The following is a 99,770-nucleotide window of genomic DNA, read 5'->3' as shown; positions in this document are numbered from 1 at the left end:
ACCACGCGCGATCGCATCGAACAGATCGCGCTGGCAACAATCCGGGTCGGTCCCGGCCAGCCGGTCAGCCTCTTCCTGGGTCAGACACTGGACGCCCTGATCGGTTTTGTAGTGGTATTTGACCCAACAGATCTCTCCGCCGACATTGACCCAGCTGAACGTGTGCAGCCCGTAGCCGTTCATATGCCGATACGTTCTCGGGATACCCCGGTCCCCCATGATCAGGGTCACCAGATGCGAAGACTCGGGCGACTGGGTGAAGAAGTCCCACGACATGTTGTGGTCGTGGCAGTCGTTGTCGGCGCGCCGTTTGTTCGACCGGATCAGGTTGGGGAACTTGATCGGATCCCGGATGAAAAAGATCGGCACATTGTTGCCGACGATGTCGTAGTTGCCCTCCGAGGTGTAGAACTTCAGCGAGAACCCCCGCGAGTCGCGTAGCGTGTCGGCACTGCCGCGTTCGCTGGCGTTGCCGGCCACCCGCACGAACACATCGGTCACCGCGCCGGGCTGAAACAGCGCCGCCTTGGTATAGACGCTCACGTCGTTGGTGACCTCGAACCGCCCGAACGCCCCCGTTCCCTTGGCGTGCGGCTGACGTTCGGGTACCCGTTCCCGATTGAACGCCGCCAACTGCTCGATCAGGTAGGTGTCCTGCAGCAGGATCGGACCATCTGGCCCCAGCGTCAACGACCGCTCATTGCTCGGCGCCGGAGCGCCCCCATCGGTGGTGGTGAAGTTGTCCGTCATTTCGCTACCTCTCCTCATTGCGGTCTGGACTGGTCATGACTGCGCCCATGACGGGGCGCCGGTATCCGCCCCGGACGTTCGGGGTACTCCGAACGGATCGGTTTGCCGGCGAACCAGCCCTCGAGAATCTCGCGGGTACCCGCAGGTGCCAGCGGTGGCCGCGGCTGTGCCAAGGGACTCGACACGTCCCCGATACGCCGCGGTCACCACGACAACCCACTCGGCTGCACTACTTGAACAGGTCCTTGTGGTCCGCCTTGATCAGGTCCGCGCCCTTCTCACCGACCATGTAGACGGTGTTCTGGATGCGGCAGTCCGGGATGATCGGGAACACCGAGGCATCGATGACCCGGAGCTTGTTGACGCCGTGGACCTTGAGTTGCGGGTCGACCACGCCTTGGTCGATGTTCTTGGACAGTCGGTTGGTGCCGCACGGGTGATACGACGTCTGAACCCGGTCCTGAACTGACGTCCTCATCAACTCATCGGAGTGCAGCGGCATATCCCACGGGTATTGCGAGACGACGAGGTCCTTGAATCCGTCACCCTTGGTGAGAATGTCGTAGGCGAACCGAACCCCTTCGCGCAACGCGATGATGTCCAGCTCACTGGACAAGTAGTTCAGGTTGATGTTGGGTGCCATGAACGGGTCATCGCTGTTCAGCGTCACCGCACCGCCGTCATAGGCGGGGCGGACCAGGTCCACCATCACCGTGATGTGGTCCCCGTCGGGAGGCGTCGGGTATTGCCATTGGAACGCACTGCCGAACGCGGGAACGAAGTCGATCTCGAAGTGCGGCTGCCCTTCTGGGGAGAAGGGGTCGACTCCACCGTTGGCCGCTTTGGCCTCGCGGTAGACCGGGTCGTTCTCCAGGTATTTGTCGATGCGGGGGAACCCGATCATCTCCAGCAGACCCGAGCCCAGCGGTCCGGAGTGGTCCTTCTCGTAGGCCGCGACCGCTGCGTCATGTTGGGGGCCGGGGCGCAGCAGCGCGCTGTCCAAAGCGAAGCCGTCCTTGATGCGCAGCACGAACGGCACGCCGGGGTGGTCATAGAGGTGCTGGCCGACGTGGCGCGAATCCACGACCACCGGAATGCCGTACTTGGCCAGCTCGCGAGCGGGACCGACACCGCTGAGCATCAGCAGCTTCGGGCTCTCGAACACGCCTTGGGCGAGGATGACTTCACGGTTCGCGTAATAGTCGACCTCGTTGCCGGCCGCGTCGATGATCGTCACGCCCTTGCAGGTGCGGTCGGCGTAGTCGATGATCAGGCGCTTGGAGCGAACCTCGGAGACGATCGTGACGTTGGGCTTGTCCTTGACGAACAGGAAGCTGCCGGAGCGCACGCCCTTGTAGATGGTGTTGACCGCATGTGTGAGGCCTTTCATCTCACCATCGAAGATGTTCTCGGTCAGCGGCTCGCCTCGGGACGTCCAGGCCTTGGTGATGACGTCACGGAAGGGCTGCAGCTCCGGGATCAGGTTGTGCGAGATCGGGAGCGGCCCGCCCTGGCCGATCTTCTGCAGGTCTGAGGAGAACATTCCGGAGTCGTCGTGGTAGCTCGCGCTCTTGCGCAGGTAGGGGACCAACTGGTCCCAGGTCCACTCCGAGCCGCCGTACTCCCCCCACCGGTCGTAGGTCGGCTTACAGCCGGGAACCCAGCTGAAGTAGTTGGCTGACGAACTACCACCGAGGATCTTGCCGCGAGTGTCTTGTTTGTCGATGCGCTCCCACACGCCACGGTCGACGAATTTCGCCTTGTAGTCCCAGTCGTATTGGCTGTGGCGGAGTTCCATCGCCGTCCCCGGGGTGGTCACCCCGTCAAGCTCCCACGGGTTTCCGACGCCGGCCTCGACGATCAGGACGTTGACATTCGGGTTCTCGGCCAGGCGGCCGGCGACAACACATCCCGCGGTGCCGCCGCCCACGACGACGAAGTCGAAACGAGTTCGGTCACCCATCAATTCCTCCTCAGGTAGGGATTTCCACACTTTTCCGCTGCAGCTAGCAGCCTGCTGCGGTTCAGGACGGGAAGCTACGGAGTCCACTCCGAGATTTCTCCACCGACTTTGGTGACGACTCCAAACCCGCCGCCGTCCGGCGATCTGGGCACGCCGAAACTCAGCGTCCATAATGAATTCTTGCTTTCCCCAATGCTTTTCACATCCGTCGACGAAGCGAGCGGCTTGCGCTTCGGCAAGCACTCCAGACGACGGCGTCGGAAACCCGGCCATAGAGTGCGATGACTTGTTTGAGAAGCGCAGCGCGCCTAGGGTATTCGGACGGCACAGCCAGCGTTACCATCTGCCCGACTTGCTCGACGGTGAGTCCGGCGTCCTTGGCCAGTCCCCGCATGACGCCCGTTACCCCCGGCAGGCCGGAACGAACCCGCTCCGCCGGCGATGCCGATCGCAGCGGCCCCACAGCGAGACCGCGAGGTCGCCGGGTACCGCAGTCCTCAACTCTCCGCCCTCTCCGATCGGATGGCCACGGAGCCAGCTCCGAGATTTCGTGTCACCCGTTGGTGGCCCCTACATGTGCATCGCCGACAGCTCCAGCGCCCACCACACCTCGATGAGCACTTCGGTCTCACGCAGACTCGCCCCGGTCAGCTCCTCGAAGCGGGCCAGCCGGTAGCGCACCGTGTTCTGGTGGACGAACAGCCGCGTCGCGGTGCTCTCCACCCGCAGCCCGCATGCCAGGTACGCGCGCAGCGTGGCGATCAGATCGTCGGCGGATCCCCCCGCGGTCAACGGTTCCAGATAGCGCCGCCGCAGCAGCTCACCCATATCGGCGTCCATCGCGACCGCCGAACGCAGGCCCAATGACGCCATGTCGTGGGCGCCCCGCAGGCTGCAGGCCTCCGCGGTCACCAGTGCCCGCGCCGCCAGCCGGTAGGACTCGGCCAGGCTTTCCAGCCGCCGTGGCGGTCCGAACCCGACGATCCCGTCGAGGTCACGTGGCGGCGGCTCGAGCAGGAACCCGGCGAGGTCGCCGTCGATGACCGCGCACAAACCCTTTCTCCGGTCCACCGGATTCTGCAGTCCAAGGGCCATCTCCAGCTGGCGTGCTGAGGTGGCCGTATCCAGGCGACCCCGAATCGCGCGGTATTCGCCGGCGGGGTCCAGCCCGTAGATCTCGGCGTGGACCCGCAGCTCGACGGCGGGCATGGCGCCCAGCAACGCGCCGCGAACAAACTCCGTCTGACCGTGGTCCACGGCTGTCACCCGGGCGAGCTCGGCTCGGCGATGCGCGCTGGCCGTAGTGACCATGGCGGCATCCGACCACGCCAGCATCGACTGGACGAACTTCAGGACCTGGTCGTCATCGATGGCGAGACTGCGTGCGATTTCGCGTGCGTAGCTCACCACCAGCTCGACGCCGATGCGCCATGCCCGCAGCAGGTCGTCGACGGGGACTCCCTGGCCGGCCCGCATTTCACCGATGGCGGCGAGCTCCGCGAGATCCCCGTCGTCGAAGACTTGTTGGCCGGCGCGCGCAGAACGCAACACCCGGTCGATCTCGAGTTCCACCTCGATGTCGAGTGCCTGGTGAGAGATCGATCGGTAGGCGGGGATCTTGGCCCGGATCGACTCGCTGATCCGGCTGACGAGGTGCGGATGCCCGTCCCGCATGGTGTCGATGAGCATGAGCCAGTCCCCCGCCCCGGCGTTGCCCGGGATAGCCACGCGGGCACCGTCGAGGGCAGCCGATGCGTCGTCCATCATGCCCCCAACGGTGAGGCAGGCGGCTGGTGCGTGAGGGCGGCACACAGTGCGCTGCCGAAAATGGCTGTCGCGCATGCAGTATCCGTCATGAAAACCTCTCGGCGGTTGGTCGCGGTTCACGTGGCCGGGCGTCGCGGCCCGCATCGTCGCGGTTGTGCCACCGCAACGGCGTGGCTGCTGAATTCGTCGTTGCGGAAGTGGTTTTCAGTGTGCTGGGCAGTGCCCTTTGGCGTCCAAGACGCAATTTCGACCAGGTGATAGGCCGGACCGATCGAACGCTTGACGGAGGTGGTCAGCGATCGGGGCGGCTCCCGTCCACAGCATCACCCATGCCGGTTTGCCGCGCGGTCTGCAGCAACGCACGCGCCAGTACCGAGCCCGGTTGCGCGGCGCTGGTGACGAGCGCCACCACGGCGGTCAGCACCGGGCTGTGCAGCCGCAGCGTCTGCGTGCCGGGCATCTGCAGGGCGCGGGCCCAGGTCTGCGGAACGATGGTGGCCCACCGGCCGGTGCCCACGTGGGCCAGCAGAGCCACCATCGAGTCCGTCTGGAGCCGCGGTGTCAGGCTCAGACCCTGACCGGCCAGCGCATCGTCGATGAGCCGGCGGCCGCGCATTCCCTCGGCCAGTAGGCAGATCGGTAACTCCACAACGTCCGACCAGCTGATGGTCTCCGATTGCCCGGTGAGCAGGTCGGTGCCGGCCACCAGCACCTGTTCCTCGGTATACAGCGGGGTGACTACCAGGTCGGCGGTGTCCTGGCGGTCCGGGTAGATGATCCCCGCGTCCAGCTCGAATCGGCGCACCCGTTCGACTATGTCGGCTGATCGCAGGCTCGTTTCGAGCTGCACGCGCAGCAGCGGGTGCGCGGCGCACAGCGGGTCGGTCAGGCGGGCGACGGTGCTCGCCGCGGCGGGGATCACCCCGAGTCTCAGCTCTCCGGTAAGGCCGGTCTGCAGGGCCGTGACCTCATGCGTGAGCGCATCCCGATCGGCCAGGATGCGCCGCGCCCACAACACCAGGCGCTCCCCCTCGGGAGTCAGGCCCTCGAACTTCTGTCCGCGGCGGACCAGCGGAACCTTCAGTTCGTGTTCGAGTTTGCGGATGGCTTCCGACAGCGCGGGCTGCGACACGTAGCAAGCAGCCGCAGCGCGGGCGAAGTGGCGTTCCCGCGCCAGCGCTACGAAGTATTCGAGCTGGCGGAACAGCATTGCCCATTCGACCACGTCGTACCGCCCGGCGGGCAGCACTGCGCGGCCCCCGGTCGACGTCCCGGCGCCGTCGCGACGCCGCAGATCAAGTCTAGATACGCGTTCGCGACTCAGAAGGCGCTCAATACCCGACAAAGCGGATAAATTCGCCCTGTTCTTCCGCGAATACCTCGTTGCGGGTAGCTTATGAACACTCACGTTCTTTTCAGGGAGGCGGAAAGATGGCTCGACGGCATCACCACGGACGGCGTCGCGTACTTAGTGCCGGCTCCGCCGTCAGCGCATTCCTGGCCTTCGGAGTGATCCCGCTGATCGCCTCGCCGGCAGCTCACGCCGATCCGTTCGACCTGCTCATTGACACCCTGATCGACAACGCCACCGGTGCGGCAACCGACGGCGCGCTGATCGGCACCGGGGACCTCGCGACCTCGACTTTGGACCTCGGCGGCGCGAGCCTGGACGCGATGTCGGCCCCGGTTCTCGAGGCGACCGACGCCATGCAGCAGTTCTACCAGGACCTGCACACCAGCCTGGACACCTGGATCACCGACAACCAGGCCTTCGTCGACATGCTCAACCAGCCCTACATCGACTTGTTCGGGCGCGCCCTGATCGGCAACGGCATCGACGACTTCACCGGGGCCAACACCTCGATCTTCGGCAGCAGCGGGCTGTTCGGTGACCTCGGTGACGGCGGATTCCTCTTCGGCGACGGTGGGACCGGCGCCGACGGCAGCCTCGACCACATTGCCGGGTGGGCCGGCGGGGACGCCGGAATGATCGGCAACGGCGGGATCGGCGGCAACGGCATCGACGGTGGGGCCGGCGGTGACGGTGGCGCGGGCGGCTCCTGGTACGGCAATGGCGGCGACGGCGGCGACGGCGGGGCGGCGGTGGTCGCGGCCGGCGCGGGCGGCGACGGCGGGGCGGGCGGCGACGCCGGACCCCTGGTCGGCAACGGCGGCAATGGTGGCACGGGCGGCGCGGGTGCGGCCAGCACCGACGGCGGCATCGGTGGCGCGGGCGGCGCAGGCGGCGACGGCGGCAACGGCGCCTCGTGGCAGTCCGGAAACGGCGGCGACGGCGGCGACGGCGGCAAGGGCGGTGACGGCACGACCGGTGATGCGACCTCGGCGGGCGGTGCAGGCGGAAAGGGAGGTGCGGGCGGCAGCGCCGCGCTGCAGTCCGGCGACGGCGGCAACGGCGGTAACGGCGGCAACGGTGGCTTCGCGGGCGTCAAGGGCCCGGGCAGCCCCGGTGGTCGCGGCGGCGCCGGCGGCGCGGGTGGCGCAGCCAGCATCTCCGGTCAAGCCGGCACTGCGGGCACCGCCGGCGTCACGCCCGGCTCCGGCGGGGGCGGAGGCGGAGGCGGAGGCGGCAACGGCAACCCCTGCGGTCCGGGCAGCGGCACCCAGACACCCTGCACCTGACGGGCTACACCAGCGGGCGACCGGAGCGGATGCGGCGGTCCAGGTCCCACAACAAAACGTTGAACGGGAAGTGCCGGACGAAACCGGGCAGCGCCCCGTTGACCACCCGCAGCAAACCCATCAGCCGATCGAAGCGGCGCTGCCGCGCGTCGTCCCACGCGAACCCCATTTCGTCGCGGAACCGTTGCGGCAGGAAACCGGCGGTGATCAGCAGCGAGAGGCTTTCCGGCAGACGCTGGAGCCCGCCGGGCAGCGTCATCCCGCGCATCCGGGCCACTGCGATCGGGTAGAGGTAGTCGCGCACCGTGTCGTCAATGTGCACCTGGTCCAGCTGCTGATGCCAGTACTCGTCGAAGGCCGCCCGGTCGGCCGGCCACATCTCCTCCGGCACCTGCAGCATGGTGGCCAACGCTTTGCCCTCACCGTGGTAGTGCCGATCGGCGTGCTCGTCGTCCATCTCGCCGAGGAAGATGCGGTGAACGTCGACCTGTCCCTTGTACAGGCACGCACCGACCCACAGCTGCAGGCTCCGGTCAAACGCGTTGTACTTGACCGGGCTGTCCGCCGTCGAGCGGACCTGGCGGTGCGCTCGGTTGACCGCCTCGCGGAACGCCGCCTTCTGCGCGTCGCTGCCCTGGGTGGCGACCACCAGATAGGTGAACGTAGTGCGCGCCCGCTTGATCGGGTGCAGGTCGACGCGGCCGCTGTCCACCTTGCTCTCCAGCACCCCGTAGCCCACTCCGGGCCTGGCCAACTGCATGATCACGTTGGCCGGGCCGGCCAGCAGCGCCACGCCCATCATCGCGCCGTCGGTGCAGCGCGGTTGGCGCAGCCAGGATCGCCGGCGCGGCCCTGATTGCGGCGCGTCGTTGACCGACCGCTCCACCAATGGGACTGCCATCGCCGCACCTCGCTAATTGTGAGAACGTTTGATTCCTGATTTTGCCGTGGGCTCAGACAGCTGTCAAGATCGGCCACCGGATGCCAAGATGGTGGCCGTGGCTTCCGCGGTTCGTGAGCGCCCGTACCGGGGTGTACAAGCAGCTGACCGGCTGGCCGAGCGTCGGGAACGCCTGCTGGCGGCCGGGCTCGACCTGCTGGGCGCGCCGGAGATGACCGAACTGACCGTGCGCGGGGTATGTAGCCGCGCCGGCGTGGCTGCCCGGTATTTCTACGAGAGCTTCACCGACAAGGACGAGTTCGTGGCCGCGGTCTTCGACTGGGTGGTAACCGCGCTGGCCACCGGCACCCAGGCCGCGATGGCGGCGGTTGGCCCGGCCGAGCAGACGCGGGCATGCATGGCCCACATCGTGGCGGCGGTGGCCGGCGACGCCCGGGTCGGGCGGCTGCTGTTCAGCACCCAGCTGGCCAACGCGGTGCTGGTACGCAAACGAGCGGAATCCAGCGCGCTGTTCGCGATGCTGTCGGGCCGCCACGTCGAAAATGTGCTGCGGGTGCCGGGCAACGACCGGATCAAGGCGGCCGCGCATTTTGTGGTCGGCGGGGTGGCCCAGACAATCAGCGCGTGGCTGGCCGGTGACGTGCAACTCGAGCCCGACCAGCTGGTGGACCAGCTGACCGCGCTGGTCGACGAACTCGGCGATCCGGCGCTGTACCGGGTCTAAGTCGCCGCACCCACCCGGCGGTCCGCCGCGGTCTTGGGAGCCGTGCGGGCGTCCTCCGGGGTGAACTCTTTGACCCAGCAGGCGAACTCGACGGTGATGCCGTCGGGGTCCTGAAAGTAGAACGACCGCACATAAACCCCCGGGTGCACGGTGGCCGAGACCTGCATCGGTGACTCGTCGTGGTTGAGTACCGGCCCGACCCGCACACCCTTGGCCTTCAGGGTGGCCCGGTACTCGTCGAACTTCTCCGGCGGCACCTGCAGGGCGATGTGATTGAGCGAGCTGACCGCGCTGACGATATCGCCGATCCCGGGGATCGCGACGGGCGCGCTGATACCCGGTACGCCATCGGGAGCGTCGGCGAACCAGAAGAACGCCAGGCAGTCACCGTTGCCGGCGTCGAAGAAGAAGTGCTGCCCCATACCGTTGGGCAGGTCCAGGGCCTTAACCAGCGGCATGCCCAGGATGCCCGAGTAGAACTCGACGGTGCGCGCCATGTCCGCGCACACCAGCGCGACGTGGTTGAACCCACCCAACTCGAATTCGCTGTTGGCGTTGCGTGGTCGGATCATCAGCAATCCTCCGGCGTATGGTCAAGACCTGAAACTGAATCTAACATCAGGTTCAGATCGGATCAACGGAGCAACCCGGGAGTCAGATGTCGGCGCAGCCCAGGATGGCGGTACAGCCGACCGCCCGCGGTCGAGCGACTCAGGCCGCGATCGATGCCGCCGCCCGTTCGGTCGTCGCCCGCAAGGGCATCCTGGCTGCCACCGTGGCCGACATCGCCGCCGAAGCCGGCAAGTCCACCGCGTCGTTCTACAACTACTACGACTCCAAGGAGGACATGGTCCGGCAGTGGGCGTTGCGGTTCCGCGACGAAGCCGGCCAGCGGGCCGCGACGGTGACCCGCCACGGCCTGTCCAACCGGGACCGGGCGCATCAGGCCGCCGCCGCGCACTGGCACACCTACCGGCACCAGCTGGCCGAGATGATCAGCGTGTCCCAGCTGGCGATGATCAGCGACGACTTCGCCCAGTACTGGGCCGACATCTGCGCCATCCCGATCTCGTTCATCACCGAGATGGTCAAACGCGCTCAAGACGACGGCCACTGCGCCGGTGACGATGCACGGTTGATCGCCGAGGCGATCGTGGCCATGTTCAACCAGTTCTGTTACGTCCAGCTCGGCGGCACCGGCGGCGCCGCCGAACCGGACGACCAAGCCTGTATCGACACCCTGGGCAACATCTTCTACCGGGCCGTCTACTGCAAGGAAGCCTCATGACCCCGATCGTCCGCGAGTTCATCGGCCTGCCCTCCCCTACCGCGCAACGCGCAGGCGCCGGCGGGCACCCGTGCCAGGGGGTGTACCACCGGCCTGCGGGCGACACACCCGGGGTGGCGATGATCGCTACCCACTATCAGATCGACTTCTCCGAGCACTATCTCGCCGAGTACATGGCCGCCCGCGGCATCGGGTTCCTGGGCTGGAACACCCGCTTCCGCGGTTTCGAGAGCAGCTTCCTGCTGGATCACGCACTGGTCGACATCGGCGTCGGAGTGCGCTGGCTACGCGAGACAGCCGGCGTGGAAACCGTGGTGTTGCTGGGTAATTCGGGTGGTGGCTCGTTGATGGCCGCCTATCAGTCGCAGGCCGTCGACCCGAATGTGACACCGTTTCCGGGGATGCGACCGGCGGCGGGGGTGACCGAGTTGCCTGCCGCCGACGGCTATGTGGCCAGCGCCGCTCACCCTGGTCGCCCCGAGGTGCTGACCGCATGGATGGACGCCGCCGTCGTCGATGAGAACGACCCGGTCGCCACCGATCCCGAACTCGACCTGTTCGACGAGCGCAACGGGCCGCCGTACCCGCCGGAGTTCGTCGGCCGCTATCGGGCGGCCCAGGTCGCCCGAAACCATGCCATCACCGATTGGGCCGAGGCCGAGCTCGAACGGGTGCGCGCTGCAGGCTTTTCCGATCGCCCGTTCACGGTGATGCGAACCTGGGCCGATCCACGGATGGTCGATCCGAGCCTGGAACCGACCGGCCGGGAACCCAATTCCTGCTACGCCGGGGCTCCGGTGACCGCCAACCGCTCGGCACGCGGCATCGCGGCGGCCTGCACACTGCGCAACTGGCTGGGGATGTGGAGCCTGCGTACCGCGCAGACCCGGGCCGAGCCGCACCTGGCCCGCATCGACTGTCCGGCGCTGGTGATCAACGCTCACGCCGACACCGGGGTGTTCCCGTCCGACGCCCAACGCATCCACGATGCGCTGGCCGGCAGCGACAAGACGCTGCGCTCGATCGACGCCGACCACTACTTCACCACCCCGGGTACGCGCGACCAGCAGGCCGACACCGTCGCAGAGTGGATCGCCGCGCGGTGGCCCTGAGAGTTCTGGCCCACTTCGTTCCCGGTGAAACGGTGCGCGAACGGGTTGCCCGCGAAGCCGATTGGCTGGATGTCCGATGGTGCGCAGCCGACGATGACGCCACGTTTTGCGCTGAAATTCCCGCGGCCGAAGTGATCTGGCATGTGCTGCGACCGCTGTCGGCCGCGGACCTGGCGGCGGGGCCGCGGCTGCGACTGGTCCAGAAACTGGGCGCCGGAGTCAATACCGTCGACGTGGCGGCCGCCACCGAGCGCGGCATCGCAGTCGCCAACATGCCCGGGGCCAACGCGGCGTCGGTGGCCGAGGGGACGGTGCTGCTGATGCTGGCGGCGCTGCGCCGGTTGACGGTGCTGGACCGGCTGACCCGCGAGGGTCGGGGCTGGCCCGCCGACCCGGAACTGGGCCAGGAGTGCCGCGACATCGGCGGCTGCACCGTGGGGCTCGTCGGCTACGGGAACATCGCCAAACGCGTCGCGCAGATGGTGTCGGCGATGGGCGCGGCGGTGCTGCATACCAGCACCCGCGATGACGGGCATCCGGGCTGGCGGCCACTGCCGGACCTGCTCGCCGCCAGCGACCTCGTCTCGCTGCACCTGCCGCTGACGGAGGCCACCCACGAGTTGCTCAACCGGACCGCGCTGGCCCGGATGAAGCGGGGTGCCGTGCTGGTCAACACGTCTCGCGGCGCGGTCGTCGACGAGGGTGCCCTGGTCGAGGCGCTGGAAGCCGGCCGGCTGTCGGCGGCCGGTCTGGATGTGTTCGCCGTCGAGCCGGTGCAACCGGACAACCCACTGCTGGACTTGGGCAATGTGGTGCTCACCCCGCACGTCAGCTGGTACACCGCCGACACCATGGGGCGCTATCTGGACATCGCGATCGACAACTGCCGCCGACTGCGCGACGGCGAGGCGCCGGCCCATCTGGTGAACACGGCTGGATCACGTTCTGACCGATGAGTAAGCTCGCTCCCAACCCACCGGTTATTCGGTACGGTCTGGCACGAACTTCAAAGGGGAAGGCAAGCCAATGCCCATTGCGATTACGTCCGAGCATCAAGACCTAGCCGCATCGGTGCGGTCCCTGGTGGCGCGGGTCGCACCGTCGGAGGTGCTGCACGCGGCGATGGAAACACCGATCAGCAATCCGCCGCCGTACTGGCAGGCCGCTGCCGAGCAGGGCCTGCACGGTGTGCATCTGGCGGAATCGGTTGGCGGACAGGGGTTCGGCATCCTGGAGCTGGCCATCGTGCTGGCCGAATTCGGTTACGGCGCCGTCCCCGGGCCGTTCGTCCCCTCGGCGATCGCCGGCGCGTTGATCGCCGCGCACGACCCGAACGCGTCGGTGCTGGCCGACTTGGCCTCCGGCGCCACGATCGGTGCCTACGCGCAGGAATCGACGTTGACCGCGACCCGTCATGGAGCCGGGTTGGTGATTCGCGGCGAAGCGCGATCGGTACCCGGCGCCGCGCAGGCCTCCCTGCTGGTGCTGCCGGTCGCCATCGACAGCGGCGACGAGTGGGTGCTGCTGCGCGCCGACCAACTGGAGATCGAGCCGGTTCCCAGCGTGGACCCGCTGCGTCCCATCGCCCATGTGCGCGCCAACGCCGTCGAGATCGGCGACGACGCCGTGCTGGGCAGTCTGAGCAGCGCCGCCGCCCACGCACTGATCGGCACGTTGTTGTCCGCAGAGGCGGTCGGGGTCGCACGCTGGGCCACCGACACCGCAGCGGGATACGCCAAGATCCGTGAACAGTTCGGCCGGCCGATCGGCCAGTTCCAGGCCATCAAACACAAGTGCGCCGAGATGATTGCCGACACCGAACGGGCCACCGCGGCGGTATGGGACGCGGCCCGCGCCATCGACGAAGGCGGCGACGCAGCCGAATCCGCGGTCGAGTTCGCCGCCGCCGTCGCCGCGACCTTGGCTCCGGCCGCCGCTCAACGCTGCACCCAGGACTGCATCCAGGTGCACGGCGGTATCGGCTTCACCTGGGAACACGATGCCGGCGTCTACTACCGGCGCGCCTTGATCCTAGCCGCCTCATTCGGCCGGCGCGCCAGCTACCCGCAACGGGTCGTGGACACCGCAACCGGCGGCGGGATGCGCAAGGTCGACATAGATCTGGACCCCGACACCGAAAAGCTACGGGCCGCGATCCGCGCCGAGGTGGCTGCGCTCAAGGAGATCCCCCGCGAGGCGCGCACTGTCGCGATCGCCGAAGGCGGGTGGGTGCAGCCGCACCTGCCCAAGCCCTGGGGCCGCGGCGCGGGCCCGGTCGAGCAGATCATCATCGCCCAGGAGTTCAGCACCGGACGGGTGCAGCGCCCGCAGATGGGTATCGCGGCGTGGATCATCCCGTCGATCGTGAGCTACGGCACCGACGAGCAGCAGCAGCGTTTCCTGCCGCCGACGTTCCGTGGCGAGATGATCTGGTGCCAGCTGTTTTCCGAACCGGGCGCCGGATCGGATCTGGCCAGCCTGACCACGAAGGCCGTCAAGGTGGACGGCGGCTGGCGGATCACCGGGCAGAAGATCTGGACCTCGGCGGCCCAGTTCTCCGCCTGGGGTGCACTGCTGGCCCGGACAGACCCCGCCGCTCCCAAACACAATGGCATCACCTACTTCCTGCTCGACATGAAGAGTGAGGGGGTGACGGTATCGCCGCTGCGGGAGCTCACCGGCGGAGCGATGTTCAACACGGTGTTCATCGACGACGTGTTCGTCCCCGACTCGATGGTGCTCGGCGAGGTGGACCGCGGCTGGGAGGTCAGCCGCAACACGCTGACCAACGAACGGGTGTCCATCGGCGGCAGCGAGATGCCGTTCCTGGCCAGCCTGGACCAGTTGGTGGAGTTCGTCCGCGACGGCAGCTTCGACCAGGTCGCCCAGCATCGGGCCGGGCAATTGATCGCCGAGGGCCACGCCGCCAAGTTGCTCAACCTGCGCTCGACGCTGCTGACCCTGGCCGGCGGGGACCCGATGCCGGCGGCGGCCATCTCCAAGCTGCTGTCGATGCGAACCGGGCAGGGCTACGCCGAATTCGGGGTGTCCTCCTTCGGCGCGGACGCCGCGATCGGTGACGGCAGCCAGTTGCCCGGCAAGTGGACGGAGTATCTGTTGATGAGCCGGGCCACCACCATCTACGGCGGCACCTCGGAGGTGCAGCTCAACATCATCGCCGAGCGACTGCTGGGACTGCCGCGCGATCCCTAGGGGCACCAGCGCCGCGAGCAGAGGCAAAGTAGCATGATTCCGGCCGGAATCATGCGACTTTGCGTCTGCTCGGCCGCCTCGCTAGCGTCGGCGGTATGCCCGAGGTACCGCCCATCCGCCGCGACCGTGCTGATGGCGACGAGCGGGAGACGCTGGAATCCTTCCTGGACGACTATCGAGACATCGTGGCGCGCAAGGTGTCCGGGCTCTCCGACGCCGACGCCCGCCGTCGGCTGGTCGCCTCGGCCACGACCGTGGGCGGTCTGGTCAAGCATCTGCGCTGGGCCGAGTACGGCTGGTTCGACCAGCTGTTGCAGGAAAGCCGGGATGACAACCGTCGACTCCATGAGCGGGAGTGGGAGTTCGAGTTCTTGCCCGACGAATCGATGGCCACGTTCGTCGCCGAGTATCAGCAGCAATGTGCGCAGTCGCGCCGGATCGCTGCGCAGTACTCGCTGGAGCACACCGTGCCGCACCGCCGACTCGGCCGCGTGTCGCTGCGCTGGATCTACGTGCACATGATCGAGGAGACAGCCCGTCACTGTGGGCAGATCGATGTTCTTCGCGAACAACTGGACGGCGCAACCGGTTTCGACGGCTGAACCGCCCCTGCTCGGGAGCAGCTATCCAGGGGGCTTCGCCCCGTGGATAGAGGATGAAATTTGACCGAGTGTGCGGATTGGTACCCAACACGCCGCTCAATGCGTACCAAACCGCACACTCGCCGGATGTTGGGCCCCTGTTCGTGAGCAGACGCGCAGCAGTTCGCGAGCGCCATCAGCTGGCCGCGCGGGCACGCGTCAAGTGTCTGTTGAGTCGGTCCACGAAGCGAGCGGGGTAGCGTCGCACGTCGTCGACCACGATGGGTACGACCGTCCAACCGGCCTCTTGCACGTACCCGAGGCGCATCCTGTCCCTGATCATCTCGTATCGGCCGGCATGCCATTCCACGCTCTCGTACTCTGCCACCAAACGTGCTTCTGGCCAGGCAAAGTCGACGCGGTATACCGCGCCGTCGCGACCCGCGATCTCGTACTGAAGCTCGGGCAAGGGCACACCGTAATCGATCATCACCAGCCGCGCTTCGCTTTCCATCGCCGATTCCGCCCGCCCATCGGCGTACGGTGCCAGCTCACGAACCGCGATGATGCCGCGTCTACCCCACTGCGCACGTACCGCCCGCTCAAGGTCATCGGTGCTGCACCAGCCCGACTGTAATGCGGCGTCGAGGGTTGCCAATAGCCGCGGGCGCGGAAGCTGGCGCGCGACCTCTACTGCGGTCCACGCCGGCGCTGTTGCACGACGACTTGAGACCAGCCGCAGTTCGGCCCCCCGTCGTTGATGGACCATCAGCCCCAGCGTTGGCCGCATCCGGGTGCCGGAGTCCAGAATGTGTATTGCCGAGGTGTTTTCGGTGTCGAATCCGTACAACCGTGCGGCCGTTCCCAGACAGGCCACCGTCGGCTGACCCATGAGAAGGTCGAGTGCCGCAAGGCGTCCCAAAAGGTCGGGCTCGGCCGCGGCGTAGACGCCACGCCATACCCGGATCAGGCCGCGCCGTTTCACCTGCACGTCCAGTTGCTGGCGGGTCAGCACGGTCAGCAACTGCGCTGTGGTGGCGAACCCGCCCGCGTCCCGCAATAGCGCCAAGGCCGCGGCATGCATCCCTGAAGTGTGGCCAGCTCACCCAGGGTCGGCCAGTCACCCCGCCTTCGGCCCGTGGACAGCACGCCGAGCAGACGCAAACTCGCACGATCTGACCCTCGATCGTGCGAGTTTGCGTCTGCTCGCCGGGAAGGGTGAGTTGCCCGGGCGATTACAGCTCGCGCAGCTCGCGCTTGAGGATCTTGCCGGTGGGGTTGCGCGGCAACTCGTCGAGGAACACGACCTCGCGGGGCACCTTGTAGCGGGCCAGGTGTTCTTTGACGTACAGCTTGATGCCCTCTTCGTCGACGGTGGCGTCGGACTTGCGGACCACGAAGGCACGCAGCCGCGCACCCCACTCCTTGTCGTCCACGCCGAGCGCGGTGGCCTCGATGACGTCGGGGTGTCCGCTGATCAGATCCTCGACCTCGGCGGGGAAGACGTTCTCGCCGCCGGAGACGATCATCTCGTCGTCGCGCCCGGACACATAGAGCAGGCCGCGCTCGTCGAAATAGCCGACGTCCCCCGACGACAGCAGCCCGTCGATGATCTGCTTGCCGCCGCCACCGGTGTACCCCTCGAACGGGAACGCGTTACCGACGAAGATGCGTCCGACCTGGCCCTGCGGCACGTCGTCGCCGTTGTCGTCGAGGATGCGGACCTTCACACCGCGCACCACCGGCCCGACCGTGGACGGGTTGAACTGCAGATCCTGGGGCCGGGCAATGGTCGCGAACGCCACCTCGGTCGAGCCGTACATGTTGTAGATCACCGGTCCGAGGTCCTTCATCGCCCGGCTGGCCAGCTCGCCGCCCAGCTGCGAGCCGGAGACGAACACGATCCGCAGGTTGGACAGATCCGGGCGGGGCTCGGTCTTCTCCAGCTGGTCGAGGATCCGCGACAGCATCACCGGGACGACGACCATCGCGGTGGCCTTGTGCTTCTCCAGGTCCTCGAGCACGGTGGCCGGCTTGAACCGGCGGCGCAGCACCAGCGTCGACCCGAAGAACATCGCCAGCGTCGCGTGCAGGTAGCCCAGTGCGTGGAACATCGGCGACGGCAACGACGTCACCTCGCCCGCCTTGAACGGCACATGCGAAAGGATCCCGCCGATCGGGGCGAGGCTGGGCGGAGCGCCCCGGTTGGCACCCTTGGGGGTGCCGGTGGTGCCGGAGGTCAAGATGATGATCGACGCGTGCTTGGTCGCCTTCGGGGCGGGCGCGGTACTGCTGCGGGCGATCACCTCGGCCAGTGTCTCGTCGGTGCTGCCCGAGGGTTCGGATGTGTCGGGGTTGGTGGCCAGCGCCCGCAGCTTGCCCAACGGCGGATCGGATTGCGCAACGGCGGCGGTGTACTCGTCGTCGTAGATGATGACCTTGGCGCCCTCGCGTTCAGACACGTCCTTGATCTGCGGCCCGGAGAACTCGCTGTTGAGCATGATCAGCCGGGCGCCGACCCGGGCGGCCCCGTAGTTCGCGATCAAAAACCAGCGGTGGTTGCGGGCCAGGATCGCTACCCCGTCGCCGCCGCGCACCCCCATCGCGACCAGCGCGTTGGCGACGGCGTTCGCGGCATCGTCGAGTTCCTTGAAGGTGAACGTGCCCTCGTCGTCGATGACCGCGGTGCGGTTCGGGGTACGGCGGGCGTTGAGGGCCGGGATCATGCCCAGCTCCCCCCAGCGCACCGCGTCGGCGACCGCGGCCGCCAGCACCTGCGGCGCTTCGAGCTTGAGCGCGCCGGATTCGATCATCTTGCGTAGGTAGTGCAGCTCGGCGGATCCGCGATCGCTCAGCACCTGGAGTTTGGCCGCAACCTGCCCGGGCAGGTCAAAGAGGTTAGGCATGCGTTCACAATATGTGACAGCCGTCGCAGTTCGGCCGGGAAACCTACCATCGAGCTCATGACCGGTCCGCAATCGTTGCAGGTGGGCGAACACCGCGTTGCGATCACCCATCCGGACAAGGTGATCTTTCCCGAGTCGGGCCGAACCAAACTGGATCTGATCCGCTATTACCTCGCGGTCGCCGAGGGAGCATTGCGCGGCGTGGCGGATCGGCCGATGATCCTCAAACGCTTCGTCAAGGGGATCGCCGTGGAGGCGATCTTTCAGAAGCGCGCACCCGGCAACCGACCGGACTGGGTGGACGTCGCCGAACTGCGCTACGCGTCGGGCACCTCGGCGGCCGAGGCCGTCATCCACGATGCCGCCGGCCTGGTGTGGGCGGTCAATCTCGGCTGCGTGGACCTCAATCCGCACCCGGTGCGCGCCGGCGATCTGGACCACCCGGACGAGCTGCGGATCGACCTGGACCCGATGCCCGGCGTGGGTTGGCAGCAGATTGTCGACGCCGCCATGGTCGTGCGCGACGTGCTGGCCGAACACGGGCTGACCGGCTGGCCCAAGACGTCCGGGTCGCGAGGCTTCCATGTCTACGCCCGAATCACCCCGGACTGGCCGTTCACCAAGGTGCGATTGGCCGCCGAGGCGGTGGCGCGCGAGGTCGAGCGCCGGGCCCCTGACCTGGCCACCAGCCGCTGGTGGAAGGAGGAGCGGGGCACCCGGGTCTTTGTGGACTTCAACCAGAACGCCAAGGATCGCACCGTGGCATCGGCGTATTCGGTGCGCGCGACGCCCGACGCCCGGGTGTCGACCCCACTGCACTGGCACGAGGTGCCCGATTGCCGCCCGGAGGCATTCACGGTGGATACCGTGCCGGACCGGTTCGCCGCCCTCGGTGACCCGTGGGCGGGGATGGATGCGAGCGCCGGCGGCCTGAACCCGCTGCTGGCCCTCGCCGAGGAGCTCGGCCCCGCCGAGAAGGCGCCCAAAGGCGCCGGCCGTCGGCAGTCGACAATGCCGCTGATCGAGATCGCCCGCACCAAAACCCGCGACGAGGCGCTGGCCGCACTGGACCGCTGGCGCCAGCGCCACGCCACGGTGGCCGAGCAGCTGCAGCCGGCCGACGTCCTCGTCGACGGAATGCGCGGGCCCAGCTCGATCTGGTACCGGATCCGGATCAACCTGCAGCACGTGCCGGCCGAACAGCGGCCGCCGCAGGAGGAGTTGATCGCCGACTACAGCCCCTGGGAGGGCTATACCGGCAGTCAGCGGCCGCACCCGTAGGCCGTGACCTGCATCCGGAAACCAGCTAATCTCACGCGATGCGACAGTTGAGTCGGCGGGGGTTCTTCGGTGTCGCCGGGGCGGCCGGGCTGCTGGTGGCGGCGGGATGTTCGTCGGACAAGCCGGCCGGCAAACCCGACGGCAACGGGCCGGTGACCGTCACGCATCTCTTCGGGGAGACCACCGTTCCCGAGCCGCCGAAGCGGGTGGTCAGCGCCGGGTACACCGGACAGGATTTCCTGCTGGCGCTCGGTGTGGTTCCGGTCGCGGTGACCAACTGGTTCGGGGATCAGCCGTTCGCGACGTGGCCGTGGGCGCAGCCCAAGCTCGGCGATGCCCGGCCGGTGGTGTTGAACCTGGACAACGGGATTCAGCTCGATCAGATCGCCGGGTTGAAACCCGATTTGATCGTGGCGATCGACGCCGGGGTCGACGCCGACACCTACCAGAAGCTGACCGCGATCGCCCCGACGATCCCGCAGTCCGGTGGCGAGGCCTTCTTCGAGCCGTGGCACGACCAGGCCACCGCGATCGGCACGGCGGTGTTTCAGGCCGACCAGATGAAATCCCTGGTCGACGGGGTCGACCAGAAGTTCGCCGCGGTGGCGAAGGCCCACCCCGCTTTCAAAAGCAAGAAAGCCCTGCTGCTGGAAGGCCGGCTCGAGCGCGGCAATGCGGTCGCGGTGATGGGCTGGCGCACCGGAATTTTGAGCCAGATGGGTCTGACGATCGGCGAGGCCGCCAACTCGTTCGCCGCGGGGCAGCGCGCCGTCATCCCGCACGATCAGCTCAAGAACGTGCTCGGCGGTGTCGAGGTCTTGATCTGGACGACCGAGGGCGACGACGACAAGGCCGCGCTGCTCGCGGACCCGGAGGTCGCGCCGTTGGCAGATCGCAGCATTTTCACCACCGGTGATCTGGGTGCCGCGATCGCTTTCGCCTCCCCGCTGAGCTACCCGCTGGTGGCCGATCAGCTGCCGCCACTGATCGCCGCGCTCGCCCGCTGACGCCCCCTCTGAGCATTGAGTAAGGCACCTCTGGCAGTGTTCGAAAATTCCTGGCCGCGCCTGGTTACTCGGCGGTAGCGTCGATGAATGAGCGTGGCAACAGATCTGACGGTGACCGAATCCGTCCTTGATTACGGCGACAGGGCGCTGCTGCTGCAGTTCGACAGCACCGCCGACGTATTGGCGTGGTCGGCAGCACTGCGTGAGGCGGCGCTGCCCGGCGTGGTGGACATCGTCCCCGCATCCCGCACCGTGCTGGTGAAGCTCGAGGCCGCCCGCTACCGCGAGGCGACCAGGCAGCGGCTGCGGAAATTGCGGGTCGATCCCGCCACCACACCCACCGCGCCGCCCGCGGACCGGGTGGACGTGGTGATCGACGTCGTCTATGACGGCGCCGATCTGCCCGAAGTGGCCGACTACACCGGGCTGACGATCGCCCAAGTCATCAACGCGCACACCGCGACTCCGTGGCAGGTGGGATTCGGCGGATTCGCCCCGGGCTTCGCCTACCTGATCGGTGGCGACCCGCGACTGGTGATACCGCGACGGTCGGAGCCGCGCACCGCGGTACCCGCCGGCGCCGTCGGGCTGGCCGGGGAGTTCAGCGGCATCTACCCGCGCCGCTCCCCCGGCGGCTGGCAGTTGATCGGGCACACCGATGCGGTGCTCTGGGACATCGACCGACCCGAACCGGCGCTGCTGACCCCTGGACGCTGGGTCCAGTTCCGGGCCGTGTAGGCGCCGGACACACTGGGAGGAGAAGGCTGTGACCACCTTGGAAATCCTGCGTACCGGACCGCTGGCGCTGGTCGAGGATCTCGGCCGTGACGGGCAGGCCCATCTCGGCGTCAGCCGCTCCGGTGCGGCCGACCGGCGCTCGCACACCTTGGCCAATCGCCTGGTGGCCAATCCGGACGACCGCGCGACCATCGAGGTGATGTTCGGTGGATTCTCGGTCCGGGTCCGTGGCGGCGACGTCGACGTCGCGGTGACCGGCGCCGACACCGACCCCAGCGTCAATGGAGTTGTCTTCGGCACCAACAGCATCCAGCATGTCCGCGACGGTGAGGTGATTTCGCTGGGTACCCCGTATGCCGGGTTGCGCACCTATCTGGGGGTGCGGGGCGGCATCGACGTGGCGCCGGTGCTGGGCTCGCGAAGCTACGACGTGATGGCCGGCATCGGCCCGTTGCCGCTGCGGGCCGGCGATGTACTGACGGTCGGTGAACACACCACCGGCTATCCCGAGCTCGAGCAGGCGCCGGTGGCCGCCATCGAGGACGGCGGGGTGCTGGACCTGCAGGTGGTGCCCGGGCCGCGCGACGACTGGCTGGAGGACCCCGACGCCCTGGTGCACACCATCTGGATGGCCACCGACCACAGCGACCGGGTCGGGATGCGGCTGGAGGGCCGCCCGTTGCAGCACCGTTGGCCGGACCGCCAGTTGCCCAGCGAAGGCGCGATGCGCGGTGCGATTCAGGTGCCGCCCAACGGATTGCCGGTTATCCTCGGGCCCGACCATCCGGTCACCGGCGGCTATCCGGTGGTGGGTGTGGTCACCGAGGACGACGTCGACAAGCTGGCCCAGATCCGGCCCGGCCAGTACGTGCGGCTGCACTGGTCGCGGCCGCGGAGTCTCCCGTCGGGACGCCCCAGCTGGTAGACCAAAGAGTGTGCACAGCCAGATCTACACCGCCCGCCTGGTCCACACCGCCGATCTCGACCACGAAACCCGCCGCGGCACCCATCGGATGCTTGTCGAGGCGTACGGCGGTGAGTTCACCGACACCGACTGGCAGCACGCGCTGGGCGGCATGCATGCCCTCATCTGGCATCGTGGCGCGCTGATCGCCCACGGCGCCGTGGTCCAACGCAGACTGCTCCACGCCGGTGCCTCACTTCGCTGCGGCTATGTGGAAGCCGTTGCGGTGCAAGAGGACTGGCGGGGGCAGGGAATGGCCACCGCGGTGCTGGATGCGTGCGAACAGGTGATCCGCGGCGCCTATCAGCTGGGTGCGCTCAGCTCGGCGGGGTTCACCAGCCGCATCTACTCTTCTCGCGGCTGGTTGCCGTGGCGTGGCGCGACGTCGGTACTGGCGCCGAGCGGGCGGACCGATACCCCGGACGCCGACGGGACGGTGTTCGTGCTGCCCGTCACGGCTGAGTTGGATCCCACGATGGCGCTGACCTGCGACTGGCGCGACGGCACCATCTGGTAGGTAGCGTCGTGGGGGTGAGCGACTCCGACTTCAAACCTGATCCGGAACGATTCGACCGCCTCTACCGCGGTGAGCCGACCCTGCCCGGTCTGCCCGCGCCCACCGGCATCCCCTGGGATGTCGGCCAGGCGCAGCCGCGGTTGATGGAGTTGGAAGCTGTCGGCGCGATCCGCGGCGAGGTTCTCGACGTCGGCTGCGGGCTTGGTGACAACGCGATCTTCCTTGCCTCCCGCGGGTATTCGGTAACCGGGCTGGATGGTTCACCGGCAGCGATCGAGCGCTGCCGCACCCGGGCCGCCGAGGCGGGTGTCACGGTGTCCTTCGCTGTCGCCGACGCCACGAACCTGACCGGCTACGACGGACGCTTTGACACCGTCATCGACAGCGCGCTGTATCACTGCCTCGACGAAGACGGCCGCCGCGCCTATGCCGCCGGACTGCATCGGCTGACTCGCACCGGCGCTCGTCTGCACCTGTTCTGCTTCTCCGACGGCAACGTCAACGGGGTTGTCGCGCCGAACATGGCGGTCGCAGAATCCGACCTTCGCGACACCCTGGGCGGCAGCGGTTGGCGGATCGATTTCCTCGGCCCCACGACGTATCTGGCCAACACTGCCGGATTCGGCGCTGCACCAGACGACCTGCCTGAGGAGGTTCGTCAGCAGTTCGGAGCGGCCCGCGTGGCACAGATGCGGGAGAGCTTCTCCCGGATGACGACCATTGCGCCGCTGCTCGCCGACGAACGGGTGCATCTGCCGTTCACTGTGGTGCACGCCACTCGCGTCGACTGACGGCGCTCACCCTCACACCGGTTATCCCGGTGAGTTGATGTTCATCGGGCGGTGACCGCAGGCAGCATCCGGGCAACATCGCCTTCCTAACGTGGCCGCATGCCCCGCACGCACCTCATCACCGGCTGGAATCCCGAAGACGCCGTCGCCTGGGAGGCCGGCAACAAGGACATCGCCCGTCGCAATCTGATCTGGTCGACGGTCGCCGAACATGTCGGCTTCTCGATCTGGACGATCTGGTCGGTTCTGGTGCTTTTCATGCCGGAAGACGTCTACGGCTTCTCCACCGGTGACAAATTCCTGCTGGCCGCGACCGCCACCCTGGCGGGGGGATGTCTACGCATTCCCTACACGCTGGCCACCGCCACCTTCGGCGGCCGAAATTGGACGATGTGCTCGGCGTTCGCATTGCTGATTCCGACGCTGGGCGCCCTGTGGCTGCTAGCCCATCCCGGGCTGCCGCTGTGGCCGTACCTGTTGTGTGCCGCGCTATGCGGACTCGGTGGCGGAAACTTCGCGTCGTCGATGACCAACATCAACGCGTTCTACCCGCAGCGGCTCAAGGGCTGGGCGCTGGGCCTCAATGCCGGAGGCGGCAATATCGGGGTCCCGGTAATCCAGCTGGTCGGCCTGCTGGTCATCGCCCTCGCCGGCAACCGGGAACCGTACTGGGTCGGCGCGGTGTACCTGGTGCTGCTGGCCATCGCCGGTATCGGTGCCGCGTTTTACATGGACAACCTCGACCACCACCGCATCGACCTCACCGCGATGCGGTCAATCCTGTCCGAACGCGACACCTGGGTGGTCGCTCTGCTGTACATCGGCACCTTCGGCTCGTTCATCGGCTTCTCCTTCGCTTTCGGGCAGGTGCTGCAGATCAATTTCGCCACCGGTGGCCAAAGCGCATCGGCCGCGTCGCTGCACGCCGCCCAGATCGCGTTCATCGGCCCGCTTCTGGGCTCGGTTGCGCGGGTCTACGGCGGGAAACTGGCGGATCGGGTGGGCGGGGGCCGAGTCACGGTCGCGGTCTTCGCCGGCATGATCGTGGCCGCCGGCCTGCTAGTCGCGATCAGCATCAACCACACCGGCGCCGCGGTGACCGGCGTCGAGATGCTCGGGTACGTCCTCGGGTTCGTCGCCCTGTTCATCCTGTCCGGGATCGGCAACGGTTCGGTCTACAAGATGATCCCGTCGATCTTCGAGGCCCGCAGCCGATCGCTGCCGCTGACCGAACCGGAACGTCAGCAATGGTCGCGCGCGATGGCGGGGGCGCTGATCGGGCTCGCCGGAGCTATCGGGGCGCTGGGCGGTGTCGGTATCAATCTGGCGTTGCGCCAGTCGTATCTCACCAGCGGGTCGGCAACCACCGCGTTCGTCATCTTTCTGGTGTTCTACCTGGCCGCCGCCACGCTGACCTGGGCGCGGTATGTACGCCGGCCGATCTCGGTACACGAGGGCAGGCTCGCTCTGGCACGGGTGTGATATCCATGCGTGCAGTGCATCCGACGAGGGGAGCCACCTCGTGACTTCGAACTCAAGGGTGCCGGCATGCATGACACAGCCGGACGTCGTCGCTTATTTACAAGCCCGGCGCAATAACCAGTGGCGCAACCGGGGCTCGTAGCAAGCCCGCCCGGAAACACCGATCGGCATGCACATGCCGTGTCATAGCCCATGCGTAGCAACCTAATTCACTCATTTGCGTAATGTCGCGGAGCCGTCGCGGCCGCTGCTGCTGTCCCCGTTTCCCGGCCGCTGTTCGGCGCTCGCAGCATTCACAGGAGACGTCCAGCGTTAATGGAGCCACCGCACAACCAGTGTTGCGTATGCTCGTTCGAAATTAGGAGACGCACGTGACTACTAACAACGACGCGGCAGGGTCGACGACACACTCGCGATGTCGCCAGGTCATGGCCCGGACTGAGAGGTGCTGATGCTTCTCGAGTTCTGGAACAACTTCCGGCACAACCTGTTCAAGCCGCTGCTGCTGTTCTTCTATTTCGGCTTCCTGATGCGGTCGTTGCGGGTCAAGTTCGAGTTTCCGCAGGTCATCTATCAGGGCCTGACCATGTATCTGCTGCTCGCCATCGGCTGGCACGGTGGTGAAGAGCTCGCTGCCATCAAACCGTCCAGCATCGGCAGCGTCGTCGGCTTCATCGCCGTCGGCTTCGTGTTGAATCTGTCGATCGGATTCACCGCCTACCTGCTGCTCAACCGGATGACCTCGCTCCGCCGGATCGACAGGGCGACCATCGCCGGGTACTACGGATCGGATTCCGCCGGAACCTTCGCCACCTGCGTGGGCGTGCTGGCCGCTGCCGGAATCGCGTTCGACGCCTACATGCCGGTGATGTTGGCGGTGATGGAGATCCCCGGCTGTCTGGTGGCGCTCTATCTCGCCGCTCGACTGCGACACCGCGGGTTGGACGCCGACGGGTACATGCCTGATGAGCGGCGTGTACCGGCTAGCCTCGGCGCAGCCGCCGGACGTGCAGGCACATTCAAGATCGAAACAGCACCCCGCCCCGCCGCCGCTGGTCGAGGCAATGCGCGCCAGCCGCTACTTTCACCCGAACTGCTGCGCGAGGTATTGCTGAATCCCGGCCTGTGTCTGCTTTTCGGCGGCATCATGATCGGCTTGATCAGCGGACTTCAGGGTGACAAGGTGGTGCACGACGCCAACCCATTCTTCGTCGCACCGTTCCAAGGTGCGCTGTGCCTGTTCTTGCTCGAGATGGGCATGACCGCCGCACAGAAGATGAAGGACCTGCGGTACGCCGGTCGCGGTTTCATCGCCTTCGGCCTGCTGGCACCCAACATCTTCGCGATGCTCGGCATCATCACCGCGCACGCCTACGCCGGCCTAACCAATACGCCGTTTGCCCCCGGGACGTACCTGCTTTTTGCGGTGCTCTGCGCGGCCGCGTCCTACATCGCCGTTCCCGCGGTTCAACGGCTGGCGATCCCGGAAGCGAGTCCCTCACTGCCACTGGCTGCATCGCTGGCGTTGACATTCTCCTACAACGTCACCATCGGTATTCCGCTCTACATGGCGCTCTCTCATATCGTCCAGCACTGGTTCCCGGTATAGCGAGGCCGCCATGAAACAAACCCTGGGATTCCCGCTTCGCCGCCGACATCGGCCGTGGCGCAACAGGGGATCGTAGACCACCCCTTTGTCCGCAACGTTTGGGCTTTTCTTGGTTTCCTGCAATCCAATTCCTTCCCTATCAATCAAATAGGCGCAGCGCCGGTGATTTCCTCTTTACCTGTTCATCATCTGGCCGCAACGGAACGCGAATACCGAGATACCACAATCGCATTAGTCAGTTCCGAATGACCTGCAGCGACGGGCTTTTCGGAGCAGTTAGGGGTTAACTGATATGGACTTCGGAGCATTACCGCCAGAAATCAACTCGAGCAGAATGTATTCCGGCCCGGGTCCGGGACCGCTGCTGGCGGCCGCAACGGCTTGGGATGACCTCGCGGGTGAGCTGAGCTCGGCCGCGTCCTCCTACGATGCGACCATCGCCGGAATCCTCAGCGGTGCATGGTCAGGCCCGTCATCGGAGGCGATGGCCGCTGCGGCCACACCGTATATCGCGTGGCTCGGCGGCACGGCCGCTCAGGCTGAACTCGCCGCCGGCCAGATCAGGGCGGCAGTGGCGGCCTACGAGACCGCCTTCTCGGCGACGGTGCCACCGCCGGTGGTGGCCGCCAACCGATCCTTGCTGGCGACGCTGGTCGCAACCAACTTCCTCGGGATGAACACACCAGCGATCGCCGCCACCGAATTTCACTACGCCGAAATGTGGGCGCAGGACGCCGCGGCGATGTACGCCTATGCCGGAGCGTCCTCGACCGCCACCCAACTGGCGGCATTCAGCCCGCCGCCGCAGACGACCAATGAGGGCGGATTGGCCGCCCAGAGTGCGGCTACCGCCCAAAGCGCCGGAACGTCGGCGGGCACCGGTGTGCAATCGGCGCTTTCCCAGATAACGATTCCCGGCACTCTGCAGGCGGCGTCGACGGCCGGCACCACAACGACTTCGCCGTCATGGCTGGAATCGGTCTTGTCCAGTACCTCCACCATCGCGTCGAACCTCACCGGGGCCTACAGCCCGGTCGGGTTGGCGGGCATCCCCGGCGGCTGGTGGCTGACCGCCACGCAGATCCTCGGCCTGGCGCAAAATGTGCCCGGCGTCAACGCCCTGCTCGCCGGGCCCAAGCCGATTGTCGGTGGGCTGGGACCGCTTTCGGGCGGATACATCTCCCTGCAGTCACCGGCCCTGGTGTCGGCGGGTTCATCGGCGTCCGGAACGATCGGCGGCGCCGGTTTGGTCGGTGGGCTGTCGGTGCCCACGAACTGGGCCGCGGCGGTCCCGGCCGCGAATACCGCAGCGGTGGCAATGCCGGGCGCCGGCCTCAGCGTCGCCCCGGCCATCGTGTCCGGCGGCCAGACGGGCGCATTCACCGAGATGGCGCTCTCCAGCCTGGCCGGACGCGCACTCAGCGGTACCGCTGCACGCACCGTCGTGCAGTCCAGCGGCCGTGTGCTCGGGGCCACCGTCACCGCCCTCGACGCGGCCGACGATCCGACCACGGTCAACATCATCGTGATACCGCCCGAGGACTGAAGACAAGGGGCATGACAATGGATTTCTGGATGTTGCCGCCGGAGATAACCTCTGCGCGAATGTATTCCGGTCCCGGCGCCGGTTCGCTCCGAGCCGCGTCTGCTGGCTGGGACGCGCTGTCCGCCGAGCTGTCCTCCGCCGCAACCGCTTACAGCGACGCGATTTCCCGGCTGGTCGACGGTCCGTGGGAAGGCCCGTCGTCGATGTCGATGGCGGGCGCGGTGGCGCCGTACGTGGCCTGGCTGTCCAGTACCGCGGCGCAGGCCAAGGAGGCCGCCGCGCAGTCGATGGCTGCCGCGGCCGCCTACGACACGGCGTTCGCGGCGACAGTGCCGCCCGAGGCGATCGCGGCCAACCGCAGCCAGCTGGCCACACTGTTGGCCACCAACATATTCGGGCAGAACATTGCTGCGATCGCGGCCACCGAAGCGCAGTACGGACAGATGTGGGCGCAAGATGCCGCCGCCATGTCCGGCTATGCGGCTGCATCGGCGTCGGCCACCAAGCTGACCGAGTTCACTACGCCACCGCAGACCACCAGCGGTTCCGGGCTGTCCGCCCAAGCGGCCGCCGCGGCGCAGAACACCGGCACCTCGGGCGCTACCGGCGTGCAGTCGATCATGTCGCAGATTCAGGAGTTCCTGCAGAACATGGCCACAGCGACCACCGGCTACAACACCCAGATGGGCAACCTGCTGGGCAGCCTGACCGGGAATCCTGCTGCAGGATCGATGTATTCGAGCAGCTTCTCGACGCTGGCGTCGGTAACCAAGTTCTCCACCTTGGCTAACGACTCGATGAGCGCCCCCAACCTGGGCATGGTCCAGTTCAAGACGTTCTTTCAGCCGCCGACACCGGTCGAGCTGCCGAAATCATCGTTGGGTGCCGGCCTCGGCCTGGGATCCGGTCTCTCGTCGAGCGCGGTCCCGACCGCCTCGGCGGGTGTGGGGGAAGCCTCCGTGGTGGGACGCCTGTCGGTGCCGCCCAATTGGGCCAGCGCCACACCGGCGATCAGGCTGGCCAGCTCGATGTTGCCCGGCAGCGCGGTCGCCGCGGCCCCGGCGATGGGTGTCGGCACCGGGTTGCTGCCCGCCGCGGCGCTGGGAAGCATGGCCGGCGGCGCGATGGGCGGCACCGCACCGCGGGTCAACCCCGGAACTCGTGTGCTGACCCGCAGTTCGGCCGGAACCGACGACAAGGCGCCGGTCAAACTCGACGAGGTACTCGCCCAGTTGCAGCGACGGCCGGAAAAGGTGCAGCACTGGCAGGTCGACGAGGCCGGCCTCGACGATCTGGTCGCCGAACTGGCGAAGAAGCCCGGCAATCACGCCGTGCACCTGACCCGCAGCAAGCCAACACCATCCGCCGCATCCACGTCCCTGTTGGGCTAGTTCACCGCGAAAGAGGAGGAACCCATGCGCATACTGTCCGCACTACTGGCCGCATCCACGCTGGTGATGCTGTCCGCACCGGCCCACGCCGAGCCGGGCGAGAGTACCGACGCAGCCTTCCTCGGTTCGTTGCGCAGCGCCGGCATCACCTACAGCGACCCCGGTCAGGTCATCTCGGCCGCCCAATCGGTATGTGGCTTGATCAGCGGGGGCGAATCGGGGCTTCAGCTGCTGTCCGATCTCAAACACCACAACCCGGCGATCAGCACCGACGGGGCGGCCCAGTTCGCGGCACTCTCGGCACGCTTCTACTGTCCCCAGCAGTTGACGTCGGCTAGTTGACGCCGCCGTTCACTAACGTACATCTAACTCCCAGATTTCTCCCCGCCGCCTCCAAGTCGGCCCCATTACAGTCGCGCCGGTCACTCGCCGCCGCGTGGCCACAGCAGGGACGACCGAGGAGACTTCATTGACGCGCTCGCACCACATCGCCGACTGGAATCCGGAAGACACCGGGGCGTGGGAGGCCGGCAACAGCCGCATCGCCCGGCGCAACCTGATCTGCACGGTCGCCGGCGACCACGTCGCGTTCTCGATCTGGTCGCTGTGGTCGGTGATGGCGTTGTTCATGCCCGAACCGATCTACCACTTCACCCCCGGCGACAAGCTGCTGATCGGCGCCACCGCGACCTTGGTCGGCGGCTGTGTGCGCATCCCCTACACGCTGGGCATCGCGAAGTTCGGCGGCCGTAACTGGACGGTGCTGTCGTCGCTGGTGCTGCTGATCCCGGCCGTGGGCACGATCGTGTTGCTCGCCCATCCCGGCCTGCCGCTGTGGCCGTATCTGGCCTGCGCTGCGCTGACCGGACTCGGCGGCGGCAACTACGCCGCATCGCTGGCCAACGTCAATGCCTTCTACCCGCAGCGGCTCAAAGGCTGGGCGCTGGGTGTCAACGCCGGTTTCGGCAACCTCGGCGTGGCGGTCGTGCAGCTGGTCGGGCTGTTGGTGCTGTCCACCGCGGGTAACCGCGAGCCGTACTGGGTGTGCGCGGTGTATCTGGTGTTCCTCACCGTCGTCGCGATCGCCGCGGCCTTGTTCATGGACAACCTGGACCACAGCCTGGAGGTGGGCCACATCCGTTCGATCCTGTCGGTCCCGGACAGTTGGGTGGTCACACTGCTCTACACCTGCGCATTCGGGTCCTGGATCGGGTTCGCGTTCGCGTTCAGCCAGGTGTTGCACGTCAACTTCGAGGCGATGGGGCAAAGCCCCGGGGTCGCGTCGCTGCATACCCTGCAGGTCGCGTTCGTCGGACCGCTGCTGGGATCGCTGGCGCGGGTGGTCGGCGGCAAGCTGTCCGACCGGGTCGGCGGCGCCCGGGTAACCCTGGCGGTGTTCGTGGGCATGATCGTGGCGTCCGGGCTGCTGGTCGCGCTGAGTGTCCATGACGATCACATGCACGGCCCCAACCACATCAACGGCCAAACGCACACCCTGACCCTGGTGGGCTACATCGTCGGTTTCATCGCGCTGTTCATCCTGGCCGGCGTGGGCAACGGGTCGGTGTTCAAGCTGATCCCGTCGATCTTCGAGGCACGCAGCCGTTCGCTGGATGTCAGTGAACCCCAACGGCAGCACTGGGCCCGCACCCACGCCAGTGCCCTGATCGGGCTGGCCGCCACCGTCGGCGCCCTGGGCGGTGTGGCGATCAACCTGACGCTGCGGCAGTCCTACGCCAGCACCGGTTCGGAGACGTCGGCGTATCTGGTTTTCATGGCCGCCTACGTGGCCGCATCGGTGTTGACGTGGCGTCGCTATGTGCGGCGTCCGGTCACGGCGCCCGCCGTGCCGTCCGCGTCCTCCGCGGAAGTCGCGGCCAGCCGGCTGTGACAAGCCGCGCCCAATAGGCAACGCGGCGGCAATTGGCCGGTAACAGCGGCGAAACACCGCGGGCGTAAACCTCTTCTATGAGCCAGCCCGATCAGGTTTCGCTCACCGGCTACCGGGTTGCGGTGACGTCTGCCCACCGCGCCGAGGAGCTGTGCACCCTGCTGCGCCGCTACGGCGCGACAGTGGCTGCCGCACCGGCGATCACCATGATCAATCTGCCCGACGACGACGAATTGCATCGCAACACCGAGGCGCTGATCGCGCAGCCGCCGGACATGCTGATCGTGACCACAGCCGTCGGCTTCCGTAGCTGGATCGATGCCGCCGACGGGTGGGGCCTGGCAACCGATCTGATCGCCGCACTGGCCGGGGTCCGGATTCTGTCCCGCGGGCCGAAGGCCACCGGCGCGCTGCGTGCCGCCGGGCTGCCCGAGGAGTGGTCACCGGAATCCGAGTCGTCCGCCGAGGTGTTGCGCTACCTGCTGAAATCCGGTGTCACCGGGCAACGCATCGCGCTGCAGATGCACGGCAGCGTGGATTCGGACCCGGCGCCCGAGCTGCTCGACGGTCTACTCGCCGCCGGTGCTGACGTCGTGCCCATTCGGGTGTACCGCTGGCTGCCGGCCCCCCGCGGTGGCGCATTCGATCAGATCGTCGCCGGTATCGCACAGCGGCAATTCGACGCCGTCGCGTTCACCTCGGCGCCGGCCGCGGCATCCCTGATGCGCCGGGCCCACGAGTTGGGCATCGGGGACCGCGTTCTGGACGCGTTGCGCACCGAAGTGCGCGCGATGTGTGTAGGACCCGTCACCGCCCGCCCGCTGAGCCTGCTGGGTATCCCCGCGTCGTCGCCGCAGCGGATGCGGCTCGGCGCCTTGGCCCGTCACATCATCGACGAGTTGCCCCTGCTGCGGACCCACACCGTCTACGCCGCCGGACACCGCATCGAGATTCGGGGTACCTGCGTCTTCGTCGACGACAAGGTCAAGCCGCTGTCCCCGTCCGGAATGGCCGTGCTGCAGGCGTTGGCGCACCAGCCGGGCGCCGTCGTCAGCCGTGGCAACCTGCTGCGCGTCCTGCCGGGCAACGGCTCGGATACCCACGCAGTGGAAACGGCGATGCTGCGGCTGCGAACCACCCTGGGCGACAAGAGGATCATCACCACCGTCGTCAAGCGCGGTTACCGGCTGGCGATCGATGAGGCAACGGGCGCGGCATGAGTGTGATTCTGGTTGCCCACGGCACCCGTAAACCCGGTGGTGTCGCCATGATCGGCGATCTGGCACAGCGCGTCAGCCGGCACCTGGACCGCGTCGTGCAGGTGGCCTTCGTCGATGTGCTCGGCCCCACCCCCAGCGACGTTCTGGCGGCAGCTACCGGTCATCCGGCGATCGTGGTGCCGACGTTCCTGTCCCGCGGCTACCACGTCCGCGCCGATCTACCCGCCCATGTCGCGGCCAGCGGGCACCCCGATGTGACCGTCACCCCCGCCCTGGGGCCCAGCCGACAGGTGGTTCGCATCGTCGTTCAGCGACTGATCGAATCAGGCTGGCGGCCAGGCGACGCGGTGATCCTCGCGGCGGCCGGAACCTCGGACGCGGTGGCGCGCGCCGACCTGCGCAGCACGGCGGGGATGCTTGCGCAGCTGATCGGCTCCCCGGTGGATCTGGCGTTCGCCGCCACCGGCGGGCCCAGTGTGCCCGAAGCGGTTGCCGCCGCGCGTGCCCGAGGCGCACGGCGGGTCGTGGTGGCGTCCTACCTGCTGGCCGACGGGCTGTTCCAGGAGCAGTTGTGGGACAGCGGCGCCGACGTCGTCAGCGAACCGCTGGGCACCCATCCCCGATTGGCGACGTTGATCGCCGAGAAGTTCCACGCCGCGAACCAGCGCAATCTCGCGCGGATCTAGCCGCGGCGCCGCCGGATAGCGATCAGGCGGCGCGACCCACCTGGACGTAGCCGTCGACCACCCGGGTCGGGTACACCGGCACACCCATCGTGGGGTCGTCGAGGCAGCGGCCGTCGTCGAAGGCGAACGCCTGCTTCTTGATCGGCGACTGCACCGCCGACCGGCCGGCCCGGTCGCCGACGATGCCGCGGGACAGCACCGCCGCGCCGGAGAACGGGTCGATGTTGCCCAGTGCGTGCAGGGTTCCGTCATCGAGGCGGAACAACGCCGCCTGTGACCCGTCGGCCAGCAGCACCCCGACGCCTCGTCCCGGGATCAGGTGGTCGTAGGCGCACGCAGCGGTCCATGCCGGGTCGTTGCAAGCCGTCCCATTCGAGAACGGCACTGCGGTCCTGTCGTCGAGTAGGGTCATGACGCCTCCTTCTTGTCGCGCACCCGGGGCATGCCGATCGGCACCGGGGTCGGAATCATGCGGCCGTTGTGATCGACGAATGTCACTGTGTCGTCGGCGGTGTCGGGGGCGTTGACGAAGGACACGAACCGCGACAGCTTGGCCGGGTCCTCCAGGACGCCTTTCCACTCGCACTCGTAGCCGGCGACGTGGCGGGCCATCGCCGCCTCGAATTCCCCGGCCAAGCCCAACGAGTCGTCGCAGACGACCTCGCGCAGATGCTCCAGTCCGCCGTCGAGCGCTTCGAGCCAGGGCGCGGTGCGCTGCAACCGGTCGGCGGTGCGGATGTAGAACATCAGGAACCGGTCGATGTAGCGCACCAGCGTCTCATCATCGAGGTCGCTGGCCAGCAGTTGGGCGTGTTTGGGTGTCATCCCACCGTTGCCGCAGACGTAAAGGTTCCAGCCGTTCTCGGTGGCGATCACCCCGACGTCCTTGCCGCGGGCCTCCGCGCATTCCCGCGCACACCCCGACACGCCCATCTTGATCTTGTGCGGCGCCCGCAGACCGCGGTAGCGCAACTCCAAGTCGATGGCCATCTGCACCGAGTCCTGCTGGCCGTATCTGCACCAGTCGCTGCCGACACAGCTTTTCACGGTGCGCAGTGACTTGCCGTACGCCTGACCGGATTCCATGCCCGCGTCGACCAACCGCTGCCAGATCTCCGGCAGCTGGTCCACCCGCGCACCGAACATGTCGATCCGCTGGCCGCCGGTGATCTTGGTGTAAAGCCCGAATTCCTGTGCGATCTGGCCGATCAGGATCAGGTGCTCGGGTTTGATGTCACCGCCGGGGACGCGCGGCACCACCGAATAGCTGCCGTTGCGCTGGATGTTGGCCAGGAAGTGGTCGTTGGAATCCTGCAACGACGCCTGCTCGCCATCGAGGATGTGCTCGGAGCTGGTGGAGGCCAGGATCGACGCGACGGTGGGCTTGCAGATGTCGCAGCCCTTTCCGGTGCCGAACTTCTCCAGCAGGCCGGAAAAGGTGCGGATCTCGGTCGCCGAGATGATCTCGAACAGCTCGGCGCGGGATTGGCTGAAGTGCTCGCACAGCGCCTTGGATTGCGCGACGCCTTCGGCTTCCAGCAGTTGCTTGAGCAGCGGGATGCACGACCCGCAGGAGGTGCCGGCCGTCGTGCAGGTTTTCAGGTCGGCCACACTGCCGCAGCCGTCGGCGATCGCGCATTTGAGGTCGCCCTTGGTGACGTTGTTGCACGAGCAGATCTGCGCGGAGTCCGGCAGCGCGCCGATGCCCAATGCTGCTGCACCGTCGCCGGATTGGGCGGGCGCGATCAGGCTGAGCGGATCACCGGGAAGCTGCGAGCCGACCATCGGACGCAGAATCCCGTAGGCGGATGCATCACCGACCAGGATGCCGCCCAGCAGCGTCTTGGCATCGTCGGAGAGCACCAGCTTGGCGTAGGTCTGGTTCACCGCGTCGTTGATGACCACCTGCAGACTGTCTTTGGTGGTGCCCATGGCGTCCCCGAAGCTTGCGACGTCGACACCGAGCAGCTTGAGTTTGGTGGACAGGTCGGCTTCGGGGAACTCCGCGCCGCCGGCCAGCAACCGGTCGACCACCACCTCGGCGCTGGTGTAGCCCGGACCGACCAGGCCGTAACACCGGCCTTCGATCGCGGCGACCTCGCCAACCGCATAGATGTCGGGATCGCTGGTGACACAAGACAGATCGGTGAGCACGCCGCCGCGGGCGGCGAGGGTGATCCCCGCCTCGGCGGCCAGTTCGTCGCGCGGCCGCACACCGGTGGCAAAGATCACCAGCCCCGCCTCGATGATGCCCTCGGTGCCGTCCTCGATCACCCGCACCTCCAGCGTGCTGGTGCCGTCGGCGTGCGTCACCTGCTCGATCTCCTCGAGGCCGGTGTCGGTGTGCACGACGATGTCCAGTTCGGTGATCATCCGGCCCAACAGCGCACCGCCGGCCTCGTCGACCTGCTGCGACATCAACCGGGGCGACTTCTCGACGACGTGCGGGGTCATCCCGAAGCTGCGCAGCGCGTTGGCGGCCTCGAGGCCGAGCAACCCACCGCCGATGACCACGCCGGCGCTGGTGTGGCCACCGTCCAGGGCGGCCTGCACGTCGGAACGGATGCGGTCCATGTCGTCGAGGGTCCGGTAGACGTGGCAGCCGGGCAGGTTGTGGCCGCGCACCGGCGGGACGAAAGCGTAGGACCCGGTGGCCAGCACCAGCTTGTCGTAGCCGTACCGGGTTCCGTCGGCGGCCAGCACCGTCTTGTTCGCCCGGTCGATCTCGGTGACCCGGGTGCTCAGCAGCAGCCGGACCCGCTCGTCCTCGGCGTAATCGTTGCCGGGTAACGCCATTTGGTCGCGATCCCAGCTCTCGGTATAGGCCGTCAGCCCGACCCGGTCGTAGGCGGCGTCGGATTCCTCGGCCAACACGGTGACCCGCCACCGGCCCCCGGTGTCACGGGCGCGCAGGGCCTCGACCAGCCGGTGGCCCACCATGCCGTGACCGACCACGACAACGTCGCGCCCGGCAGCATGGTTCTCGGTGATGGCCATGAGACGAAGGGTAAGTAGCCGATATTGCGGCAATGTCGCGCCGTGTGACGTCCAGATTACGAGGCACTCACCCAGATGTAATTCGGCTGTCAGTAGTTGTGGGGCCCTTCACATTTGCGGCGGGCCGCGACGTTCGCTCACAGCTGACTCCATGCGGAACTTAAGCGACCTCCACTCATGTTTGTACGGGTAGCGGACCGACACCCGGTCGGTCGTCACAAACGAGGAGAGATCGATGAGCAACCTGACACTGCGGGCACGACGTTTCGACACTGACCGCTGGGTACGCGACGCGTTCGGACCGGCAGCCGTCGGTGACTGGTACAAGCCGCTCGCCGAGGGATTCCATCCGGCGGCCGACGTCGACAAGGACGGCGACGACGCCGTCGTGCGCCTGGAACTGCCCGGTGTCGACGTCGACAAGGACGTCCAGGTGGAGTTGGACCGCGGACGTCTGGTGGTGCATGGGGAGCGCCGCGATGAGCGGACGACCGATGAGGCCGGTCGCACGCTGCGCGAGGTCCGCTACGGTTCATTCCGCCGGTCCTTCACGTTGCCCGCCCATGTGACCGGCGACGCCATCTCGGCGTCCTACGACGCGGGTGTGCTGACCGTGCGGGTTGCCGGTGTATACGCCGGAACCCAGGCGCAGAAGATCGCGATCACCAAGTAGCGCGCGGGCCCCGCGAAAAGACGCAAATGTGCCCATTTCCCGCGGGAAATGGGCACATTTGCGTCTGGTGGCGCTAAGTTACGCGTTACGCCCAGCGGGTCAGGATCTGCTTGGCGTGGGCGCCCAGTGCGGCCTGGAAGAACGGGCCGAAGCTGATCCGCGCCACACCCAGCGGCCCGAACGCGGCCGGATCATCCTGATCCGGCACCGCGATCGCGTTGACCGGCAGCGGCAGCTCAGCCGCCAAGCGCCGCAACGTATCCGGGTCGTGGCGGCCGACCGGGTACAGCACGTCGGCGCCTGCCTGCGCGGACTCGGTCAACCGGGCCACCGCGCGATCGACCCGATCGGCGTCGTCACCGTCCTTGCGCAGGAACAGATCCGTGCGCGCGTTGACCACCACGTGCACCCCGGCGCTGTCCGCCGCGGCGCGCAGACCCCCGACCAGTTCGGCATGCTCGCCCGATGACCGCAGCCGCTTGCCCTCGCTGTGCACGCTGTCCTCGATGTTGAGCCCGACGGCGCCGACGCTGAGCAGTCCGTCGATCAGCCTGGCCGGCGCCTGCCCGTAGCCGGATTCGATGTCGACCGACACCGGCACCGCCACCGCGTCGGTGATCTGCGCGACGCGGGCGAGCAGGTCGTCGAAACTCATCCCCTCGTTGTCGGCCTTGCCGATCGAATCGGACACCGGGTGGCTGCCCACCGTCAGAGCCGCAAAGCCCGCCTGAACCGCCAACTTCGCCGACCAGGCGTCCCACACGGTCGGCAGGATCACCGGATTACCGGGTTGGTGCAGGGCCAGCAGGGCCGAAGCCCGCTCGGCCAGAACGTCCTGACTGGGCATTTCGTCAACCTTTCCATGTCGATCGTCCGGGACGGAACCCAGACGTGACCTGTCTCACGCCGGGTTCGTGATGTCGCTAGCATCGGGTGTCGTAATGTGACCCTTGACACCTTCAGCCCAAGGAGGTCCGTTGTCCAGCACCGCCGAACTGGCCGAGCTCCACAACTTGATCGGTGGCCTACGCCGGTGCGTGACCGCGTTGAAGTCGCGGTTCGGTGAAGCCCCCGGGATGCGCCGAATCGTCCTGGACGCCGAGCGCATCCTCAGCGACGTCGAATTGCTCGACATCGACGCCAACGAACTCGACCTGGAGCGCTGGGCGGCACAGCACACGCAGGAGAAGATCCAGATTCCCGACACCGACTACGACTTCGAGTTCTGGCGCGACGTCGACGACGAAGGTGTCGGCGGCCAGGACAAACCCTGACCTATCCCCGCGATACCGGGTGCCCAGCCTGAGCACCCCTGATGAACCACGTAGAGGATCAGACCAGATGAGCGCACCGACCGCGAACCGCCCGGGGACCGGCGTTTTCTCCGGGACCCGCGCCCGCATATCCCAGCGAACCCTGCGCACCGACCGCTGGTGGATGTCTCCGCTGCGCATCGACCTGGGCTTCGCCGCATTCCTCATCTACGCGACCGCGCGCGCATTCCAGCAGAATCACTACTTCGTCGAGAAGTACCACTACCTGACGCCGTTCTACTCACCGTGCGTCAACAAGGGCTGCCTGAAAGAGGCCAGCGAGTTCTGGCCCCAGCTGATGCCCGACGTGTGGTGGTTGCCGTATGCGGCGCTGACGCTGCCGTTTCTGCTGCTGTTCCGGCTGACCTGCTACTACTACCGGGGCGCCTACTACCGCACGGTGTGGCAGTCGCCGACCGGCTGCGCGATCCCCGAGCCGCGGGCCGGTTACACCGGCGAGACCCGGTTCCCGCTGATCATCCAGAACACCCACCGGTACTTCTTCTACATCGCCGCCATCATCTCGATCATCAACAGCTACGACGCCATCGTCGCGTTCCACTCCGAGGACGGCCCGCACGGCTTCGGCTTCGGGCTGGGAAACCTCGTCCTGCTCGGCAACGTCATCATGCTGTGGATCTACACGCTGTCCTGCCATTCCTGCCGGCACGTGACCGGCGGGCGGCTCAAGCACTTCTCCAAGAACCCAGTGCGCTACTGGATCTGGTCTCAGGTCAGCAAGATCAACGTGCATCACAAGCAATACGCCTGGATCACGCTGGGCACCCTGATGCTGACTGATTTCTACATCATGTTGGTGGCCAGCGGCACCATCAGTGACCTGCGATTCATTGGCTAGCAACTAACGCCCATATCCGGTTTGAGAACAAGCGAGGTTTCATGGTTGAGGTCGAACGGCACGCCTACGACGTGGTCGTGATCGGTGCCGGCGGCGCGGGGCTGCGCGCGGTGATCGAGGCGCGGGAACGCGGCCTGCGGGTCGCCGTGGTGTGTAAGTCGCTGTTCGGTAAGGCGCACACGGTGATGGCCGAGGGTGGTTGCGCGGCGTCGATGGGCAACGTCAACTCCAAGGACAACTGGAAGGTCCACTTCGGCGACACCATGCGTGGCGGCAAGTTCCTCAACAACTGGCGGATGGCCGAGTTGCACGCCCGCGAGGCACCGGATCGGGTGTGGGAGCTGGAGACCTACGGTGCCCTGTTCGACCGCACCAAGGACGGCCGGATCAACCAGCGCAACTTCGGTGGACACACCTACCCGCGGCTGGCCCACGTCGGTGACCGCACCGGTCTGGAGCTGATCCGCACCATGCAGCAGAAGATCGTCTCGCTGCAGCAGGAGGATTACGCCGAGTTCGGTGACTACGAGGCGCGGATCAAGGTGTTCATGGAGTGCACCATCACCGAGCTGGTCGTGGACGAGGGGGCCGGTGACACAAAACGTATTTCCGGTGCGTTCGGCTACTGGCGCGAGAGCGGCGGCTTCGTGCTGTTCGAGGCGCCGGCGGTGGTCTTGGCGACCGGCGGCATCGGCAAATCGTTCAAGGTGACCTCGAACTCCTGGGAGTACACCGGCGACGGCCACGCGCTGGCGCTGCGCGCCGGGGCGACGCTGATCAACATGGAGTTCATCCAGTTCCACCCGACGGGCATGGTGTGGCCGCCCAGCGTGAAGGGCATCCTGGTCACCGAGGGTGTCCGGGGTGACGGCGGGGTGCTCAAGAACTCCGACGGCACCCGGTTCATGTTCGACTACATCCCGCCGGTGTTCAAAGGCCAGTACGCCGAGACTGAGCAAGAAGCCGACCAGTGGCTCAAGGACAACGACTCGGCCCGGCGTACCCCGGACCTGCTGCCGCGTGACGAGGTGGCCCGCGCGATCAACTCCGAGGTCAAGGCCGGACGCGGCACTCCACACGGCGGCGTCTACCTCGACATCGCCTCCCGGCTGACACCCGAGGAGATCAAGCGGCGGCTGCCGTCGATGTACCACCAGTTCATGGAGCTGGCCGAGGTGGACATCACGAAGGTCCCCATGGAAGTCGGACCCACCTGCCACTACGTGATGGGCGGTATCGAGGTCGACCCGGACACCGGGGCGGCGACCACACCCGGGTTGTTCGCCGCCGGGGAGTGCTCGGGCGGCATGCACGGCTCCAACCGGCTGGGCGGCAACTCGCTGTCGGACCTGCTGGTGTTCGGCCGGCGGGCCGGGCTCGGCGCGGCCGACTACGTGCAGAAGCTCACCAGCCGTCCGGCGGTTTCCCCCGAGGCGGTCGACGCGGCGGCCAAGCTGGCGCTGGCGCCGTTCGATGGTCCAGCGGGGCCCGACGGTTCGGCCAAGGCGGAGAACCCCTACACGCTGCACGCCGAACTGCAGGAGTCGATGAACGAGCTGGTCGGGATCATCCGCAAGGCCGACGAGATCGAGCAGGCCATGGTGAAGCTGGAGGAGCTCAAGGCCCGCTTCGCGAATGTCGCCGTCGAGGGCCACCGACAGTTCAATCCCGGCTGGCACCTGGCAATCGACCTGCGCAACATGTTGCTGGTCAGCGAATGCGTCGCCAAGGCGGCGCTGGCGCGCACCGAGAGCCGCGGCGGACACACCCGCGACGACCATCCGGCGATGGACGCCGAGTGGCGTCGGACGCTGCTGGTCTGCCGCACTACAGGCGATGACCCGGTGGTGCCCAACGTCAGCGTGACCAAGGAACCGCAGATCCCGATGCGCGAGGACCTGCTGGAGTTGTTCGAGATCGGCGAGCTGGAGAAGTACTTCACCAACGACGAGCTGGCCCAACACCCTGGACGGAGCAGCTAGATGGCGTACAACGCGAAGATGCGGGTCTGGCGCGGCGACGACGAGGGCGGCGCGCTGGAGGACTTCACCGTCGAGGTCAACGAGGGCGAGGTGGTGCTCGACATCATCCACCGCCTGCAGGCCACCCAGACCCCCGACCTGGCGGTCCGGTGGAACTGCAAGGCCGGCAAGTGCGGGTCGTGTTCGGCGGAGATCAACGGCATGCCGAAACTGCTGTGCATGACCCGGATGTCCACCTTCACCCAGGACGAGGTCATCACCGTGACCCCGCTGCGCACCTTCCCGGTGATGCGGGACCTGGTCACCGACGTGTCGTTCAACTACCAGAAGGCACGCGAGATCCCGTCGTTCACGCCGCCCAAGGACCTGCAGCCCGGCGAGTACCGGATGGATCAGCGCGATGTCGAGCGCTCGCAGGAGTTCCGCAAGTGCATCGAATGCTTCCTGTGCCAGAATGTCTGCCACGTGATCCGTGACCACGAGGAGAACAAGGAAGCATTCTCCGGTCCGCGGTTCCTGATGCGCATCGCGGAGCTCGAAATGCACCCGCTGGACACCGCCGACCGGCGGGACCTGGCTCAGGACCAGGCGGGGCTGGGGTTGTGCAATATCACCAAGTGCTGCACCGAGGTCTGCCCTGAGCACATCAAGATCACCGACAACGCCCTGATCCCGATGAAGGAGCGGGTCGCCGGCGACCGCTACGACCCGATCGTGTGGCTGGGCAACAAGTTGTTCCGTCGCTGACGTTCCCCGCTACGACCCCTGACTGCCCGGCAGTCGGGGGTCGCGGCGTTTCAGCCGGTGCCGGTGCTATTCGCCGAGCCGGCGGAAGACGCTGCGGTGGAACACGATGGGCGCCACCGCGGTATCCACCGTCAGGCCGTGCACCCGCAGGATGACGATGGTGTGATCACCGGCCTCGACCAGTTGCTCGATGGCGGTCTCCAGCCACAGGCTGGTGCCCTTGATGAAGACGGCGCCGCGCTCGTTGGTGACCGTGTCCAGCCCGGCGAACCGATCCCCGGTCTTGGCGGCCAGCGTGCGGGCGGCGGCGTCGTGCGCCTCGCCGAGCACACTGATGCCCAGCAGCGGCAGGTCTTTGAGTTTCGGCCAGGTCGTCGAGGAGTTCTGCACGCAGAACGACACCAGCGGCGGGTCCAGGGACACCGGTACGAAGGTGCTGGCCGCCAGGCCCACCAGGGTGTTGTCCACCTCGGCGGCAATGGCGATCACGCCGGTTGGAAAGTGCCCGAAGGCCTCTCGCAATGACGTCGGTGTCAAGCTTTCCGCGCTACCCATTTCGGGATCCATCATCACATGGGGCGACACTCCCCGTGACACCGGCACCGTTGTCGAAGCCGCACCGCGTCGTCGCAGGTCAAAGGGCACAAGCCCGATGAACCCAACCGGTTGGTGGAATCTACGTCACAATCACTTGCACTCAAGTTACTGACAAGTTACCTTTAGCAAGGTTACTGGTGGGTAACTTAATCATGGAGTACCCAACCACAGGTGGCATTCTCATTGAGGAGGAATGTAGTGAGCCACTACAAGAGCAATGTTCGTGACCAGGAGTTCAACCTCTTCGAGGTGTTCGGTGTCGACAAGGTACTGGGCGAGGGCGACTTCAGCGACCTGGACGTCGACACCGTGCGCGAGATGCTCGCGGAGATGGCGCGTCTGGCCGATGGACCGATCGCCGCGTCGTTCGTCGACACCGACCGCAACCCCCCGGTCTTCCACCCCGAGACCCACTCGGTGACGATCCCCGAGGGCTTCAAGAAGTCGGTTGCCGCGGTCATCGAGGGCGGCTGGGACAAGGTCGGTCTCCCCGAAGAGCTCGGCGGCATGCCGGCGCCGCGCGTGCTGGTCTGGGCGCTGAACGAGCACATCCTCGGCGCCAACCCCGCGGTGTGGATGTACGCCGGCGGCGCCGGATTCGCCAGCATCTTCTACCACCTCGCCACCGAGGAGCAGAAGAAGTGGGCCATCACCGCCGCCGAGCGCGGCTGGGGATCCACCATGGTGCTCACCGAGCCCGACGCCGGCTCGGATGTGGGTGCCGGTCGGACCAAGGCCGTCAAGCAGGACGACGGCTCCTGGCACATCGACGGCGTGAAGCGGTTCATCACCTCCGCGGACTCCGACGACATGTTCGAGAACATCTTCCACCTGGTGCTGGCCCGCCCCGAGGGCGGCAAGCCGGGCACCAAGGGGCTGTCGCTGTTCTTCGTGCCCAAGGTGCTGTTCGACTTCGAGACGAACAAGATGGGCGAGCGCAACGGTGTGTTCGTCACCAACGTCGAGCACAAGATGGGCCTCAAGGCGTCGACCACCTGTGAGCTGACGTTCGGTCAGCACGGCGTCCCCGCCAAGGGCTGGCTGGTCGGCGAGGTGCACGACGGTATTGCGCAGATGTTCGACGTCATCGAGCAGGCCCGCATGATGGTGGGCACCAAGGCCATCGCGACGCTGTCCACCGGCTACCTCAACGCTCTGGAGTACGCCAAGGAGCGGGTGCAGGGCGCCGACCTGACCCAGATGACCGACAAGACCGCGCCCCGGGTGACCATCACGCATCACCCCGACGTCCGCCGGGCCCTGATGACCCAGAAGGCCTATGCCGAGGGGTTGCGCGCGCTGTACCTGTACACCGCGACCTACCAGGACGCCTCGGTGGCCAAGGCGGTGCACGGCGTAGACGACGCCGAGCTGGCCCTGAAGGTCAACGACCTGATGCTGCCGATCGTCAAGGGTGTGGGCTCCGAACAGGCCTACGCCAAGCTCACCGAGAGCCTGCAGACCCTGGGCGGGTCGGGCTTCCTGCAGGACTACCCGATCGAGCAGTACATCCGCGACGCCAAGATCGACTCGCTCTACGAGGGCACCACGGCGATCCAGGCTCAGGACTTCTTCTTCCGCAAGATCGTCCGCGACAAGGGTGTGGCGCTGGCTCACGTGGCCGGGCAGATCGACGAGTTCGTCAAGAACGAGACCGGCAACGGCCGGCTGAAGTCCGAGCGGGAGCTGCTGGCGACCGCGCTGGCCGACGTGCAGGCGATGGCTGCATCGCTGACCGGCTACCTGATGGCCGCGCAGGAGGACATCTCCAGCCTCTACAAGGTGGGTCTGGGCTCGGTGCGGTTCCTGATGGCGGTTGGTGACCTGGTGATCGGGTGGCTGCTGCAGCGTCAGGCTGCCGTGGCGGTCGAGAAGCTCGATGCCGGGGCCAGCGACGCCGACCGCGCCTTCTACGAGGGCAAGATCGCGGTGGCGTCCTTCTTCGCCAAGAACTTCCTGCCGCTGCTCACCAGCACCCGTCAGGTGATCGAGACCCTTGACAACGACATCATGGAGCTCGACGAAGCGGCTTTCTAAATCCGCAGACCGCGCAGGCCCCCGGGGTGATCCCTTGGGGGCCTGTTGCATTGTCTGCATGGTCGAGCAGACACAAATGTGCCCAGTAACCGCGTTACAACAGCACTTTTGCGTCTGCTCGGTGGTAATCGTGATGTCCTGATTTGTGGGATATATGGCGTAGACGCCATCGCCTCGCTCGGTCGACACTGGTCACCATGACCCGCAACGTGGTGATCCTCGGCTATCCGGGCATTCAGGCGCTCGACGTGGTCGGCCCGTTCGAGGTGTTCTCCTCCGCGTCGCTGGCGCTGGCCGCCCGCAAGACTGCCGACGCCTACCAGCCGACGGTGGTCTCGGTCGACGGGCAGACGGTGTCCACTCCGGCCGGGTTGGCCCTCTCCGGTGCCGAACTGCCCGACCCGGATGACCGGATCGACACCCTGATCCTGCCCGGCGGCTCCGGTGTCCACCAGGCTCGCCACGACCCGCGGCTGATCGCCTGGGTCACCGCGGCGGCGCCGCAGGCGCGGCGGGTGGTCAGCGTGTGCACCGGAGCATTCCTGGCCGCGCAGGCGGGCCTGCTCGACGGGTGCCGCGCCACCACGCACTGGGCGTTCGCCGATGCGCTGGCGCGTGAATTCCCGGCGATCACCGTCGATCCGGAGCCGATCTTCGTCCGCAGCTCGCCGACCGTGTGGACGGCGGCCGGGGTCACCGCCGGCATCGATCTGGCGCTGGCGTTGGTGGAGGACGATTACGGCACGGATGTCGCGCAGACGGTGGCCCGCTGGTTGGTGCTGTACCTGCGCCGGCCCGGCGGGCAGACCCAGTTCGCCGCGCCGGTCTGGGTGCCCCGGGCCCGCCGGGCCCCGATCCGCGACGTGCAGGATGCCGTCGAGTCCGAACCCGGTGGCCCACACCGCATCACCGACCTGGCCGCCCGGGCCGCGATGAGTCCGCGGCATTTCACCCGGGTGTTCACCGAGGAGATCGGGGTGGCGCCCGGCGCCTATGTGGAGCAGGTGCGCACCGAGGCCGCGCGCCGGCAGCTCGAGGAGACCGATGACACCGTCGTCGCGATCGCCGGCCGGTGCGGCTTCGGCACCGCGGAAACCCTGCGCCGCACCTTCATCCGCCGCCTGGGCATCTCCCCCGACCACTACCGCAAGACCTTCGCCTGAACCCGGAAAGGACTCTCATGCAAATCGCCATCGTGCTGTACCCCGGCTTCACTGCCCTGGATTTCATCGGCCCCTACGAGGTGCTGCGCTGGCTGCCGGACGCCGCGGTTCGCTTCGTGTGGCACGAACCCGGTCCGATCGCCGCGGATTCCGGTGTGCTGGTCGTCGGGGCAACGCATTCCTTCGACGAAACCCCCTCCCCTGACCTGATTTTGATTCCGGGTGGCATGACGACGATGACGCATGCCCGCGACGAGAAGCTGCTGGACTGGGTGCGGCACGCACATGTCACCGCGACCTGGACGGCCTCGGTGTGCTCGGGTTCGATGATCCTGGCCGCCGCCGGCCTGCTCACCGGCAAGCGGGCCACGTCACACTGGATGGCGCTGCCCGCCCTGAAGGCGTTCGGCACCACCCCGGTCGGTGACGAGCGCATCGTGCACGAAGGCGACATCGTCACTTGCGCCGGGGTGTCGGCGGGCATCGACCTCGGTCTGTGGCTGGCCGGCCGGATCGGCGGCGAGGAACGCGCCAAGGTCATCCAGTTGTCGATGGAATACGACCCGCAGCCGCCGTTCGACTCCGGCCACATGTCCAAGGCGTCGGCCAAGACGAAAGCCGCAGCCACCGCGCTGATGGCCAAGGATCTGGCGAAACCGGCTCAGCTGAAGTCCGCCACCCTGCTGTTGTGGGATCGGGCGCTCAGCGCCGCACGCTCCGGGCGCCGCTAAGTCCGGCTTCCGCGAGAGCCACTTTCACGACGCCTCCGCGGCGCGTCGCGTCGTGAAAGTGCCGCTCGGGCAGTAATTGCGGGCGCAGACGCCGTCGTCCTACCGGTCCAGCTGCCGCAGTAGCGCGCGGGTGCGGGCGCGGCCCTCGGCCGACTCGTCGAAGGCGATGCCGACGAACTCGTCGACCCCGACGCCCCGCAGTCCGTCGATGCGGTCGGCGACGGTGCGTTCGTCGCCGATGATGGCGGCGTCCTCGGGGCCGGTGAAGCCCTCCCGGTCAAGCATCGCCCGGTAGGACGGCAGATGCCCGTACATGGCGAACTGCTGGGCGGCCACCGCGCGCGCGGCGTCGACGTCGTCGGTGACGGCGACCGGCAGGGCGGCAACCACCCGGACCGCGCCGTCGGGCCGACCGGCCGCAGCGGCAGCACCACGCAGCCCCGGCCCGATGTGCTCACCGAGCGTCTTGGGACCCGTCATCCAGGTGACCGTTCCGGCGGTGCGCTGGCCGGCCAACTTCAACAGCTGCGGGCCCAGCGCGGCGATGTACACATCCGGGGCCGGCGCACCGGCAATCCGCAGTGCGCCGCGGGTGGTGACGGTCTCGCCGGGGGCGTCGGCCGGTTGTCCGGCCAGCAGCGGCTGCAGGCCGTCGAGATATTCGCGCAGCCGCCGCACCGGCTTGTCCCACGGAATGCCCCACATGCCCTCGGTGACCGCCTGATGGGTCATCCCCAGACCGAGGACGAAGCGTCCGTTGCCGATCAAGCTGAGGGTCAGCGCGCGCTGCGCCAGCAGCATCGGATGCTGATTCTGGATGGGGATCACCCCGGTGGCGACCTCGAGTGTGTCGACCTCGCGCAGCGCGACGGCCAGCACCGTCAGCAGGTCGGGTTCAAACGGCATCTGGGTCAGCCAGACCCGGCGGAATCCTTCGTCGCGCAGCTGGGCCAGTCGTTCGACGGTGGCATCGACCGGGGACCGGCCTGCGGAGTCGCTGAGCGATGTGAGCGTGCTGATCTGCATGGCGTACCGCCTCAACGGGATGGGGGCGCAACTCAACCGGATGGAGACAAAGTAAGGCGGGTTCGGGAGGACTGCGGGGCGTCGCCCTATGTCCTGCGCCGCCGGATTGCACCCGCTCTACCGGCTGTTTGGATCGGTCACTCCCGAACCCGTCGTAATGTGCGAGCGTACTCCTGATTTCGTCGCGCGAGAAGAGGTTCCGGGCAAGAAACCCATCGCCGGATCCCCCCTGTCCGGCGACGGGTTGCCCAGGGATTACCCCGTGTGGTCGTCGGTCGGGGTTGACAAGCGCACGGGGTAATCCGACCTACCGGCTACCCGTCGACGGCGCAGACAAACGTCTCACGCCTCCAGAATCGCGGTGACTCCCTGACCACCGGCGGCGCAGATGGAGATCAGCGCGCGCAGCGGCTTGTCGGGCTGCTCGGCCTTGCGCTCGGCCAGCTGTTTGGCGGTCTGCGCCAGGATTCGTCCGCCGGTCGCGGCGAACGGGTGCCCGGCGGCCAGCGACGACCCGTTGACGTTGAGCTTGGACCGGTCGATGGCCCCCAGCGCGGCGTCCAGGCCCAGCCGCTGCGTGCAGTACTCCTCGGATTCCCAGGCCTGCAGATGGGCCAGCACCACCGAGGCGAACGCCTCGTGGATCTCGTAGAAGTCGAAGTCACCGAGCGTGAGGCCGTTGCGGGCCAGCAGCCGGGGCACCGCGTAGGTCGGGGCCATCAACAGTCCGTCCGGGCCGTTGACGTAGTCGACCGCGGCGGTCTCGAAGTCGACGAAGTAGGCCAGCGGTGTCAGCGAGTGCTCGGCCGCCCACTGCTCGCTGGCCAGCAATGCGACCGAGGCGCCGTCGGTCAGCGGGGTGGAGTTGCCCGCGGTCATCGTGGCGTCGCCGGCCTTGGCGCCGAACACCGGGCGCAGCGTGGCCAGTTTCTCCACGCTCGAGTTGGGCCGCAGGTTGTCGTCGCGGTACAGGCCCAGGAATCCGGTGATCAGGTCGTCGAAGAAGCCGCGGTCGTAGGCGGCGGCCATCTTCTGGTGACTGGCCGCGGCCAATTCGTCCTGCGCGACGCGGGCGATGCCCATCGCCTTGGCGGTGACGGCGGCGTGATCACCCATCGACATGCCGGTGCGCGGCTCGCTGTTCACCGGGATCTCCACGCCGAGACTGGCCGGCAGCTTGCCGACCAGCTTGAGCCGCTGCACGTTGGACTTGGAGCGACGCAGCCCCAGCAGGGTCTGGCGCAGGTCGTTGCCGAACGCGATCGGGGCGTCGGAGGTGGTGTCCACCCCGCCGGCCGCGGCCACCTCGTAGCGCCCGGCGGCAATCCCGTCGGCTGCGGCGATCGCCGCCTGCAGGCCGGTGCCGCAGGCCTGCTGGATGTCGAACGCCGGCGTGTACGCCGACAGCGCCGAGCCCAGCACGCATTCACGCATCAGGTTGAAGTCGCGGCTGTGCTTGAGCACCGCGCCGCCGATCACCGCGTCGAGCCGCTCCCCGGCCAGACCAAACCGGTCCACCAGACCGCCCAGCGCGGCGGTGAACATGTCCTGGTTGGATGCCTGGGCGTAGGCGCCGTCGGAACGCGCGAACGGAATACGGTTGCCGCCGAGCACCGCAACGCGGCGTCCGGCGGTGTTCTTCTTGGCACTTGCTGTCGCCACGATGCCTCCGTGGGGTCGATTGGAATGGTCGGCCGTCGGGGTCATACTACCCACAGTTCTTACTCTGGAGTAAGTTCGTGGTCGATGCGTACGGTCGTCCATAGCGACGACACCCCACACGGAAGGCAGCTGCATGGCTCCCAAACTTCCCACCGACCTGCTCAGCCAGGTCGTCAACTCCGGCCCCGGGTCGTTTCTGGCCAAGCAGCTCGGTATTCCGCAGCCCGAGACGCTGCGCCGCTACCGGGCCGGCGAGCCGGCGCTGGCCGGATCGCTGCTGATCGGAGGGGAGGGTCGTGTTGTTGAACCACTCCGCGCCGCGTTGGCCGAGGACTACGAATTGGTGGGCAACAATATCGGCGGCCGCTGGGCGGACCGCTTCGGCGGGCTGGTGTTCGACGCCACCGGGATCACCAGCCCGGCTGGGCTGAAGGCGTTGCACGACTTCTTCACCCCGGTGCTGCGCAACCTGGGCGGCAGCGGGCGGGTGGTGGTCGTCGGCACCACACCGGATGAGACCGCTTCCACCGATGAGCGGATCGCGCAGCGCGCACTGGAGGGCTTCACCCGCTCGCTGGGCAAGGAGCTGCTGCGCGGCGCGACGGTGTCGCTGGTCTACCTGTCGCCGGAGGCGTCAGCGGCCGCCACCGGCCTGGAATCGACGATGCGGTTCATCCTGTCGGGCCGCTCCGCCTATGTGGACGGTCAGGTGTTCTACGTCGGTTCCGCCGATTCCACCGCGCCGGCCGACTGGGACAGGCCGCTGGACGGCAAGGTCGCGATCGTCACCGGCGCCGCCCGCGGCATCGGTGCGACCATCGCCGAGGTGTTCGCCCGCGACGGCGCCCGGGTGGTCGCGATCGACGTTCCGGCCGCGGCCGAGGCGCTGTCCGAAACCGCTGTGCGGGTGGGTGGTACCGCGCTGCCGCTGGACGTGACGGCCGACGACGCGGTGGACACCATCACCGCGCACCTGCGCGAACACCATGACGGGCGCGCCGACGTGCTGGTCAACAATGCCGGCATCACCCGCGACAAGCTGCTGGCGAACATGGACGACGCCCGCTGGGACGCGGTGATCGCGGTCAACCTGCTGGCTCCGCAGCGGCTCACCGAAGGCCTGGTGGCCAACGGCAGCATCGGTGCCGGCGGCCGGGTGATCGGGCTGTCGTCGATGGCCGGGATCGCCGGCAACCGCGGCCAGACCAACTATGCGGCCACCAAGGCCGGCATGATCGGCCTGACCGACGCCCTGGCCCCGAGCCTGGGCGAGAAGGGCATCACGATCAACGCCGTCGCCCCCGGCTTCATCGAGACCGCGATGACCGCGGCGATCCCGCTGGCCACCCGCGAGGTGGGACGCCGGCTCAACTCGCTGTTCCAGGGCGGCCAGCCGGTCGATGTGGCCGAGCTCATCGCGTACTTCGCCAACCCGGCCTCCAACGCCGTCACCGGCAACACGATCCGGGTCTGCGGCCAGGCCATGCTGGGTGCCTGAGATGACCGCGCCGACGACGATGCAGAGCGCAGCGATGAGGAGGAGCGGCGCATGAGCGCACTGCCCAGTGGTCTGACCAACATGCTGCGCGCGGCGGCCGGGGCGCTGCCATTCATTCCGCGCAGCGACACCCTGCCGACTCGCACCGTGACGGTCGACGAGTTGCCCATCGACCCTGCCAACGTCGCCGACTACGCGTCGGTCACCGGTCTGCGTTACAGCGACACCGTGCCGCTGACCTATCCGTTCGCGCTGACCTTCCCGACGGTGATGTCGCTGGTGACCGGGTTCGACTTCCCGTTCGCGGCAATGGGTTCGGTGCACACCGAGAATCACATCACCCAGTACCGTCCGATCGCGGTCACCGACACCGTGAGCGTCGCGGTGGCGGCGCAGAATCTGCGCGAGCACCGCAAGGGTCTGCTGGTGGACATCGTGACCGACGTCAGCGTCGGAAACGACGTCGCCTGGCATCAGGTCACGACGTTTCTGCATCAGCAGCGCACCAGCCTGTCCGATGAGCCCAAGCCGCCGGCCCAGAAGCAGCCGAAGTTCGGGCCGCCCAACACCATCGTGCGGATCACGCCGGGGCAGATCCGGCGCTACGCCAGCGTCGGCGGCGACCACAACCCGATCCACACCAACTCCCTCGGCGCCAAGCTTTTCGGCTTCCCGACCGTGATTGCGCACGGAATGTTCTCCGCCGCAGCGGTACTGGCCAACATCGAGGGACAGCTGCCCGACGCGGTCAGCTATTCGGTGCGGTTCGCCAAGCCGCTGTTGTTGCCGGCCAACGCCGGGCTGTACGTCGACCGCGTTGCCGACGGCTGGGACCTGGCGCTGCGCAACATCGCCAAGGGCTATCCGCACCTGACCGCGACGCTGCGGAGCCTCTAGCCCGTTCATTCCGCGTGCGCCAGGCAAAGTTCGAGTGGAGTGCCCGCATTACGGCGATGAGCCGGCCGCCCGCAGCAGTGTGACCTTGCTGGCCTCCCACCGCGCGCTGATGACGTCGATGCCCCACACCGGGATCGACATCACCAGTCCGCGGACCACCACCATGACGGTGTCCATGTAGGCCCGTGCCGAAAAGCCGGGGCCGGGCGCGGGCAGCGCCTCAGCGGAGGCGACCGCCAGCCCGTAGATGTGCTGTTCCAGCGACTTCACCGTCTCGGCGAGCTGAGGGTCCGTCCAACATGCCGCCCACAGGTGCGCGACGGAGAGCGCTTGCGGCGTGGTGAACTCGCGCCAGATCAGGTCGAGGTAGCCCTCCAGGTCGAGCGCGACGGCGGCGGCGGTTTCCTCGAAATGCGCGCGTGCCTGATCGGCGAGCTCGATCGCCAGCTGCGCGACCGCGGCCGTCAACAGGTCCTCCCGGCTGGGGAAGTGGTACATCACCGTGCTCTGCGACACGCGGGCCGCGCCGGCGACCCGACGGGTGGTCACCGCGGTGACGCCGTCGGTGCGCAGCTGCTCGACGGCCGCACCCACCAGGGCGTGACGCGTCGCGACACGCTGTTCGGCCCGCGTGGCCTTGGTCATGTGAATTCCCCTATTGCATTAACAGCTCAATCACAGCTAATCTGACTAATCAGGTGAACAGTCAACTCGGATCGCGCCGGCGTTCCTGCTGGTCAGACTTGATGACTTTGCCTCGAGGACATTGTAAGGACAGGCATATACGTATCGCTCCTCGTTTCGACGTCAACGGAGGTTGTCATGACCAGTCGGATACTGCGCCAACTCGGTGTCGTGCCCTTGGCGATCTTCGGCGCCGCCACCGTCGGGGTGTTGCCCGGTATCACTCCGCCGTTGACGAGCGGGGCGAAAACGGTGCTGGCCCAAGCCCACCTGCTCGACACCGAGTCGTGGATCATGGGCGGCAGCGGCCTGCCGATCCCGCCGCAGAGCTACATCGACGCACTCAGTGCCCGCTACATCAACCCCACCACCCCGTTCTTCGACGGCCAGCCCCGCTACCCGGTGGATGCCACCAACGGTCTGTTCACCCCGGAGGGCCTCTACCCCAATAGCGGCGTCAAGAGCCTGGAGCTGGACCCGTCGATCGCCCAAGGCGTGACCATTCTGCACAACACGATCGACCAACAGCTCGCCGAGGGGAACAACCTCGTCATCCTGGGCTACTCGCAGAGCAGCACCATTTCCACCGTGGTGATGCGCGATCTGCTGGCGTTGCCCGCGGACCAACAGCCCACCGCCGACCAGCTGTCCTTCGTGCTGCTGGGCGCTCCCAACAATCCCAACGGCGGCTTGTTCGAACGTTTCGATGTCTTGGACGATGGCAGCTACCCGACCATCCCCAGCCTGGGCATCACGTTCAACGGCGCGATCCCGGAAAACACGCCGTGGGACACCAGCGTCTACACCCTGGAATACGACGGCTACGCCGACTTCCCGCGCTACCCGATCAATTTCCTCTCGGACCTCAACGCCGTGATGGGCATCGTGTACGAGCACACCATGTATCCCACCCTGACACCCGAGCAGTTGGCGTCGGCGATCGAGTTGCCGATGAGCGACGACTACGCCGGGAACACCCAATATTTCATGATCCCCAGCGAGATCCTGCCGCTGCTGGCGCCGCTTCAGTCGATCCCGGTGATCGGCCAACCGCTCTACGACTTGTTCGAACCGAGTATGCGCATCCTGGTGAATCTTGGCTACGGCAGCATCACCGAGGGCTGGGACGCCGGGCCGGCCAATGTGCCCACCACGTTCGAGCTGTTCCCGACCGACCTCAATTGGGGCGATGTCTTCACCGCGCTGGGCAAGAGCGCCCAGGACGGCTGGAACGCCTTCGTCGATGATCTATCCCACCTGTCGTTGCCCAGCGCGGCGGACATGTTCGGGAGCGCCGGGTCGATGACCATGGACACGATGCCGAGCTTCACCGATATCGTCAACGCGTTCAGCAGCATCGCCGCATCGGCGTACGCCACGCTGCTTCCGACCGCCGACATCCTCAACGCCATGCTCACCACCGCGCCGGCGTATGCGGCCAGCGTGTTCGCCCAGGAACTCGGCCAAGGCGACATCCTCAACGCCATCGGCTTGCCGATCGCGGGCATCATCGGATTGGGTACGCTGGCAGCCGGTTTCGAGTACCTCGCACTCAACGGCGCGGTCAGGGAGATCACCGACACCATCCAGGATCTCTTCGCGGCCTCATAAGTCGTTGACTCTGCGTCGTCGGCGCAGAAGTTCGAGTAGGGCACGCCCTGAGCGCAGAGTCAATGCAACGGGGCGCCGTCGGCGCCGCCCGGGGCGCCCTTGAGGCCACGCCAGAACAGGTTGATCATCAACTCGGAGGCGTCGTTGACGTCGGTGTCGCCGGTACTGATCCGTTCGGCGATCGCTTCACCGGCACCCACCAGGGCGACGGCCATCATGTCGAAGTCGGTGTCCGGCTCGGGGTTTCGGGTGCCGGCCCGCAGCAGCCGGCCCACCAGGTCGATGATCCGCTCGCGTCCCTCGCGCACGGTGTGGGCGAAGGTCTGCGAGCTCGTCGCCTGGGTGTACAGCACGATCCACGATGCCCGGTTGGCGTCGATGTAGCTCAGGAACGCCAGAATCGTGGTGCGCAGCAGCTCCTTTGGACTCTGCTGGAAATCGATGTCGGCGCGGACCTTTTCGATGAACCGGCTGAGCTCACGATTCAGGCAGGCGCCGAACAGCTCCTCCTTGGAGCCGTAATACAGATACAGCATCGGCTTGGAGATCTCGGCGCGGGCGGCGATGACGTCCATCGAGGTCTCGTGATAGCCGTTGACCGAGAACATCTGCACGGCAGCGTCCAGCATCTGCTGTTCGCGCACCGCGCGCGGCAACCGCTTGGTTCCACCGGCCATTAGCGCCGCTCCTTCTCATCGCCGGCCCTCACCTTACTCAAAGGTCGGCAACCGCCGTCAGCGTCCGCAGTGCGGGTTGGGTCCCTTCGCTTCGGCCACCCGGCGCACCGACGCGTCGATCGCCGCCGGGTTCAGCTCACCGGCCGCCACCGCCTTGGTCAGTCGGTCCAGCACCGCGGATACCTCGTCGGTGGTGACCCACAACGCGATGTCGACGCCGGCCTGCAGCGTCCGCAGCACCGCCTCGGACACGCCGAACCGGGACGTGATCGCGACCATCGACGACAGGTCGTCGCTGAACACCGGGCCGTTGAACTCCGGGCCGCCGTATCCACTGCCCGTACGCAGCAATTCGACCGCGGCGGGGCTGAGGCTGGCCGGATCGTCGCCGGTCAGTCCGGGGACCTGCATGTGGCCGATCATCACCGCGACCCCGGGCTGGGTCACCAACGTCTTGTAGGGCACCAGGTCGTCGTTGATCAGCTGGTCCAGCGGCGGGGTGGTCACCTGACCGGTGTGCGAATCCCCCGACCCGTGGCCGTGGCCGGGGAAATGTTTGAGGACGGGCAGCAACCCCGCGTCGCGCAGCCCGCGCGCGTAGGCACCGGCGTAGTCGACGATCGTGGCCGGCTGCGATCCGAACGAGCGGTCGCCGATGACGGTGTCGTCGGCGGTGCTGGCCTCGACCACGTCGACGACCGGTGCGAAGTCGATGGTGATGCCCAGATCGTGCATCTTGCGGCCGCGCTCCAGCGCCAACTGCTGGACCTGCTCGGCGGTCCGGCTCTGCGCCAGCTCCTTGGCCGACGGGCTCTTGCCGATCAGCGACGACAGCCGTTCCACACGGCCGCCCTCCTCGTCGACGCTGACCGCCAGCGGCAGCGGGCCGGCCTTGTCGGTGATGTCTTTCAGCGACCCGTCCTTCAGCATCGACAGGTCGGTCCAGCTGCCGATGAAGATGCCGCCGACGTGGTGTTCGCTGACCACCGCGCGCGCGTCAGCGGCGTCGCGCACCCCGACCATCAGCAGCTGGGCCAGCTTGTCGTGCAAGGGCAGGGCGGCCGGGTCTCCGCAGCCCGGCGGCACCGGTGCAGCGGCCGGCGTGTCGGCAGGCTGCGCGGGAGCCGATGACGAGGGCGCGGGCCGCTCCGATTTGGGCGAGCAGCCCAGCAGCAGCGCCGGCACGGTGGTGAGCATGGCCGCGGTGGCGACAAGGGGGCGCGATGACGTCAGGATTCCTGGCATTTGTTCATGCTGCCACGGTCGGCACCCGGCACCGGTGCTAGGTTGGCGGGCGGGGATTCGCCCTCGTATCGAGCCCTAAGACGTTAAGGAGCCTGACCATGCCCCGGTTCGTGGTGCCGGCCGCCGCCAGTATCGTGGTCGGACTGCTGCTGGGCGCGGCCGCGGTCTTCGGCGTTACCCTGATGGTGCAGCAGGACACCAAACCGCCGCTCGCCGGTGGCGACCCGGCCTCCTCGCTGCTCAACCGGGTCGAATACGGCAACCGCTGACCCTGCGCCGCAGGTGGCCTCATCGGTTACACCGCTGTCGCGGCGCTGGCTGTGGCTGGTCGGCGCGACCGCGCTGGTCCTCAGCTTGGCCCAATCCCCCGGGCAAATCGCGCCGGACACCAAACTCGACCTGACCGCCAACCCGCTGCGCTTCCTGGCGCGCGCGGCCAACCTGTGGAATTCCGACCTGCCGTTCGGGCAGGCACAGAACCAGGCCTACGGCTATTTGTTCCCGCACGGCACATTCTTCCTCGCCGGACACCTGTTGGGGCTGCCCGGCTGGGTGACGCAGCGGCTGTGGTGGGCGCTGCTGCTGGGCGTCGGGTTCTGGGGATTGCTGCGGGTCGCTGAAGCGCTGGGCATCGGCAGCCCGACCTCCCGACTGATCGGCGCCGCCGCGTTCGCGCTGTCGCCGCGGGTGCTGACCACCATCGGCTCGATTTCGTCGGAAACCCTGCCGATGATGCTGGCGCCGTGGGTGCTGCTGCCGGTCATCCGGGCGTTGCGCGCCGACCCCGACCGTTCGACGCGGATGCTGGCCGGTCAGGCCGGGATGGCCGTGGCGTTGATGGGCGCGGTCAACGCGGTGGCCACGCTGGCCGGCGGGCTGCCGGCACTGATCTGGTGGGCATGTCACCGGCCCAACCGGTTGTGGTGGCGGTTCACCGGATGGTGGCTGCTGGCACTGACGTTGGCGGCACTGTGGTGGCTGGTGGCGCTGCTGTTGCTGGGCCGCATCAGCCCACCGTTCTTGGACTTCATCGAGTCCTCCGGCGTCACCACGCAATGGACGTCGCTGGTGGAGATGCTGCGCGGCACCGAGAGTTGGACGCCGTTCGTGGCGCCGCACGCCACCGCGGGCTCGTCGCTGGTCACTCAGCCGGTGAACATCCTGGCCACCTGCCTGGTGGCCGCGGCCGGCCTGGCCGGCCTGGCGGTGCTCGCGGTGCGCCGCGCGCCCGGTGCGGGCCGAGCGGTGACCATGCTGCTGGTCGGGGTGACGCTGCTGGCCGTCGGCTACTCCGGCGGTCTGGGCTCCCCGCTCGCGCACCCGGTGCAGGAATTTCTCGACGGCGCCGGGGCACCGCTGCGCAACGTGCACAAGCTGGAATCGGTGATCCGGATCCCGCTGGTGCTGGGGTTCGCCGAACTGCTGGGCCACATCCCGTTGCCGGGCAGCGCGCCGGCGGCGGTGTGGCGCCGCGCGTTGTCGCACCCCGAGCAGCACAAGCGGTTCGCGGTGGGCATCGTCGTCCTGGTCGCGCTGATGGTCTCCACCTCACTGGCCTGGAGCGGGCGGCTGACCCCGCCCGGTGCGTTCACCGCGATTCCGGGGTACTGGCAGCAGAGCGCCGACTGGCTGACCGAGCACAACACCGGCACACCCCGGGGCCGGGTGTTGGTGGTGCCCGGCGCACCGTTCGCCACCGAGGTGTGGGGCACCAGCCACGACGAACCCCTGCAGGTCCTCGGCGACAGCCCGTGGGGGGTGCGCGACTCGATCCCGCTGACACCGCCGGAAACCATCCGGGCGCTGGATTCGGTGCAGCGGCTGTTCGCCGCCGGACGCCCGTCCGCCGGGCTGGCGGATACCCTTGCCCGCCAAGGGATCTCATATCTGGTGCTGCGCAACGATCTGGACCCCGATACGTCGCGCTCGGCCCGGCCGATCCTGGTTCACCGCGCCGTCGAACGATCACCGGGGCTGAAGAAGGTGGCGCAGTTTGGCGAGCCGGTCGGCCCCGGCTACGTGGCGGGATTCGTCTCCGACAGCGGGTTGCGTCCGGCCTACCCGGCCGTCGAGATCTACCGGGTCGACACCGCGGGCCGTAACCCGGGCGCGCCGTATTTCGCCGATGCGGACACGCTGACCCGCGTCGACGGCGGGTCGGAGGCGCTGTTGCGGCTCGACGAGCGCCGGCAGCTGCTGGGCCGCCCGCCGCTGGGCCCGGTGCTGCTGACCGGCGACGCCCGCGGCGCCGGTCTGGACGCGCCGGCCGTCACGATCACCGACACCCCGATGGCGCGGGAAACCGACTACGGCCGGGTGGACAACCACTCCTCGGCGATCCGTGCCGCCGAGGATGCCCGGCACACCTTCAACCGGGTGCCGGACTATCCGATGCCCGGCGCCAACCGGGTCTTCGGCGGGTGGACCGGCGGGCGGCTCACCGCGTCGAGTTCGTCGTCGGACGCCACCGCGCTCCCCGATGTCACACCGTCCACCTCCCCGGCGGCCGCCGTCGACGGCGACTCGACGACCGCGTGGGTGTCCAACTCGTTGCAGGCCGCGGTGGGTCAGTGGCTGCAGGTCGATTTCGAGCACCCGGTCAGCAACGCCACCATCACGCTGACCCCCAGCGCGACCGCCGTCGGCGCGCAGGTCCGCCGCATCGAGGTCGCCACCGCCAACGGAACCACCACGCTGCGCTTCGACGAGGCCGGGCAGCCGCTCACCGCGGCGCTGCCCTACGGCGAGACCCCGTGGGTGCGGATCACCGCCACCGGCACCGACGACGGATCCAGCGGGGTGCAGTTCGGCATCACCGACCTGGCCGTCACCCAGTACGACGCATCCGGATACGCGCACCCGGTCGAGTTGCGCCACACCGCACTGGTGCCCGCCGCGCCGCCGGGTTCGGACGTGGTCCGCTGGGATCTGGGCTCCGAGCCGCTGGGCCGGTCGGGGTGCGCGGCCGGCCCGGGCGGGGTGCGCTGCGCGGCGTCGATGGCGCTGGCACCCGAGGATCAGGTCAGCATCAGCCGCACGCTGAGCGTGACCCGGCCGGTCGCGGTGAACCCGACCGTCTGGGTGCGGTCCCGGCAGGGACCCAATCTGGCCGACCTGGTCGCGCCGCCCGGCGCCGCTCGGGCCCGCGGCGATTCCGACGTGCTGGACCTGGCGGGGTCCGCCTACGCCGCCACCGACGGTGATCCGGCCACCGCCTGGACCGCGCCGCAGCGCGTCGTCGCCCAGACGTTGCCGCCCACCCTGACCGTCACGTTGCCGCGGGCCAGCGAGGTGAGCGGGCTGCGGCTGACCCCCAGCGCGTTGCCGCTGCCGGCCCGCCCGACGCTGGTGGCCGTCGACCTCGGGGACGGCCCGCAGGTTCGTGAACTGCGTTCCGACGGTGACGAAACCCCGCCGCGGCCCGCTGCCCTGGCACTGCACCCGCGGGTGACCGACACCGTCACGCTGAGCCTGCTCGGCTGGGAGGACGTGATCGACCGCACCGCAGTGGGTTTCGACCAGCTCAAACCGCCCGGGCTGGCCGAGGTCACCGTGCTGGGCGCCGACGGTCGGCCGGTGGCCGCCGCCGACCCGGCAGCCAACCGGTCCCGGACCATCACCGTCGGGTGCGACCACGGGCCGGTGATCGCGGTCGCCGGCCGGTTCGTGCACACCTCGGTCACCGCCACGGTGGGCGCATTGCTCGACGGCGACCCGGTGGCCGCCCACGTCTGCGAAACCGAACCGATCGCGCTGCCGCCCGGACAGCAGGAGGTGTTGATCAGCGCGGGAGACTGGTTCGTCGTCGACGGGGCGCAGCTGTCGGTGGTGCCGCAGGGCGAATCGCCGCGCGCCGTGGTGTCGCCGGCCGCCGCGCGGGAGTGGGGGGCGGCCCGACGCGAGGTGCTGTCCGACCCGTCGCCGGCGACGCGGGTGCTGGTGGTTCCCGAGAGCATCAACCCGGGCTGGGTGGCGCGCACCGCCGACGGAACCCGGCTGACGCCGGTACGGGTCAACGGGTGGCAGCAGGGCTGGGTGGTGCCCGCGGGGACAGCCGGCCCGATCACGTTGACCTTCGCATCGAACGCGGCGTATCGGGCGGGCTTGTTCGGCGGATTGGCGTTGCTGCCGCTGTTGGCCTTGCTGACGTTCTGGCGGGGGCGGGCCCGGCCATCACCGGCCGCACGCCCCTGGGCACCCGGGCCCGCCGCGGCCGCACTGGCGGTGCTCGGTGTCGCCGCGGTGATCGCCGGGGTCGGCGGTGTGCTCATATTCGGCGGCGCGCTGGGTTTGCTCTACGTCCTGCGCCACCGTCGGCACCTGCGCAACCTGGTCGCCGTCGGATCAAGTGCCGCCGGGCTGACGCTGGCCGGGACGGTGCTGTCGAAATATCCGTGGCGGTCGGTGGACGGCTACGTCGGGCACTCCGCGGGGGTGCAGCTGCTGGCGCTGACGTCGATGGCGATGCTGTCGGCGGCGGCGGTTACGGCGCGTCTTGCAGATTCTGAACCTGAGCGTTGAACAGCTTGACCAGATCGTCGACCGACTCCGAGTCGATCGAGCCGCCACCCTTGCCGTCTTTGCCCATGCCGCGGGGATTGACCTCGTTGTAGCTGGCAACCACGAGCACACCCCGGCAATAGCCGGAGATGGTCGCGAACGTCATCGCCATCTTCAGCGGAATACCCGGCAGCGGCGAGCCCGAGCTGGTCATCACCGTGGCCACCGACCAGGATGGCGCGCCGGGCGCATCCAAGGTCTCCAGCGTGCCGTCCAGGTTCAGGTCATGCCCGGCCAACTGCAGCGACACGGTGAACTTCTGGCATTTTTTCACCTGCTCCCGCAGATCCCGGCGATCCGGGCTGATGGACAGGCGAACCTCCATGGACCGCAACTTGCCGGCGTCGAGCTTGGACACCGTGGCGTAGGCGCTCTGCGTCGCGGCTTTCGCGGACCCGAACAGGTCGGCGCACTCCTGGGGACTGACATTGAGGCCCGGGATACCCGAGGCTTTCGGATCGTTGTTGCCCAGCCCGCTGCGCCGCAGACCACCCTCGAAGTCGGGAAACGCCGATTTGCCGACCAGCAGATCCCTGGTCAACTGCTCGATGTCGGGTTTCCCGGACGGGTTGGACGCGCTGACGGCCGAGCCCGCCTTGTGGAAGCCGACAGCGAAGACGGTCCCGGCGACGAGCAGGAGCACGGCTACAACCGCAAGGGTGATCCACAGCGCCGTGCGTTTGGGCGGTGCCGCGTCAGGCAGCCACAGTGGCCAGTCCGGCGGTGGCGGCGGCCACGACGGATCGGGCGTCCAGCTGGGGTCCGGTGTCCACCCGGGCGGGGGCGGCGGCCAGTTGGGTGGGGGGTTGTAGCGCATCACTGCCGGAGCCTACGCGACAGGTTGGTGGCAGGCTGGAACGTGCACGTGTCGTGATAGTCCAGGAAATGATCCAGCCAACGGAGGTCAGCATGCCCGCAGCGGGAATCGCCACGATCAACCCGGCCACCGGGGAGACAGTCGCCACATTCGAGGCGGCCACCAGCGACGAGATCGATGCCGCGATCGCCCGCGGGTATCAGCGGTTCGCCGATTATCGCCGCACCAGCTTCGCGCAGCGCGCGGCGTGGATGCATGCCGCCGCCGACCTGCTGGAGGCCGAGGTCGACGACGTGGCGGCGATGATGACGCTGGAGATGGGCAAGACGCTGGTGTCGGCCAAAGCCGAGGCCCTCAAATGCGTCAAGGGATTCCGCTACTACGCCGATCACGCCGAGGCGCTGCTGGCCGACGAGCCCGCCGATGCGGGGGCGGTCGGGGCGTCGAAGGTGTTCGCGCGTTATCAGCCGCTCGGGGTGGTGCTGGCCGTGATGCCGTGGAATTTTCCGTTGTGGCAGGCGGTGCGGTTCGCCTCCGCGGCGCTGATGGCCGGCAACGTCGGGCTGCTCAAGCACGCCTCCAACGTGCCGCAGACCGCGCTGTACCTCGCCGATGTGCTGGCACGCGGCGGCTTCCCGGACGGCTGTTTCCAAACCCTGCTGATTCCGTCGAGCGCGGTCGAGCAGATCCTGCGCGATCCGCGGGTGGCCGCGGCCACCCTCACCGGCAGCGAGCCGGCCGGGCAGTCGGTCGCCGCGATCTGCGGCGACGAAATCAAACACACCGTCCTCGAACTCGGCGGCAGCGACCCGTTCGTGGTGATGCCGTCCGCGGATCTGTCCAAGGCAGTGGCTACCGCGGTTACCGCCAGGGTGCAGAACAACGGTCAATCCTGTATCGCGGCAAAGCGATTCATCATCCACACCGATGTTTACGACGACTTCGTGCAGCAGTTCACCGCGAAGATGTCGGCCCTGCGGGTCGGTGACCCGACCGACCCCGACACCGACGTCGGCCCGCTGGCAACCGAAGCGGGTCGCGCCGATGTCGAGCAACTGGTCGAGGAGGCCGCGGCGGCCGGGGCGGTGATCCAGTGCGGCGGCAAGCGGCTCGACGGTCCCGGCTGGTTCTACCCGCCGACGGTGATCACCGACATCAGCCGCGATATGGCGCTGTTCACCGAGGAGGTGTTCGGCCCGGTCGCCTCGATGTATCGCGCCGCCGACATCGACGAGGCCATCGACATCGCCAACGCCACCTCCTTCGGGTTGGGGTCTGCCGCGTGGACCACCGACGAGTCCGAGCAGCGGCGCTTCATCGACGAGATCGAAGCCGGCCAGGTGTTCATCAACGGGATGACGACGTCCTATCCGGAACTGCCGTTCGGCGGCATCAAGCGTTCCGGCTACGGCCGTGAACTCTCCGCACACGGGATCCGCGAGTTCTGCAACCTCAAGACGGCCTGGGTCGGGTAACGGGCACCGACTCGGCTTTTAGAAATCGTCAAGGCGGGAATCCGAGACTGAGATCACCGGCCGCCGGCCGGCTCGGCGAAGGAGTCCCACCATGGCACCACTGCTGCTGTCGACGCCCGGATCAGACGCAACGGACACAGACCGGCCCGCGGGGGTCCCGCGGGGCGAAGGCCGGGTGGACCTGTCGATCGGCACGTCCAATCAACGGCTGCACCGCGACCTGGCTGCGGCGCGGGCCGGCGGTGACACCGACCGCTACGACGACCTCGAGTCGACGCTGCACCTGGCGCTGCGCGACTACCGCGACAACAGCATCATCGCCGGCCTGCGATTGACCCCGGTCGCGCACGTGACCGACTCGCTGAGCTGGTCCATGCTGGGCACCGGGATGCAGGCTGCGGCCCGCGCACATCAGGCAATGGCCACGTTGGAGGACAACGGCAAGCTTTGGGACCTGACCCGGCTTGTCGCCGCGCCGGACCCCGGACGGTCTCCCCGCCATATCGACGCGGCCGTGCTCGAGTTGTTGGCGACGGGAGCGGGATGTATCCACGGCTGGACACCCCCGAGTCGGCGTCGAGACGTCCGTTGGATATTCACCGCCACCGGCCCGCTCCGGGACCGCCTTCTCGGTCTCGGATTTCAGTTGATCACCCTCGCGGAGCGGGGCGCCGCCCCCGGGGAAACCTCTGAGACCTGTTTCTGCACGCTGGATCCGGGGTCAGCGATTCGGCATATCTGTTCGCATCGCGGCCAATTGGCGTACAGCTTCCGGCACGTGGACGTCGGCCTGCGCAAAGCCGAGCTGGTGCAATGCGCGATCGCCTACAGCGCCGACGTCACGCTGGGAGGATGTGAAAGGTGAAGTCGTAGTCGGCGATCCGCACCTGGTCGCCGTCGTTGAGCACGGTTGCCGACCGGATTCTCTGCCGCTCAACCTCGACACCGTTGGCCGATCGCAGATCGTGGATGAGGTAACTGGCACCGGTATCGATGATCACCGCGTGCTGCCGGCTTACCTCGGCGTGGTCGAGCACGATGTCGTTATCGCCCAGTCGGCCGATTCTGGTGGCCGCACCGATGAGCGGATAACTGTGACCCGAAGCGTCGCGCAGGCATGCGGCGCTGGCGTGCCCAAACGACCCGGTGCGTCTATCGAGCACGGTGAGCGTGGCGGTGGCGGTGGTCGACGCCGCCTTCCTCACGTCGAGCGGTTGCTGATGCAGGATCCGCTCGTGCAGCGCACACAGCGCCGGGCTGGGGTCGATGCCCAGATCGTCGGCGAGCGCCTGTTGCAGCCGGCGATAGGCACCCAGCGCATCCGCCTGGCGATCGTGGACGTAGTACGCGGTGATCAGCTGCGCCCACAGCGGCTCGCGGTAGGGGTGTTCAGCGGTGAGCTGTTCGAGCTCGGCGATTACGGAATACGGTCGACCGCAGGCGATTTCCGACTCCGCCTTAGCGGTGTAGCCGAGCAGCCTCTCCTCCATCATCGACGTGGCAAAGGTGTCGGTGAAGGCGAAGTCGCGGAGGTCGTCGAGCGCCGGCCCGCGCCATTCGTCCAGGCCCGCAGCGAGGTGCCGACTGGCATCCTCGAATCGCCCGGCGGCGGCGGCACGAACCCCGGCATTCTTTTCCGCCAAGAACCGGGCCAAATCGCAGGCGTCGTCCGGGATGCCGAGCTGATAGCCGGGTGGTGCAGCGGCCAGCACCGCCTTCCCGTCGATCCCGATCAGCTTGCGCAGATTGGACACATAGGTATGGATGTTCGCCCGCGCATCCGCGGGAGGTCGCTCCCCCCACAGCCCGCCGATCAGCGCTTCCATCGCGACGGGTCGGTTGCGGTTGATCACCAGCATGGCCAACACCGCTCGCTGTTTGGGGCCGCCCAATCGCACCACGTTGCCGTTGGTGCTCATCTGCAGCGGCCCCAGCACGCCGATCAGCAGGTTGTCGTTGACCACCGCACGTATCAGTCCTCTCGAGTACGTTCGCGCCACCGCCGCGATCCCGGTATCACCGAGTGTGACCCTTTTCCGCACGCGCAGACGCAAAAGCACCCATTTCGCACGGAAACTCCGGAGGCCCCGCGTTTTGGAACCCGGCGCGGTCAGGCTGAGGCGGCAAGCACCCGTTCGTCCTCAGCGGCGAACGTGTCCTCCAGTTGCAGCGGAGAGTAATCCAGGTCGATCTCGCCCAGCGGGCGCCCGCGGGCGCTGCTGATGGTGCCGAATCGCCGCATCCCCTTATCGGCGGAGTACCGCATCAGGTCGTCCGTCGACAAGCCGAACGGGATGTCCGGGGCGTACAGCGCCGACCCCTGCTGGGTGAGCTCGAGCGCCAGCGGGATCAACTCGTTCATCCGGGTTTCGAACACCGTCCAGTTGGCGTCGTCGGCCGCGACGTGGCGCCGGCAGGTGAAGGTCCCCCAGGCCATGTGGCGCCGCTCGTCGTCGCCGATCCGCCGGATCAGTTCCTGCATACCCGGCAGGATGGCGTGCTCGACGCAGATCTTGTGCCAGGCGTAGTAGCCGGTGAGCGCCAGCATGCCTTCGACGATGTGGTTGTAGGTCACCGACGCCCGAATCTGGGCGGCCGGCGAGGGGTCGTCGGTCAGCGCATTGAGTGCTTCCGGCAGTTCCTCATTGAAGACCTGCCGGTAGGCCGGCAGATCGTCGAGGAACCGGTGCAGGTCGTCGCTGACCCCGACCGCGTCCAACCACATCCGGAAGACCTGGGTGTGTTTGGCTTCTTCGAACGCGAACTGGGTCAAATACATCTCGTCGCCCAGCCGGTCTTCGGCCCGCATCGCCGCCATGAACGGCTGGATGTCCTTGGTGACCGCTTCCTCGCCGGCGATGAATTGGGCGCACAGTCGGGTGGCATATTCACGCTCCCGGTCCGACAGCTTCTCCCAGTCCGCACGGTCGCGGGAGAAGTCGATGTCGGCGGGATTCCAGAATTTCGCGTTTCCTCCGGCAAAAAGCTTGAGCGGCAAGCTGTTCCAATTGAGCCCGCCACCGGCAAGCGAGCCGTAGTGTGTTCGCGTCACGAGGTGACCTCCTTCAGGTCGGTCTGGTAGGCATGCGTCCGCTCGAAGGCAGCGGCCAGCACCGCGACCAGCCGCCGTACCGCCAGGGCGGGCTGTTCGGGGCTGGGCTCGTCGAGTCCGAGGATCGGGTCCATCCCGCGCACATACGGTGCGAGCGCCAGATGCGGGAAGATCAGCAGCAGCAGGGATATCAGCGCATCGGTATCGCAGTCGCCGCGCAAATCCCCGCGGGCGTGGGCTTCCCGCACCAGGGGCCGCAGCACCTCCAGGTAATGGCGGTGAATGACGTTGCGCACGCTGATCCGGGCGTCGGTGTCGACTTCGAAACTCGCCGCGGCGTGCAGGGCGCGCTCTCCGGGATGTTCGGCGAAGTAGGCGACCCAGTCGTCGAGCAGGTCGGTGAGGAACTCGAAAAACGGTCTACTGGGATCGAGCTCGATGATGCGGGCTTCCATGTAGGAACGCACCCGCTGGCTGGCGACATCGGCGATGAACGCGTACAGGTCGCGCTTGTCGGCGAAGTACTGGAACAGGCTGCCCTTGGCGACACCCGCCCGCCGCGCGATGACGTTGAGACTGCCCTGGGAGAACCCGTGCGCCCCAAACTCCGCCTCGGCGGCTTCGATCACGGCAGCGCGGCGTTTCGGATCCACGCGAGCCCATGTCACGGTCGGCATCGGTTCCTCCCGGGGGACGATGACCACTGGTCATTCTAATGTGAGGCACGTCACGTTTCAAGGCTGCGGGTGCTCACCGTGGATTAGCCGTCGGCGGATTGCGCCGCGGCACGATGCGGGCGTTGGGCAGCGGTGGCGCCGGGAGTCGCGCGATCGCCCCGCGGTAGCCGTCGACCCGGCCGAACCGGTCGGATTCGTTCTGCCAGGCTTCGCGGAACGCGAGGATCTCGTCATGGCTGCGGCCGACGAAGTTCCACCACATCACGATCTGCTCGCCAAACGGTGTGCCGCCCAACAGCAGTGCCCGCCCGGGCACGTCGGTGGGGTTGATGATCGTCAGGGTGGCCACCCCGGTGCCCACGTAGCCGATTTCGCCGCGCGCCACGGCGGTGTCGGCCAACAGCAGCGACTCGGTGTCGACCAGCAGGCCATGCTCGAACTGGGGTGAGACCGCAAGCTGCAATCGAGCGCCCGGGTCGATGGCGAGTTCGGCACCCAACAGCGGGGTGAAGGTGCGCAGCGGGGACGCTTCCCCGGCCAGCTCACCCAGGAAAACCCGGGCGCTTCCGCCACCGAGATCTACCGGCGACGGGGCGTAATGCTGGAAGTCGCGCGCGGCCTCGCGCGCCGCGTCCGGCAACGCCACCCACAGCTGAGCGCCGTGCAGAACCGTGGTCTGCGGCGTGGAGACCTCCGAATGACAAATGCCGTGCCCGCCGGTCATCAGGTTGATCTCGCCGGGACGCACCAGCGCGTGCACACCGCCGGAGTCGCGGTGTTCGATCTCCCCGGCGAACAGCCAGCTGACGGTCTGCAGGCCGGTGTGCGGATGCGGCGGCACATCCATCCCGGGACCCACGGTGTCCGGACCGTAGTGATCGGCGAAGCACCACGCCCCGATGAGCGAGCGCTCCTTCTGCGGCAGCGTGCGGTGCACGGTCATCGCCCGCGGTCCGCCCAGCGGGACGGCCCGCGTGCTGAGCACCTCGACCACCGGGCGGCCCACCGCGTCGCGCGGGCACGGACCGGCCTCGGCGCGCTGTTCGGTGGGGTGGGCGTCGGTGTTGCTCACCGGCGTCCACTCCCATGGCGGCGACCCGCTGCACCCGGCTCCGCCGCCCTGGCGATCGCCTCAACCCCACGGCGGCGACCCGCTGCACCCGGCTCCGCCGCCCTGGCGATCGCCTCAACCCCACGGCGGCGACCCGCCGCGCGCGTGATCGCCTGGTCAGAAGTTGCGGACGTGGGTGCCACCTTCGTCGATGCCCCACGTCACGATGCGTCGCGGCTTGATGACCAGGATGTCGCCGCTGAAGGCGTCGGCGGCCGGACGCTCACCGGGCAATGCCGTGGCAACGCCGCGAATCTCGATGCCCCGGATGTTGCGCGGCTGGGCGACCACCTGGTCGACGATGAACGACACCTGCGGTTCGCGGACGGCGTTGCGCCACTTCTGCGTATTGGCCAGGATCGGCCCCCAGACCTCGATCGTGGCGTCGTCCGCTCCGAGGTGCAGGTTGACCGGCCGGACCTGCGGATCCCCCGCCGGACCGACCGTGCACAGCCGGCCGATCGCTTGTTGGCGCAGGAATGCCAGTTCAGCAGGGGTGAACGCCATAGTGTCTCCTCCGGTTCGCCGTGGGAATTCGCGTTGGGCCGATCGTAATCACCGGCGGTGAGCCGAGCACGATTAGGTCGGCTCTCTTACGATTTCCACCGACAAGCTCCCCGTGATCGCTTTAGCATCGGGTGGGTGTCAGCGCTGAGTACCGCCCGCGGCCCCGTCGATACCGCCGATCTCGGCGTCACCCTGATGCACGAGCACGTGTTCATCATGACGACCGAAATCGCGCAGAACTATCCCGAAGCGTGGGGCGACGAGGACGCCCGGGTCGCGGACGCGATCCAGCGCCTCAACGAACTCAAAGCGGCCGGCGTGGACACCATCGTCGACCTGACGGTGATCGGGCTGGGCCGCTATCTACCCCGCATCGCCCGCGTCGCGGCCGCCACCGAGCTGAACATCGTGGTGGCGACCGGCCTGTACACCTACAACGACGTGCCGTTCCGCTTCCACTATCTGGGGCCGGGCACGATGATGGACGGTCCCGAGGTGATGACCGAGATGTTCGTCCGCGATATCGAAGAAGGCATCGCCGACACCGGCATCAAGGCCGGAATTCTCAAATGCGCCACCGACGAACCGGGAGTGACCCCCGGGGTGGAACGGGTGCTGCGGGCCGTCGCTCAGGCGCACATACGCACCGGGGTGCCGATCTCCACGCACACCCACGCCGGGTCGCGCCGCGGACTGGAACAGCAACGCATCTTCGCCGAGGAGGGCGTCGATTTGTCCCGGGTGGTGATCGGCCACTCCGGTGACACCACCGACCTGGGCTACCTGGAGGAGTTGATCGCCAACGGCTCCTACATCGGCATGGACCGCTTCGGGATCGATCTGATCCTGCCGTTCGAGGACCGGGTCGACACGGTGGCGCGGATGTGCGAACGCGGGCACGCCGACAAGATGGTGTTGTCACACGACGCCAACTGCTATTTCGATGCGCTGCCCGAAGACCTGACTTCGGTGGCGGCCCCCAACTGGCATTACCTGCACATCCACAACGACGTGATTCCCGCGCTCAAGGCCCGCGGTGTCACCGACGAGCAGCTCCGAACCATGCTGGTGGACAACCCGCGGCGGATTTTCGAGGCCCAAGGCGCCTACGCTTGACCCAGGTTTTTGTGGACAGCGAGTTCGCGCCGCTGCGGACCGTGGTGCTCGCCCGCAGTGAACTCGCCCTCCCGCCGCGGATTCACGACGACCCCGACATGCACTTCCTGCCGGACGCCGCGGCGGTCGCGTTCACCGGCGACCTGCGCGACGCCGACCCGGGCCGACAACGCGCGTGGGAGGTCGAACGTGCGGCGCTGCAACAACTCCTGGAGGCCTGCGGCGTACAGGTGCTGCGTCCTCGCCTGCTGACCGACGCCGAGAAGGCGGCCGCCCGGACCGACGGCTACGCCAACTTCTTTGCCCGCGACCCGTTCTTCACGATCGGCGAACATGTCATCGAGGGATCGATGCGGTTCCGTCACCGACGGATCGAGGTGCTGCCGATGCGCGGCGTCTTCGCCGCACACGTCTACCCGTCCAACGCCCGCTACGTGGCCGTGCCGATGCCGGAGGTGGCCGACGCCGACGACGCCAGGCTGGGGCCCGGGCCGTTCTTGGAGGGCGGGGACGTGCTGGTGCTCGCCCAGCACGTCTTTGTCGGACGTTCCGGACTCGCCTCCAACGCTGCCGGGATCGATTGGTTGGGCAAGTATCTGGGCCCGTTCGGCTATACCGTCGAGCAGGTTCGGCTACATCCGGGTGTCCTGCATCTGGATTGCGCGCTCAGCCTGGTCCGCGACGGGCTGATGATCGTGTGCCCGGATGCCTTCCTTGACGGCATCCCGGCGCTGCTGCGGGAGTGGGACCGGGTCGAGGTGTCGCTGGCCGACACGGCGCGGCTGGCGACCAACGGCCTGCCGATCCGCCCGGATGTCTATGTCACCGACCCGCAGTTCACGTCGATCGGCGCCCAACTGGTCCGGCGGGGCGTCACCGTGGAGTACATCGATTTCCAGATCTCGCGGTCGTTCGGCGGCTCGTTCCGGTGCAGCACCCAGCCGCTGCACCGGGCGGCGTGACGCTCAGCGTGCGATCGGCTCGGGGTCGTCGGTGATGGCGCTGTCCAGCGGTGGGACCGGGTGCTGTTCACGGATTTCCCAGCGACGCAGCGCTTCCCGGCACGGCGATTCGACCAGCGCATAGCTGACGGCGGCCAGCGCGATACCGAACACCAGGGTCAGGGCCAACGTGATCGGCATGTCGCCGCTGAACGCGAACCGGCCGATCACCGGGAACACCATGTCCAGCGCCGCCAGATGCCAGATGAACAGCCCATAGGACCAGCGGCCCAATGTCACCATCGGCGCGCTACCCAGAATGCGGTGCGGCGTCTCGGGGCGATCCAGCACCAGCGGCGCCAGCAGGCAACCGGCCAGCAGCGCGCCCATCGCGGTGCGCACCACGAACTGATTCACCGTGGCCGGGGTCATCCCGGACGGGCCGGCCAGTGGTGACGCCGACACCAGGTAGGCGAGGACCGCGACACCGGCGACCCATACCGGCCGGCGCGCCAGCCGGTGCACCCAGCTGATCGGGCTGACGGTCCACTCGGCCAGCAGCATGCCGGCCCCGAACCAGGAGGCGTAGGCCGGCGCCCAGTTCAACGGGTTGGCGCCGTGGGCGGCATGGATCGGCAGGTAACCCCAGCCGAAGCTGAGCACCATGACGGCGAAGATCGCCGGTACCCGGGCCCGCACCGGCAGCCGGCGCGCCAACAGCGCCAGCCCCGGCAACGCGACGTAGAAGCTCACCTCGACCGCCAGGCTCCACATCTGGGTCAGGCCCGCGGTCAGCGTCAGCGGCACATAGATCTGGGTCAGGGTCAGGTTGGCCAGCCACACCGTGAGGCTGGCGCCGGCGGCGTCGGGCAGCAGCAGCAGGATCACCACCACCGCCACCAGGTATGCGGGCATGATCCGCACCACGCGGGACCGCAGATAGTGGCTGGTCGGGGGAACCCGGCGCAGGCCACGTGCCGCCGCCGCGTGTCCGCGCCACAGCAGGAATCCGGACAGCGCGAAGAACACCGCAACCGCCAGGTCGAAGCGACCCAGCAGCCGGCCGCCGACACCGGATGAGTGACCGGTCTGGAAGGCGACATGGGTGACCACCACACCGATGGCCGCGCACGCACGCATGCCCTCGACCGCGGGCAGGAAACTGCGCGTCCCGCCCACCTGCTGATCGTCGCGCACAACGACAAGTGTGCCCGGCCGCGCCGCATCGCGAACCCCGAGGTTCCACACGCTTTGTTAGTGTTCAATCCGGTCTTGCGTCACGACCCAAGCCGACGGCGATGGGCACACCCCGACGTGATGGGCTAGAAGGAGGGCTCGGCAACGTGAACCGAGCAGTCATGCTGCGTATCGCGGCATGCGCCGCCATGGGACTCGGTGCGGCCCTGTTGATCGCCGCGCTGCTGTTGTCCACCTACACCGCGGACAAGATCGCCAAGATCCCGCTCGACGTCGACGCCACGCTGATCAGCGAAGGCTCCGGCACCGCGCTCGATCCGGCCTCCCTGCAGGGCGAGAAGGTGATCGTCAGCAAGGATGTGCCGCTGGCGTTCCAGCAGCAGATCAGTGTCGAGTCGCCGGCCAACGCCGATGTGGTCACCCTGCAGGTCGGCTCGTCGGTCCGGCGCACTGATCAGCAGAAAGACAACGGGCTGCTGCTGGCGATCGTCGACACCGTCACGCTGAACCGCACCACGGCCGAGGCCGTCGCCGACGACTCCCATCCCGGCGGATCGGTGCAGAACCCGCGCCCGGTCGGCGACGAGAATCCGCCGACCTCCAGCCCGGTGCCGCACGAGGGGCTGTCCTACCGGTTCCCGTTCCACACCGAGCAGAAGACCTACAAGTACTTCGACCCGATCGCCCGGCAGGCCTACGACGCCAAGTACCAGGGCGAAGAGGACGTCAACGGGTTGACCACCTACAAGTTCGTCCAGAACGTGGGCTGCGACGACAAGGGCAAGCCGAAAGACCCGGTGCGCTACATCTCGCTCTACGGGCACGACGAGGACGGTCAGATCACGACGTCGGCGTCGATGTGGGGCATCGAGAGCGACAACCCCGACGAGCAGATCACCATGACCCGCTACTACGCCACGCAGCGGACGTTTTGGGTCGACCCGGTGTCGGGGACCATCGTGAAGTCCCGCGAGCACGCCAACCAGTACTACGCGCGCGACCCGCAGAACCCCGAGCTGACCCTGGCCGACTACAAGATCACCTCCACCGAGGAGACGGTCGAATCCCAGGTCAGCGCGGCCCGCGATGAGCGGGACCGGCTTTCGTTGTGGTCGCGGGTGCTGCCGATCAGCTTCACCGCGACCGGACTGATCGCGTTGCTCGGGGGTGCGCTGCTGGGCTGGTTCGGTCTGCGCACCGAGGCGGCGCGGATCGATCCGGGCCTGGACACCGCCGAGCACGGCTTCTTCGAGGGCTTCTTCGGTGGCGCCGGCCGCAGCAAACGGGCCGATGAACCGGTACCCGGCGCGGAGGCCGTCACCGAGAAGATCCCGGCCCAGTTCCCCGGCCTGCAGCAAGAGGCGAGGGCGTCCGAGGAGACTCCACCCGATGACGACGAGCCCGAGCAGGATTCCACGGAACATCCGTAGTCCGCGGTGAGCCGGCTGCCGCGCTGGGCCGGACCCGGATACGCGCTGCTGCTGGCGGTGCTGGCGGTGGCTCCGCTGCTGGGCCCGGGATACCTGCTGCTGCGTGACGCGGTGTCCACCCCGCGGTCCTACCTGACCGACGCCGCGCTGGGTCTGGGTGAGTCGGCGCCGCGCGCGGTCCCGCAGGATTTCGCGGTCGCGGTGGCCTCCGGCCTGATCGACGGCGGTGTGGTGGTCACGGCGCTGCTGGTGGTCGGGCTGTGGCTGGCCGGCTGCGGCGCCGCCCGCCTGGTGGCGACCGGGCTGCCGGAAGCTGGGCGACCCGGACAGTTCGTGGCGATCACCCTGGCGATCTGGAATCCGTATGTGGCCGAGCGGCTGCTGCAGGGGCAGTGGAGCCTGCTCGTCGGGTACGGCTGCCTGCCGTGGGTGGCGGCGACGGCGCTCGCCCTGCGCGGCCGGCGCGGGTGGCTGGGCCTGACGTTCTGGGTGGCGCTGGCCGGGCTGACACCGACCGGGCTGATGCTGGCCGCCACGGTGGCGCTGGTGTGTCTGCTGGCAGCCGAACGTCCCCGAACGCTGGGTGCCGTCGCTGCGCTGGGGATTGCGGTGCTGGCGGCGCTGCCCTGGTTGACGGCGTCGGTGTGGGGTTCGTCGGGTTGGGCGGCGCCGGGCGCGCCCGGGGTGGCGGCGTTCGCCGCCCGCGCCGAGCCGGGTTTGGGCACCCTGGGCAGTCTGGCCAGCCTGGGCGGCATCTGGAATGCGGCGGCCGTCCCCGCGTCCCGGACCACGCTTTTCACGCTGGCGGCGGCCGCGGTGCTGTTGGGGGTGGTGGCGGCCGGGCTGCCGGTGGTGCTGCGCCGCCGGGCACCGCGCGCCCTGCTGGTGCTGGCCGCGGTGTCGGTGCTGGTCCCGGCCGCGCTGGCGACCGGACCGGGGATGGCCGCGCTGTCGTCGCTGATCGATGCCGTACCGGGGTTCGGCGTGCTGCGTGACGGCCAGAAGTGGGTGGCGCTGGCGATGCCCGGCTACGTGCTGGCCGGTGCGGGTGTGGTGCTGGCGGCCCGCCGTTGGCTGGCGCCCGCGGTGACGGCGTTGCTGTGCTGCGTGGCGTTGACGGCGGTGCTGCCGGATCTGGCCTGGGGCGCCGGGGGCAAGGTGGCGCCGGTGCACTACCCGGCCGGGTGGCGCACGGTGGCAGCGCAGATCAATACCGATCCCCGCCCGGTGACGGTGCTGCCGGCCGGATCGATGCGGCGGTTCGCGTGGGCCGGCCCGGCACCGGTCCTCGACCCGCTGCCACGCTGGGTGCGCGCCGAGGTGTTGGTCACCGGTGATCTGAGCGTCGCTGGGCGCACCGTGCCCGGCGAAGGGGCCCGGGCCCGTGGCGTGCAGGCGCTGCTGCTGGCCGGGGCGGATCCCGCCGAGCTGGCCCGCGCCGGGGTGGGCTGGGTGCTGGTGGAAGCCGGAACCGCCGGGGACCTCGGGGCATCAGCGCGAACGTTGGACACGTTGCCGGTGGCCTACCGTGATGCCGACCTGATCCTGTACCGGGTGGGCGGGGATGCCGCCGGGGCATCAGCGGGGCGGCGGCATGCGGCGTTGATCGCCCATCTGGTGTGGCTGGGGTTGCTGTGTGTCGGTGCGCTGGGCGCCGCAGTGGCCGGTTGGCGTCGCCGTGGTCAGGCTGAAGAGCCGGTCAGCGGGTCACCGCACCGATGATTCCCAGCAGCAGGATCAGCGTGAGAAACAGTGCCGGGATCGCCAGCGGAATCCACAACCACCATTTGCCGCGGGCGGGCGGCTCGGGCGGTGGCGCCCACACCGGCGCGGTGCCGCCGCCGTAATAGGTCGACCACCACAACGCATATTCATGCGCCTGGCGGGCCTGGGCACGTAAGGTCTTGCGCGCGCTGGCGTTCTGGGACAACGAGATCGGGTTCCACAGGATTGATCCGATGCTCCACCAGCCGGCCAGCATGCAGTGTTGTTGGGCGGCGTCGATCGCGGCGACGCACTGGGCATAGCTGCCGGTGACCGTGTAGCGCTGATTGATCCAGATGATGACGGCGCCGCTGTGTTTGACGGTGCGTACCTGAAACGTCGGTTCGGCCGGCGGCGGTGGATAGGCGGGTTGCTGCTGCCCAACGGGAATCGACACCGTTCATCGCCCCCTTCGGTTGGCTCGCGACTCTGCCCGCAGCGATCCTAACCAGCCACCGGGACCACGGTGAGCACTAAAATTGCCGGGGCACACCGGTCTTAGAGCACGCCGCTGACGTAGCGGCCGACATGGACCGAGTCGAGCACCTCGCGCATGGCGTCGGCGCTTTGCCGCCAAGAGAACTCGGCGCTGCGCGCCTGCGCCTTGTCTCCCAGCTGCTCGCGCAGCACCGGGTCGGTCAGCAGTTGCTCGAGCCGGCCCACCAGTTCGTCGTGGTCATCGACCAATACCCCGGTCACCCCGTCGACGATGGAGTCGGTCAATCCACCCGAGGACCGGTAGCCGATGGTGGGCACCCGGTGTTGGGCCGCCTCCACCACCGCCAGACCCCAGCCTTCTTTGCGCGACGGCAGCACATGCACCCAGGACCGTTGCACCACTTGATGTTTGGTGACGTCGTCGATGTGACCGTGGAACGTCACCGCATCGGTGATGCCGAGCTGGGCGGCGTGGTCGACCAACCGCTGATGCCACCACCCGCCGCCGACGATATCCAGGTGCAGATCGCGCATCCGGGTCCGCAACGTCGCGACCGCCTCCAGGGCGTCCTCGATCTGCTTGTGCGGCACCAGCCGGGAGAGCACCACAACCCGTGGGGCGGCGGCCCGATCACCGGACAGGGTGTCCCGCGGTGCTTCGTCGAGACCGTTGCGCACCACGGCGATGCGCGCGTTGTCCACACCGAGGTCCACGAGGTCACGCGCCGACGGCAGCGACACCGTCACATACTGGTGGCGGCGATGCAACCGCGGCGACAACGACGACTCGACGAACCAGCCGATCCGGCCCAGCAGCCGCCCGGCCACCGGCCACTGCTCCCGGTGACAGTGGTGCACCAGGACCGCCACCCGACGTCCATAGGCCAGCCGGGCCAGGAACGGCAGACCGTTCTGGGTGTCGACCACCACGTCCGGACGCACCCCGCGCAGCGGGCCCAGACCGATGCGGGCCCCAGCCATCGCCGCCAGCGCCCGCAGGTACACGGTGTAGCGACCGCCGCTACGGGAGATGGAAACGCCGTCGACGACTTCGCGGCGCGGGGCGCCGGGATAGCGGGCGGTGCGCAGTGTGACGGCGACGCCGGAAGCGGCCAGGTGGGCACCGATGCGCTGCAGGTAGGTCTCGCTGCCGCCGCCCTGAGGGTGTCCGGTATCGCGCCAGCACAACAGCAGCACGGCGCGGATCTCGGACATTGGGTAATAGCGTAGCGGCGATCGCAAGCCCGGCCGAGCCGGGCGCAGCGGGTCACCGCCACCAGCCCCGCGGCGATCGCAAGCCCGGCCGAGCCGGGCGCAGCGGGTCACCGCCACCAGCCCCGCGGCGATCGCAAGCCCGGCCGAGCCGGTCATGCCCGCGACTGTGAAGCCAGGTTCACCGTCGACCAGCGTCCAGCGTGAAGCCAACTGCACGCTCGGCGGGTGGCGGGCGGGTGCAGCGCAGCGGCATAGCCGGCTGCATAGGCTGGGCGGATGGCCGCCACTCCAGCGACCGAGCTGGTCGCCGCACGGGCGACGCTGTCGCGTTCGCTGCGACTGCTGGCGCAGTTCCGTTACGAGCAGCGCGAACCGGCCCGGTTCTACGGAGCCCTGGCCGATGACACCGCGGCGCTGGTCAACGACCTGTGGCGGGGCACCCACGGCGACTCTCCGACCGGACGGACGGTGCTCGACGTCGGCGGTGGACCCGGATATTTCGCCAGCGCGTTCACCCGGGCCGGCCTGCACTACCTCGGCGTCGAGCCCGATCCGGGCGAGATGCACGCCGCCGGACCCCGCCCCGGCGGGTCGGCGGGCACGTTTGTGCGAGCCTCGGGGATGGCGCTGCCCTTCGCCGACGACAGCGTGGACATCTGCCTGTCGTCCAATGTCGCCGAGCATGTGCCCGAGCCCTGGCGGCTGGGCGCCGAGATGCTGCGGGTGACCAAGCCCGGCGGCCTGGCGATCCTGTCCTACACGGTGTGGCTGGGTCCGTTCGGCGGCCACGAAATGGGACTGACCCACTACCTGGGCGGAGCCCGGGCCGCCGCGCGCTACACCCGCAAACACGGACATCCGCCGAAGAACAACTACGGCTCGTCGCTGTTCGCGGTGTCAGCTGCAGCGGGCCTGACATGGGCCACCAGCACCGGGGCGCTCGTTGCGGCGTTCCCCCGCTACCACCCACGATGGGCGTGGTGGATGACCGCGGTTCCACTGTTACGCGAGTTCGCGGTGAGCAATCTGGTGCTGGTGCTCGCCCCGCGCGCAGCTAATGACTGAAACAGGTTCTAATTCTGCCGATCCCTCGGTAGGGTTGGCGCCATGACCGAGCGCACCGCGACCGAATACGACAAGCTTTTCATCGGCGGCAAGTGGACCGCCCCGGCCACCGGCGAGGTGATCGAGGTCCACTGTCCGGCCACCGGCGAGTACGTCGGCAAGGTTCCGCTGGCGACCAAGGCCGACGTCGACGCCGCTGTCGCCGCCGCCCGGGTCGCCTTCGACTCCGGACCGTGGCCGTCCACCCCGCCGGCCGAGCGGGCCGCCATCATCGCGGCCGCCGTCAAGCTGATGGAGGAGCGCAAGGAGGAGTTCACCGCATTGCTGGCGGCCGAGACCGGCCAGCCACCGATGGGCGTCGAGACCATGCACTGGATGAGCTCGATCGGGGCGCTGAACTTCTTCGCCGGCCCCGCCGTCGAGGAGGTCAGCTGGCAGGAGGTCCGCACCGGCGCCTACGGGCAGACCATCGTCCACCGTGAGCCGTTGGGTGTCGTCGGTGCGATCGTGGCGTGGAACGTGCCGCTGTTCCTGGCCGTCAACAAGCTGGGTCCGGCCCTGCTGGCCGGTTGCACGGTGGTGCTCAAGCCAGCCGCCGAGACCCCGCTGAGCGCCAACGCCCTGGCGCAGGCGTTCGCCGACGCGGGTCTGCCCGAGGGGGTGCTGTCGGTGGTGCCCGGCGGTGTCGACACCGGTCAGGCGCTCACCTCCAACCCCGACGTGGACATCTTCTCCTTCACCGGCAGCTCGGCCGTCGGCAAGGAGATCGGCAAGCGTGCCGCCGACCTGCTCAAGCCGTGCACGCTGGAGCTCGGCGGCAAGTCGGCGGCCATCCTGCTCGAGGACGTCGACCTGGCCTCGGCGATCCCGATGCTGGTGTTCTCCGGGATCATGAACACCGGGCAGGCTTGTGTGGCCCAGACCCGGATCCTGGCGCCGCGCTCCCGCTACGACGAAATCGTGGATGCGGTCGGCGCTTTCGTGCAGTCGCTGCCGGTCGGCCTGCCGGATGACCCGGGCGCCCAGATCGGGTCGTTGATCAGCGAGAAGCAGCGCGCCCGGGTCGAGGGCTACATCGCCAAGGGCATCGAGGAGGGCGCCCGGGTGGTGTGCGGCGGCGGTCGCCCGGAGGGTCTGGACAGCGGCTTCTTCGTGCAACCCACGGTGTTCGCCGACGTGGACAACTCGATGACCATCGCCCAGGAGGAGATCTTCGGGCCGGTGCTGTCGATCATCGGCTACGACACCGAGGACGACGCGATCGCGATCGCCAACGACTCGGTGTACGGGCTGGCCGGCAGCGTGTGGACCACCAACATCCCACGCGGCATCGAGATCTCCCAACAGATCCGCACCGGTACCTACGCGATCAACTGGTACGCATTCGACCCCTGCTGCCCGTTCGGCGGCTACAAGAACTCCGGCATAGGCCGCGAGAACGGCAAAGAGGGCGTCGAGCACTTCACCCAGCAGAAGAGTGTGCTGATGCCGATGGGCTACACCCTGGAGGCCTGAGCCAGTCGTCGCCGGGTCTGCGAGCGTGTCGCGGGCCCGGCGACGGTCCACCAGCCTTGGCTAGGCCAGAGCCAAAAACAGCTTCTCCAATTCCGCCTCGGTCAACGGCGCCCCGCCGGACGCATTGCTGCCGCTGAGGCAGTCACGAAGCCCACAGGCAACGATCTTGAAACCCGCCCGGTCCAACGCGCGTGACACCGCCGCCAACTGGGTCACCACCTCTTTACAGTCGCGCCCCTGCTCGATCATCGCGATCACCCCGGCGAGTTGCCCCTGGGCGCGTCGTAGCCGATTCAGCACAGCGGTGATGTTCTCTTCGTCGCCGACCACCTGATTGCTCCCTCCGTCGCTTTCCCCTCCATGCTACCCCAGGGGGTATAAGCGGTGCCGGTTGCATACCCATACCCGTATAGGTATATTGCGGGTAGAAGGCTGGCCGTGCCGGAGCTGCTACCAGAGAGGGAAATGATGTCCATTGCCATCAGCACATCGATTGATGCCGCGAAGAACGACTTCGATACCGTCGTTGCCCGAACGCGGGAAATACTGAAAGACAACGGATTCGGAATACTGACTGAAATCGATGTGCAAGCGACGCTGAAAGAGAAACTGGGCGAGTCGATGGAGCGCTACCTGATTCTCGGTGCCTGCAATCCGCCGCTGGCTCACCGAGCGGTGTCGGCCCACAAGCAGATCGGGCTGTTGATGCCCTGCAATGTGGTGGTCCGCGAGGATGCCGAAAACCCGGCTACGGTGCACGTCGAGGCGATGAACCCACAGTTGATGGTGCAGGTCGTCGACGATCCGGAGCTGGCGCCGGTCGCCGATCAAGCCGCGCGGCAACTGCGGACCGCGATCAGCACCCTGGCCGAGGACTTGCAATGAGCACCGTCGACCTCTACCTCGATCCCATCTGCCCGTTTGCCTGGGTGACGTCACGGTGGTTGCTGGGTGCGGCGAAGGCAACCGGACGTGACGTCACCTTGCGGCAGATGAGCCTTGCCGTGCTCAACGAGGGACGCGAGATGTCCCCCGCGCAGCAGGCCAAACTCGAGCGCTCACGACGTGTCGGTCGCGTTTTCGCAGCCGCCGCGGCCGCCGGAGGCCCCGGAGCCTTCACCGGGCTTTACGACGCCCTGGGCGCCCAGATGCACACCGGTGCCCGGGAATTGACCGACGACGTGGTCAAAGAAGCTCTGGCGTCGTGCGGCGTGGACCTCGGCTTGGCCGACGCGCTCGATGACCCCAGCTGGGATGACGACGTGCGCGCGTCGCACCAACGCAGCCAAGACCTGCTCGGCGGCGAGGGCGGCAGCCCCATCCTGGTCGTCGACGACACCGGATTCTTCGGGCCGGTACTGACGAGCCTCCCGGCGCCCGACGCCGGAGCCGCGTTGCTGGATGCGGTGGTGACCGCGGCATCAACGCCGGGGTTCGCGGTCCTGCAACGCCCCTACCAGGGTCCGCCGTCGATGGCCGGCACCGGGCACCGCTGATGCGCCAGCGCTTTTAGTCACGTGCCCGGCTCGCGCCGTCAGCTGCTTGACCGCACATCGTCGGGAAACCCCACAGGTAAGGGAAGATTCGGATGCTCAACGTTCTAAAGCGGGTTTGGGTGCCGCTGGTGGTGATCACCGCTGTTGTGCTGGGTGGTCTCGGCGTAGAACGTCTGCGCGGCGAGTTCGGCTCCGACGAGATCTACAACTGGACCGGCAGCGGTTCGACGCCGATCGACTCGATCAACACCAAGCACGTCACCTACGAGGTGTTCGGGTCCAGCACTGCGGTCGGCGCGGTGAGCTTCTTGACTGCGGACACCGAACCGGTGCACGCGAACTTCGCCGGCTTGCCGTGGATCTACCAGATGACGACGACGCAGCCGGCCGTCGTCGCCAACGTCGTGGCGCAGGGCGACGGAGACCAGATCGGCTGCCGAATCACCATAAACGGCACGGTCAAGGACGAACAGTTCTCGAACGAACACCGCGCGCAGGTGTTCTGTCTGGTGAAAGCCGCATGACCGCCCCGCCGGCGAGCCGTCCGCCGTTCATGCGGGCCGTTCGGAAGTTGGCCTGGCCGATCATTCTTGGCTGGCTGCTGCTGACCATCGGCGTCAATGTTCTGGTACCGCCGATCGAATCGGTGGCGCGAACGCATGCGGTCACGATGTCACCACAGGATGCACCGGCGATGATCGCCGCCAAAAAGATCGGCCAGAAGTTCGGCGAATCCGATTCCGACAGCGTGGCCATGCTGGTTCTGGAAGGCGATAGCGAACTCGGCGAGGATGCGCGCAGCTATTACACCGGCCTGGTGCAACGGTTGGCGGCCGACCCGAAACATGTCCAACACATTCAGGACTTGTGGGGAGACCCGATCACCGCGGCGGGCGTCCAAAGCACGGACGGCAAAGCCGCTTACGCGCAGATCAATATCGCCGGTGACCAGGGCAGCACCCTGGGTAACGAGTCGATCGAGGCGGTCCGCAAGAGTATCGCCGCCGTGCCACCGCCCGTCGGCGTCCGTGCCTACCTGACCGGGCCGGCCGCGTTGACCACCGACATGACCGAGGCCGCGGACAAAAGCATGTTCACCATGATGGGGGTGACCGGTGTGGTCATCGTGATCATGCTCGCGCTGGTCTATCGCTCGGTCAGCACCGTGCTGCTCATCCTGGTGATGGTCGGGTTCGAGATGGGCACAGCCCGTGGCGTCGTCGCATTGCTCGGCAACTACGGCCTTCTCGGGTTCTCCACCTTCGTGGTCGCCATGTTGTCGTCGTTGGCGATCGCCGCGGGAACCGACTACGCGATCTTCCTCGTCGGGCGCTACCACGAGGCCCGCCGCAGCGGCGAAGACCGGGAGACGGCCTGGTACACGATGTTCCGCGGCACCTATCACGTGATTCTGGGGTCCGGACTCACGATTGCCGGGGCATCGTTGTGCCTGCATTTCGCACGGCTGGCGTACTTCAAGGCGCTGGGGATTCCATCGGCGCTAGGGCTGTTGGTGGTCATCGCCGGCGCGCTGACCGCGGGCCCGGCGGTTGTTGCGGTCGCCGGCAGGTTCGGCCTGCTGGATCCGAGGGGAGTGGCCACCACCCGCAGCTGGCGGCGCATAGGAACCGCAACTGTGCGCTGGCCCGGGCCGATCTTCGTGGCCGCCTTGCTGCTGGTCCTGGTCGGCCTGCTGGTGGTGCCGGGAATGAAGATCAGCTATAACGACCGCTACTACATCCCCGCCAACCTGCCTTCAAACGTCGGATACGACGCCGCGGAACGCCATTTCAGTGCCGCCAGAATGAATCCCGATATCCTCATGGTCGAAGCCGACCGCGATATGCGCAATCCGGGCGACATGATCATCTTGGACCGGATCGCAAAAGAGATCTTTGCCACCCGAGGGGTTGAGCGGGTGCAGAGCATCACCCGGCCGCTGGGCAGCCCGATCGACCACTCGTCGATCCCGTTCCAGCTCAGCATGCAGGCGATCCCCATCCAGGAGAACCTGCAGTTCATGCGGGGCCGGATGGCCGACATGCTCACGATGAGCGACGACTTGGGCGCCGTGATCAGCTCGATACAACGGTTGAAGGGGCTGGTTGGGCAGATGGCCGGCACCACCGGTGAGATGGGGAATCACCTCACCGAGGTCAAAGCCACTCTAGATGAGATCCGGGACCATATCGCTGATTTCGACGATGTGGTGCGGCCGATTCGCAACTACTTCTACTGGGAGCAACATTGCGTCGACATCCCGGCCTGTGCAGCCATCCGGTCTGTATTCGATGCCTACGACGGTATCGACAAGTTCAGCGCTGACATGGCGCCGCTGCTCAACGACGTCGATGACCTCAATGCGGTGCTGCCGCAGATTACCGTCCAGTTCGACCCCATCATCGCCGTTGCAAAGTCGATGCAGGGCAGCCTGCGCACGATGCACAGCAGCTTTTCCGGGCTGGTGACCCAGATGTCGCGGATGACCGACACGGCCAGTGCGATGGGCCGCGCGTTCGACTCCGCCAAAGCCGGCGATTACTTCTACCTGCCGCCGGAAGCCTTCGATAACCCGGACTTCCAGAAGGGACTGAAGCTCTTCTTGTCCCCGGACGGCAAGGCTGCGCGGTTCATCATCACCCACGACACGGATCCGGCGACACCCAAGGGCATCTCGGCGGTCATGCCCGAACTGGAAGCCGCACACGACGCGGTGAAGGGAACATCGCTGACCGACGCCAGGTTCTACCTCGCCGGTACGGCGGCGGTGTACAACGACATCCAAACCGGCTCGAAGTACGACATTCTGATCGTCGGGGTGGCGGCGGTTGCATTGATCTTTGCGGTCATGCTGATCATCACCCGGGCGCTGGTGGCCTCACTGGTGATCGTGGGCACGGTACTGCTATCGCTGGGCGCCGCATTCGGGCTGACAGTCCTAGTGTGGCAACACATTCTGGGTCTGGACCTGAACTGGATTGCGCCGGTGTTCGGGGTGATCATCCTGCTGGCAGTCGGCTCCGACTACAACCTGCTGCTGGTGTCCCGTTTTCAAGAGGAGATCAGCGCCGGACACAAGACGGGCATCATTCGCTCGATGGGCAGCACCGGTGGCGTGGTCACCGCGGCAGGCTTGGTATTCGCGTTCACCATGATGTCCATGGTTGCCAGTGACCTGCACTCCATCGGCCAGGCAGGTAGCACGATCGGTCTCGGGCTGCTGTTCGACACCCTGATCGTGCGCTCCCTTTTGACCCCGTCAGCGGCCGCCTTGCTCGGCGTCTGGTTCTGGTGGCCGCTGAATGCTCGGCGTCGTCGGCCATCGCGGCCTGCCCGTTCCTTGCCGGCCACCGTTCCGGATCAGGTCGAGCTGCCGTTGGCGCAACGGTAAGCCCCTATACTGCGGTCCGTGGGCGTTCTGCTGGGTTTCGCACCCTGGGCGATGTACTGGGTGCTGGTCGGAAATGTGCCGTCGGTGGTCGCAGCGGCACTGGCGTTGGCGGCGGCGATCGAGGTCACGGTCAGCGGCCGCGGGCCCTCGGCGCGAGTCCTGGGAATCGGGGCTATCGCCACGTTTGCGGCGCTGACGCTGCTGCCCCTGGTGTTCAGCGACGCACAGCAGTGGGTGCTGCCGGTGAGCTTCGCGGGGCTGTTCGCGGTGCTGCTGACCAGCGTGGTGATCGGTAAGCCGGTAGCGGAGGCCGTTGCGAAGGCGGATCTGCCCGCTGCGGTGGTGCAGACCGAGTTGTTCGCACCGGTGGTGAACCGGCTGAACTGGATCTGGCTGGGTGCGCTGACGGCGATGACGGTGTCGGCGCTGGTTCCGCCGATCGCGCTGTCCGAGGCCACCCTGCACAACACCGACTGTCCGTTGACCTACCTGTGCTACTGGGTGATCCCGTTCGCGATCCTGGCGGTGGTGGCGGTCGTGTCGCGCACCCTTCCGCAGCGGATGACGGCCGGCTTCGACGACGCAGTGCGCAAGACCAGCTTCGTGGCGTTTGTCGATATGGAGATCGACCAGCTCTACTACCTGGCTCAGGAACACGCCAACCGAGAAGTCGGCCCGGGGCAGGAGGCCTACAACGTCACCGTCGGCGCGAAGGGAACCCCGCTGCTGGGCGACGACACCAGGGTGTCGTGGCCGTCCACCTTTAAGGTGCGGCAACGCCGTCGCTGACCCTTCGCCGAGTGTCGGGTTGTGTCACGCGATCGGGCCGAACGCGTGCATAAAGTCGACACTCGGCGCGGTCACAACGTCTAGTTGTTCTGGCCTGCGCCACCCGGGGTACCGGCGGTGCCATCGGGCCCGCCTGCGGTGCCAGCCTCGCCGTCGCCGCCGGTCGCACCGGGACTGCCGGTGCCACCGGTCCCGCCGGTGCCCCCGGCGCCGTCGCCGTTCGGGCCGACCAGACCACCCGCGCCGCCCGCGCCACCGGTTCCGCCGGTTCCGCTCGTGCTGGTGCCGACGCCGATACCGCCGGTGCCACCGGTTCCGCCCACGCCGCCGATCACGCCGGCACCATCGGCATCACCACCGGCGCCGCCTTCGCCGCCGGCACCACCGTGGCCAAAGGCGATCGTGGTGTTCGGATTCCCCTCGTGGTTGCCGGCACCGCCGCCGCCACCACCACCGCCACCACCACCTTGGCCGCCGTTGGTCCCAGTGCCGCCGGAACCGCCGGAGCCACCGGTGCCGCCGACACCCGGAACGACGGAGTTGGGGTAGGTGCCGCCCGTACCACCGGCACCGCCGTCACCGCCGGTGCCGTTGACGCCGCCGGTGCCACCGTTACCGCCGGCGCCACCGTTGCCCAAGTTGGTGTCGCTGATGTTCGATGCGGCGGAGGTACCGCCGCCGTTGCCGCCGTTGCCGCCGCCGCCACCGTTGCCGCCCTCACCGGCCCCATTACCACCGGCGCCGCCCTGGCCGCCGTCGTGGCCAATGATGTTGGTGGCATTGCCGGTTCCACCGAAGATGCCGCCGCCGGCGCCGCCGGCGCCGCCGTGCCCGCCGTCGCCGAGCGTGGTGGCGTTGCCGCCAGCACCTCCGTCGCCGCCTTCCTGCCCGATCGACACCACCGTGTACACCCGCTGCCCATCGACGATCTTGAGCGTGACCCGGCTGGATGCACCGTCGCCGCCCTTGCCGCCGTCGCCGCCGTCGGCGCGGTCACTGCCGGCGGCCCCAGCTTGGCCGTCGGCGGCCTGCTGGCCGTTCTCTCCGGTGCCCCCGTGCCCGGCGGTGCCCGCCGCGCCACCGTGCTGGCCGGCGTCGCCGCCGTTGCCGCCGTTACCGGCGGGGCCGTCGATCATGTTGGTGATCGAAGGCCCGCCGGCACCGTTGCCGCCGTCGCCGCCGTTACCGGCGTTGCCGCCGTTTCCGGCGTTGCCGCCGAGACCGCCGGCGCCGTGGGTCGCGTCGCCGCCGTTACCACCGACACCGCCGGCGCCGCCGTTGCCGCCGTCGCCGCCGTCTTCACCGTTGCCGTTGGACCCCGCCGCTGCAGAGGCGCCGTTGCCGCCGTTGACAGTGCCGCCGTCGCCGCCGTTACCACCGTTACCGGCATCGCCGGATTCGGTGCCACCGGCGCCGCCGCTGCCACCATTGCCGCCGGTACCGCCGTCGACACCATCGCCGCCGGTCCCGGACGCGCCATTACCACCGGCCCCACCGGCGCCACCGGTACCGATCCGGCCGGCGTTGCCACCGTCACCGCCGGTGCCGCCGGCTTGCGCGGTCACGCTGCCATCGGAGTTGGTGACGAGCAGGCCGTCCAAGCCCGCACCGCCCGCGCCACCGTCACCGCCGTCGGTGGCGTCCGCGCCATCGGCGCCGTCAGCGGCGGTGCTGCCATCTCCGTTGGTGCCACCGGCACCTCCAGATCCGGCCGTGCCGCGGTCACCGCCGTTGCCGCCATCGCCGCCAGCGACCGACCCGGTACCGCCGGCACCACCGTCACCGGCATTGCCCGCGTTGCCGCCGGCGCCACCAACGCCGCCGCTCCCATCGGGATCGGTCGCGTTGCCGCCGTTGCCGGCCGTGCCGCCGTTACCGCCGTCGCCGGCATCCCCACCGGCGCCACCGGTACCGTGCGTCGCCGTACCACCCGTGCCGCCATCACCGGCCACACCGCCGTTACCGCCGGCGCCGCCGGTACCGCCGCTGGGGCCATCGGAGCCGGCACCGCCGTCACCACCGTCACCCGCGTCACCACCCTGGCCGCCGATTCCGCCGTCACCCGAGGTGGTGCCGCCGGCACCACCCGTGCCGCCCGCACCACCGGCCCCGCCGTCGGTGCCGGCGGTTCCATTGCCGTCAGCCTCGGTGCCGCCGTCGACACCATCGGCTCCGGTGCCGCCGTTGCCACCGGCACCGCCGTTGCCGTTCGACGCGGCGTCGCCGCCCGCGCCACCGGCACCACCTGCCTGCGCGACCGGAACCCCACCGATGTCGACCACCTGACCGTTGCCGCCGTTGCCGCCAGTACCCCCATCGGCGTTGGCGCCGTCGGCGGCGCCGGTACCGCTAGCGCCGGCGTTGCCACCCCCGGCCGTACTCCCGCCGTTGCCCGCAGTCCCTGCGCTGCCGCCGTCGGCTCCATGGCCACCGGCGCCACCGCTGCCGGCGACGGCTTCCCCGCCGCCGCCGGCGCCATCACCACCGCTTCCCGCGGTACCCGCCGCGCCGCCGGCACCGGCGTTCCCGCCGTCACCGCCGTTGCCGGTGGTTGCCGAGCCGCCCTGGCCGCCGACGCCGCCGGAACCACCAGCCCCGGCGTCGCCACCGCTTCCACCGGACTGTCCACTGTCCGGTGCGGCGTCGGCGCCGTCGCCACCGTTGCCGCCGGCCCCGCCGATCCCGGCGTTGCCGCCCGCGCCACCGTCGCCCGATGTGCTGCCGCCGGCGCCACCCGCTCCGCCGTTGCCGCCGGTGCCGCCGGCCAAACCGGGTGTGCCGTCTCCGGTCACCGGGTCGGTGCTGCCTGGGGTGCCGTCCGCGCCGGCGCCACCATTGCCGCCGGCCCCGCCGTTGCCTTCCGCGCCGGCGGCACCACCGGCACCGCCATCGGCGCCGGACTGAGCCACCTGCACACCGCCGATGGTGATCACCTGGCCGCCGCTGCCGTCACCGCCTCGGCCACCGTTGCCGCCGGTCCCGGCCGCGCCGTTCGCACCGTCGGCAGACCGGGTGGAGCCGTCCCCGCTCAAGCCGCCCTGGCCGCCACTGCCGGCGGTTCCGCGGTCACCACCCTGGCCGCCGTCACCACCCTTGCCCCCGACGATCTCGGTGAGACTGTTGGCGCCGTTGCCGCCGTTGCCGCCATTGCCCGCGTTGCCCGCCGCACCACCGTCGCCGCCGACGCCGCCCGCACCATCGTTGCCGGAAGTGCCATGTGCGGCGGTGCCACCAACACCGCCGTTGCCTCCGGCTCCACCGACAGCGCCGTCGCCGCCGTTGGTGCCGTCAGTACCGGTCTCTCCGTCTGCGCCGCTGTCCGGAACAGCGTTAGCACCCGCCGTGCCGTCCACGCCGTGGCCGCCGGCTCCACCGGATCCGCCGGCACCGCCGACACCGCCATCACCCCCGTTGCCGGAGATCGCGCCGCCGGCACCGCCGGCTCCGCCGGTGCCACCGGCACTGCCCGCGGTACCGTTCGTGCCCAGATTCGCGTCGTCGGTGACGCCCGCGACGCCGTCGGCACCCTTGCCGCCGTTTCCACCGTTTCCACCGTTACCGACGGCGCCACCGTTACCGCCGGCACCGCCGTTGCCGCCCACCAGCCCGGTAGTGCTGGCGGCGTATCCCGCGCCGCCGTCGCCACCGTTGCCGCCACTGGTGGCCATGTGACCGGCCGGCCCGTCGAGGCCATCGACACCGGGTTTGGCGTTGGTGTCGTTGGGATAGGCCGCCCCGCCTAGGCCGCCTTTGCCGCCGGCACCGACCTGAGCGCCCGGGTCGCCACCGTTACCGCCCGCGCCGCCGTCGGGATTGGCCGCGTTGCCAGCCGCACCGTGCCCGCCGTCACCGCCCACGCCGGTGTCGCCGCCGGCCCCGCCGTTGCCTCCGTTGCCGCCGCGGCCGATGTCCTCGCCGGCGTCCCCGCCGCGACCACCGTTGCCGCCGGCCCCGCCGATGCCGCCGTTTCCGCCGGCCCCGCCGTTACCGCCGGCCACCGCCGGATCCGTGGAACTCCAGCCGACCCCGCCAGCCCCACCGGAACCCGCCGATCCGCCCTGGCCGCCATGCCCGCCGTTGCTCAAGAACCAGCCGGCGTCTCCGCCGTCCCCGCCGCGGCCACCGGCACCGCCGTCACCGCCCACACCGCCGTCGGGACTGCCCTGAACGCCGGCCGTTCCAGTCGTCCCGGAGCCGCCGGCGCCACCGTTGCCGCCGAGGCCGCCGTCGCCGTAGTTGGTGGAATTGCCGCCCGCGCCACCGTTGCCGCCCGCAGCGCCGCTGGCCACCACCGCGTCCCCGCCGACGCCACCGGCGCCGCCGGCGCCAAAGGCGCCCTGCCCGACGCCGCCGACACCACCGGCGCCCCCGGCCCCGCCATTGATATCCAGATCACCGGCACCGCCGGCTCCGCCGGCACCGCCGTTACCGAACAAGGTGGCACCCATCCCGCCTGCGCCACCATCGGCCCCGGCCCCGCCGTCACCGCCGGCCCCGCCGTTGCCGAACCAGCCCACCGCGTCGCCACCGGCGCCGCCGTTCACCCCGGCCTGATCGGAGTCCCAGCCGGCCCCGCCGTCACCGAACCACAACCCGCCCGCACCACCATCGGGGTTGGCCTCGGTGCCGTCGACACCGTTGCCGATCAGCAGCTGGCCATTGCCGAACCAATCGTTGATGTAGCCGTCGATTGTCTGGCCGAGATCACTGGCAATCCAGGCTTGCATGCTGTCATGCAGCGGCTCGTAGATCACCTGCTCAAACCAGGCGCCACCAAACAGCGACAGATCCTCACCAGCCAGTGCCGGTGCCGCCGGGCTCAGACCCCAATCAGCCAGATCAACCGACGATCCGCCCCAGGTGCCCGGGTCGAACAGGTTGAAGGCCTCGCTGAGCCCGCCGTCGTCGGACGGCGCCCACGCCGCGGGGTCGAACAGTTCCATGATCCAGTCGAACTCATCAGCCTGCGCCGGAGGTGCCGCTGCCAGCGGCGCCAAGCCGAACGACAGAAAGGCTGCCACCGAGGCGGCGGCACCGATAGCGCGGTCCCGCCGACGCGTCCGGCCCGACTTGCCAATACTGCGACTGCGACGAATTTCGACCATGAGCGTGAGCCTTCCTTAATATGGAGGTAACAAACTCTCAGTGAAGACTTACGTTAGCGTCAATCGACGCATCTGTCCCACATTTGGGACACAGATTTGACGGGAATGTAAATCCGGGCAGGACGGCCTGGCGCGCTGTGGCCGGTGTGGCCGCTAGGAGAACGCGTCAGTGGGCGCTCAGAAGGCGTCTTCGGACAGCTCCATGATCGCGCGGTCGACGTCCTCGGCGATCCGTCGCTCGGCGCTCAGTCGGGGCAGCACGTTCTTGGCGAAGAATGTCGCCGCGGCGACCTTGCCCTGATAGAAGGCGGCGTCGGCGGGTTGGGTCTCCAGCGCGGCCAACGCGATCTGGGCGTTGCGCACCAGCAGCCATCCGATCAGCAGGTCACCGACCGACAGCAGGAACGGCACCGACTGCAGGCCCACCCGGTAGAGCTCGTGGGTGTTGTCCTGTGCACCGAACAGGTAGCCGGTCAGCGAGGCGACCATCGCCCGCACGTCGCCCAGTGCGGCGGCCAGAGCCGCACGGGCCTCGGCCAGCTCGGGGCGCTCATCACCATCCAGGGTCTTCTCGATCTGGGCCACCAGATGCTGCAGCGCGACCCCGCGGTCGCGGGCGATCTTGCGGAAGAAGAAGTCCTGCGCCTGAATCGCGGTGGTGCCCTCATACAGCGAGTCGATCTTGGCGTCGCGGATATATTGCTCCATCGGGTAGTCCTGCAGGAAGCCCGAGCCGCCCAGGGTCTGCAGCGACTCGGTCAGATACTGGTAAACCCGTTCAGAACCAACGCCTTTGACGATCGGCAGCAGCAGATCGTTGACGCGGGCGGCCAGGTCGGCGTCGGCACCGGAGATCACCGCCGCCACCTGCGGGTCGTGGTGCGCCGCGGTGTACAGGTACAGCGAACGCAGCCCCTCCGCGTAGGCCTTCTGCGTCATCAGTGCCCGGCGCACGTCGGGGTGGTGGATGATGGTCACCCGCGGCGCGGACTTGTCGGTCATCTGGGTCAGATCCGCGCCCTGCACCCGGGTCTTGGCGTAGTCCAGCGCATTTAGGTATCCGGTCGACAGGGTGGCAATCGCCTTGGTGCCCACCATCATCCGGGCGTACTCGATGACGTTGAACATCTGCGCGATGCCGTTGTGACTGTCCCCGACCAGCCATCCCTTGGCGGGGACACCGTGCTGGCCGAAGGTCAGCTCACAGGTCGCCGACGCCTTGAGGCCCATCTTGTGCTCCAGCCCGGTGACGAATGCGCCGTTGCGTTCTCCGGGTTCACCGGTCTGGGGGTCGGGCAGATACTTGGGCACCAGGAACAGGCTCAGCCCCTTGGTGCCGGGGCCGGCGCCCTCCGGGCGGGCCAACACCATGTGCATGATGTTCTCGAACATGTCGTCGGTGTCGCCGTTGGTGATGAACCGCTTGACACCGTCGATATGCCAGCTGCCGTCGGGCTGCTCGGTGGCCTTCGTTCGGCCGGCCCCCACATCAGAACCAGCATCCGGCTCCGTCAGCACCATGGTGGCGCCCCAGTTGCGGTCGATCGCCAGCGCCGCCCAATGCCGCTGCTGCTCATTGCCGAGCCGGTAGAGGATGTCGGCGAAAACCGGACCCGCCATGTACATGAAGACCGCTGGGTTGGCGCCGAGGACGAATTCGTTGATGGCCCAGCTCAGCATCGCCGGGGCGGGCATCCCACCGACGTCGTCGGCCAGCCCGACCCGGAACCACTCCCCCTGCTGCCAGGACTGCAGCGACTTCTTGAACGCGTCGGGCAGGGTGACGACGTGCGTGTCGGGATCGAACGTCGGCGGGTGACGGTCGGCATCGGCGAAGGATTCCGCGACCGGACCCTCGGCCAGCCGCGCCGCCTCGGCCAGCATCTGGCGTACCGAGTCGACATCCAGGTCACCGAATGCACCGTCGGCCAGGCAGGCTTCCAGATCCAGCGCTTCGATCAGGTTGAATTCCAGGTCGCGCACATTGCTGCGGTAGTGGCCCATGGGCTCCGCTTCCTCCCGGTCGCACGGATAGGCCCAGAGTAACTCCGGATCACCACCCCCGACCGGGCGTTGGCCGGGCTGATACGTAACCGCTCGCGCCGACTGTGCGGTTTCGTACGGAACACGCCGGGGACCGCGGATCAATCCGCACAGTCGCGCCGTTGGGGCAACGCCTGGGGCTAGTCGCTGGCGGGCAGCGGCTTGGCCTCCTTGAGGCTCAGCGCCGTCTCCCCCACCGACAGGCTGCCCGCGCCCGCCTTGGTCACCAACACCTCTGCGCCGGCCTCGTCGACGTAGCGCTTGCCCATCACCGCGCCGTCGGCGAAGGCCGGGTTGAGTTCACCGGACCGGTCGGCGTCCATCGCCACCATCGCCACGCCGCCGCAGCACAGATCGTCGAGACTGTCGGCGGTCCTGACCACGATGACCTGGGTGTCACATACCTGACTCTGTAGCCGGGTGCCGTTTTTGATCATGGTTTCGTCCTTTGTGATTACTGCTCAACCGAGGCGGATGAAAGTTCGTCGACCAGTTCGCGGCGCAGCACCTTACCGGTGGCGTTGGTGGGCAGTTCGTCCCGGAACACTACCCGGTCGGGGGTGCGGGAGCCGCGAAGATTCGCCCGGACATGCTCGCGCAGCGCCTCCGGATCGGCGTCGACGCCGGGCGCCGCAACCACCACCGCCACGATCGCCTGACCCCACTGCGAATCTTCGATGCCGACGACGGCGACGTCGCGCACATCGGGATGCTCGATCAGCACGTCTTCGATCTCGGCGGGGGCGATGTTCTCCCCGCCCCGGATGATGGTGTCGTCGGAGCGCCCGCCGATGAACAGGTAGCGGTCGGCGTCAAGCATGGCGATGTCGCGGGTGGGAAACCAGCCGTCGGCGTCGAGTACCGAACCGATCCCGGTGTAGCGCCCGGACACCTGCTCGCCGCGGACGAACAGCTCCCCGGTTTCGCCCGGCCCCAGCACATTGCCGTCCTCACCGCGGATCTGCACCTCGACACTGGGCACCGGCTGCCCGACCGACCCCAGCCGCCGGGCGACGGCGGGATCGGGCGAAGCCAGCGCCTCGCGATGATCGTCTGGGGTCAGCACCGCGATGGTGGAACTGGTCTCGGTCAGCCCGTAGGCGTTGACGAAGCCGACATCGGGCATCAGCTCCAGCGCGCGGCGCACCAGTGGCAATCCCACCTTGGAGCCGCCGTAGGCCAGGTTGCGCAGCGCCGAGGGCGCACCCCCGTCACGCTCGAGCACGGTGACGATACGGTCCAGCATGGTGGGCACCACGGTGGCGGTGGTGACCTGTTCGGCGTTGGCCAGCCGTATCCATTCCTGCGCCTCGAAGTTGGGCAGGTAGACCATCCGACGGCCGGCGTACAGGTTCGACAGGGCCGCCCCGACCCCGGCGATGTGGTACGGGGGCACGCAGATCAGCGCCGCATCGGCCGGGCCCGCGGAGTCGAATTCGACGGTGCCGGTGATGTAGCTGGTCAGGTTGTTGTGGGTGAGTTCGACGGCCTTGGGCGCCGAGGTGGTTCCGGAGGTGAACAGCACCACCGCCACCGAATCGGGGTCGGGGAACTCTGCGGTGTTTTCGGCGGCCTCGGGCCGCTGGGCGGCGGCCAGGAATTCGTCGGAGCTCATCACCTGCGCACCCGCATCACCGACCGTCTCGGCGTAGCGGGGGTCAACGATCACCAGCGGCTCGGGCAGCCGCCCGATCAGCGTCTGGATCCCTTCGGCGGACAGCCGGTAGTTGATCGGGGTGACCGCGCGCCCGGCCCGCGCCGAGGAGAACAGCAGCAGCGGCAACATCGCGCCGCCGGCCCCGACGTAAGCGACGTGCTCGGCACCGGAGTCCGCGATGACGCCGGCCGCCCCGTCGGCGAGGTCGCTGAGCTGCTGGGTGGTCAGCCGAAGGTCTTCGGAGACGACGGCCACCCGCTCCGGGTTGCTCGACACCGCCATCTCGAGCAGCAACGAAATGCTCATCGGGCCACCTTCTGGGCATCAGCCGCCGGCAACCGGTCAGGTTGACAGTTCACGCTAGAAGTGTAAACCCTCGCCGGATGTCATTCGAAGGGCACCGGCGGCAGCTTCACCACCTGAGCGGCGTAGCTGAGGCCCGCGCCGTAGCCCAGCAGCAGGGCCACATCGCCGGGTTTGGCCGCCCCGGTCGACAACAGCTCCTCCATGGCCAGCGGAATCGAGGCCGCCGACGTGTTCCCGGTGTGCACGATGTCGTTGGCGACCACCACGTCCGGACCGAATTGCAGATTCTTGGCCAGCAGTTCGTTGATCCGGGTATTGGCCTGGTGCGGTATGAACACCTTCAGCTCTTCGGCGGACACCTTGGCGGCCTCCATCGCGCGCTGGCCGGCTTTGCCCATCTCGAACGCCGCCCAGCGGAACACCGCGGTGCCTTCCATCCGCAGATAAGGCCGCGGTCCGCTCGGGTTCTCCGAGGAGGTGATCCAGTCGATGTCCTGACGGACCGCGTTGGTCTGTTCGCCGTCGCTGCCCCACACCGTCGGACCGATGCCCTGCTCGGGGGTTTCACCGAGCACCACCGCGCCGGCGCCGTCGGCGAAGATGAAGCAGTTGCCCCGGTCGTGCATGTCAATGGTGGGTGACAGCTTCTCAGTGCCGATCACCAGGACCTTGGCGGCGGTGCCGGCCCGGATCATGTCGGCGCCCACCCCGACCGCGTAACCGAAACCGGCGCAGCCCACGTTGATGTCGAATCCGGGAATCCCGTTGGCGCCCAGCGCGGTTGCCACCATCGGCGCGGCGGGGGGCGTCTGCAGGAAATGGGTGTTGGTGGCCACGATGACGGCGTCGATGTCGGGGCCGGACAGCAGCGCGTTGGCGACGGCGCGGCGGGCGGCCTCGATGGCCATCGACGCCGCGGATTCGTCGTCGGCGGCGAACCGGCGGGTCTTGATCCCGGTGCGGGTGAAGATCCACTCGTCGGAGGAGTCGATGTTCTGGCAGATCTCGTCGTTGGTGACCACCCGTTCGGGGCGGTACGCGCCGATACTGAGTAGCCCGACCGTCCGGATGCCGGTGATCTCGGCGATGTTGGTCATCCTGTGACGGTAAGGCATGGCGACGAACTCCGGGTGATGTCCGGCACCGCCGCTCTGGGTTTGCCGACATCCCGTCGATGTTCAATCGCTTGATCACCGACGCGGTGGCATCCGATCAGGGTGAAGGCCGGCGCGACTGCGCGGCGCCCGTGAGGGTGGCGGATGACGGTCGGTCCACCCTGGACACGTCGCCGAAGCGGCAGTCACCATGTCCGCCGGCTGGGCAAAGCCCACGGACGTCTCAGCGCCGGCAATCCTGCGAATCTGATTGCTACATCGCCTTATATCGCCGACTGGGCTGGCTTAGTTGGGTGGGGGTGGTGGTTGTGGTTGGAATGGTTCGTACCACCACCATTGGGCGCGTTCGCCGGTGGGTCCGGGGTAGGGCGCGACGTTGGGTGGTGGGCTGGTGGGTGGGCGGGCCAGTGATCCGGGGTGCAGGTGGTGGCCGTCGCTGTCGGTGACGACGAGGTGGTCGGCGTCTCCGGTGATGGTGAGGAGGCCCTGGTGGTGCAGGCGGTGGTGATACGGGCAGACCAGCACCAGGTTGTTCAGGTCGGTGGTGCCGCCGTGTTCCCAGTGCCGGATGTGGTGGGCGTGCAGACCGCGGGTGGCTCCGCAGCCGGGAACCGCGCAGGTGGGGTGGCGGTGTTCCAGGGCGCGGCGCAACCGACGGTTGATGGTGCGGGTCGATCGACCGCACCCGATGACCTGACCGTCGCGTTCGAACCACACCTCGCAGGTGGCATCACAGCTCAGATACTGCCGTTCGGCATCGGTTAGCAGCGGGCCCAGATGCAGCGCGGCGATCTGCTCTTTGACATCGAGATGCATGATCACGGTGGTGCGTTGCCCGTGCGGGCGGCGCTGCACCTCGACGTCCCAGCCGGTCTCGATCAGCTGCAGGAACGCATCGATGTTCGTCGGCATCGGCGGATGCTGATCAGCGCTGGTGCCGCCACTGTTGTCGCGGTCGCGTCTCCACTGGGCCAGCAGTGCGTCACGATGGGACTGCAGCGCGGCTTCCAATGTCGCCGACTGCGCATGCGACAAGGTGATGCGCCAGACATCGAGCTCGGCGTCGTGGGAGGTCTTGGTGATCGCCGGCGGCGGGGTCGGCCGTGGATCGGGCTCGGGCCGGGGAGCCAACTTGATCGCGGTACGCAACTGGGAAACCGTGGCCGAATCAGCCAGCTGCGCGTAATGCTCATCTGAGCCCTCGGCGGCGCGCTGCGCGATCACGCCCACCTGATCCAGCGACAGCCGGCCCTCGCGTAACCCCTGCGCGCACCGCGGAAACGATTCCAGCCGGTGCGCCACCGCCGCGATGGTGTGGGCATTAGCCAGTGACGAACCGGTCTTCCACGCCACCAACGCGGCCACCGACCGCACCCCCGTGGCACCCCACAACCCGTCGTGGTCGATCTCAGAAATGATCTCCACGATGCGCCCATCGATCGCATTACGCTGACCCATCAACCCCGACAACTCCTCAAACAGCTCCCCAAGACGCACACCAGGACTCACATCGGTGCTGGCAGAGGCCACGGGCGAGGTCATGCCCTCAGCATCCCACCCGGGTCTGACAAGTCCGGTGGACGTGATTGGGTATCCCCGCGCGCCACGGCAACCGCGCCGTTGTTGACACCGCCAACCGTGTCCCGCGAGGGTGAACCCATGACGACGCAGCCACCCCGGTGGGGGCAGCAGAGCATCGCCGACCGGCTGGGCATCACCGCCTACCTGTTCGGCGTGGACCATCCGCAGGTGGCGTGGCCGTTCGGGATGGCGGTGTGGGGTACCGACGTCCGCAAGTTCTACGACAGCCTGACTGTGCTGGGCGAGTTGCCGGACGGTGCGGCGGTGCTGGATGTTCCGTGCGGGGGCGGAGTGGCGTGGCGCGGTCTGCGCCCCGGTCAGCAGGTGCGTTACGTCGCCGCCGACATCTCCCCGGACATGCTCGCCCGGGCCCGCCGCCGCGCCGAGCGCCTCGGCCTGGTCGGCGTCGAGTTCGCCGAGGCCGACATCGCGAGGCTGCCGTTCGACGACGGGGAGTTCGACCTGTGCGTGTCGTTCAACGGGTTGCATTGCCTGCCTGATCCGGCGACCGCGGTCGCCGAGCTGGCCCGCTGCCTGCGGCCCGGTGGCCGGCTGGTCGGCGATTCGTTGGTGCGCGGCGCGGGGCGTCGACAGGACCTGGCGTTCGCCGTCATGCAGCGCGCCGGCATGTTCGGTGTCGGCGGAACCGCCGACGAGTTGCACGCCTGGTTGACCGGGGCGGGGCTGACGGTACAGCGGCTGGCGCTCTCCGGTGCGGTCGCGCACTTCTCGGCGGCCCGGTGAGCGCCTTCGACGCGTTGTGTGCCAATGACCCGGAGTTGGCCGCGCTGCGGTCGGCGCTGCGCGATTTCCTGGCCGCCGACCGCGCCGAGTTCGGCTGGCAGCCGGCGGTGGATTGCTGGCTATCCCGTTGGGATGAAGGGTTTTCCGCGCGACTCGCTGATGCCGGATTCCTGGGCCTGACGATCCCGACCCGCTACGGCGGCCATGGTCTGGGACATCTGCACCGCTACGTCGTCACCGAGGAACTGCTGGCCGCCGGTGCCCCGGTCGCCGCGCACTGGATCGCCGATCGCCAGGTGGCGCCCGGACTGCTGGCCTACGGCAACGAGGAACAGCGGCACCGGATTCTGCCCCGCATCGCGGCGGGACGGTTCCATTCGGCGATCGGGATGAGCGAGCCGCAGGCCGGCTCGGATCTGGCGGCCGCTACCACCCGCGCCACCCGCACCGGCGGCGGCTGGCTGCTCACCGGGCGCAAGATATGGACCAGCGGCGCCCACCTCGCGCATCAGGTGGTGGTGCTGGCGCGCACCAGCTCGCCCGATCCGGCACACCGGCACGCCGGCTTCAGTCAGTTCCTGGTGCCGACCGATGCGCCCGGCGTGGTGATCGAGGCGATCATCGGGATGGACGGCGCACACCATTTCAACGAAGTGACCTACACCGAGGTGTTCGTGCCCGACGCCGACGTGCTCGGCGAGGTCGGCAACGGCTGGCACCAGGTGACCGCCGAATTGTCGTTCGAACGCAGCGGCCCGGAGCGGATCCTGTCGACCGCGCCGCTGATCCTGGCGCTGCTGGGTGCGCTGGGCCCCGGGATCGACGATGGCACCGCCGCGCGGGTCGGGGATCTGATGGCGCGGCTGATCTCGCTGCGCCAGCTGTCGGTGTCGGTGGCGCGGGCACTGGCCGACGGCGCCCAGCCCACCAACCAGGCGGCGCTGGTCAAGGATCTGGGCACCCGTTTCGAACAGGACACCGTGGAGCTGGTCGCCGACCTGCTCGACGCCGTCAAAGACCCGGAGGAGCTGCCGGCGCTGCTGGCCGCGGCGCGGCTGCACTCGCCGTTGTTCACCCTGCGCGGCGGCACCAACGAGGTGCTGCGCGGGGTCGTCGCGAAAGGGATGGGGCTGCGGTGACGACCTGGCTTGCCGGCGGCGTTTTCGCTGCCGCCGATACGGGCGACGAGTTCGCCGAATTGCGCCGGCTGGTCGACGAGATCGGTCGTCGTTCATTCGACGCCCGCACTCCGAATCGGGAGCCGGCATTCGACGGCGACCTGTGGCGCGCTCTGGAGGACACCGGGCTGACCCGGCTGACCAGTAGCGCCGCGGCGGGTCCGGGTGAGAGTGCGGTGGTGCTGCGCGGCCTGGCCCGCCACGCCGCCACCGCCCCGGTGGCAGAAACCGATCTGCTGGCCGGATGGCTGGCCGGGCGGGCCGGCATCGATGTCCCCGACACCGGCCCGTTGACGGTGGCGATCGCCGACGCTGTGCGTGCCGACGGTCGGGTCACCGGATCCGCCACCGACGTCGCCTGGTTGCCGTCGGCGCAGCGGGTGTTGCTGGCCGCGGCGACGGCCGACGGCCTGCTGGTCACCGCCGTCGATCCCGCCGAGCTTGACGCCACAGCGGGCCGCAATCTGGCCGGTGAACCCCGGGACGCGATCGCGTTCGACCTGCCGGCCGACCGATTCGAGGCGCTCGACGCGGCGGTGGCCGCCGAACTGACCCGACGCGGCGCCTGGGCCCGCTGCATACAGATCATCGGGGCGCTGGACGCCGCCGCGGAGTGGTCGGTGGCTCACACCCGCGAACGGGTGCAGTTCGGTCGCCCGCTCAGCGCGTTTCAGTCGGTGCAGCACGCGTTGTCGGCGATGGCCGGCGAGATCGAACGGGCCCGCGCCAGCGCGACGCTGGCCGTCGCGGCCGCGACCGACCACGGCTTCGCCAGCCCGCAGGCCGATTACGCCGTCACCGTCGCCAAGGTGGTGTTGGGCCGGGTGGTGCCGGTGGTGGCCCGCACGGCGCACCAGCTGCACGGCGCAATCGGAGTGACGCTCGAGCACCGGCTCTGGTGCGCGACGACGCGGGCCTACAGCTGGGTCGACGAATTCGGCAGTACCGCGCACTACGCCGGCCGGCTGGGCCGCACCGCACTTTCTTCGGGTTGGGATGTAGTGGTGGGCTCGGCGGGCTGCTGAATCAGCGTCGCCACCGGGGCGGCGGGGAGCCGGCGTCGTCGCCAGCGGGACTCCAACCGGCCGATCACCACCAACACCACCATTGCCAGCAGCACACCGGTCAGCACGTCGAAAACGAAGTGCTCGGCGGCATAGATCAGGCTGAAGATCATGATCACCGCGTAGGCGACCAGCAGCGGACGCCACCGCGCCCGCACCCGCCGCCACAGGAACATGGCGACCATCACCGTCAGGGCGGTGTGCAGCGACGGAATGGCGGCCACCAGGTTCACGCTGGCCTGCCCCTCGTCGATCAGCGAGCGAGCCGTATCCAGGTGCAGCGTCCCCCAGCCTCGGGTGGAGATCCGCTCCACCCAGCGGTGGGCTCCGGGCTGGGTGGTCTCCATGGCGCCCAGCAGTCCGCCGTCCGGCACGTGCGCGGCTGACCGGAACATGCACGGCGGGTTCGCCGGTCCGTCGGCGACCTCCTGCGCCGTGCACCGGGCAGCGGCCCAGGGCGGAGCCGCCGGCAGCAGCACGTAGATGCCCAACGCGACGAACTGCAGCGCGACGAAACGCAGCACGAACGCCTTCCAGTCGTCGCGGTTACGCAGCCACAGCACCCCGGCCACCACGTAGGGCAGGATGAAGAACGACATATAGGTAGTGCTCATCACCACCTCCCACCACGGCGGGCGCGCCTGCTTGAGGTGCTCTTGCAGCCAGACGGTGGGGATCGCCCCGAAGAACATCCATCGGTCGGCGTCGACCTGCGGATGCCACAGCGTCGGCGTGCCCAGGAACAGCGCCGCACCGCGGCTCAGGTCGTAGACGATGAGCACCAACGCGAACGGCAGCCAGTCCAGGACGACCTGCAGCATCCGTTGACGGCCGATGCTGGCCGCGATCAAACCGGTGCAGATGTAGACCAGCAACAGTTCCCGGTTGAACGCGAATCCGCCGGTCCACGTCCGAAACACCACCACGATCACCCAGGTGGTGACCGCGACGCGACGTATCAGGACCAGGCGTCGTTCGCGGATCGACGATGCGGCACAAGCATTATCGTCGGTGTCGGACGGCGCGTCAGCCATGGACAACCAGACACCTTTCG

General features: G+C 68.1%; 84 protein-coding genes. 50 read left to right on the top strand and 34 right to left on the bottom strand.

What is annotated here, in order from left to right; genetic code table 11:
- From AC5Y36_RS10475 to AC5Y36_RS10460, 4 genes are all read right to left on the bottom strand, one after another.
- Positions 1-750 (bottom strand): catalase (locus AC5Y36_RS10475; RefSeq protein ID WP_500040815.1); only part of this gene is annotated, 750 nt, incomplete at its 3' end.
- 229 nt (positions 751-979) lie between these two features.
- On the bottom strand, positions 980-2,713 hold the full coding sequence (locus AC5Y36_RS10470) for a GMC family oxidoreductase (protein WP_500040814.1): 1,734 nt from the start codon (positions 2,711-2,713) through the stop codon (positions 980-982).
- Between the two features lie 570 nt (positions 2,714-3,283).
- Positions 3,284-4,480 carry a PucR family transcriptional regulator gene (locus tag AC5Y36_RS10465; RefSeq protein ID WP_500040813.1) on the bottom strand — a complete coding sequence of 399 codons (1,197 nt, stop codon included), beginning with the start codon at positions 4,478-4,480 and terminating at the stop codon, positions 3,284-3,286.
- Between the two features lie 292 nt (positions 4,481-4,772).
- Positions 4,773-5,690 (bottom strand): LysR family transcriptional regulator, encoded by a 918-nt coding sequence (locus AC5Y36_RS10460; protein WP_500040827.1) that lies wholly within the window; start codon positions 5,688-5,690, stop codon positions 4,773-4,775.
- 221 nt (positions 5,691-5,911) lie between these two features.
- Here AC5Y36_RS10460 and AC5Y36_RS10455 point away from each other — a divergent pair, with 221 nt between their 5' ends.
- Entirely contained in the window at positions 5,912-7,120 is a 1,209-nt protein-coding gene (locus AC5Y36_RS10455) for a PGRS repeat-containing protein (RefSeq protein ID WP_500040812.1), read from the top strand.
- A 4-nt stretch (positions 7,121-7,124) separates the two neighbouring features.
- On the opposite strand, the gene AC5Y36_RS10450 is transcribed toward AC5Y36_RS10455, so the two are convergent.
- Positions 7,125-8,021 (bottom strand): oxygenase MpaB family protein, encoded by an 897-nt coding sequence (locus AC5Y36_RS10450; RefSeq protein WP_500040811.1) that lies wholly within the window; start codon positions 8,019-8,021, stop codon positions 7,125-7,127.
- A gap of 97 nt (positions 8,022-8,118) precedes the next feature.
- Here AC5Y36_RS10450 and AC5Y36_RS10445 point away from each other — a divergent pair, with 97 nt between their 5' ends.
- Entirely contained in the window at positions 8,119-8,745 is a 627-nt protein-coding gene (locus AC5Y36_RS10445; protein WP_500040809.1) for a TetR/AcrR family transcriptional regulator, read from the top strand.
- Here AC5Y36_RS10445 and AC5Y36_RS10440 read toward each other — a convergent pair.
- The gene (locus AC5Y36_RS10440) at positions 8,742-9,317 is read right to left on the bottom strand and encodes a VOC family protein (protein WP_500040808.1); all 576 of its coding nucleotides are present in this window, start codon (positions 9,315-9,317) and stop codon (positions 8,742-8,744) included. The two genes, AC5Y36_RS10445 and AC5Y36_RS10440, sit on opposite strands and share 4 nt — an antisense overlap.
- A 104-nt stretch (positions 9,318-9,421) precedes the next feature.
- Between AC5Y36_RS10440 and AC5Y36_RS10435 the strand changes: the two genes are divergently transcribed.
- The 5 genes from AC5Y36_RS10435 (at position 9,422) to AC5Y36_RS10415 (ending at position 14,960) form a co-directional block, all read left to right on the top strand.
- Positions 9,422-10,033, top strand: coding sequence for a TetR/AcrR family transcriptional regulator (locus tag AC5Y36_RS10435; protein ID WP_500040807.1), 612 nt, complete (start codon positions 9,422-9,424; stop codon positions 10,031-10,033).
- Entirely contained in the window at positions 10,030-11,145 is a 1,116-nt protein-coding gene (locus AC5Y36_RS10430) for an alpha/beta hydrolase family protein (RefSeq protein ID WP_500040806.1), read from the top strand. The genes AC5Y36_RS10435 and AC5Y36_RS10430 overlap by 4 nt, the downstream gene beginning before the upstream one ends.
- The gene (locus AC5Y36_RS10425) at positions 11,142-12,101 is read left to right on the top strand and encodes a 2-hydroxyacid dehydrogenase (RefSeq protein ID WP_500040826.1); all 960 of its coding nucleotides are present in this window, start codon (positions 11,142-11,144) and stop codon (positions 12,099-12,101) included. Before AC5Y36_RS10430 ends, AC5Y36_RS10425 begins: the two co-directional genes overlap by 4 nt.
- Before the next feature lie 70 nt (positions 12,102-12,171).
- The gene (locus AC5Y36_RS10420) at positions 12,172-14,358 is read left to right on the top strand and encodes an acyl-CoA dehydrogenase family protein (RefSeq protein ID WP_500040805.1); all 2,187 of its coding nucleotides are present in this window, start codon (positions 12,172-12,174) and stop codon (positions 14,356-14,358) included.
- Between the two features lie 95 nt (positions 14,359-14,453).
- Positions 14,454-14,960: a DinB family protein gene (locus tag AC5Y36_RS10415; RefSeq protein WP_500040804.1), complete on the top strand. Its 507-nt coding sequence runs from the start codon at positions 14,454-14,456 to the stop codon at positions 14,958-14,960.
- A gap of 175 nt (positions 14,961-15,135) precedes the next feature.
- Here AC5Y36_RS10415 and AC5Y36_RS10410 read toward each other — a convergent pair whose 3' ends face one another.
- Together AC5Y36_RS10410 and fadD2 are read right to left on the bottom strand one after the other, a co-directional pair.
- Complete coding sequence (locus AC5Y36_RS10410) at positions 15,136-16,023, bottom strand: type IV toxin-antitoxin system AbiEi family antitoxin (protein WP_500040803.1); 888 nt, start codon at positions 16,021-16,023, stop codon at positions 15,136-15,138.
- A gap of 151 nt (positions 16,024-16,174) precedes the next feature.
- On the bottom strand, positions 16,175-17,845 hold the full coding sequence (gene fadD2, locus AC5Y36_RS10405) for a long-chain-fatty-acid--CoA ligase FadD2 (RefSeq protein ID WP_500040802.1): 1,671 nt from the start codon (positions 17,843-17,845) through the stop codon (positions 16,175-16,177).
- 57 nt (positions 17,846-17,902) lie between these two features.
- Between fadD2 and ligD the strand changes: the two genes are divergently transcribed.
- From ligD to AC5Y36_RS10335, 14 genes are all read left to right on the top strand, one after another.
- A complete protein-coding gene (ligD, locus tag AC5Y36_RS10400) occupies positions 17,903-19,126 on the top strand; it encodes a non-homologous end-joining DNA ligase (RefSeq protein WP_500040801.1) in 1,224 nt (407 codons plus the stop codon).
- 38 nt (positions 19,127-19,164) lie between these two features.
- Positions 19,165-20,133: an ABC transporter substrate-binding protein gene (locus AC5Y36_RS10395; RefSeq protein WP_500040800.1), complete on the top strand. Its 969-nt coding sequence runs from the start codon at positions 19,165-19,167 to the stop codon at positions 20,131-20,133.
- An 87-nt stretch (positions 20,134-20,220) separates the two neighbouring features.
- On the top strand, positions 20,221-20,871 hold the full coding sequence (locus tag AC5Y36_RS10390; protein WP_500040799.1) for a 5-oxoprolinase subunit B family protein: 651 nt from the start codon (positions 20,221-20,223) through the stop codon (positions 20,869-20,871).
- Positions 20,872-20,899: 28 nt separating this feature from the next.
- Positions 20,900-21,796 carry a 5-oxoprolinase/urea amidolyase family protein gene (locus tag AC5Y36_RS10385; protein ID WP_500040798.1) on the top strand — a complete coding sequence of 299 codons (897 nt, stop codon included), beginning with the start codon at positions 20,900-20,902 and terminating at the stop codon, positions 21,794-21,796.
- Between the two features lie 10 nt (positions 21,797-21,806).
- Positions 21,807-22,352 carry a GNAT family N-acetyltransferase gene (locus tag AC5Y36_RS10380; protein ID WP_500040797.1) on the top strand — a complete coding sequence of 182 codons (546 nt, stop codon included), beginning with the start codon at positions 21,807-21,809 and terminating at the stop codon, positions 22,350-22,352.
- A 14-nt stretch (positions 22,353-22,366) separates the two neighbouring features.
- The gene (locus tag AC5Y36_RS10375) at positions 22,367-23,143 is read left to right on the top strand and encodes a class I SAM-dependent methyltransferase (protein WP_500040796.1); all 777 of its coding nucleotides are present in this window, start codon (positions 22,367-22,369) and stop codon (positions 23,141-23,143) included.
- 99 nt (positions 23,144-23,242) lie between these two features.
- Positions 23,243-24,625 carry a nitrate/nitrite transporter gene (locus AC5Y36_RS10370; protein WP_500040795.1) on the top strand — a complete coding sequence of 461 codons (1,383 nt, stop codon included), beginning with the start codon at positions 23,243-23,245 and terminating at the stop codon, positions 24,623-24,625.
- 451 nt (positions 24,626-25,076) lie between these two features.
- Complete coding sequence (locus AC5Y36_RS10365; RefSeq protein WP_500040825.1) at positions 25,077-26,234, top strand: sodium-dependent bicarbonate transport family permease; 1,158 nt, start codon at positions 25,077-25,079, stop codon at positions 26,232-26,234.
- 292 nt (positions 26,235-26,526) lie between these two features.
- Entirely contained in the window at positions 26,527-27,780 is a 1,254-nt protein-coding gene (locus tag AC5Y36_RS10360) for a PPE family protein (protein WP_500040794.1), read from the top strand.
- A gap of 17 nt (positions 27,781-27,797) precedes the next feature.
- Positions 27,798-29,171, top strand: a complete 1,374-nt coding sequence (locus AC5Y36_RS10355; protein WP_500040793.1) for a PPE family protein — start codon at positions 27,798-27,800, stop codon at positions 29,169-29,171.
- Between the two features lie 24 nt (positions 29,172-29,195).
- Positions 29,196-29,513, top strand: a complete 318-nt coding sequence (locus AC5Y36_RS10350) for a DUF732 domain-containing protein (RefSeq protein WP_500040792.1) — start codon at positions 29,196-29,198, stop codon at positions 29,511-29,513.
- Between the two features lie 127 nt (positions 29,514-29,640).
- Complete coding sequence (locus tag AC5Y36_RS10345) at positions 29,641-31,062, top strand: MFS transporter (RefSeq protein WP_500040791.1); 1,422 nt, start codon at positions 29,641-29,643, stop codon at positions 31,060-31,062.
- Positions 31,063-31,139: 77 nt separating this feature from the next.
- The gene (locus AC5Y36_RS10340; protein ID WP_500040790.1) at positions 31,140-32,282 is read left to right on the top strand and encodes a uroporphyrinogen-III synthase; all 1,143 of its coding nucleotides are present in this window, start codon (positions 31,140-31,142) and stop codon (positions 32,280-32,282) included.
- Positions 32,279-32,968, top strand: coding sequence for a sirohydrochlorin chelatase (locus AC5Y36_RS10335; protein WP_500040789.1), 690 nt, complete (start codon positions 32,279-32,281; stop codon positions 32,966-32,968). The genes AC5Y36_RS10340 and AC5Y36_RS10335 overlap by 4 nt, the downstream gene beginning before the upstream one ends.
- Positions 32,969-32,990: 22 nt before the next feature.
- Here AC5Y36_RS10335 and nirD read toward each other — a convergent pair whose 3' ends face one another.
- Both nirD and nirB read right to left on the bottom strand, forming a co-directional pair.
- Positions 32,991-33,380 carry a nitrite reductase small subunit NirD gene (gene nirD / locus AC5Y36_RS10330; RefSeq protein WP_500040788.1) on the bottom strand — a complete coding sequence of 130 codons (390 nt, stop codon included), beginning with the start codon at positions 33,378-33,380 and terminating at the stop codon, positions 32,991-32,993.
- The gene (gene nirB / locus AC5Y36_RS10325; RefSeq protein WP_500040787.1) at positions 33,377-35,965 is read right to left on the bottom strand and encodes a nitrite reductase large subunit NirB; all 2,589 of its coding nucleotides are present in this window, start codon (positions 35,963-35,965) and stop codon (positions 33,377-33,379) included. The genes nirD and nirB overlap by 4 nt, the downstream gene beginning before the upstream one ends.
- 235 nt (positions 35,966-36,200) lie before the next feature.
- Here nirB and AC5Y36_RS10320 point away from each other — a divergent pair, with 235 nt between their 5' ends.
- Complete coding sequence (locus tag AC5Y36_RS10320; protein WP_500040786.1) at positions 36,201-36,638, top strand: Hsp20/alpha crystallin family protein; 438 nt, start codon at positions 36,201-36,203, stop codon at positions 36,636-36,638.
- Positions 36,639-36,723: 85 nt separating this feature from the next.
- Here the strand turns inward: AC5Y36_RS10320 and AC5Y36_RS10315 are convergent, their stop codons facing one another.
- A complete protein-coding gene (locus AC5Y36_RS10315) occupies positions 36,724-37,485 on the bottom strand; it encodes an isocitrate lyase/PEP mutase family protein (protein ID WP_500040785.1) in 762 nt (253 codons plus the stop codon).
- A gap of 130 nt (positions 37,486-37,615) precedes the next feature.
- Between AC5Y36_RS10315 and AC5Y36_RS10310 the strand changes: the two genes are divergently transcribed.
- The 4 genes from AC5Y36_RS10310 (at position 37,616) to AC5Y36_RS10295 (ending at position 41,539) form a co-directional block, all read left to right on the top strand.
- Positions 37,616-37,912 (top strand): Rv0250c family protein, encoded by a 297-nt coding sequence (locus tag AC5Y36_RS10310; protein ID WP_500040784.1) that lies wholly within the window; start codon positions 37,616-37,618, stop codon positions 37,910-37,912.
- Positions 37,913-37,979: 67 nt separating this feature from the next.
- Positions 37,980-38,810 carry a succinate dehydrogenase subunit SdhC gene (gene sdhC, locus AC5Y36_RS10305; RefSeq protein WP_500040783.1) on the top strand — a complete coding sequence of 277 codons (831 nt, stop codon included), beginning with the start codon at positions 37,980-37,982 and terminating at the stop codon, positions 38,808-38,810.
- A gap of 41 nt (positions 38,811-38,851) precedes the next feature.
- Positions 38,852-40,792 carry a fumarate reductase/succinate dehydrogenase flavoprotein subunit gene (locus tag AC5Y36_RS10300; RefSeq protein ID WP_500040782.1) on the top strand — a complete coding sequence of 647 codons (1,941 nt, stop codon included), beginning with the start codon at positions 38,852-38,854 and terminating at the stop codon, positions 40,790-40,792.
- Positions 40,793-41,539: a succinate dehydrogenase/fumarate reductase iron-sulfur subunit gene (locus AC5Y36_RS10295; RefSeq protein WP_500040781.1), complete on the top strand. Its 747-nt coding sequence runs from the start codon at positions 40,793-40,795 to the stop codon at positions 41,537-41,539.
- A gap of 66 nt (positions 41,540-41,605) precedes the next feature.
- Here AC5Y36_RS10295 and AC5Y36_RS10290 read toward each other — a convergent pair whose 3' ends face one another.
- Positions 41,606-42,094 (bottom strand): flavin reductase family protein, encoded by a 489-nt coding sequence (locus tag AC5Y36_RS10290; protein WP_500040780.1) that lies wholly within the window; start codon positions 42,092-42,094, stop codon positions 41,606-41,608.
- A gap of 240 nt (positions 42,095-42,334) precedes the next feature.
- Here AC5Y36_RS10290 and AC5Y36_RS10285 point away from each other — a divergent pair, with 240 nt between their 5' ends.
- From AC5Y36_RS10285 to AC5Y36_RS10275, 3 genes are all read left to right on the top strand, one after another.
- Positions 42,335-44,173: an acyl-CoA dehydrogenase gene (locus AC5Y36_RS10285; RefSeq protein WP_500040779.1), complete on the top strand. Its 1,839-nt coding sequence runs from the start codon at positions 42,335-42,337 to the stop codon at positions 44,171-44,173.
- A gap of 197 nt (positions 44,174-44,370) precedes the next feature.
- The gene (locus AC5Y36_RS10280) at positions 44,371-45,336 is read left to right on the top strand and encodes a GlxA family transcriptional regulator (protein WP_500040778.1); all 966 of its coding nucleotides are present in this window, start codon (positions 44,371-44,373) and stop codon (positions 45,334-45,336) included.
- Positions 45,337-45,353: 17 nt separating this feature from the next.
- Positions 45,354-46,067, top strand: a complete 714-nt coding sequence (locus AC5Y36_RS10275) for a DJ-1/PfpI family protein (protein WP_500040777.1) — start codon at positions 45,354-45,356, stop codon at positions 46,065-46,067.
- 99 nt (positions 46,068-46,166) lie between these two features.
- Here AC5Y36_RS10275 and AC5Y36_RS10270 read toward each other — a convergent pair whose 3' ends face one another.
- Together AC5Y36_RS10270 and AC5Y36_RS10265 are read right to left on the bottom strand one after the other, a co-directional pair.
- Entirely contained in the window at positions 46,167-47,093 is a 927-nt protein-coding gene (locus AC5Y36_RS10270) for a TIGR03564 family F420-dependent LLM class oxidoreductase (RefSeq protein WP_500040776.1), read from the bottom strand.
- A 342-nt stretch (positions 47,094-47,435) separates the two neighbouring features.
- Complete coding sequence (locus AC5Y36_RS10265; protein ID WP_500040824.1) at positions 47,436-48,800, bottom strand: acetyl-CoA C-acetyltransferase; 1,365 nt, start codon at positions 48,798-48,800, stop codon at positions 47,436-47,438.
- Positions 48,801-48,888: 88 nt separating this feature from the next.
- Between AC5Y36_RS10265 and AC5Y36_RS10260 the strand changes: the two genes are divergently transcribed.
- Both AC5Y36_RS10260 and AC5Y36_RS10255 read left to right on the top strand, forming a co-directional pair.
- Positions 48,889-50,253: a 3-oxoacyl-ACP reductase gene (locus AC5Y36_RS10260; RefSeq protein WP_500040775.1), complete on the top strand. Its 1,365-nt coding sequence runs from the start codon at positions 48,889-48,891 to the stop codon at positions 50,251-50,253.
- Between the two features lie 51 nt (positions 50,254-50,304).
- Complete coding sequence (locus AC5Y36_RS10255; protein ID WP_500040774.1) at positions 50,305-51,150, top strand: MaoC/PaaZ C-terminal domain-containing protein; 846 nt, start codon at positions 50,305-50,307, stop codon at positions 51,148-51,150.
- A 48-nt stretch (positions 51,151-51,198) separates the two neighbouring features.
- Here AC5Y36_RS10255 and AC5Y36_RS10250 read toward each other — a convergent pair whose 3' ends face one another.
- The gene (locus AC5Y36_RS10250) at positions 51,199-51,795 is read right to left on the bottom strand and encodes a TetR/AcrR family transcriptional regulator (protein WP_500040773.1); all 597 of its coding nucleotides are present in this window, start codon (positions 51,793-51,795) and stop codon (positions 51,199-51,201) included.
- A 177-nt stretch (positions 51,796-51,972) separates the two neighbouring features.
- Between AC5Y36_RS10250 and AC5Y36_RS10245 the strand changes: the two genes are divergently transcribed.
- Entirely contained in the window at positions 51,973-53,445 is a 1,473-nt protein-coding gene (locus AC5Y36_RS10245) for a PE-PPE domain-containing protein (protein WP_500040772.1), read from the top strand.
- 59 nt (positions 53,446-53,504) lie between these two features.
- Here AC5Y36_RS10245 and AC5Y36_RS10240 read toward each other — a convergent pair whose 3' ends face one another.
- Both AC5Y36_RS10240 and AC5Y36_RS10235 read right to left on the bottom strand, forming a co-directional pair.
- Positions 53,505-54,122 (bottom strand): TetR/AcrR family transcriptional regulator, encoded by a 618-nt coding sequence (locus AC5Y36_RS10240; protein ID WP_500040771.1) that lies wholly within the window; start codon positions 54,120-54,122, stop codon positions 53,505-53,507.
- Positions 54,123-54,179: 57 nt separating this feature from the next.
- Entirely contained in the window at positions 54,180-55,367 is a 1,188-nt protein-coding gene (locus tag AC5Y36_RS10235) for a glycoside hydrolase family 3 N-terminal domain-containing protein (RefSeq protein ID WP_500040770.1), read from the bottom strand.
- 98 nt (positions 55,368-55,465) lie between these two features.
- On the opposite strand from AC5Y36_RS10235, the gene AC5Y36_RS10230 reads away from it, so the two are divergent.
- Both AC5Y36_RS10230 and AC5Y36_RS10225 read left to right on the top strand, forming a co-directional pair.
- Positions 55,466-55,636, top strand: a complete 171-nt coding sequence (locus AC5Y36_RS10230) for a DUF2613 domain-containing protein (protein ID WP_500040769.1) — start codon at positions 55,466-55,468, stop codon at positions 55,634-55,636.
- Positions 55,637-55,670: 34 nt separating this feature from the next.
- Entirely contained in the window at positions 55,671-59,888 is a 4,218-nt protein-coding gene (locus AC5Y36_RS10225) for an alpha-(1->3)-arabinofuranosyltransferase domain-containing protein (RefSeq protein ID WP_500040823.1), read from the top strand.
- Here AC5Y36_RS10225 and AC5Y36_RS10220 read toward each other — a convergent pair.
- Positions 59,851-60,747: a hypothetical protein gene (locus AC5Y36_RS10220; RefSeq protein ID WP_500040768.1), complete on the bottom strand. Its 897-nt coding sequence runs from the start codon at positions 60,745-60,747 to the stop codon at positions 59,851-59,853. The genes AC5Y36_RS10225 and AC5Y36_RS10220 overlap by 38 nt on opposite strands.
- 89 nt (positions 60,748-60,836) lie before the next feature.
- Between AC5Y36_RS10220 and AC5Y36_RS10215 the strand changes: the two genes are divergently transcribed.
- Both AC5Y36_RS10215 and AC5Y36_RS10210 read left to right on the top strand, forming a co-directional pair.
- Positions 60,837-62,219, top strand: a complete 1,383-nt coding sequence (locus tag AC5Y36_RS10215) for an NADP-dependent succinic semialdehyde dehydrogenase (protein WP_500040822.1) — start codon at positions 60,837-60,839, stop codon at positions 62,217-62,219.
- Between the two features lie 91 nt (positions 62,220-62,310).
- Positions 62,311-63,084: a hypothetical protein gene (locus AC5Y36_RS10210; RefSeq protein ID WP_500040767.1), complete on the top strand. Its 774-nt coding sequence runs from the start codon at positions 62,311-62,313 to the stop codon at positions 63,082-63,084.
- Here the strand turns inward: AC5Y36_RS10210 and AC5Y36_RS10205 are convergent.
- The 5 genes from AC5Y36_RS10205 to AC5Y36_RS10185 form a co-directional block, all read right to left on the bottom strand.
- A complete protein-coding gene (locus AC5Y36_RS10205) occupies positions 63,059-64,183 on the bottom strand; it encodes a BTAD domain-containing putative transcriptional regulator (protein ID WP_500040766.1) in 1,125 nt (374 codons plus the stop codon). The two genes, AC5Y36_RS10210 and AC5Y36_RS10205, sit on opposite strands and share 26 nt — an antisense overlap.
- Before the next feature lie 146 nt (positions 64,184-64,329).
- The gene (locus AC5Y36_RS10200) at positions 64,330-65,271 is read right to left on the bottom strand and encodes a R2-like ligand-binding oxidase (protein ID WP_500040765.1); all 942 of its coding nucleotides are present in this window, start codon (positions 65,269-65,271) and stop codon (positions 64,330-64,332) included.
- Complete coding sequence (locus tag AC5Y36_RS10195) at positions 65,268-65,948, bottom strand: TetR/AcrR family transcriptional regulator (RefSeq protein ID WP_500040764.1); 681 nt, start codon at positions 65,946-65,948, stop codon at positions 65,268-65,270. Before AC5Y36_RS10195 ends, AC5Y36_RS10200 begins: the two co-directional genes overlap by 4 nt.
- Positions 65,949-66,021: 73 nt before the next feature.
- Positions 66,022-67,020: a pirin family protein gene (locus AC5Y36_RS10190; protein WP_500040763.1), complete on the bottom strand. Its 999-nt coding sequence runs from the start codon at positions 67,018-67,020 to the stop codon at positions 66,022-66,024.
- 156 nt (positions 67,021-67,176) lie between these two features.
- Complete coding sequence (locus AC5Y36_RS10185; protein ID WP_500040762.1) at positions 67,177-67,566, bottom strand: PPOX class F420-dependent oxidoreductase; 390 nt, start codon at positions 67,564-67,566, stop codon at positions 67,177-67,179.
- Between the two features lie 135 nt (positions 67,567-67,701).
- On the opposite strand from AC5Y36_RS10185, the gene AC5Y36_RS10180 reads away from it, so the two are divergent.
- Both AC5Y36_RS10180 and AC5Y36_RS10175 read left to right on the top strand, forming a co-directional pair.
- Complete coding sequence (locus tag AC5Y36_RS10180) at positions 67,702-68,682, top strand: phosphotriesterase family protein (protein WP_500040761.1); 981 nt, start codon at positions 67,702-67,704, stop codon at positions 68,680-68,682.
- A complete protein-coding gene (locus tag AC5Y36_RS10175; protein ID WP_500040760.1) occupies positions 68,679-69,644 on the top strand; it encodes a dimethylarginine dimethylaminohydrolase family protein in 966 nt (321 codons plus the stop codon). Before AC5Y36_RS10180 ends, AC5Y36_RS10175 begins: the two co-directional genes overlap by 4 nt.
- A 3-nt stretch (positions 69,645-69,647) precedes the next feature.
- Here AC5Y36_RS10175 and AC5Y36_RS10170 read toward each other — a convergent pair whose 3' ends face one another.
- A complete protein-coding gene (locus tag AC5Y36_RS10170) occupies positions 69,648-70,763 on the bottom strand; it encodes an acyltransferase family protein (RefSeq protein WP_500040821.1) in 1,116 nt (371 codons plus the stop codon).
- Between the two features lie 203 nt (positions 70,764-70,966).
- On the opposite strand from AC5Y36_RS10170, the gene pgfA reads away from it, so the two are divergent.
- Both pgfA and AC5Y36_RS10160 read left to right on the top strand, forming a co-directional pair.
- Positions 70,967-72,250, top strand: a complete 1,284-nt coding sequence (pgfA, locus tag AC5Y36_RS10165; protein WP_500040759.1) for a cell envelope lipid trafficking protein PgfA — start codon at positions 70,967-70,969, stop codon at positions 72,248-72,250.
- A 6-nt stretch (positions 72,251-72,256) separates the two neighbouring features.
- Positions 72,257-73,972, top strand: coding sequence for an MmpA family trehalose lipid delivery protein (locus AC5Y36_RS10160; RefSeq protein WP_500040758.1), 1,716 nt, complete (start codon positions 72,257-72,259; stop codon positions 73,970-73,972).
- On the opposite strand, the gene AC5Y36_RS10155 is transcribed toward AC5Y36_RS10160, so the two are convergent.
- Together AC5Y36_RS10155 and AC5Y36_RS10150 are read right to left on the bottom strand one after the other, a co-directional pair.
- A complete protein-coding gene (locus AC5Y36_RS10155) occupies positions 73,950-74,411 on the bottom strand; it encodes a hypothetical protein (protein WP_500040757.1) in 462 nt (153 codons plus the stop codon). The two genes, AC5Y36_RS10160 and AC5Y36_RS10155, sit on opposite strands and share 23 nt — an antisense overlap.
- A 101-nt stretch (positions 74,412-74,512) precedes the next feature.
- The gene (locus tag AC5Y36_RS10150; protein WP_500040820.1) at positions 74,513-75,667 is read right to left on the bottom strand and encodes a glycosyltransferase family 4 protein; all 1,155 of its coding nucleotides are present in this window, start codon (positions 75,665-75,667) and stop codon (positions 74,513-74,515) included.
- A gap of 276 nt (positions 75,668-75,943) precedes the next feature.
- Between AC5Y36_RS10150 and AC5Y36_RS10145 the strand changes: the two genes are divergently transcribed.
- A complete protein-coding gene (locus AC5Y36_RS10145; protein ID WP_500040756.1) occupies positions 75,944-76,732 on the top strand; it encodes a class I SAM-dependent methyltransferase in 789 nt (262 codons plus the stop codon).
- 42 nt (positions 76,733-76,774) lie between these two features.
- Positions 76,775-78,247 carry an aldehyde dehydrogenase gene (locus AC5Y36_RS10140; RefSeq protein WP_500040755.1) on the top strand — a complete coding sequence of 491 codons (1,473 nt, stop codon included), beginning with the start codon at positions 76,775-76,777 and terminating at the stop codon, positions 78,245-78,247.
- A 60-nt stretch (positions 78,248-78,307) separates the two neighbouring features.
- On the opposite strand, the gene AC5Y36_RS10135 is transcribed toward AC5Y36_RS10140, so the two are convergent.
- On the bottom strand, positions 78,308-78,577 hold the full coding sequence (locus tag AC5Y36_RS10135) for a metal-sensitive transcriptional regulator (RefSeq protein ID WP_500040754.1): 270 nt from the start codon (positions 78,575-78,577) through the stop codon (positions 78,308-78,310).
- 138 nt (positions 78,578-78,715) lie between these two features.
- On the opposite strand from AC5Y36_RS10135, the gene AC5Y36_RS10130 reads away from it, so the two are divergent.
- The 5 genes from AC5Y36_RS10130 to AC5Y36_RS10110 all read left to right on the top strand — a co-directional run bounded on the left by AC5Y36_RS10130 (position 78,716) and on the right by AC5Y36_RS10110 (position 83,923).
- The gene (locus tag AC5Y36_RS10130; RefSeq protein WP_500040753.1) at positions 78,716-79,132 is read left to right on the top strand and encodes a DUF302 domain-containing protein; all 417 of its coding nucleotides are present in this window, start codon (positions 78,716-78,718) and stop codon (positions 79,130-79,132) included.
- On the top strand, positions 79,129-79,743 hold the full coding sequence (locus tag AC5Y36_RS10125) for a mycothiol-dependent nitroreductase Rv2466c family protein (protein WP_500040752.1): 615 nt from the start codon (positions 79,129-79,131) through the stop codon (positions 79,741-79,743). Before AC5Y36_RS10130 ends, AC5Y36_RS10125 begins: the two co-directional genes overlap by 4 nt.
- Positions 79,744-79,835: 92 nt before the next feature.
- Complete coding sequence (locus tag AC5Y36_RS10120; RefSeq protein WP_500040751.1) at positions 79,836-80,267, top strand: MmpS family transport accessory protein; 432 nt, start codon at positions 79,836-79,838, stop codon at positions 80,265-80,267.
- Positions 80,264-83,134 carry an MMPL/RND family transporter gene (locus AC5Y36_RS10115; RefSeq protein ID WP_500040750.1) on the top strand — a complete coding sequence of 957 codons (2,871 nt, stop codon included), beginning with the start codon at positions 80,264-80,266 and terminating at the stop codon, positions 83,132-83,134. The genes AC5Y36_RS10120 and AC5Y36_RS10115 overlap by 4 nt, the downstream gene beginning before the upstream one ends.
- A gap of 18 nt (positions 83,135-83,152) precedes the next feature.
- Positions 83,153-83,923: a hypothetical protein gene (locus tag AC5Y36_RS10110; RefSeq protein WP_500040749.1), complete on the top strand. Its 771-nt coding sequence runs from the start codon at positions 83,153-83,155 to the stop codon at positions 83,921-83,923.
- An 80-nt stretch (positions 83,924-84,003) separates the two neighbouring features.
- Here AC5Y36_RS10110 and AC5Y36_RS10105 read toward each other — a convergent pair whose 3' ends face one another.
- From AC5Y36_RS10105 to AC5Y36_RS10080, 6 genes are all read right to left on the bottom strand, one after another.
- The gene (locus tag AC5Y36_RS10105; RefSeq protein WP_500040748.1) at positions 84,004-88,944 is read right to left on the bottom strand and encodes a PGRS repeat-containing protein; all 4,941 of its coding nucleotides are present in this window, start codon (positions 88,942-88,944) and stop codon (positions 84,004-84,006) included.
- A 261-nt stretch (positions 88,945-89,205) separates the two neighbouring features.
- Positions 89,206-91,032, bottom strand: a complete 1,827-nt coding sequence (locus AC5Y36_RS10100) for an acyl-CoA dehydrogenase (RefSeq protein ID WP_500040747.1) — start codon at positions 91,030-91,032, stop codon at positions 89,206-89,208.
- 179 nt (positions 91,033-91,211) lie between these two features.
- Positions 91,212-91,508, bottom strand: a complete 297-nt coding sequence (locus AC5Y36_RS10095; RefSeq protein ID WP_500040746.1) for a hypothetical protein — start codon at positions 91,506-91,508, stop codon at positions 91,212-91,214.
- 17 nt (positions 91,509-91,525) lie between these two features.
- Positions 91,526-93,034: a class I adenylate-forming enzyme family protein gene (locus AC5Y36_RS10090; protein WP_500040745.1), complete on the bottom strand. Its 1,509-nt coding sequence runs from the start codon at positions 93,032-93,034 to the stop codon at positions 91,526-91,528.
- 80 nt (positions 93,035-93,114) lie between these two features.
- Positions 93,115-94,131, bottom strand: coding sequence for a beta-ketoacyl-ACP synthase III (fabH, locus tag AC5Y36_RS10085; protein ID WP_500040744.1), 1,017 nt, complete (start codon positions 94,129-94,131; stop codon positions 93,115-93,117).
- 303 nt (positions 94,132-94,434) lie between these two features.
- Positions 94,435-95,691, bottom strand: a complete 1,257-nt coding sequence (locus AC5Y36_RS10080; RefSeq protein WP_500040743.1) for an HNH endonuclease signature motif containing protein — start codon at positions 95,689-95,691, stop codon at positions 94,435-94,437.
- Positions 95,692-95,808: 117 nt separating this feature from the next.
- On the opposite strand from AC5Y36_RS10080, the gene AC5Y36_RS10075 reads away from it, so the two are divergent.
- From AC5Y36_RS10075 to AC5Y36_RS10065, 3 genes are read left to right on the top strand one after another with little or no spacing between them, the layout of a single operon-like run.
- Complete coding sequence (locus tag AC5Y36_RS10075; RefSeq protein ID WP_500040742.1) at positions 95,809-96,474, top strand: class I SAM-dependent methyltransferase; 666 nt, start codon at positions 95,809-95,811, stop codon at positions 96,472-96,474.
- Complete coding sequence (locus AC5Y36_RS10070; protein WP_500040741.1) at positions 96,471-97,613, top strand: acyl-CoA dehydrogenase family protein; 1,143 nt, start codon at positions 96,471-96,473, stop codon at positions 97,611-97,613. The genes AC5Y36_RS10075 and AC5Y36_RS10070 overlap by 4 nt, the downstream gene beginning before the upstream one ends.
- Positions 97,610-98,677 (top strand): acyl-CoA dehydrogenase family protein, encoded by a 1,068-nt coding sequence (locus AC5Y36_RS10065; protein WP_500040740.1) that lies wholly within the window; start codon positions 97,610-97,612, stop codon positions 98,675-98,677. The genes AC5Y36_RS10070 and AC5Y36_RS10065 overlap by 4 nt, the downstream gene beginning before the upstream one ends.
- Here AC5Y36_RS10065 and AC5Y36_RS10060 read toward each other — a convergent pair.
- Positions 98,605-99,750: a phosphatase PAP2 family protein gene (locus AC5Y36_RS10060; protein WP_500040739.1), complete on the bottom strand. Its 1,146-nt coding sequence runs from the start codon at positions 99,748-99,750 to the stop codon at positions 98,605-98,607. The two genes, AC5Y36_RS10065 and AC5Y36_RS10060, sit on opposite strands and share 73 nt — an antisense overlap.
- Between the last annotated feature and the right edge of the window lie 20 nt (positions 99,751-99,770).

The organism is Mycobacterium sp. NGS50 (assembly GCF_059812545.1).
The sequence above is the reverse complement of the archived record's forward strand: the minus strand, read 5'-3'. Positions and strand labels throughout refer to the sequence as shown.

Coding starts and splice junctions, on each gene's coding strand:
- ligD (WP_500040801.1), top strand. CDS start 17,903: ATGACCGGTCCGCAATCGTTGCAGGTGGGCGAACACCGCGTTGCGATC.
- AC5Y36_RS10060 (WP_500040739.1), bottom strand. CDS start 99,750: ATGGCTGACGCGCCGTCCGACACCGACGATAATGCTTGTGCCGCATCG.
- AC5Y36_RS10195 (WP_500040764.1), bottom strand. CDS start 65,948: ATGCCGACCGTGACATGGGCTCGCGTGGATCCGAAACGCCGCGCTGCC.
- AC5Y36_RS10435 (WP_500040807.1), top strand. CDS start 9,422: ATGGCGGTACAGCCGACCGCCCGCGGTCGAGCGACTCAGGCCGCGATC.
- AC5Y36_RS10210 (WP_500040767.1), top strand. CDS start 62,311: ATGGCACCACTGCTGCTGTCGACGCCCGGATCAGACGCAACGGACACA.
- AC5Y36_RS10075 (WP_500040742.1), top strand. CDS start 95,809: ATGACGACGCAGCCACCCCGGTGGGGGCAGCAGAGCATCGCCGACCGG.
- AC5Y36_RS10300 (WP_500040782.1), top strand. CDS start 38,852: ATGGTTGAGGTCGAACGGCACGCCTACGACGTGGTCGTGATCGGTGCC.
- AC5Y36_RS10170 (WP_500040821.1), bottom strand. CDS start 70,763: ATGCGTGCGTGCGCGGCCATCGGTGTGGTGGTCACCCATGTCGCCTTC.
- AC5Y36_RS10255 (WP_500040774.1), top strand. CDS start 50,305: ATGAGCGCACTGCCCAGTGGTCTGACCAACATGCTGCGCGCGGCGGCC.
- AC5Y36_RS10365 (WP_500040825.1), top strand. CDS start 25,077: ATGCTTCTCGAGTTCTGGAACAACTTCCGGCACAACCTGTTCAAGCCG.
- AC5Y36_RS10415 (WP_500040804.1), top strand. CDS start 14,454: ATGCCCGAGGTACCGCCCATCCGCCGCGACCGTGCTGATGGCGACGAG.
- AC5Y36_RS10095 (WP_500040746.1), bottom strand. CDS start 91,508: ATGATCAAAAACGGCACCCGGCTACAGAGTCAGGTATGTGACACCCAG.
- AC5Y36_RS10465 (WP_500040813.1), bottom strand. CDS start 4,480: ATGATGGACGACGCATCGGCTGCCCTCGACGGTGCCCGCGTGGCTATC.
- AC5Y36_RS10355 (WP_500040793.1), top strand. CDS start 27,798: ATGGATTTCTGGATGTTGCCGCCGGAGATAACCTCTGCGCGAATGTAT.
- sdhC (WP_500040783.1), top strand. CDS start 37,980: ATGAGCGCACCGACCGCGAACCGCCCGGGGACCGGCGTTTTCTCCGGG.
- AC5Y36_RS10450 (WP_500040811.1), bottom strand. CDS start 8,021: ATGGCAGTCCCATTGGTGGAGCGGTCGGTCAACGACGCGCCGCAATCA.
- AC5Y36_RS10455 (WP_500040812.1), top strand. CDS start 5,912: ATGGCTCGACGGCATCACCACGGACGGCGTCGCGTACTTAGTGCCGGC.
- AC5Y36_RS10120 (WP_500040751.1), top strand. CDS start 79,836: ATGCTCAACGTTCTAAAGCGGGTTTGGGTGCCGCTGGTGGTGATCACC.
- AC5Y36_RS10350 (WP_500040792.1), top strand. CDS start 29,196: ATGCGCATACTGTCCGCACTACTGGCCGCATCCACGCTGGTGATGCTG.
- AC5Y36_RS10090 (WP_500040745.1), bottom strand. CDS start 93,034: ATGAGCATTTCGTTGCTGCTCGAGATGGCGGTGTCGAGCAACCCGGAG.
- AC5Y36_RS10260 (WP_500040775.1), top strand. CDS start 48,889: ATGGCTCCCAAACTTCCCACCGACCTGCTCAGCCAGGTCGTCAACTCC.
- AC5Y36_RS10290 (WP_500040780.1), bottom strand. CDS start 42,094: ATGGGTAGCGCGGAAAGCTTGACACCGACGTCATTGCGAGAGGCCTTC.
- AC5Y36_RS10150 (WP_500040820.1), bottom strand. CDS start 75,667: ATGTCCGAGATCCGCGCCGTGCTGCTGTTGTGCTGGCGCGATACCGGA.
- AC5Y36_RS10340 (WP_500040790.1), top strand. CDS start 31,140: ATGAGCCAGCCCGATCAGGTTTCGCTCACCGGCTACCGGGTTGCGGTG.
- AC5Y36_RS10115 (WP_500040750.1), top strand. CDS start 80,264: ATGACCGCCCCGCCGGCGAGCCGTCCGCCGTTCATGCGGGCCGTTCGG.
- AC5Y36_RS10185 (WP_500040762.1), bottom strand. CDS start 67,566: ATGGCGTTCACCCCTGCTGAACTGGCATTCCTGCGCCAACAAGCGATC.
- nirD (WP_500040788.1), bottom strand. CDS start 33,380: ATGACCCTACTCGACGACAGGACCGCAGTGCCGTTCTCGAATGGGACG.
- AC5Y36_RS10395 (WP_500040800.1), top strand. CDS start 19,165: ATGCGACAGTTGAGTCGGCGGGGGTTCTTCGGTGTCGCCGGGGCGGCC.
- AC5Y36_RS10100 (WP_500040747.1), bottom strand. CDS start 91,032: ATGGGCCACTACCGCAGCAATGTGCGCGACCTGGAATTCAACCTGATC.
- AC5Y36_RS10315 (WP_500040785.1), bottom strand. CDS start 37,485: ATGCCCAGTCAGGACGTTCTGGCCGAGCGGGCTTCGGCCCTGCTGGCC.
- AC5Y36_RS10470 (WP_500040814.1), bottom strand. CDS start 2,713: ATGGGTGACCGAACTCGTTTCGACTTCGTCGTCGTGGGCGGCGGCACC.
- AC5Y36_RS10360 (WP_500040794.1), top strand. CDS start 26,527: ATGGACTTCGGAGCATTACCGCCAGAAATCAACTCGAGCAGAATGTAT.
- AC5Y36_RS10130 (WP_500040753.1), top strand. CDS start 78,716: ATGTCCATTGCCATCAGCACATCGATTGATGCCGCGAAGAACGACTTC.
- AC5Y36_RS10250 (WP_500040773.1), bottom strand. CDS start 51,795: ATGACCAAGGCCACGCGGGCCGAACAGCGTGTCGCGACGCGTCACGCC.
- AC5Y36_RS10240 (WP_500040771.1), bottom strand. CDS start 54,122: ATGGCCGGTGGAACCAAGCGGTTGCCGCGCGCGGTGCGCGAACAGCAG.
- AC5Y36_RS10265 (WP_500040824.1), bottom strand. CDS start 48,800: ATGACCCCGACGGCCGACCATTCCAATCGACCCCACGGAGGCATCGTG.
- AC5Y36_RS10410 (WP_500040803.1), bottom strand. CDS start 16,023: ATGCATGCCGCGGCCTTGGCGCTATTGCGGGACGCGGGCGGGTTCGCC.
- AC5Y36_RS10440 (WP_500040808.1), bottom strand. CDS start 9,317: ATGATCCGACCACGCAACGCCAACAGCGAATTCGAGTTGGGTGGGTTC.
- AC5Y36_RS10125 (WP_500040752.1), top strand. CDS start 79,129: ATGAGCACCGTCGACCTCTACCTCGATCCCATCTGCCCGTTTGCCTGG.
- AC5Y36_RS10270 (WP_500040776.1), bottom strand. CDS start 47,093: ATGCAGATCAGCACGCTCACATCGCTCAGCGACTCCGCAGGCCGGTCC.
- AC5Y36_RS10420 (WP_500040805.1), top strand. CDS start 12,172: ATGCCCATTGCGATTACGTCCGAGCATCAAGACCTAGCCGCATCGGTG.
- fadD2 (WP_500040802.1), bottom strand. CDS start 17,845: ATGCCTAACCTCTTTGACCTGCCCGGGCAGGTTGCGGCCAAACTCCAG.
- AC5Y36_RS10280 (WP_500040778.1), top strand. CDS start 44,371: ATGACCCGCAACGTGGTGATCCTCGGCTATCCGGGCATTCAGGCGCTC.
- AC5Y36_RS10295 (WP_500040781.1), top strand. CDS start 40,793: ATGGCGTACAACGCGAAGATGCGGGTCTGGCGCGGCGACGACGAGGGC.
- AC5Y36_RS10215 (WP_500040822.1), top strand. CDS start 60,837: ATGCCCGCAGCGGGAATCGCCACGATCAACCCGGCCACCGGGGAGACA.
- AC5Y36_RS10390 (WP_500040799.1), top strand. CDS start 20,221: ATGAGCGTGGCAACAGATCTGACGGTGACCGAATCCGTCCTTGATTAC.
- AC5Y36_RS10080 (WP_500040743.1), bottom strand. CDS start 95,691: ATGACCTCGCCCGTGGCCTCTGCCAGCACCGATGTGAGTCCTGGTGTG.
- AC5Y36_RS10430 (WP_500040806.1), top strand. CDS start 10,030: ATGACCCCGATCGTCCGCGAGTTCATCGGCCTGCCCTCCCCTACCGCG.
- AC5Y36_RS10245 (WP_500040772.1), top strand. CDS start 51,973: ATGACCAGTCGGATACTGCGCCAACTCGGTGTCGTGCCCTTGGCGATC.
- AC5Y36_RS10235 (WP_500040770.1), bottom strand. CDS start 55,367: ATGCCAGGAATCCTGACGTCATCGCGCCCCCTTGTCGCCACCGCGGCC.
- fabH (WP_500040744.1), bottom strand. CDS start 94,131: ATGACCAACATCGCCGAGATCACCGGCATCCGGACGGTCGGGCTACTC.
- AC5Y36_RS10460 (WP_500040827.1), bottom strand. CDS start 5,690: ATGCTGTTCCGCCAGCTCGAATACTTCGTAGCGCTGGCGCGGGAACGC.
- AC5Y36_RS10370 (WP_500040795.1), top strand. CDS start 23,243: ATGCCCCGCACGCACCTCATCACCGGCTGGAATCCCGAAGACGCCGTC.
- AC5Y36_RS10145 (WP_500040756.1), top strand. CDS start 75,944: ATGGCCGCCACTCCAGCGACCGAGCTGGTCGCCGCACGGGCGACGCTG.
- AC5Y36_RS10140 (WP_500040755.1), top strand. CDS start 76,775: ATGACCGAGCGCACCGCGACCGAATACGACAAGCTTTTCATCGGCGGC.
- AC5Y36_RS10335 (WP_500040789.1), top strand. CDS start 32,279: ATGAGTGTGATTCTGGTTGCCCACGGCACCCGTAAACCCGGTGGTGTC.
- AC5Y36_RS10230 (WP_500040769.1), top strand. CDS start 55,466: ATGCCCCGGTTCGTGGTGCCGGCCGCCGCCAGTATCGTGGTCGGACTG.
- nirB (WP_500040787.1), bottom strand. CDS start 35,965: ATGGCCATCACCGAGAACCATGCTGCCGGGCGCGACGTTGTCGTGGTC.
- AC5Y36_RS10275 (WP_500040777.1), top strand. CDS start 45,354: ATGCAAATCGCCATCGTGCTGTACCCCGGCTTCACTGCCCTGGATTTC.
- AC5Y36_RS10320 (WP_500040786.1), top strand. CDS start 36,201: ATGAGCAACCTGACACTGCGGGCACGACGTTTCGACACTGACCGCTGG.